General features: G+C 36.0%; 119 protein-coding genes and 5 pseudogenes (2 of these 124 only partly in view). 96 read left to right on the top strand and 28 right to left on the bottom strand.

Annotated elements, in window-relative coordinates; all coding sequences use genetic code 11:
• Nucleotides 1-16 carry the 3' end of a M20/M25/M40 family metallo-hydrolase gene (locus tag AC25Y1_RS02535; protein ID WP_488146355.1) on the top strand. It extends 1,598 nt beyond the left edge of the window, so the window shows 16 of its 1,614 coding nt (coding positions 1,599-1,614); its start codon lies beyond the left edge, outside the window; its stop codon occupies nucleotides 14-16.
• An 85-nt stretch (nucleotides 17-101) separates the two neighbouring features.
• Here AC25Y1_RS02535 and AC25Y1_RS02530 read toward each other — a convergent pair whose 3' ends face one another.
• A complete protein-coding gene (locus tag AC25Y1_RS02530) occupies nucleotides 102-998 on the bottom strand; it encodes a helix-turn-helix domain-containing protein (RefSeq protein WP_488146354.1) in 897 nt (298 codons plus the stop codon).
• A gap of 145 nt (nucleotides 999-1,143) precedes the next feature.
• On the opposite strand from AC25Y1_RS02530, the gene AC25Y1_RS02525 reads away from it, so the two are divergent.
• From AC25Y1_RS02525 to AC25Y1_RS02470, 12 genes and pseudogenes are all read left to right on the top strand, one after another.
• Entirely contained in the window at nucleotides 1,144-2,496 is a 1,353-nt protein-coding gene (locus tag AC25Y1_RS02525) for an amidohydrolase family protein (protein ID WP_488146353.1), read from the top strand.
• A gap of 62 nt (nucleotides 2,497-2,558) precedes the next feature.
• Nucleotides 2,559-3,068, top strand: coding sequence for a hypothetical protein (locus tag AC25Y1_RS02520; RefSeq protein WP_488146352.1), 510 nt, complete (start codon nucleotides 2,559-2,561; stop codon nucleotides 3,066-3,068).
• A gap of 127 nt (nucleotides 3,069-3,195) precedes the next feature.
• Nucleotides 3,196-3,372, top strand: a complete 177-nt coding sequence (locus tag AC25Y1_RS02515) for a hypothetical protein (RefSeq protein ID WP_488146351.1) — start codon at nucleotides 3,196-3,198, stop codon at nucleotides 3,370-3,372.
• Between the two features lie 73 nt (nucleotides 3,373-3,445).
• Nucleotides 3,446-3,667, top strand: coding sequence for a hypothetical protein (locus AC25Y1_RS02510; RefSeq protein WP_488146350.1), 222 nt, complete (start codon nucleotides 3,446-3,448; stop codon nucleotides 3,665-3,667).
• Between the two features lie 4 nt (nucleotides 3,668-3,671).
• On the top strand, nucleotides 3,672-4,151 hold the full coding sequence (locus tag AC25Y1_RS02505) for an SRPBCC family protein (protein ID WP_488146349.1): 480 nt from the start codon (nucleotides 3,672-3,674) through the stop codon (nucleotides 4,149-4,151).
• 35 nt (nucleotides 4,152-4,186) lie between these two features.
• Entirely contained in the window at nucleotides 4,187-4,414 is a 228-nt protein-coding gene (locus tag AC25Y1_RS02500; RefSeq protein WP_488146385.1) for a DUF5613 domain-containing protein, read from the top strand.
• A gap of 169 nt (nucleotides 4,415-4,583) precedes the next feature.
• Nucleotides 4,584-4,960: pseudogene (tnpA, locus tag AC25Y1_RS02495) on the top strand (IS200/IS605 family transposase).
• Entirely contained in the window at nucleotides 4,912-6,507 is a 1,596-nt protein-coding gene (locus AC25Y1_RS02490) for a nuclease/transposase family protein (protein ID WP_488146348.1), read from the top strand. Before tnpA ends, AC25Y1_RS02490 begins: the two are co-directional and overlap by 49 nt.
• 254 nt (nucleotides 6,508-6,761) lie before the next feature.
• Nucleotides 6,762-6,887, top strand: a pseudogene (locus AC25Y1_RS02485) (DUF5613 domain-containing protein); the annotation flags it as partial.
• Complete coding sequence (locus AC25Y1_RS02480) at nucleotides 6,867-7,358, top strand: GNAT family N-acetyltransferase (protein ID WP_488146347.1); 492 nt, start codon at nucleotides 6,867-6,869, stop codon at nucleotides 7,356-7,358. The pseudogene AC25Y1_RS02485 and the gene AC25Y1_RS02480, both read left to right, overlap by 21 nt.
• A gap of 134 nt (nucleotides 7,359-7,492) precedes the next feature.
• On the top strand, nucleotides 7,493-8,323 hold the full coding sequence (locus AC25Y1_RS02475) for a hypothetical protein (protein WP_488146346.1): 831 nt from the start codon (nucleotides 7,493-7,495) through the stop codon (nucleotides 8,321-8,323).
• 103 nt (nucleotides 8,324-8,426) lie between these two features.
• Nucleotides 8,427-8,642 carry a hypothetical protein gene (locus AC25Y1_RS02470; RefSeq protein ID WP_488146345.1) on the top strand — a complete coding sequence of 72 codons (216 nt, stop codon included), beginning with the start codon at nucleotides 8,427-8,429 and terminating at the stop codon, nucleotides 8,640-8,642.
• Nucleotides 8,643-8,697: 55 nt separating this feature from the next.
• Here AC25Y1_RS02470 and AC25Y1_RS02465 read toward each other — a convergent pair whose 3' ends face one another.
• The 4 genes from AC25Y1_RS02465 to AC25Y1_RS02450 form a co-directional block, all read right to left on the bottom strand.
• On the bottom strand, nucleotides 8,698-9,003 hold the full coding sequence (locus AC25Y1_RS02465) for a monooxygenase (protein ID WP_488146344.1): 306 nt from the start codon (nucleotides 9,001-9,003) through the stop codon (nucleotides 8,698-8,700).
• 173 nt (nucleotides 9,004-9,176) lie between these two features.
• A complete protein-coding gene (locus AC25Y1_RS02460) occupies nucleotides 9,177-10,124 on the bottom strand; it encodes an AEC family transporter (protein WP_488146343.1) in 948 nt (315 codons plus the stop codon).
• Nucleotides 10,125-10,427: 303 nt separating this feature from the next.
• Nucleotides 10,428-10,667 carry a hypothetical protein gene (locus AC25Y1_RS02455; protein WP_488146342.1) on the bottom strand — a complete coding sequence of 80 codons (240 nt, stop codon included), beginning with the start codon at nucleotides 10,665-10,667 and terminating at the stop codon, nucleotides 10,428-10,430.
• A 126-nt stretch (nucleotides 10,668-10,793) separates the two neighbouring features.
• Entirely contained in the window at nucleotides 10,794-11,153 is a 360-nt protein-coding gene (locus tag AC25Y1_RS02450; RefSeq protein ID WP_488146341.1) for a hypothetical protein, read from the bottom strand.
• Between the two features lie 410 nt (nucleotides 11,154-11,563).
• Between AC25Y1_RS02450 and AC25Y1_RS02445 the strand changes: the two genes are divergently transcribed.
• Nucleotides 11,564-11,881, top strand: a complete 318-nt coding sequence (locus AC25Y1_RS02445; RefSeq protein ID WP_488146340.1) for a hypothetical protein — start codon at nucleotides 11,564-11,566, stop codon at nucleotides 11,879-11,881.
• A gap of 604 nt (nucleotides 11,882-12,485) precedes the next feature.
• Here the strand turns inward: AC25Y1_RS02445 and AC25Y1_RS02440 are convergent.
• Complete coding sequence (locus AC25Y1_RS02440; protein WP_488146339.1) at nucleotides 12,486-13,274, bottom strand: SDR family oxidoreductase; 789 nt, start codon at nucleotides 13,272-13,274, stop codon at nucleotides 12,486-12,488.
• Between the two features lie 238 nt (nucleotides 13,275-13,512).
• On the opposite strand from AC25Y1_RS02440, the gene AC25Y1_RS02435 reads away from it, so the two are divergent.
• The 5 genes from AC25Y1_RS02435 (at nucleotide 13,513) to AC25Y1_RS02415 (ending at nucleotide 17,673) form a co-directional block, all read left to right on the top strand.
• Complete coding sequence (locus AC25Y1_RS02435) at nucleotides 13,513-14,193, top strand: LuxR C-terminal-related transcriptional regulator (RefSeq protein WP_488146338.1); 681 nt, start codon at nucleotides 13,513-13,515, stop codon at nucleotides 14,191-14,193.
• Nucleotides 14,194-15,331: 1,138 nt separating this feature from the next.
• Nucleotides 15,332-15,748 (top strand): hypothetical protein, encoded by a 417-nt coding sequence (locus AC25Y1_RS02430; RefSeq protein ID WP_488146337.1) that lies wholly within the window; start codon nucleotides 15,332-15,334, stop codon nucleotides 15,746-15,748.
• Between the two features lie 94 nt (nucleotides 15,749-15,842).
• Nucleotides 15,843-16,169 carry a GrpB family protein gene (locus AC25Y1_RS02425; RefSeq protein ID WP_488146336.1) on the top strand — a complete coding sequence of 109 codons (327 nt, stop codon included), beginning with the start codon at nucleotides 15,843-15,845 and terminating at the stop codon, nucleotides 16,167-16,169.
• Between the two features lie 270 nt (nucleotides 16,170-16,439).
• A complete protein-coding gene (locus AC25Y1_RS02420; RefSeq protein WP_488146335.1) occupies nucleotides 16,440-16,634 on the top strand; it encodes a hypothetical protein in 195 nt (64 codons plus the stop codon).
• Nucleotides 16,635-16,956: 322 nt separating this feature from the next.
• The gene (locus AC25Y1_RS02415; protein ID WP_488146334.1) at nucleotides 16,957-17,673 is read left to right on the top strand and encodes a dihydropteridine reductase; all 717 of its coding nucleotides are present in this window, start codon (nucleotides 16,957-16,959) and stop codon (nucleotides 17,671-17,673) included.
• Nucleotides 17,674-17,792: 119 nt separating this feature from the next.
• On the opposite strand, the gene AC25Y1_RS02410 is transcribed toward AC25Y1_RS02415, so the two are convergent.
• Nucleotides 17,793-18,284, bottom strand: a complete 492-nt coding sequence (locus AC25Y1_RS02410) for a hypothetical protein (protein ID WP_488146333.1) — start codon at nucleotides 18,282-18,284, stop codon at nucleotides 17,793-17,795.
• Nucleotides 18,285-18,435: 151 nt separating this feature from the next.
• Here AC25Y1_RS02410 and AC25Y1_RS02405 point away from each other — a divergent pair, with 151 nt between their 5' ends.
• The 15 genes from AC25Y1_RS02405 to AC25Y1_RS02335 all read left to right on the top strand — a co-directional run bounded on the left by AC25Y1_RS02405 (nucleotide 18,436) and on the right by AC25Y1_RS02335 (nucleotide 27,020).
• Nucleotides 18,436-18,663 (top strand): hexameric tyrosine-coordinated heme protein, encoded by a 228-nt coding sequence (locus AC25Y1_RS02405; protein ID WP_488146332.1) that lies wholly within the window; start codon nucleotides 18,436-18,438, stop codon nucleotides 18,661-18,663.
• Nucleotides 18,664-18,832: 169 nt separating this feature from the next.
• Nucleotides 18,833-19,393, top strand: coding sequence for a class I SAM-dependent methyltransferase (locus AC25Y1_RS02400; RefSeq protein ID WP_488146331.1), 561 nt, complete (start codon nucleotides 18,833-18,835; stop codon nucleotides 19,391-19,393).
• A gap of 60 nt (nucleotides 19,394-19,453) precedes the next feature.
• Nucleotides 19,454-19,927 (top strand): RrF2 family transcriptional regulator, encoded by a 474-nt coding sequence (locus AC25Y1_RS02395; RefSeq protein ID WP_488146384.1) that lies wholly within the window; start codon nucleotides 19,454-19,456, stop codon nucleotides 19,925-19,927.
• A 94-nt stretch (nucleotides 19,928-20,021) separates the two neighbouring features.
• Nucleotides 20,022-20,444, top strand: a complete 423-nt coding sequence (locus AC25Y1_RS02390; RefSeq protein ID WP_488146330.1) for a DUF1801 domain-containing protein — start codon at nucleotides 20,022-20,024, stop codon at nucleotides 20,442-20,444.
• Nucleotides 20,445-20,459: 15 nt separating this feature from the next.
• Complete coding sequence (locus AC25Y1_RS02385) at nucleotides 20,460-20,945, top strand: NUDIX hydrolase (RefSeq protein WP_488146329.1); 486 nt, start codon at nucleotides 20,460-20,462, stop codon at nucleotides 20,943-20,945.
• Nucleotides 20,946-21,222: 277 nt separating this feature from the next.
• Entirely contained in the window at nucleotides 21,223-22,065 is an 843-nt protein-coding gene (locus AC25Y1_RS02380; RefSeq protein WP_488146328.1) for a hypothetical protein, read from the top strand.
• 246 nt (nucleotides 22,066-22,311) lie between these two features.
• The gene (locus AC25Y1_RS02375; protein ID WP_488146327.1) at nucleotides 22,312-22,875 is read left to right on the top strand and encodes a hypothetical protein; all 564 of its coding nucleotides are present in this window, start codon (nucleotides 22,312-22,314) and stop codon (nucleotides 22,873-22,875) included.
• Between the two features lie 47 nt (nucleotides 22,876-22,922).
• On the top strand, nucleotides 22,923-23,360 hold the full coding sequence (locus tag AC25Y1_RS02370) for an SRPBCC family protein (RefSeq protein ID WP_488146326.1): 438 nt from the start codon (nucleotides 22,923-22,925) through the stop codon (nucleotides 23,358-23,360).
• A 222-nt stretch (nucleotides 23,361-23,582) separates the two neighbouring features.
• A complete protein-coding gene (locus tag AC25Y1_RS02365) occupies nucleotides 23,583-23,987 on the top strand; it encodes a hypothetical protein (protein ID WP_488146325.1) in 405 nt (134 codons plus the stop codon).
• Nucleotides 23,988-24,027: 40 nt separating this feature from the next.
• Complete coding sequence (locus AC25Y1_RS02360) at nucleotides 24,028-24,219, top strand: hypothetical protein (protein ID WP_488146324.1); 192 nt, start codon at nucleotides 24,028-24,030, stop codon at nucleotides 24,217-24,219.
• A 127-nt stretch (nucleotides 24,220-24,346) separates the two neighbouring features.
• The gene (locus AC25Y1_RS02355) at nucleotides 24,347-24,520 is read left to right on the top strand and encodes a hypothetical protein (RefSeq protein WP_488146323.1); all 174 of its coding nucleotides are present in this window, start codon (nucleotides 24,347-24,349) and stop codon (nucleotides 24,518-24,520) included.
• Between the two features lie 230 nt (nucleotides 24,521-24,750).
• Complete coding sequence (locus AC25Y1_RS02350) at nucleotides 24,751-24,945, top strand: hypothetical protein (protein ID WP_488146322.1); 195 nt, start codon at nucleotides 24,751-24,753, stop codon at nucleotides 24,943-24,945.
• 119 nt (nucleotides 24,946-25,064) lie between these two features.
• A complete protein-coding gene (locus tag AC25Y1_RS02345) occupies nucleotides 25,065-25,430 on the top strand; it encodes a hypothetical protein (RefSeq protein ID WP_488146321.1) in 366 nt (121 codons plus the stop codon).
• Between the two features lie 104 nt (nucleotides 25,431-25,534).
• Nucleotides 25,535-25,816, top strand: coding sequence for a hypothetical protein (locus AC25Y1_RS02340; RefSeq protein ID WP_488146320.1), 282 nt, complete (start codon nucleotides 25,535-25,537; stop codon nucleotides 25,814-25,816).
• A 157-nt stretch (nucleotides 25,817-25,973) separates the two neighbouring features.
• Complete coding sequence (locus AC25Y1_RS02335; RefSeq protein ID WP_488146319.1) at nucleotides 25,974-27,020, top strand: serine hydrolase domain-containing protein; 1,047 nt, start codon at nucleotides 25,974-25,976, stop codon at nucleotides 27,018-27,020.
• 24 nt (nucleotides 27,021-27,044) lie between these two features.
• Here AC25Y1_RS02335 and AC25Y1_RS02330 read toward each other — a convergent pair whose 3' ends face one another.
• Together AC25Y1_RS02330 and AC25Y1_RS02325 are read right to left on the bottom strand one after the other, a co-directional pair.
• The gene (locus AC25Y1_RS02330; RefSeq protein ID WP_488146318.1) at nucleotides 27,045-27,887 is read right to left on the bottom strand and encodes an alpha/beta fold hydrolase; all 843 of its coding nucleotides are present in this window, start codon (nucleotides 27,885-27,887) and stop codon (nucleotides 27,045-27,047) included.
• Complete coding sequence (locus tag AC25Y1_RS02325; RefSeq protein ID WP_488146317.1) at nucleotides 27,884-28,045, bottom strand: hypothetical protein; 162 nt, start codon at nucleotides 28,043-28,045, stop codon at nucleotides 27,884-27,886. The genes AC25Y1_RS02330 and AC25Y1_RS02325 overlap by 4 nt, the downstream gene beginning before the upstream one ends.
• A gap of 379 nt (nucleotides 28,046-28,424) precedes the next feature.
• On the opposite strand from AC25Y1_RS02325, the gene AC25Y1_RS02320 reads away from it, so the two are divergent.
• The 7 genes and pseudogenes from AC25Y1_RS02320 to AC25Y1_RS02290 form a co-directional block, all read left to right on the top strand.
• Nucleotides 28,425-28,685 carry a hypothetical protein gene (locus tag AC25Y1_RS02320; RefSeq protein WP_488146316.1) on the top strand — a complete coding sequence of 87 codons (261 nt, stop codon included), beginning with the start codon at nucleotides 28,425-28,427 and terminating at the stop codon, nucleotides 28,683-28,685.
• A gap of 248 nt (nucleotides 28,686-28,933) precedes the next feature.
• Nucleotides 28,934-29,239: a hypothetical protein gene (locus AC25Y1_RS02315; protein ID WP_488146315.1), complete on the top strand. Its 306-nt coding sequence runs from the start codon at nucleotides 28,934-28,936 to the stop codon at nucleotides 29,237-29,239.
• 5 nt (nucleotides 29,240-29,244) lie between these two features.
• Nucleotides 29,245-29,673 carry a stage III sporulation protein AH gene (locus AC25Y1_RS02310; protein ID WP_488146383.1) on the top strand — a complete coding sequence of 143 codons (429 nt, stop codon included), beginning with the start codon at nucleotides 29,245-29,247 and terminating at the stop codon, nucleotides 29,671-29,673.
• A gap of 407 nt (nucleotides 29,674-30,080) precedes the next feature.
• Nucleotides 30,081-30,563 carry a DUF4871 domain-containing protein gene (locus AC25Y1_RS02305; protein WP_488146314.1) on the top strand — a complete coding sequence of 161 codons (483 nt, stop codon included), beginning with the start codon at nucleotides 30,081-30,083 and terminating at the stop codon, nucleotides 30,561-30,563.
• Nucleotides 30,564-30,640: 77 nt separating this feature from the next.
• Entirely contained in the window at nucleotides 30,641-31,177 is a 537-nt protein-coding gene (locus tag AC25Y1_RS02300) for a helicase (RefSeq protein ID WP_488146313.1), read from the top strand.
• A gap of 323 nt (nucleotides 31,178-31,500) precedes the next feature.
• Nucleotides 31,501-32,286 (top strand): aminoglycoside 6-adenylyltransferase, encoded by a 786-nt coding sequence (locus AC25Y1_RS02295; protein ID WP_488146312.1) that lies wholly within the window; start codon nucleotides 31,501-31,503, stop codon nucleotides 32,284-32,286.
• Between the two features lie 60 nt (nucleotides 32,287-32,346).
• A pseudogene (locus AC25Y1_RS02290) lies at nucleotides 32,347-32,532 on the top strand (NUDIX hydrolase N-terminal domain-containing protein); the annotation flags it as partial.
• A gap of 170 nt (nucleotides 32,533-32,702) precedes the next feature.
• Here AC25Y1_RS02290 and AC25Y1_RS02285 read toward each other — a convergent pair.
• A pseudogene (locus AC25Y1_RS02285) lies at nucleotides 32,703-33,290 on the bottom strand (aminotransferase class I/II-fold pyridoxal phosphate-dependent enzyme); the annotation flags it as partial.
• Nucleotides 33,291-33,410: 120 nt separating this feature from the next.
• On the opposite strand from AC25Y1_RS02285, the gene AC25Y1_RS02280 reads away from it, so the two are divergent.
• Together AC25Y1_RS02280 and AC25Y1_RS02275 are read left to right on the top strand one after the other, a co-directional pair.
• The gene (locus AC25Y1_RS02280; protein WP_488146382.1) at nucleotides 33,411-34,025 is read left to right on the top strand and encodes an FMN-binding negative transcriptional regulator; all 615 of its coding nucleotides are present in this window, start codon (nucleotides 33,411-33,413) and stop codon (nucleotides 34,023-34,025) included.
• A gap of 116 nt (nucleotides 34,026-34,141) precedes the next feature.
• Nucleotides 34,142-35,359 carry an MFS transporter gene (locus AC25Y1_RS02275; protein ID WP_488146311.1) on the top strand — a complete coding sequence of 406 codons (1,218 nt, stop codon included), beginning with the start codon at nucleotides 34,142-34,144 and terminating at the stop codon, nucleotides 35,357-35,359.
• Nucleotides 35,360-35,698: 339 nt separating this feature from the next.
• On the opposite strand, the gene AC25Y1_RS02270 is transcribed toward AC25Y1_RS02275, so the two are convergent.
• Both AC25Y1_RS02270 and AC25Y1_RS02265 read right to left on the bottom strand, forming a co-directional pair.
• Entirely contained in the window at nucleotides 35,699-37,123 is a 1,425-nt protein-coding gene (locus AC25Y1_RS02270; RefSeq protein WP_488146310.1) for a YfcC family protein, read from the bottom strand.
• A gap of 30 nt (nucleotides 37,124-37,153) precedes the next feature.
• Complete coding sequence (locus tag AC25Y1_RS02265; RefSeq protein ID WP_488146309.1) at nucleotides 37,154-38,518, bottom strand: M20/M25/M40 family metallo-hydrolase; 1,365 nt, start codon at nucleotides 38,516-38,518, stop codon at nucleotides 37,154-37,156.
• Nucleotides 38,519-38,818: 300 nt separating this feature from the next.
• On the opposite strand from AC25Y1_RS02265, the gene AC25Y1_RS02260 reads away from it, so the two are divergent.
• The 4 genes from AC25Y1_RS02260 to AC25Y1_RS02245 all read left to right on the top strand — a co-directional run bounded on the left by AC25Y1_RS02260 (nucleotide 38,819) and on the right by AC25Y1_RS02245 (nucleotide 40,740).
• A complete protein-coding gene (locus AC25Y1_RS02260; RefSeq protein ID WP_488146308.1) occupies nucleotides 38,819-39,265 on the top strand; it encodes a hypothetical protein in 447 nt (148 codons plus the stop codon).
• A 304-nt stretch (nucleotides 39,266-39,569) separates the two neighbouring features.
• Nucleotides 39,570-39,758 carry a hypothetical protein gene (locus AC25Y1_RS02255; RefSeq protein WP_488146307.1) on the top strand — a complete coding sequence of 63 codons (189 nt, stop codon included), beginning with the start codon at nucleotides 39,570-39,572 and terminating at the stop codon, nucleotides 39,756-39,758.
• 113 nt (nucleotides 39,759-39,871) lie between these two features.
• Nucleotides 39,872-40,147 carry an ArsR/SmtB family transcription factor gene (locus AC25Y1_RS02250; RefSeq protein WP_488146306.1) on the top strand — a complete coding sequence of 92 codons (276 nt, stop codon included), beginning with the start codon at nucleotides 39,872-39,874 and terminating at the stop codon, nucleotides 40,145-40,147.
• 209 nt (nucleotides 40,148-40,356) lie between these two features.
• A complete protein-coding gene (locus AC25Y1_RS02245; protein WP_488146305.1) occupies nucleotides 40,357-40,740 on the top strand; it encodes a VOC family protein in 384 nt (127 codons plus the stop codon).
• Nucleotides 40,741-41,043: 303 nt separating this feature from the next.
• Here AC25Y1_RS02245 and AC25Y1_RS02240 read toward each other — a convergent pair whose 3' ends face one another.
• Nucleotides 41,044-42,267, bottom strand: a complete 1,224-nt coding sequence (locus AC25Y1_RS02240; RefSeq protein ID WP_488146304.1) for an IS110 family RNA-guided transposase — start codon at nucleotides 42,265-42,267, stop codon at nucleotides 41,044-41,046.
• Nucleotides 42,268-42,744: 477 nt separating this feature from the next.
• On the opposite strand from AC25Y1_RS02240, the gene AC25Y1_RS02235 reads away from it, so the two are divergent.
• The 6 genes from AC25Y1_RS02235 to AC25Y1_RS02210 all read left to right on the top strand — a co-directional run bounded on the left by AC25Y1_RS02235 (nucleotide 42,745) and on the right by AC25Y1_RS02210 (nucleotide 46,089).
• Nucleotides 42,745-43,122, top strand: a complete 378-nt coding sequence (locus AC25Y1_RS02235) for a hypothetical protein (RefSeq protein WP_488146303.1) — start codon at nucleotides 42,745-42,747, stop codon at nucleotides 43,120-43,122.
• Between the two features lie 100 nt (nucleotides 43,123-43,222).
• Entirely contained in the window at nucleotides 43,223-43,408 is a 186-nt protein-coding gene (locus AC25Y1_RS02230) for an avidin-fold protein (protein WP_488146302.1), read from the top strand.
• Entirely contained in the window at nucleotides 43,368-43,535 is a 168-nt protein-coding gene (locus AC25Y1_RS02225) for an avidin-fold protein (RefSeq protein WP_488146301.1), read from the top strand. Before AC25Y1_RS02230 ends, AC25Y1_RS02225 begins: the two co-directional genes overlap by 41 nt.
• A 69-nt stretch (nucleotides 43,536-43,604) precedes the next feature.
• Nucleotides 43,605-44,510 (top strand): AEC family transporter, encoded by a 906-nt coding sequence (locus tag AC25Y1_RS02220; RefSeq protein WP_488146300.1) that lies wholly within the window; start codon nucleotides 43,605-43,607, stop codon nucleotides 44,508-44,510.
• Between the two features lie 105 nt (nucleotides 44,511-44,615).
• Entirely contained in the window at nucleotides 44,616-45,377 is a 762-nt protein-coding gene (locus tag AC25Y1_RS02215; protein WP_488146299.1) for a sugar phosphate isomerase/epimerase family protein, read from the top strand.
• A 346-nt stretch (nucleotides 45,378-45,723) separates the two neighbouring features.
• On the top strand, nucleotides 45,724-46,089 hold the full coding sequence (locus AC25Y1_RS02210; RefSeq protein WP_488146298.1) for a DUF5412 family protein: 366 nt from the start codon (nucleotides 45,724-45,726) through the stop codon (nucleotides 46,087-46,089).
• Nucleotides 46,090-46,546: 457 nt separating this feature from the next.
• Here the strand turns inward: AC25Y1_RS02210 and AC25Y1_RS02205 are convergent, their stop codons facing one another.
• Nucleotides 46,547-47,263, bottom strand: coding sequence for a 3-ketoacyl-ACP reductase (locus AC25Y1_RS02205; RefSeq protein ID WP_488146297.1), 717 nt, complete (start codon nucleotides 47,261-47,263; stop codon nucleotides 46,547-46,549).
• Between the two features lie 256 nt (nucleotides 47,264-47,519).
• Here AC25Y1_RS02205 and AC25Y1_RS02200 point away from each other — a divergent pair, with 256 nt between their 5' ends.
• Nucleotides 47,520-47,900: a winged helix-turn-helix transcriptional regulator gene (locus AC25Y1_RS02200; RefSeq protein ID WP_488146296.1), complete on the top strand. Its 381-nt coding sequence runs from the start codon at nucleotides 47,520-47,522 to the stop codon at nucleotides 47,898-47,900.
• Nucleotides 47,901-48,377: 477 nt separating this feature from the next.
• Nucleotides 48,378-48,994, top strand: a pseudogene (locus tag AC25Y1_RS02195) (DNA alkylation repair protein).
• Between the two features lie 522 nt (nucleotides 48,995-49,516).
• On the opposite strand, the gene AC25Y1_RS02190 reads toward AC25Y1_RS02195, so the two are convergent.
• The 3 genes from AC25Y1_RS02190 to AC25Y1_RS02180 all read right to left on the bottom strand — a co-directional run bounded on the left by AC25Y1_RS02190 (nucleotide 49,517) and on the right by AC25Y1_RS02180 (nucleotide 52,091).
• Nucleotides 49,517-50,239 (bottom strand): NADPH-dependent F420 reductase, encoded by a 723-nt coding sequence (locus tag AC25Y1_RS02190; protein ID WP_488146295.1) that lies wholly within the window; start codon nucleotides 50,237-50,239, stop codon nucleotides 49,517-49,519.
• Between the two features lie 113 nt (nucleotides 50,240-50,352).
• Nucleotides 50,353-51,123 carry an SDR family NAD(P)-dependent oxidoreductase gene (locus AC25Y1_RS02185; protein ID WP_488146294.1) on the bottom strand — a complete coding sequence of 257 codons (771 nt, stop codon included), beginning with the start codon at nucleotides 51,121-51,123 and terminating at the stop codon, nucleotides 50,353-50,355.
• Nucleotides 51,124-51,332: 209 nt separating this feature from the next.
• Nucleotides 51,333-52,091: an SDR family NAD(P)-dependent oxidoreductase gene (locus tag AC25Y1_RS02180; RefSeq protein ID WP_488146293.1), complete on the bottom strand. Its 759-nt coding sequence runs from the start codon at nucleotides 52,089-52,091 to the stop codon at nucleotides 51,333-51,335.
• Between the two features lie 174 nt (nucleotides 52,092-52,265).
• On the opposite strand from AC25Y1_RS02180, the gene AC25Y1_RS02175 reads away from it, so the two are divergent.
• From AC25Y1_RS02175 to AC25Y1_RS02150, 6 genes are all read left to right on the top strand, one after another.
• Nucleotides 52,266-52,871, top strand: a complete 606-nt coding sequence (locus AC25Y1_RS02175) for a TetR/AcrR family transcriptional regulator (protein WP_488146292.1) — start codon at nucleotides 52,266-52,268, stop codon at nucleotides 52,869-52,871.
• Nucleotides 52,872-53,119: 248 nt separating this feature from the next.
• Nucleotides 53,120-53,542 carry a hypothetical protein gene (locus AC25Y1_RS02170; protein ID WP_488146291.1) on the top strand — a complete coding sequence of 141 codons (423 nt, stop codon included), beginning with the start codon at nucleotides 53,120-53,122 and terminating at the stop codon, nucleotides 53,540-53,542.
• A 927-nt stretch (nucleotides 53,543-54,469) separates the two neighbouring features.
• Nucleotides 54,470-55,243 (top strand): Cof-type HAD-IIB family hydrolase, encoded by a 774-nt coding sequence (locus tag AC25Y1_RS02165; RefSeq protein WP_488146290.1) that lies wholly within the window; start codon nucleotides 54,470-54,472, stop codon nucleotides 55,241-55,243.
• A gap of 124 nt (nucleotides 55,244-55,367) precedes the next feature.
• Nucleotides 55,368-55,649 (top strand): DUF1871 family protein, encoded by a 282-nt coding sequence (locus tag AC25Y1_RS02160; protein WP_488146289.1) that lies wholly within the window; start codon nucleotides 55,368-55,370, stop codon nucleotides 55,647-55,649.
• Nucleotides 55,650-55,876: 227 nt separating this feature from the next.
• Complete coding sequence (locus tag AC25Y1_RS02155; protein WP_488146288.1) at nucleotides 55,877-56,461, top strand: DUF6434 domain-containing protein; 585 nt, start codon at nucleotides 55,877-55,879, stop codon at nucleotides 56,459-56,461.
• A 110-nt stretch (nucleotides 56,462-56,571) separates the two neighbouring features.
• Entirely contained in the window at nucleotides 56,572-57,024 is a 453-nt protein-coding gene (locus AC25Y1_RS02150; RefSeq protein WP_488146287.1) for a YrvL family regulatory protein, read from the top strand.
• A 307-nt stretch (nucleotides 57,025-57,331) separates the two neighbouring features.
• Here the strand turns inward: AC25Y1_RS02150 and AC25Y1_RS02145 are convergent, their stop codons facing one another.
• The 4 genes from AC25Y1_RS02145 to AC25Y1_RS02130 all read right to left on the bottom strand — a co-directional run bounded on the left by AC25Y1_RS02145 (nucleotide 57,332) and on the right by AC25Y1_RS02130 (nucleotide 61,659).
• Nucleotides 57,332-57,808, bottom strand: a complete 477-nt coding sequence (locus AC25Y1_RS02145; protein ID WP_488146286.1) for a VanZ family protein — start codon at nucleotides 57,806-57,808, stop codon at nucleotides 57,332-57,334.
• Between the two features lie 189 nt (nucleotides 57,809-57,997).
• A complete protein-coding gene (locus AC25Y1_RS02140; RefSeq protein ID WP_488146285.1) occupies nucleotides 57,998-59,725 on the bottom strand; it encodes a GMC family oxidoreductase in 1,728 nt (575 codons plus the stop codon).
• Nucleotides 59,726-59,758: 33 nt separating this feature from the next.
• Nucleotides 59,759-60,526 (bottom strand): gluconate 2-dehydrogenase subunit 3 family protein, encoded by a 768-nt coding sequence (locus tag AC25Y1_RS02135; RefSeq protein WP_488146284.1) that lies wholly within the window; start codon nucleotides 60,524-60,526, stop codon nucleotides 59,759-59,761.
• Between the two features lie 494 nt (nucleotides 60,527-61,020).
• Nucleotides 61,021-61,659 carry a GntR family transcriptional regulator gene (locus AC25Y1_RS02130; RefSeq protein WP_488146283.1) on the bottom strand — a complete coding sequence of 213 codons (639 nt, stop codon included), beginning with the start codon at nucleotides 61,657-61,659 and terminating at the stop codon, nucleotides 61,021-61,023.
• A gap of 203 nt (nucleotides 61,660-61,862) precedes the next feature.
• Here AC25Y1_RS02130 and AC25Y1_RS02125 point away from each other — a divergent pair, with 203 nt between their 5' ends.
• The 20 genes from AC25Y1_RS02125 (at nucleotide 61,863) to AC25Y1_RS02030 (ending at nucleotide 87,490) form a co-directional block, all read left to right on the top strand.
• A complete protein-coding gene (locus AC25Y1_RS02125) occupies nucleotides 61,863-62,102 on the top strand; it encodes a helix-turn-helix transcriptional regulator (RefSeq protein WP_488146282.1) in 240 nt (79 codons plus the stop codon).
• A complete protein-coding gene (locus AC25Y1_RS02120) occupies nucleotides 62,092-62,448 on the top strand; it encodes a DUF2178 domain-containing protein (RefSeq protein ID WP_488146281.1) in 357 nt (118 codons plus the stop codon). Before AC25Y1_RS02125 ends, AC25Y1_RS02120 begins: the two co-directional genes overlap by 11 nt.
• A gap of 203 nt (nucleotides 62,449-62,651) precedes the next feature.
• Nucleotides 62,652-63,470 carry a VOC family protein gene (locus AC25Y1_RS02115; protein WP_488146280.1) on the top strand — a complete coding sequence of 273 codons (819 nt, stop codon included), beginning with the start codon at nucleotides 62,652-62,654 and terminating at the stop codon, nucleotides 63,468-63,470.
• Between the two features lie 168 nt (nucleotides 63,471-63,638).
• Nucleotides 63,639-64,832 carry an amidohydrolase gene (locus AC25Y1_RS02110; RefSeq protein WP_488146279.1) on the top strand — a complete coding sequence of 398 codons (1,194 nt, stop codon included), beginning with the start codon at nucleotides 63,639-63,641 and terminating at the stop codon, nucleotides 64,830-64,832.
• A gap of 11 nt (nucleotides 64,833-64,843) precedes the next feature.
• The gene (locus AC25Y1_RS02105; RefSeq protein WP_488146278.1) at nucleotides 64,844-65,656 is read left to right on the top strand and encodes a VOC family protein; all 813 of its coding nucleotides are present in this window, start codon (nucleotides 64,844-64,846) and stop codon (nucleotides 65,654-65,656) included.
• Nucleotides 65,657-65,718: 62 nt separating this feature from the next.
• Entirely contained in the window at nucleotides 65,719-66,717 is a 999-nt protein-coding gene (locus tag AC25Y1_RS02100) for an aliphatic sulfonate ABC transporter substrate-binding protein (protein WP_488146277.1), read from the top strand.
• Nucleotides 66,714-67,514, top strand: coding sequence for an ABC transporter permease subunit (locus AC25Y1_RS02095; RefSeq protein ID WP_488146276.1), 801 nt, complete (start codon nucleotides 66,714-66,716; stop codon nucleotides 67,512-67,514). The genes AC25Y1_RS02100 and AC25Y1_RS02095 overlap by 4 nt, the downstream gene beginning before the upstream one ends.
• 36 nt (nucleotides 67,515-67,550) lie before the next feature.
• Nucleotides 67,551-68,315: an ATP-binding cassette domain-containing protein gene (locus AC25Y1_RS02090; protein ID WP_488146275.1), complete on the top strand. Its 765-nt coding sequence runs from the start codon at nucleotides 67,551-67,553 to the stop codon at nucleotides 68,313-68,315.
• A 313-nt stretch (nucleotides 68,316-68,628) separates the two neighbouring features.
• Nucleotides 68,629-69,177 carry a hypothetical protein gene (locus AC25Y1_RS02085; RefSeq protein ID WP_488146274.1) on the top strand — a complete coding sequence of 183 codons (549 nt, stop codon included), beginning with the start codon at nucleotides 68,629-68,631 and terminating at the stop codon, nucleotides 69,175-69,177.
• Between the two features lie 397 nt (nucleotides 69,178-69,574).
• Entirely contained in the window at nucleotides 69,575-70,171 is a 597-nt protein-coding gene (locus AC25Y1_RS02080; RefSeq protein WP_488146273.1) for a hypothetical protein, read from the top strand.
• A 233-nt stretch (nucleotides 70,172-70,404) separates the two neighbouring features.
• Complete coding sequence (locus AC25Y1_RS02075) at nucleotides 70,405-71,277, top strand: AraC family transcriptional regulator (protein ID WP_488146272.1); 873 nt, start codon at nucleotides 70,405-70,407, stop codon at nucleotides 71,275-71,277.
• Between the two features lie 514 nt (nucleotides 71,278-71,791).
• The gene (locus tag AC25Y1_RS02070) at nucleotides 71,792-73,654 is read left to right on the top strand and encodes a DUF2075 domain-containing protein (RefSeq protein WP_488146271.1); all 1,863 of its coding nucleotides are present in this window, start codon (nucleotides 71,792-71,794) and stop codon (nucleotides 73,652-73,654) included.
• 400 nt (nucleotides 73,655-74,054) lie between these two features.
• Nucleotides 74,055-74,810 carry an HNH endonuclease gene (locus AC25Y1_RS02065; protein WP_488146270.1) on the top strand — a complete coding sequence of 252 codons (756 nt, stop codon included), beginning with the start codon at nucleotides 74,055-74,057 and terminating at the stop codon, nucleotides 74,808-74,810.
• A gap of 359 nt (nucleotides 74,811-75,169) precedes the next feature.
• Nucleotides 75,170-76,009, top strand: a complete 840-nt coding sequence (locus AC25Y1_RS02060; protein ID WP_488146269.1) for a hypothetical protein — start codon at nucleotides 75,170-75,172, stop codon at nucleotides 76,007-76,009.
• A gap of 359 nt (nucleotides 76,010-76,368) precedes the next feature.
• Nucleotides 76,369-77,799, top strand: coding sequence for a Wadjet anti-phage system protein JetA family protein (locus tag AC25Y1_RS02055; protein ID WP_488146268.1), 1,431 nt, complete (start codon nucleotides 76,369-76,371; stop codon nucleotides 77,797-77,799).
• 3 nt (nucleotides 77,800-77,802) lie between these two features.
• Nucleotides 77,803-78,408 carry a DUF4194 domain-containing protein gene (locus tag AC25Y1_RS02050; RefSeq protein WP_488146267.1) on the top strand — a complete coding sequence of 202 codons (606 nt, stop codon included), beginning with the start codon at nucleotides 77,803-77,805 and terminating at the stop codon, nucleotides 78,406-78,408.
• Nucleotides 78,377-81,718, top strand: a complete 3,342-nt coding sequence (locus tag AC25Y1_RS02045) for an ATP-binding protein (protein ID WP_488146266.1) — start codon at nucleotides 78,377-78,379, stop codon at nucleotides 81,716-81,718. Before AC25Y1_RS02050 ends, AC25Y1_RS02045 begins: the two co-directional genes overlap by 32 nt.
• Before the next feature lie 18 nt (nucleotides 81,719-81,736).
• Entirely contained in the window at nucleotides 81,737-83,002 is a 1,266-nt protein-coding gene (locus AC25Y1_RS02040; protein ID WP_488146265.1) for a Wadjet anti-phage system protein JetD domain-containing protein, read from the top strand.
• A gap of 111 nt (nucleotides 83,003-83,113) precedes the next feature.
• Nucleotides 83,114-83,776 carry a DUF1643 domain-containing protein gene (locus AC25Y1_RS02035; protein WP_488146264.1) on the top strand — a complete coding sequence of 221 codons (663 nt, stop codon included), beginning with the start codon at nucleotides 83,114-83,116 and terminating at the stop codon, nucleotides 83,774-83,776.
• 201 nt (nucleotides 83,777-83,977) lie between these two features.
• Complete coding sequence (locus AC25Y1_RS02030; protein WP_488146263.1) at nucleotides 83,978-87,490, top strand: hypothetical protein; 3,513 nt, start codon at nucleotides 83,978-83,980, stop codon at nucleotides 87,488-87,490.
• On the opposite strand, the gene AC25Y1_RS02025 is transcribed toward AC25Y1_RS02030, so the two are convergent.
• The 4 genes from AC25Y1_RS02025 to AC25Y1_RS02010 all read right to left on the bottom strand — a co-directional run bounded on the left by AC25Y1_RS02025 (nucleotide 87,468) and on the right by AC25Y1_RS02010 (nucleotide 91,566).
• Nucleotides 87,468-87,761, bottom strand: a complete 294-nt coding sequence (locus tag AC25Y1_RS02025) for a hypothetical protein (RefSeq protein ID WP_488146262.1) — start codon at nucleotides 87,759-87,761, stop codon at nucleotides 87,468-87,470. The two genes, AC25Y1_RS02030 and AC25Y1_RS02025, sit on opposite strands and share 23 nt — an antisense overlap.
• Nucleotides 87,762-88,009: 248 nt before the next feature.
• A complete protein-coding gene (dsdA, locus tag AC25Y1_RS02020; protein ID WP_488146261.1) occupies nucleotides 88,010-89,377 on the bottom strand; it encodes a D-serine ammonia-lyase in 1,368 nt (455 codons plus the stop codon).
• Between the two features lie 32 nt (nucleotides 89,378-89,409).
• Entirely contained in the window at nucleotides 89,410-90,747 is a 1,338-nt protein-coding gene (locus AC25Y1_RS02015) for a GntT/GntP/DsdX family permease (protein ID WP_488146260.1), read from the bottom strand.
• Nucleotides 90,748-91,011: 264 nt separating this feature from the next.
• Nucleotides 91,012-91,566 carry a cupin domain-containing protein gene (locus AC25Y1_RS02010; RefSeq protein ID WP_488146259.1) on the bottom strand — a complete coding sequence of 185 codons (555 nt, stop codon included), beginning with the start codon at nucleotides 91,564-91,566 and terminating at the stop codon, nucleotides 91,012-91,014.
• Between the two features lie 301 nt (nucleotides 91,567-91,867).
• Between AC25Y1_RS02010 and AC25Y1_RS02005 the strand changes: the two genes are divergently transcribed.
• The 7 genes from AC25Y1_RS02005 (at nucleotide 91,868) to AC25Y1_RS01975 (ending at nucleotide 103,835) form a co-directional block, all read left to right on the top strand.
• The gene (locus AC25Y1_RS02005) at nucleotides 91,868-92,740 is read left to right on the top strand and encodes an NERD domain-containing protein (protein ID WP_488146258.1); all 873 of its coding nucleotides are present in this window, start codon (nucleotides 91,868-91,870) and stop codon (nucleotides 92,738-92,740) included.
• A gap of 105 nt (nucleotides 92,741-92,845) precedes the next feature.
• Nucleotides 92,846-95,344, top strand: a complete 2,499-nt coding sequence (locus AC25Y1_RS02000) for an AAA domain-containing protein (protein ID WP_488146257.1) — start codon at nucleotides 92,846-92,848, stop codon at nucleotides 95,342-95,344.
• Between the two features lie 296 nt (nucleotides 95,345-95,640).
• Nucleotides 95,641-97,536, top strand: coding sequence for an ATP-dependent nuclease (locus AC25Y1_RS01995; RefSeq protein WP_488146256.1), 1,896 nt, complete (start codon nucleotides 95,641-95,643; stop codon nucleotides 97,534-97,536).
• Nucleotides 97,514-99,322, top strand: a complete 1,809-nt coding sequence (locus AC25Y1_RS01990) for a UvrD-helicase domain-containing protein (protein WP_488146255.1) — start codon at nucleotides 97,514-97,516, stop codon at nucleotides 99,320-99,322. Before AC25Y1_RS01995 ends, AC25Y1_RS01990 begins: the two co-directional genes overlap by 23 nt.
• 72 nt (nucleotides 99,323-99,394) lie before the next feature.
• Entirely contained in the window at nucleotides 99,395-102,607 is a 3,213-nt protein-coding gene (locus tag AC25Y1_RS01985) for a DEAD/DEAH box helicase (protein ID WP_488146254.1), read from the top strand.
• Nucleotides 102,608-102,988: 381 nt separating this feature from the next.
• Complete coding sequence (locus tag AC25Y1_RS01980) at nucleotides 102,989-103,234, top strand: hypothetical protein (protein ID WP_488146253.1); 246 nt, start codon at nucleotides 102,989-102,991, stop codon at nucleotides 103,232-103,234.
• 46 nt (nucleotides 103,235-103,280) lie between these two features.
• On the top strand, nucleotides 103,281-103,835 hold the full coding sequence (locus AC25Y1_RS01975) for a DnaB-like helicase C-terminal domain-containing protein (protein WP_488146252.1): 555 nt from the start codon (nucleotides 103,281-103,283) through the stop codon (nucleotides 103,833-103,835).
• Between the two features lie 264 nt (nucleotides 103,836-104,099).
• Here AC25Y1_RS01975 and AC25Y1_RS01970 read toward each other — a convergent pair whose 3' ends face one another.
• On the bottom strand, nucleotides 104,100-104,588 hold the full coding sequence (locus AC25Y1_RS01970; protein ID WP_488146251.1) for a hypothetical protein: 489 nt from the start codon (nucleotides 104,586-104,588) through the stop codon (nucleotides 104,100-104,102).
• Nucleotides 104,589-104,826: 238 nt separating this feature from the next.
• Here AC25Y1_RS01970 and AC25Y1_RS01965 point away from each other — a divergent pair, with 238 nt between their 5' ends.
• Together AC25Y1_RS01965 and AC25Y1_RS01960 are read left to right on the top strand one after the other, a co-directional pair.
• Nucleotides 104,827-105,033: a hypothetical protein gene (locus AC25Y1_RS01965; RefSeq protein ID WP_488146250.1), complete on the top strand. Its 207-nt coding sequence runs from the start codon at nucleotides 104,827-104,829 to the stop codon at nucleotides 105,031-105,033.
• Between the two features lie 72 nt (nucleotides 105,034-105,105).
• Nucleotides 105,106-105,306, top strand: a complete 201-nt coding sequence (locus AC25Y1_RS01960) for a hypothetical protein (RefSeq protein WP_488146249.1) — start codon at nucleotides 105,106-105,108, stop codon at nucleotides 105,304-105,306.
• Nucleotides 105,307-105,548: 242 nt separating this feature from the next.
• Here AC25Y1_RS01960 and AC25Y1_RS01955 read toward each other — a convergent pair whose 3' ends face one another.
• The gene (locus AC25Y1_RS01955; RefSeq protein ID WP_488146248.1) at nucleotides 105,549-106,043 is read right to left on the bottom strand and encodes a helix-turn-helix domain-containing protein; all 495 of its coding nucleotides are present in this window, start codon (nucleotides 106,041-106,043) and stop codon (nucleotides 105,549-105,551) included.
• 569 nt (nucleotides 106,044-106,612) lie between these two features.
• Between AC25Y1_RS01955 and AC25Y1_RS01950 the strand changes: the two genes are divergently transcribed.
• From AC25Y1_RS01950 to AC25Y1_RS01940, 3 genes are all read left to right on the top strand, one after another.
• Nucleotides 106,613-107,575, top strand: a complete 963-nt coding sequence (locus AC25Y1_RS01950; RefSeq protein WP_488146247.1) for a DUF2268 domain-containing putative Zn-dependent protease — start codon at nucleotides 106,613-106,615, stop codon at nucleotides 107,573-107,575.
• A 381-nt stretch (nucleotides 107,576-107,956) separates the two neighbouring features.
• The gene (locus AC25Y1_RS01945; protein WP_488146246.1) at nucleotides 107,957-108,391 is read left to right on the top strand and encodes a hypothetical protein; all 435 of its coding nucleotides are present in this window, start codon (nucleotides 107,957-107,959) and stop codon (nucleotides 108,389-108,391) included.
• 214 nt (nucleotides 108,392-108,605) lie between these two features.
• Nucleotides 108,606-108,818, top strand: a complete 213-nt coding sequence (locus tag AC25Y1_RS01940) for a hypothetical protein (RefSeq protein WP_488146245.1) — start codon at nucleotides 108,606-108,608, stop codon at nucleotides 108,816-108,818.
• A 193-nt stretch (nucleotides 108,819-109,011) separates the two neighbouring features.
• On the opposite strand, the gene pulA is transcribed toward AC25Y1_RS01940, so the two are convergent.
• Nucleotides 109,012-111,168 (bottom strand): type I pullulanase, encoded by a 2,157-nt coding sequence (gene pulA / locus AC25Y1_RS01935; protein WP_488146244.1) that lies wholly within the window; start codon nucleotides 111,166-111,168, stop codon nucleotides 109,012-109,014.
• Nucleotides 111,169-111,575: 407 nt separating this feature from the next.
• Between pulA and glgB the strand changes: the two genes are divergently transcribed.
• The 3 genes in view from glgB to glgD are tightly spaced (at most 12 nt apart) and all read left to right on the top strand, a layout consistent with a single transcriptional unit that may run on beyond the window.
• Complete coding sequence (gene glgB, locus AC25Y1_RS01930; protein ID WP_488146243.1) at nucleotides 111,576-113,528, top strand: 1,4-alpha-glucan branching protein GlgB; 1,953 nt, start codon at nucleotides 111,576-111,578, stop codon at nucleotides 113,526-113,528.
• Nucleotides 113,525-114,673 (top strand): glucose-1-phosphate adenylyltransferase, encoded by a 1,149-nt coding sequence (locus tag AC25Y1_RS01925; RefSeq protein ID WP_488146242.1) that lies wholly within the window; start codon nucleotides 113,525-113,527, stop codon nucleotides 114,671-114,673. Before glgB ends, AC25Y1_RS01925 begins: the two co-directional genes overlap by 4 nt.
• A 12-nt stretch (nucleotides 114,674-114,685) precedes the next feature.
• On the top strand, nucleotides 114,686-115,343 hold the 5' portion of the coding sequence (gene glgD / locus AC25Y1_RS01920) for a glucose-1-phosphate adenylyltransferase subunit GlgD (RefSeq protein WP_488146241.1). It continues 452 nt past the right edge of the window; the window shows 658 of its 1,110 coding nt (coding positions 1-658); it begins with the start codon at nucleotides 114,686-114,688; its stop codon lies beyond the right edge, outside the window.

Here is a 115,343-nt window from a genome sequence, read left to right as displayed (position 1 = left end):
AGTAAAAACAAGGTGAGCTGGTTGTTGAATTAAAGAACGAAAGCATATCCTTCGTATTATAGTAATCCGTCGCGCACCTTTTAATAGGTAGCGCAGCGGACCTATTGAATTGTATTAAGCTTCTTTTCATCCAACACGATTTTCAAATAATTTTCTGCAGTCACTGCAAGTTCTTTTGAACCCAGTTCCGTATAAATCGAAATCGCTTTTTTGACCATTTCAATACCTTTTTCCCGATTGCCGATTTTTATGTCATGAATTCCCTTAATTTGCAACAATGCGTTTCTGGTATAAAGGTCTTTTTCCGGGATATCCAGACTTTCCAAATAACCAAGGAAGACCTTGTATTGTTCCACGTAAAGTGTCGATTTCGATCCGCCCATCAGGTAAGTCAGTGTATTGCTGAGAATGGGGATGATCACTTTGTTAATCTTTTTCAAAGATCCGAAACGCGCACTTTTCTCAAAGGCGGTTTTGGACAGTGTCATAACCATTTCCAGCGGCATAAGGAACATCGTCGAATTATACAATGACAATTCATAATATCCCCAAACTTCCACATCAAAAAGATATCCATATAAAACATCAAGGGTATCATCGCTAGAAGTGATCAATTCACCGCGGATAATACTTTCGTAAACATCCAGCATTAATGTATTGTAGCGAAATGTTTCCAAACCATGTGTTACCCACTTATCTAGTGCGATTTCCCTTAACTGTTCCAATTGCTTCAAGTCACGATTGATATATGCCTCGTTCGCTTTATCAAAGAAATAGTCAACCTGCCCATGACCAACACCATCATGTAGATAAAAAAACTCTTCAAAAGTAAGGGAGAGCTTTTCCAAAAGCTGGGTGATATAACTAAGAGAAATGTCCGACTCACCGCGTTCAAATTTCGATAAAAATGAGACAGATAAAATGCCTGATGCTAACTGCTGCATCGTATAGCCTTTCTGCTCCCTAATCATTCTTAATGTTTCCCCGTATTTTTTCAAGTTCCTATTCCTCCCACCCAATCTATCCTGATTATACCAATTTTTGAACATTCGGTAACTGAATTCCACTATATGAGAAAGTTATTTCATATTTCAATCTATCTAGTAAACTATAGTTATATTCAAAACAAGGGAGGAATCGAGTATGGACTTATCCAAGAAGTTTATATTGAAAGATGCAACAATTATTGACGTTGAGCGTGGGGCCTCTTTTAATGGAGCTATTGAGGTTGATCATGGCTACATTAAGAATATCTATTTTGAAGACAGTGACTTACCATCGGAAATTGAAACGATTGATATGGAAGGGAAGTATATCATTCCTGGTTTAATCGACATGCACTGTCATATTCAGGAAGGCTTTGCACCGCAATTTGTTGCTTCGGGCGTGACGACTGTTCGTAATACGGCAGGTAATGTATTACAACTGAAGAAACTGATCGAATCACCTATTGATGCACCCACACCTAGGGTTTATTCCGCGGATCGAATGATTGATGGACCACCAGGCTTATGGGGGCCAACAAGCTTCGGGAATTTTGTTACTGATGATCCTGATGAGGGGAGAATAGAAGTTAAAAGACAAAAAGATGCAGGCGCAAAGTTCATAAAAATTTATGGATGGATATCCAAAGAAGTTATGGATGCGGTTGTGTCTGAAGCAAACAAATATGGACTCGAAGTTAGCTGTGATTTAATTCATTCTTCAAAAGTGAACGCACTGGATGCGGCCAAATCAGGTGTGAAATGGTTTGAACATGCATCGGGTTTCATACAGGCCATTTACCCAGATTGGTATCCATCGGCGGAACAAGAAGTATGGGATAAAATTGACTGGCAACGTCCGGACAAAGATAAAATCAAGGAATTATGTATACAAATGCTTGCATATAATGTGAAGCTCTGTCCAACTTTAGTGATATTCGACCAAATCGTCCAAATGCCTAATTATTGGCATCCATCAAATATTGTAGCTGAAACAATCGAAAAGAAAGGTTCGCTCAAAGATTATTGGTTGACAAATTCCCAAGAACACGGGGATGCATTAAAAAAACAGTTAGGTAGCCAAACTCAATTTATCAAAGACATAGCAAAAACCTATGCTGATTTGGGAGGCACTGTCGTAACAGGAACAGACACACCGGGTGGCGTTTGGACACTGCCGGGGATGGGGCTCCACCGTGAACTAGAGTTGTTCGTGGAAATTGGATTCACCGAAATGGAAGCACTCCAGGCGGCAACCATCAAAGCAGCGACCTCCGTCAACCTGAAGGATATCGGCATGATTAAAAAAGGGTATATTGCAGACATGGTCATTTTGAATAAAAACCCATTGGAGGATATTCAACATACAAAGGATATTGATCGGGTTATTAAAGGAGGACGTATTTACACCCAGGAAGAAATTCTAGAGAAAATCCCGAGTGACGAATACTTGGAGAAAGACCGCGAGACATTTATGGCGGAGTATGGAGAAATGATGGAGGTTAATTCCTGACCAATTTCAAATTGTAACTTTTCTATGCATTTACCGTCTAAGTTCATACGAGGAGGGATTAGATGAACTTCAAATTTTCTCTTTTAATTTTAACGCTTATAATTCTTATATCATTGGCGGGTTGTTCGGGCTTAAACGCTGCGAATGAAAAGGCAATAAATGCCCGTCCAATTGTGGAAAGTGGTAGCGGAAAGACTTCTGGACATACAATCCTCGAACCGCCGTCTTTAACCATTGATGTTGGGGAAGAGACACTTTGGCCAACGCTTGGCACATATAGTTGGCGTTTTGAGCACGATGACGGGACAGAAACTGCCGTAGAATCAGATTCGTTACCACCACCAGAATCGGTTAATAGCAATAATTCGTTGCAAGTCGAAGTCGGTATGAAAGTTGAACTGAAATTCGACATACAACCAGACGGCTATAGTGTGAGAATATGGGATGACAACAATGTAATAAGCTCCTCAGATGTAGTAGTTATTTCTGGTAAAGGGCAAGTTATCTACGAAGTAATGGCTCACTGGAAACAAGGTACCGCAAGTTATGTCTTTGCTTTGGATGTTGAATAAAATCAGAACGCAAAACCTTGAATTACCATGGGTTTTTAGTGGATTAATGATTTGCAAAGGACGGTAAGGGATATGAAATTTTACGATCAACCAATGAAAGCTTATTTATATAACGATTTAAGTGCTGTTGAGGAACATGATGGTGAACTCATTTATTTTTTTAAAAGAAGGGTACGTGACAGTTCTTGGTGAATTTGAATGTGCGAAATATACGGGCGGAACAGCGTGTCTGATTTTTAATCAGGAAGACGTTATATCCGCTTCAAAAGGAATGCTACGATTTGTTGAGGCAAAGAGTTTATAAAGGTATGCAATTGTAGATTTGTGTCGCATAAATGACAGATTACTGGTAATATTGCATCAAAGGAGATGTGGCTATGGAACAAAAACGTTCAGATAAGAGTAACGTGAAAACTCTTTTAGTTATAGGTAATATTTTACTAATTCTTCTTATAGTTTTTGATGTTTATTTGTTTTTCACAAAAACTTCAATGGTTGTCAAATCACTTTCAGCGGGCTCGTTTGTATTATTAGTAGCTCTACTGGTTTTAAGTCTAGGAAAGACTCCAAAATCACGATTCCGGACACAAGGAGAATGAAATAATGAATGAATACGGGACACTACACGAGTCAAGAGGTCGATATGCTTTAAGATTTGAACGACTTTTCAAGCATAGTCTAGAAGATGTTTTCCAAATCATTACCAATACTAATGACTTCACCCAATGGTACCCTTTCGCAACAGGGGAGATGGACCTCAGAGTCGGCGGCGAAATTGCCTTCGATGACGGTGAAGGAACGACATATAGTGCGACAATCACTGAATTAGAAAAGCCCCATTTATTTGGTTTCCGTGAAGTTGATGATTTGATAAACATTTCATTGCAGGAAGAGGATAAAGGGTGTCGAATGATCTTTACCCATACATTTAACGATGATTCATGGGCAGTAAATACTGCCGCAGGATGGCATAGGTGCCTAGATGTATTGGGCCAAGTCGTCAATGATAAACCAATTAATTGGCCAGACAACTCGGCTGAGCTGCGTGAAATCTATAGTGAAGCATTTAATGTGGAACGTTAAGAAAGTATGAATAATAATCATGTAGAAAGAGGGGCATCAGTCTTAAAGTAAGGAGTACAAAAAATGAAAAAGTAACATTTGAAGATACTTATACACCTGGGAACATAGCTGCTGAAAATACTCATTATAGACATGCTCACTATCCAGAAATGCTAACAAAGTATGATAGTAATTTCATTGAATTTAAAACCTTACCATCTTTAAAGACGTTTAAAGTGGTGGGAAATTACGTAACTTACGAACGAGAAAGCCCACCCCTTTAGGGATGGGATGATAGTGAATTCGGCGTGGGGCACCTCCTTGCGAGGTGTCGTAAGCCGACATCTATCAATTTCTTGTTTTTTTGTTGTATATATCTATGCCTCGATTGCGAACATATGGTCTGTATAGTATAATGTGGATATGGGAGAATATCGAAGAGCCTAGACGACAGTGAGTCTTCTGAACTATCACTTTGTATTTTGTCCTCGATACCGTAGAAAGGCATTTCTTAATGAACAAGTGGACTTTCGCTTCAAAGAGCTAGTTCGACAAATCTGCAAGAAAGAAGATTATAAGATAGCGGCTATGGAAACTGACGAAGGTCACTGCCATCTATTCTTGAACATCCTTCCAACGTACAGCCCTGCGGATATAATGGCGGAAATATTCCTAGCTAATGGACCCGTAGTTATTTCGTATCCACCGCAGGAAATGTATCAACTCAAACGATTAAGCGATATGTTGAGATGCAGAGAAACGTTAGAAAGGAGCAAACCCAATGGCAAGAAAAGACACGACACCAAGCTATGTGCTTGAACTGGAAATGAAAACAACTGCCTATGACCGCAAAATTTTAGGCAAGAAGACACGTATTGGAAAAAGCATCTATAATTCTTGCCTTGGAGAGGCTCTAAAACGATTGAAAGCTGTCCTTGCGGACAAGACCTATCGAATGACAGTAAAAGCAAAACAAGCAATTTCAACCAAGTACAAAACTGCTAAAGCTCAGCATGCGAATAAACGAACAGCAGAAGAGAAAGTAATCATGCGTGAATTTAAACGGCTGACGGTTGAAATTTATACAATCGAACAAAGCTACGGTTATTCAGAATATCAACTTCATGCTTTTGTCGCACCAATCCAAGCAAAGTTCGCCAAGAACATCGGCTCGCTTGAAGCGCAAAAGCTCGCAACGAGAGCTTTCAATGCGGTTGAAAAAGTCCATTATCACCAAGCGAGTAAAGTAAACTTTAAACGTTGGTCGAATGATTTCTCAATCGAAAACAAATTAAATACTACTGGTTTGCGCTATGGAGATGGGTATATCCTTTGGGGCGAACAGACACGAGTCACAAAGAAAAATCCTGTTTCACAGCCAAAAAAAGGCGCAATTAAAGTACCGCTTATTATCAAGCGCAAAGACCGCTACGCGCGTGTTGCCTTATGTCATAGAACTAAATATGTACGCATTATCTCCAGGGAAATTCGTGGCGAGATTCGCTACTTCGCTCAACTCATACAAGAGGGTTTTCCGCCAGATAAATCATGGAAGAAAAACCGTAAAGTTTCTGGTGATGAAACAAAACGTGTCGGACTAGATTTGGGCACAAGTACGCTCGCTATTTCTAGTGAGAAAGCAGTTGAGCTTCATGAATTAGCGCCCGAATGCGTGGCGGATGGCAAGGCACTCCGCAAGATTGAGCGGGCAATGGACAGAAGCAAACGGGCAACTAATCCAGACAACTACAATGAAAACGGAACGATTAAGCGCGGCGTGAAATTAAAATGGCTCTTCTCGAAACGCTATCTACGATTAAAGGCTATCCGCAAAGACCTGCACCGGAAGATTGCGGTTAAACGAAAACAATCGCATGAAATCCTTGCGAACCATGTGCTCTCGCTAGGCTCAGACATTCGTGTAGAAACCATGCGGGTACAAGGACTTCAAAAGCGAGCCAAGGAGACAACACGCAACAAAATGAATGGAAAAATCAACAAGAAAAAACGCTACGGTAAGGTGATCGCCAACCGAGCGCCTGCCATGTTGATTGAGATTATTGACCGAAAACTAACCTATCAAGGTAGAAGAGTCAAGGAAATCAATACTGTTGAAGTCAAAGCAAGTCAATTCAATCATATGACTGGCGAATACACCAAGAAAAAATTAAGCGAACGCTGGAATGATATTCTAGGTGAACGCATCCAACGTGATCTGTATAGTGCTTTCCTAATTGGAAACACCGTCGATACCTTAGATGGGATAGACATAGACTTGTGCAACCGCGGGTGGCAAGACTTTGTCGTGCTGCATCATCTAGAAGTCACGAGACTAGGGCAACACAGTAACAAGCAAATGGAGTGGTATGTCGCTTAATATAGACCAGTCGGAATGACAAAGTTGCCGACTTTAATAAATGAGTGGGTGTCGTAAGCGCGCGAACGGTCTTCATCGGCTAGTCGGAGTAGCGCCGAACTATACGTTCTAGCCCCACGAACTTCTTTGGGAAATCGCAGCAGTGTAGGGATGGCAACCTCAACCGTAAGGTTGATAAGGTCGCTCTAAGAATTGTGATGTAGGTGGCAAGTTTCCACTAATTCAAAGAACCCCACGACTTTAGCCGTGGGAGTTGTCAGTTAAGCGATTATCATCTAAGTCGAGGACAAAAGCATCTGAAATTCTATTTCCCTGAAAATATAAAACCGCAGGGAGAACTAAGTAAATACCTAACTGATATGGATTATGAAATAGGATATCTGGAACTATATGCTATTCAACCTGAACACTTTCCCTCGGTAAGAAACAACTCAGATATAGAAATCCGAGTGGTGACAGAGAAAAATTTAGAAGTACTAATTGATCTACGATATAAAAATGATTTAGAGTTTGGAACTGAGTTCGCGATGCAAAAGGTTGATCTTATAAAACGTCAATTTGAAAGTCAAGATATTCAGCAAGTTTTAGCATTTTATATGGGTTCTCCGGCAGGCTACGTAGATGTCATTATCTCCGATGAAACAGTCGAAATCGATGATCTAGCTGTAGTAGAATCGTTTCAAAATAAGGGGATTGGAAGCCGATTACAAAAATTTGTAATGGAGTCATATTCGGAGAAAGTTGTAATATTAGTGGCCGATGGAGAAGATACACCAAGGGAAATGTACAAGAAACAAAATTATAACTATCATGGATTTAAGTACGAAGTACAAAAAGTTAAGCAAGATTAAGAGTGAAGAATACATAGGTATCATTTTTTAATGGATGGCCTTCTACATTGATAACACATTTATGGAATTAAGCTTATATAGGAATAAAATTGTTAATGAGTTGTGCTTTAATGTTTATGGAAAGGACAAGTAACATGAAAAACATAAAAGGTGTTATATCTTATTTTCTCATGCTTCCTGCTATCGTTTTAGGAACTCTTGCAATGGTATCATACGGTGTGATTACGAGTATTTGGATTCAAAACATAATAATCTGGATGCTAGGAACCGTTTTGGGTTCTGTTATTATCATTAGAAACAAGAATAAAAATAGCAGTAACGGTAATGTTAGTTATCCCGTAATATTAGTAGCTTTATTAGTTTTGCCATTTTGGTTTAATGGTATAGATGGTGTTCATCGATGGCTATCATTTGGACCAATTAATCTATACATAGCAAGTATTATTTTGCCTTTATTAATTATTCATTTATGGAAATTAGCAATAAACAATCGTGAACATTATGTAATCGGGCTAACTTTTATTACTTTAGTAATATTGTTATTTCATCCAGATGCAGGTCAATTAACCGCATTTGCATGTGCTACTGCGATCATTATTTGGAAAAAGATTAGTAATAATATAGTAAAGTCATTAAGCATTATACTTATAGTAGCCTTTGGTATCGTATCGTGGATTTTTCTTGATGATTTAGCACCAGTACCTTATGTAGAACATATAATCTTTTTAGTTGCAGACCTGGGAAGTTTTTGGTTTGTTTTAGGTGTATTGGCTCTTTTATTATTAATATATCCATTCTTTTTTTACGGTAAAAATAATATCACTTCTTTATCATTAGGCGTTTACTTCCTCATGACGATGATTGTTACGTTATTTGGTAATTTCCCAATGCCAATCATGGGATATGGGATATCACCTATTATCGGTTATTTAATTGCCAGTACTTGGCTTAATAAAAATAAATAGTTGGTAAATACACGAAAACCAATAGAGGAATACATACAAGAGGTAATGAATTACATAAACGATTAGACTAAATTATTCTTACTTGAATAAGGGGGTAATTTTTTTGAAGAACAAAAAGTTAAGGATTGCATGGATTATTCCCAATGTGTTTTGTTACCTAATATTTATAGGCTTTTCAACTTTTATAGCTTTAAATGCAGATGGTCTACGAGAAATAAGCCGATTGGATATTTGGTTATTTACAATGATTAGTCTATTTTTCGTATCCATTTTTGGTAGTTATCGAATTTGGACATGGATAAAGGAAGGAAAAATGTAGGAATTCTTAATATAAAAAAGGAGTAGAAGTTGAGCTACTCGCATTGTCAAGTTATTTATTTTACTGGTCCTTTAGTGATCTCAGTAAGTTTAGAATTAATGGCAAAAATCTTTGCGTTAACATCTGCTATACCAAATCCAGCTAATCTTTTCGAATGCATGTCGATATATTTTTCAGCGGTTTCTTTTGTTTCGAAAAGATAAATTCCGCCAGCTTCATTTGTTTCGGGATTTTCTGTCCAAATCTTCCACATAAAACCGTCTTCTTCGTTGATGCTTTTTGCTAAATCAGAAAAGGCAACTGCCATTTCATCTCCCAAAGGTCCATTCATATTAAAATCCACTTGTAATACGTATGCCATGTTCATTCTCCTTTGTTTAATTAGTCGTTGTAAAATAGTATTCCCCTAGAATTGTTTTTGTTTCATAACAATCTGATGAAAATTCTTTTTCAATAATTGTTGGCCCGTTGGTTGTAGAGCTTCATATTCAACGCATTGGATAAAAATGCATTTGGAAATCAATAAAGCCTTCACTAGTTTATAAATGAATGTACCCATAATAGTATGTTGTAAATTATCGGGAGAGTAATGATACAGAGGATCGTAGTCAGCATAACACCAAACGCTGCAAAGGAAGCGTCCGCACCAAATTTTTGTGCATAAACAGAGGTGGTTGAGGCACTGGGCATTGCAGCTGTCAGCATAGCAACGATTATCAGCGTATGTGGAACAGGCAGAAATATAAAAACAAGCAAGCTTAAAGGAAGGATAATCAATTTTAGAATGGAGGCGATCCAAATATAAATATTTTTTCCGTATAGTAGAAAATCCTTCATCTCAATGTCTGCAAGAAAGCTACCAATCAGGATCATTGAGAGAGGAATAGTCATTTTACCGACGCCTTCAAATGTCGTTAAAATCATCTCTGGCCAACTAAACGAAAGGAATAGCATACATACTCCAACCAGGGTTGCCACTATCCCCGGATTGAAAAATAACACACGCCAATTTACGCTTCGGTCATGCCTAGTAAACAGATAAATGCCATAAGTCCAGATTAAAATTAAGTAACAGATATTAAATATGGTTAAGTAGATAATCCCTTGCTCTGCCATCAAAATATAAATGACAGCAAATCCAATAAATCCCTGGTTGCCAAAGATAATTAGGCTCTCAAATACACTTTTTTGCTTGGCAGGAAGTGCGGCTTTTTTTCGCAGATTGGCCGCGATAAATACGGATACAGATAGTACGAAAATAGACATGATGACAAGCCAAATAAAATCGATTAGTAATTCAATGGAAAAAGTCGTTTGAAGCGAGAACAAAATCAAGGCAGGCAAAGTGATATAGAGCATTAGCTGTGTAATGACCTGATTAGCATCTTTACTGAATACGCGAAATTTGCGAGCAGTGAAGCCAATAAAAGTCATTAGATAAAGTGGAATCATTGATAGGGCAAAAGTGCTAATGGATAACAAAAACTGTATCTCCTTTTAAATTAGTGTTGTACTCTATGAATATAGAAGAGGAAAGGTGATAGAGTTTTAGGTAAGGCTTTGCTGTTACCTCTGCCTTTTCTCCTGCTCCACACTACAGTTAACGGGGGGGGCTCTAGTTAGGGGTGTTTAGGTAACTCTTTTTTTCTTATTGAACTTCCATAAAAATTAAAAATTGCTCAAAGTAGCATCTTTCTTTTTTTGATAGGAAACAGTATAGCGACATTAGAAAACCGACTGTAAAAAGTACAGTCGGTAATTCAAAGTCTTTATCTTCCTCACTCATTATTTAATTTCAATCAATTCTAAAAGCACATCAATACTCGGTTCTCCATACATTAAATCTGTACGGTCACCTGTAACATTTAAGGAGAGCTCAAAATCTGGTGTTTTAATTTGTGTCACGACATCATTTCCATCATGCTCATTTATTCCCAACGCCACTCCACCAAATGAATCTACTCGTTTATCATAGTAAACATCATAGATTTCCTGTTTTTCTAGCTCTTCCGCTGGCTCAAACAAACTAGAAGAGTACGATCCAATAATCGTAATATATCCACTTTCTTCTCCTGTTTTTTCGTTTGTCTTATTAGGATTAATGTCTGGTACTTATTCAACATATACAATTACCTTTGTTAAGTGATTGTACTAAATTGTCCTACGGCTTAATTCCTTCCGAATCATTTCAAGCATAGCGGATCGGAGCTTGCGCTCATATGGATCAGTTTCGGATTCTGGCTTGGCAAGATAATTCTCGTTATACTTGATTTCAAGATAGAGGATGTCTGTTGTCTCCATAACGGCATGGCGTTTAGATTTCTCTACTTCTGCCTCGATTTTACCCAACTCATAATCAGCTGGGTCTCGCTGGGCAATTTCCGATAGAATCACCTCTATCGATTTCGGGTCGGGTGCCTGTTCATTGTTTAGCAGTGTAAGTTGCTCATACAATTTCTTATTAGTGAGTTTTTGGACCTTATCTTCACTATATTTCGAAAATAATCTCATGATCTTTCTCCTTTTAGTAAAAGTTGAATTATTTCGCTATATTCAATTATTTTATAAAACTAAAAAGTATTTGCAAAATAAGGTAGGTACAATATCGTGTGTGAATTAAGAGGAGGCCTCATTTTGAAATCTGTTAATATATACACTTTATCATAAGTTATTCATATACCATATTGTCATGATGCCATTGGGTTCCAATTCTTCTCCATTTTATGAATACTTCGACAGAAGACTTCCACTTCAAGGAGTGTATAGGGCACAGCCGAACGAGTAAGTGGGAGATGAATGTCGGTTAGACAATAACCTAAGAATCTCTCACTTCTAAACAAAGTGAAAGTGGGAGTAGTTCAATGATATACTAAACTCTATTAAAAGCGATACTACATAACAGAGAAATGGGGACTGTTAGTATGATGGGGAAATACTTTAAACAACTTTTTTCTAGAGATTATGGACCGTCTGCAACAGAGTTTGCAGCATTGTTGGGCTATAACACATGGAAGGAAGCTCAGGAAAATTCCTATGCCATTTTCTTTACTGTAAATGATGACTTTTGGTTTGCAACGGAACTTTCTGACGACCAATGGGCAGTTTGGATGGAAGAGGGAAAAATGCCGTATCATTTTACTATGTTTTCTACCTGGGATGAGGCTATTACATATCTTCGGGGCTTGTTTGATGAAAGTGCATTACCGGAACGTAACTGGATAAAGAATGCGCCAAAGTAGAAGTTGGGAGATTTTGTTGATAAAGAAACATTCGAACAAAGTTGACTGCTTGCGTAATACCTACTACAAAGGAGTGAAAATAATGTGATTAGTGTCTTTCTACTCATTGGAGGGCTTTTAATGCCTATATTGTGCGTTATATTTTGTTTGAATTTGGTTTCTATATTGAAAAAGGTAAAACATGAAGAAAAAACTACGGTCAATACTGTTTGGCTTACAATATCGTTTACTCTTATTATGTGGAGCATTGCAATGATAGCAGGAGCAGGCATTTATTAAGCTAACGAGTGCTTTAGTGAAAGAACATGTGGCTGCTGAGGCAGTTCTTCTTACTTGTTCAACTAACGGGGCAGGTTAGTTGAATAAGAAATTGGTGGAACAGATTGTAGAATGTGGTTTAGTACAAATGTTTAAAGTAAAATTCCAAAAGAGTTAGTGTCGCTTAACACATTACCTGAAAAACAAAAAAAGAGTAGCAGAGTGCGACTCTTTTAGAGATTGATACATAGTGTTTCACAAATTATTGAACAGAATAATCTCTACTAGTAATTTCTCAATTTAATCAGCGAAAGAACAGCGTTTTGTCTTGATTTCTTTCTTATTATTAAACGGTTTGTGATACTCCACCATCAATTGGAATAACTGCTGCATTAATATAGGATGCTTGATCTGACAGTAGAAAAGCAACGAGATTTCCAACATCTTCAGGTCTACCGTATTTCTTCATCGGGTTTCCACTTACAGATTCTTTAGCGACATTTTCCCAATTATCGCCACCGATTTCTTTCAAATGTTCTTCAACCATTTGCGTCATAATTGCCCACGGTGCGATTGCATTGACAGTGATACCATGTTGACCATACTCAATAGCTGCATTTTTAGTCAGACCTATAACAGCATGTTTACTTGCCGCATATCCAGCTTGATTTCCAGCACCAGCTCGCATGCCTGAAAGAGAAGCTGTACTGACAATTGCACCTTTCCCTTGCTCTTTCATAACTTTAAGTACATATTTCAAACCATAAAAGACACCATTTACGTTAATATCAAGAACCTTGCGAAATGCCTCATTGCCAAAGTCATGCGTTGGATTGTTTTCACCTGCGATACCAGCATTATTGAAAAACCCATCAATACTACCATAAGTATTTACAGTTTCAGTAACGAAGTTTTCGACAGCCTTTTCATCGGATACGTTAGCGGTAATGAGATGAACTTCTGCTTCAGGTATTTCTCCAATTATTTTTTCTTTTGTTTCCTCTAGTCCCTCACTGGATAAATCAACCAATGAAACTTTTCCGCCTTCTCTAGCAATTTGTATTGCCGCTGCTTGTCCCAAACCTGATCCAGCACCTGTAATTAAGACTACTTTCTCATTGAATTTCTTACTCATTATATAACTCCCTCTCCCTTATTATTGAATTTTATTGGAAGATATCGATTAGCTGTGTTAAGCTTTCTCACTTCCAAACGATTTGTCCCCTATATCATTTATTTCCCTTACATATATATGATAACGCTTACCTGAGGTTGTGAACAGTTGTATTTAAAGTGATTTGGCACTATATTTAAGTATAGGTTTCAATATTTTTTTAGCCTTAAGTCTAATTCATCTTGAAAGGAGTAATAAAATGAAAAGTGATTGGAAAGAGAAACTGATAGCAATTCCGCAACTGGAAAATGTGAATGATGGTTTCTTTGAAATGATTAAAGTATTCTATGAGTCATTCCCTTCTGAGTTTGTTCAGCTATATCAATATTCTATTTTTAATGGTAGGATAAGTGGCATTTTGTCATACGAACACCCTAATCTTCAATCGCTCTCATATATTCATCATCCAGCACATGTTAACTCACTTGTACATGAGACGTTATTAAAGGATGAGGTTCGTTTCTTAAATGATAATAATTTCCAAAACTCAATAGGAGCCGAGTTTGTGATACCCAAGCCCATTCATAATATGATACTTATTCCTTTTTCCATAAACGGTATCGTAATTGCATTTATGACAGCTGTTAACGTACAGTTCAAAGTGACAGACGAATTGTTGGAAGAAATGCGTAGCTTTAGTGATAGCAGTTTACAAATACTCCAAATAAAAAACCATGTACATACGAAAGGTTTTACTACTAAGGAACTAAGCGTAATGCAAAGTATAGCTAATGGATATACAACAAAAGAGATTAGTAGTATTCTCCAAATAGGAGAATCAACTGTTAAATATTTTATTCATAATGTAATGCGGAAAACTAATAGCAAAAATAGGACAGAAGCAGTTGTGAAACTTTTACGTATGAACTTATTACATTAAAATCTTAACCATTACCATGGATTCCTTTTTTATTGATTTTAAGTATATGAAGAGAGTTTGAATAGACATCTTGGACAATATTCTTTAACTAATGGGTGCTTTAGTTGAACAATAGGAGATCGTCTGTTGACGGTCATTTTTAGATACTTACAATACGAACTTGTAGAAGGTGACCTATGGACGGTTGCCTTTTTTTTGTAAAAAAGAGGTATTCCTATAACGAAGGAGAATAATAGAGTGGTGGAGGAATGCATCCATCCATTTGATTTTTTCAATGTTTGTAGAGGTGTTCAAATTGAATAATTTAATGATTAATACTGATTTTGGGAAGTTATGGTTTCATAATACATCTAAAATCTTAAGTGAACGTTTTCGCGAACTAATCATACCAATTATCATATTGGGTCTGACTGGATCGCCATTAATGACTTCATTGGTGCTTATATTTCAGAGAATTAGTTCCGTGTTGTTTTCTATTCCCATAGGTAGGTACTTGGATTGAGAAAAAGAATCTGGTTTTGATTTCTTCAATCTGTAATTTAATATATGCTCTATTATTATTTCTATTGGCATATTTAATAACAATCGACATAACGAGCCTTTTTGTTATTGGATCAATATTATTTTTCATGGGTTTAGTGGGGTTGATGTTAAATATTGCCCTTTCAGCTATGGTACCTAAAATTGTTGGGAGGCAACGTTTATTAAGTGCTAATAATTCATTAGAAGCCGCTGATGCGATTGTAACTTAAATTGGTCCAGCCTTGGGTGGAATTATACTTGCGAAATATGGCCCGAACATTACCTTAACTATTTGTGGTAGTTTACTACTTATTTCAATGTTATTTATTTCATCTATTAAATACCGAAATATATGTGAGGAAACGGATGATAAACCCTTGAAGGGAAAACAGAAACTGAAGAGTTTCATTCGGAATTCCCTAGAAGGTGTAAAGTACTCTATGCTAATGGATCTCAAGTTGTAGCGACTATTTCGGCTTTGGTACTCGGATTTTCAACCAGCGTTATTGTGCTAAGTGTTATCATTCATTCTAAATATACGCTCCATTTTTCAGAAGAGTATATTGGAATACTATTATCTTGTGCTGGTATAGGAAATGTCGTTGGTGTACTAATCATGAATAAATTTAAAAATGCAAACTGGTTATACTTTCTTAGTACTTTGATGATCATATCTTCATTGGGTATCTTATTATTGATATCAAATTCATTTATCATCATGTGTGTCGGAATGATAATCTTTGATGGGGCACTTTCTATGGCATTTGTTGTTCAGATAACTGTTCAACAGGGGATTACGCCAGACCATTTGATTGCTAGGGTTCGAAGTTCCATATATGTTTTAGGTGGAATTGCAGCAATGTTAGCGACCCTACTATCTGGTTTGATTTCTGAATGGAACTCTATGGCTGCATTGGCATTTGGATCAATGATTTTATTAGTTAATGGTTTGTTTATTTTTAAATATAAAAAACAAGGCGTAGCAATGGATAAAATCAGTCCAATTTATGCTGCATCAAAAGTAACTGAATGATTGAAGTAATAAATACTTCATTGTTCTAAAGGAACTTTCTAATGTAAGAGCTTGCTGTCCATGCATTTAATAAAGCGGAAAAGGGGGAGATTAGATGGAACGAGTAAGCTTTTGTAATCAAGAAATTTTTAAACGTGATGTAGAGAAAACTTTTACCTCTCAAAGAGACTTCATCCAAAGACTTATTCCGAGCGCAGACATACAACACGTTGGTAGTACTGCTATACCAAATAGTCTTACTAAGGGAGATTTAGATATACAGGTTCGTGTTTCCGAAATTCAATTTAATCAAGCTGCTGAAGCACTCTCTACCGTATATGAATCCAACGATGGAAGTATAAAAACAAATGAGTTTAGGGCATTTAAAGATGATGCGAATATTCCACCTTTAGGTATACAACTGACTGTAATAGGCTCATAATTTGATTTTTTCTGGAAGTTTCGAGATGTTTTACTGCAAAATGAACTATTCAAAATAGAATATGATAATTTAAAAAGAAAGTTTGAAGGAAAAGAAATGGAAGCTTATAGAGAAGCGAAAAATGATTTCTTCAGCAAGATAATACAGACTCCTGAATTCAGGCGATTGAAGACCAATATTGATTGAAGTATATAAAATTTATTATTCAATTAACGGCAGGTTATGAAATGATTGAGCTAATTTAAAATATCTTAACGGAGGCGAATTTAGTTGAAAAAGTTATCTTTAGTTGGGAAGATTAATATTGGGTTAGGAATCATACTTTTCTTATTAGGTATTTTCCTGTTTATAACTGAGCTTTCTGAAGGTTTTTCACTAAAGGATTTCCCCCAATCAATTGCTTTTATTCTTATTGGAATATCTATACTTCTATCAGCATCTTTTTATAAAAAAGGTGTCAATTAGCAGAATTACTATTAAAGTAAAGGGTGCTTTACTGGAACAACAGAATAATCACCTTTTGACAATGACTTGAAAGCAACTAGATCCAACAACCAGGCAGGAGAATAAAGTTTCTTGAAGTATTGAGATAACGTTAAAAGAATATATGGCCCGGATGTCTAACGTATAAAGCCTATTTTTTCTTTCAAATGAAAGAGAAATTAGGCTTTTCATATTTAAATCACAGATATTATCTTAAATTATTAATCTTCATAATTGAGAATTGTTATCATTTAGTATATAATAGAGAGTAATGATAAATATAATTTTGTAGGGGGAACAAATATTGCAAATATACTGGACTAAGATAAATAAGATAATTCAAGAATCGCCTGAGGTTAAAACGTACCTGCTCGACTGTCCGAAAGATTTTACATGGGAAGAAGGTTCTCATACCCATTTCGCTTTGGAAGGTTTTAATACAGGAGAAAAACCAAATCGCGGCCTGATTCGTCATATGTCAATCTCGACGCTTCCAAACGAAAATTCAATCGGCATCACAACACGCATCAGAGAGAATTGTTCTGAGTTCAAAACGGCATTAAGAAATCATGAGGTTGGCAATGAAGTTGCCATATTTAAAACACATTCGAATGTACCACTTAAAAGAGAAGACAAAAATGTGTACCTGCTGTCATCAGGTGTCGGCCTAGCAACTTTCAGACCACTTGTCCTTGATTATTTCGAACGTGCTGACAACGTCAAACATATTCACTCCCTGAATATCGATTCATCAAAAGAATACTTATTCTCTACTATTTTTGAATCAGCACCAGACAAGAATTTCACATCACAGTTCGTCGATAACCGTAAAGACTACTATGAAGAAGTGAAAAACCTTGCTGCTGACAAGGAGGGACTCTTCTATGTTGTCGGGAGTGACGAATTTCTCTTGCAGAACATTGACGTACTGCGTGAGCAGGGCATTAAGTCGGAACAGATTATGCTCGACAAGCGCGAAAGACAACTGCCTGAGTTTTTATCCACAGAAGTGTCAGTTTAAGCGAAACGAAATATATGCTTAGTAATTCATAGATGTTCCAGTATTTTGGAACAACAAGAGCCTAATTTCCCTTTCAAATGAAAGAGAAGTTAGGCTTTTAATTGTTCGTAGCATGACTGTTAGCACATTACAATGATCTGAGAAGGTGTCGTCTGGGCTGGAATACTTCGCGTCGTCGCTCCGAACACAACGATTAAATACCGATTAGCCGGGTTCCTATGGAATTCCTGCCCGTTTTCCAATAGAATTTGCGTATCTCGTGAAATGTTTAATCTGAGATCACCATCGCTGTTGAGCAATTGACGATTGAAAAAATCTACTGTCACATCTTGACCAGGTGCATCCTTCGCCATAACGACTGCCGCATATTGCGGTGGAAAAATTAAAGGTACAGGCGCATCCGCATCATAAAACCCTGTCACCCGGTCACGCACCCTGATGATTCGATGATCTACAAAATAAGTGTCCGGTGCGACCACGAAATTGACCACATCGCCACGCCGGTTTCGAACGGAAAACAATTGATAACAACCACCGTCGACATCATTTGGACGGGTCGGGAAATCATTAATCGCGGTTACCGTCCCGCTGAAAGATTGAAAGTTCACCATGTGACTACCCCCTATGGAAATGAATCTACTATCATATCTAGGTTATGCATAGGGGAGAGTGGGTGCTAGTTTTCACGAAAAAAGTTACCCATCTTTGATATCTAGGGAAAATTACTCTATATTGAAGGAGAATCATTAGAGGAGGGATACCATGGCAGATTGGATTACAAGTCTACAAACAGAGACACCTCAACAAGGATTCGAACTTGCGATTAAGCTTGCCCGAAAAGGCGTTGCATACACGCAACCATCCCCAGAAATCAGAGATCAGCTCAGAGACGCTTATGCGAATAACGCTGACAGCCTAACACAAGCATCACAGGTGATTGCAACACATTATCAAACCATTGCAGCTGCGAATGATTATTGGAAATTCTGAAATAATCGTAGGTAGTCTTGGATGATGCATAATTAAAATAGACAGGACCTTTGCCGAAACAAGCGAAGGTCCTTTTCGATTACCTTAAACAAAAGTGTTTACAAATAAGAATAAACCTATTATAGTCATTATAGAGTCAAAATGTCTGTAATTAAAAAGGAGAATGTAAATGAATCAAAAACTAATGAGAAAAATAAATAACTTGGAGAACATCAAACGATTCCCGGCCGAGGAGTTATTCAAATTTGTATCCCTCCATAAAGAAGACAAATTACTAGATCTTGGAGCCGGTGTTGGCTATATTAGTCTTCCGTTTGCTAAGCATGTAGAGGAAGTCATTGCATTAGATTTTGATGAAGACGTCTTAAAATACTTGGAAACAAAAGCAGGGGAACATAGAATCACGAATATTAAAACGCTAGTATCAGATTTCAAAAATATACAACTAGGTGACGAAGCAGTTGATAAGGCTGTTGCCTCAATCTCACTTCACGAAGTACAACCACTAGCGCTTGCATTAGGCGAAATATATCGGGTTTTAAAAGACAAAGGTGTGTTTTTATGTATTGAATTAGAGAAATCAGCGATATCCACTGGCCCAAGAGTTTCATCAAAAGATATGAAAGCAGAAATGTTACAGGCTGGCTTTGATATCGTCGAGACATTTTCTCCGCAAACTAAAATGGCTAATCAAGCAGTTTATATAATTGTTGCACAAAAAAATAAATAATAAGGAATTCAAACAAACTAGACCTTAATAGGACGCAATATAATGAATGGGGTTGAAAGCATGCAATTTGCGAAAAGTACGGATTATGCACTACATGCCTTAGTTCATTTGGCAAAATCAGAGCAGGAAAACAAAATTGGGATTAAAGAATTAGCAGAGATGCTCGACGTATCGGAAAGTTATCTGTCGAAAATTATGACGCAGTTACGAAAAGACGGACTTGTAAGAGCCGTCCCTGGAGTAAAAGGCGGGTATGAACTGGCACGTCCAGCAAGCCAGATCACATTTTCAGAAGTTATTTTATCTACTGAAGGTAGACAAGAAATGTTTACTTGTTCCAACTCTGATTCTAGACAACATACGTCAATGACAAATCACAGCCATAAACAGTCAATGGATAAACAGGACAATCAACGGGTTTGCAGAATTAAACAGATCATGGACAATGCAGAAAGTGTCTTACATCAATTTTTAGAAAACCAATCGATACAATCTATTTTGGATAAGGCGAAGAGAGATTGTCATCATAAATAGGAGATTTAATTAAAGATTATTCGTTTTTGCAGGAAATTGGACTTGTCATCAAGAATGTAATAATCATGACAATCATGTGTAGGAGAGAGCATATATGACTGAACCGAAGATGAAAGAAAACGACAATAGCGTAATTGAATTTATTGAAAAGGTGGAAAGTGAGAAGAAGAAGGCAGATGCGTATCAGTTATTAGAAATTTTTGAAGAGGTAACTGGTTATGAGGCAAAAATGTGGGGGCCGAGTATTATAGGCTTTGGTAGCTATCACTATAAGTATGCATCAGGACGTGAAGGGGATGCACCTTTAGTTGCTTTTTCACCCAGAAAGGCAAAGATTAGTCTTTATTTGACTTATGAGAGTGAGGAAAGAGATGAGTTACTAGAAGGCTTTGGTAAACACACGAAGAGCAAGGCTTGTATTTATGTGAATAAATTAGCTGATATCGATACCAATGTTTTAAAGAATTTAATAAAACATACGGTAGAAGTATATCAGAACCGTTATCAGAACGAATAACTGGAGGAATAGACAATGCAAATGCCAGTACATATTGTTGCAGCAGGCGGATTTGTTGAGAATACACAAGGTGAGATATTATTAGTAAAGATTCGTAGAAGCGGCGATTGGGTATTTCCTGGCGGGCAAGTGGAAGTCGGGGAAAATTTACTTGATGGGGTAATCAGGGAAGTTAAAGAGGAAAGTGGAATTGACGTTATCGTCTCTCATTTGGTAGGAATTTATTCTAATACGGCAACATATGAGGGACATAGCGGTATAGATATAGTACCTACAAAGGTTATGTTTGATTTTGTATGCGAACCCATCGGCGGAAAACTGACAACATCTGATGAAACATCGGATAGTCGTTGGGTGAGTAAGGAAGAAGTTCTAAATCTGATAACAGCCCCAGCACTACGCACACGCTATCAAGCATATCTAGATTATAATGGTCGTATTAATTACGCTGACTACATAACCAAGCCGCAGTTTGAACTAAAATTGGAGAGAAATGTGTAGAAAAAGATTATCATTTTTAGGAGTTTTTAATGAAAAAAACAGTGTCACTATATTTTCAATAACATTAAATTTAATCAGTCGATTGATTTGGTTGAGAACAACTTGAAAGATCTTCTATCTTTACGTTTTATGCAAAGTTCCATCGAGCTTTATCATGCAAAATTAAGGAAATGTTAGCTATCGGGGAAGCTTCGCTGAAGAATTACTTTTCTAAATGCGTCCATACTACACAAAACAACAGAAGGATATAATCTTTGTGTGAAAAGGGGACAAGTTTATGAAGAAAATCATGCTTCTTACCTTGCTGTCACTTACGGCAATTAACTTTATTTCGATAACTGTTTACGCTAATGAGGATCAGAAAGAAGACTTAATGAAAATTGTTAAGGCATTTATGCCATCGAACTCGTCGCTTATAAGTCCTGAAAATCCTACCTCCACACAACCAATTCAACTCTATGACTTTAATCACGACGGGCAGAAAGAAATAATCTTTACTTTTGAAATTAAAGCAAAAGAACAACCTTCCCCTTCCCAGTATGGTGCAATCGTACTGAAAAAGGACAATGCTGATTGGCGAAAAATTTATGAAACAAAAAAACAAGGAGTAGGTTTGGATTTTTCGGGTTTGGCGGATATTACTGGTGATGGTACAAAAGAATATTTATTCGGTGTCACAATTGGTGCAGACATAGGAAGCGAACTTGAAGTTTTCCAATGGGTTAATAACTCGTTCAAAAAGATTGCTGATGTTCCTTATCATAAAATTGACATTGTGAAAGGAAATCAAAAAGTTGGTCTAGCGGTTTGGCAAAAGTATGTTGGTGATAGTTATTTAGTTGATGTACTAAGATGGAATGGTGAAAAGTTGGTTTATGATAAAGAATTATATTCCAAATATTATCCGGTAATCGAAAAGTTTTATAACGATAAAATTTCTGAAATGGATGCCTGGTTTTATTGGTATTCCCTTGCAGATGCCCAAATTAAAGCAAATAAATTAGAAGAAGCTTCTAAATCTATTCAAAATGGAATTTCGGTAGCTGAAAAAATACCAATGCTAAATGTAGCCCAAGAATTTAATGATTTAACTGAAAGACTGGAGAACAAGAGAAGATAGGGAAGCTTCTTAAAAAGGGTGCCGAGTGAAGAGATAATAGGTATTATCAATAAAAGAATTATGGATTATGATGAACCAATTGACTTCATAACAATAAAGTATAGGTATTTAGGATAGCCTGTCTCCAAAGAGATAACTTTTAATAATGGACTTTAAAATTGAACTGACGGGGCAAGGTAGTTGAAGAAGGAATGATTGTAACTGAACAGGACAAACTAAACCCAAATATAATTTAGGGTGATGAGATTGGATAAAAGTAAACCTGTTCTATTGATTTTATTTTGTATACTAATTTGTGGAATGTATGATGGAACAGTCAATGCAGAAACGAACGATACGCCTCCTTCTGTTGAGGAAAAAATTATTGAAGGCAAACAACTCACTCCTTTAGAAAGCCAGTTAATGTCCTTTATGACGGGTTTGATGGTAACCGAGCCAAAACAAGCTGTTGAAATGTGGATATTAGGCGTAAATAATCGAAGTGGCTCTGTTCAATATGCTATGTTGTCCCCTTCGCTTCGAAAACAATCAAGGCTTAAATTTGAGGAAACGCACTGGATCACAGGCCAATCAAGCCCTTCGGTTAGTAACTTTCGTTTTACCAAAGAAGAAAAGCTGAGTGAATCCCAAATGCGGTATACCGTTAACTACGATTTATGGGCATCATATGGTGATTTTGGTGATGGGCAGAAGATAATAATAGTGGAAAAGAATGTAGAACCGTTTAAAGAGTATTGGTTTATTTCCTCAATTACAACGGAATATAATCCATGGGAAGCATTTACCCCTGCCGAGACAGTTTTAAAATAGAACGTCGAAGGTATAATAAATTATCTTATAAAGAAAGCAGTGGAAAAATGAAGAAAGAAAATCATTCTAAAATTACTGTTGAAACAACTGTTCATGCACCAATTGAAAAAGTATGGAAATATTGGACAGAGCATACTCATATAACAAAATGGAATATTGTGTCAGATGATTGGCACACACCATCTTCTGAAAATGATTTAAGAGTGGGTGGAAAATTCACCTCCAGAATGGAAGCTAAAGATGGAAGCTTTGGATTTGATTTTGGAGGCGTATATGATGATGTGAAATTAAATGAGTTCATTGCTTATACTTTAGAGGATGGAAGAAAAGTTGAAATAACTTTTATTCGCGAAGAAGATAACACGAAAATCATAGAAGTATTTGATCCGGAAACAGAAAATCCAATCGATATGCAACAGGCAGGTTGGCAGTCAATCTTAAATAACTTTAAAAAGTATGCAGAGCAGCAATCCATGGGGAGCTAATTTAGTTTCAACCGAACAAAAAAGAGATCAACATAGTGTGTAGAACTAATGAATGAGAAGGGGCTTATGCCTCTTTTTTTTATGCCCAAAATATACCATCCTTGTTTTGACTATATGTCAAACACACCTGCTAGTAAAAGAAGGAAATGACGAATAGATTGTAGAAAGTATTAGCTCACGGGTCTAATGAGGCTGTTTAGATCAATAAGATGAGGAGTTGTAATGAAAATGAGAATGTTTTTATTACTTGTTGGGATATTATTTGTTTCAGCTTGTGGTCAAGAAATCCTCAATGAACAACACGAAGTATATTTATCAAAAAAAGGGTGGGAAATTAAAGAATCAATCGAAGTTGAAACTTATATAGTAAGTATTCCTGATGAAATGCTTAGGAATTATGAAGCAAGTGGAATTACATTTTTGAGTGAGTATTTGGGAGAAGAAGTTACACAGCATTTCTATGAGTTAAATGAAGAAGATGTTGAAGGAAACCGTTTGAAAGCAGTCGTATTTGAAGCGAAAGGAGAAATTATTGGGAGTTATGGAGTTCTTCCAAGTTGGGACCCCGGTATATTTAATTTGGACGATAAAGAACGTCTACTCAATGAACAAATGATTAAGCAATAAGAGTCGACACTAGTTAGATATTTAATAAGGGGGAAATGTAATGGAAGTGAATATTGAGTACTATGTTCCGGGTTTATTAATAATATCATTTATATTCTTCTATATTGTTGCATCACTCATAGGAGGAACGAATGAGCCGTATAGAGACCTATTACAAACTATTACCGTTGGACATTTTGTTATGTCAAAACTGATAACAATAAAAAAGAAAAAAGAACAACCAGGAAAATGAAATATTGAACTAAGAGGTGCTTTACGTGGAAATCGGAGCAGCGTAGACGGATTTTTTCTTGTTGAACTAACGAGGCATGTTAGTTGAACAGGAATGTTCAAATCATACATAAGGGGGATTGAATAATTTGAAGTGGTTTTTTGCTATTCCATTTATTTTTCTCGGAGCTTTTTTATTTGCATTAACCATTGATGGTATTGGAATTGTTGGTAACACAATTAAGATAATTATTGGGGTTGGATGTTTTTATATTGCTGGCTTTATCGTCAGAAACAAGAATGAAAAAAAACAATCATCTTAAACTAACAGGTGCTTTACTTGAACATCAGAAGATTATCTGTTGACCGTCATTTTTATTTGCTTACAATACGAATGAGTAGAAGGCGACTTATCCTTGGATGGACGGTCGCCTTTTTGGGGTTCAAAAAGAGGTATTCATATCAATGAAGAAGAAGTGTAATTAAACTAAAGGGGCAGGTTAGTGAAAGATGATTGGACTAATTTAAAATCTCTTAATGGAGGTGTATTGCGTTGAAAAAGTTATCTTTTGTTGGAAAAATTAATATTGGATTAGGAATCATACTTTTCTTATTAGGTATTTTCCTGTTTATAACTGAGCTTTCTGAAGGTTTTTCACTAAAGGATTTCCCTCAATCAATTGCTTTTATTCTTATTGGAATATCTATATTTCTATCAGCATCTTTTTATAAAAAAGATGGCAATTAGCAGAATTTCTATTAAAGTAACGGGTACTTTACTTCGAGAAGGAGTAAAGCAATTTTCCTTATTGAACTAAAGGGGCAGGATTGTTTAATAAGATGAAAACTGTGGCAAGGAGGGAACAAATGGTAGCAAATAAGAGAAAGAAGAGAATAGGAAAAGGGAAAATTATAATTATCTTGGGCGTATTGTTGTTGTGTATTTTTCTTTTTAATTATTATGCCTCAACTACCTTTTACAGAACAATAGAAATTAGAGAATTAAAAAAAGATAAGAATGAATATGTTGTAGTTGTAGAAGGAGACTTTGGAGTTAAAAAGTCTAATTTTAATGAAAAAGATACATTTAGCATTGTTGAAAATGAAGAATTTAGAGTGGGAAATATTACTGGAATTTGGAATGACTTATCAGAAGATAAATCATTTCATGTACTTTTAAAGGCTTATGATAATCGTAATGACTTTACTTTAGAAAGAATCTATCTTGATTAAACGATTGGAGTAAAGCCTTTTTCCTTATTGAACTAAAGGGGCAGTTTAGTTAAAGAAGAGTACAAAATGAAAGTTGTTTAATCTTTTTATTTGGGGTATTTTTAATGCAAAAGATTATTAGAAAAAAGGATATGGGTTGGAAACAATGGAACTTAAGAATTCCATTAGTTTTATTCCTTTTCGGGGCAACAGCAGCTTTATATCAGTCGTTTCCTAACTTATTTGTAGTTGGAAGTGGTTTCTTTGTGAGTGCCCAATATATAGGGGGTATTGTTCTTCTGTTCATATTGTTTGAAAAAATAGGTTTGAATCAAAAGAAGATACATTTTACATTTGGAATTTTACTAATACTGACTGGTTTATTAATGGATATTATCTTTATTTGATACTAATAATTACTTGAACTCTTTACAGGGGTTGTTCAACAAACAAGGTAGTTTAGTGGAAGAGTCCAGATTAATCTTTGTTTAGCAATCGGGCCATTTAAGAGAATGATGGTATCAGTCTAATCGTTAGTAGTGTAAATAAAATGGGGGTATCCATATGGAAATTCAAAAACGAAAAGCCCAAAAAATTTTCGGAAACGTTACAAAGAAAAAGCAAATACATGAATCTGTTCTTCTCGTAGAAAACGCCAATGGAGATGTTTCATACAGCTTTGGGTACGGGGGGAAGAATATAGATACGCCATTCTTTATTGCCAGTATCACAAAGCTGTTCACCACCACTTGTATTTATATTTTGAGTGAGCAAGGAAAACTGTCTCTGGATGATGAAATAGCAAGATATTTAAAAGAAGACCTATTAAAGAACCTTCACGTTTACAAAGGCCGAGAGTATTCTAATAGACTTACAATATCGAACTTATTGTTTCATACAAGTGGACTCCGGGATGTGATTGAGGAGGGTAGCAATAAGTCGAAAAAACGTGCGATCCTTTATGATGATGTGCAAATTGATTTTAATGAAACTATAGTAAAGACGAAGGAAATAAAACCACACTTTGCACCAGATATGGGAAAAAGAGCTCATTACGCAAATATAAACTTTGAACTCCTTGGAGTAATAATTGAAAGAGTTACTAATTCACAATTGGAAGATGTGTTTAGACAATTAATTTTTGATCCTTTAGAACTCAAAAATACTTATCTCCCGAGTGATGAGAATGATTTTATCCCTTCTGTTTATTATAAGGACACTGCTTTACACCGTCCCAAATTACTTAGGAGCGTCCGCGCAAGTGGTGGTTGTGTTTCTACGGCCCGTGAATTAATGGTATTTATCAAGGCTTTCTATAAAGGAAAGCTATTTAATAATATTATTTTTCATAAACTTAAAGTAAACAACAGGTTGCAGGCTTCAATGCTTCCAATTCATTACGGTCCTGGATATATGAGAGTTCCACTAAATGGTTTTGCAACACTTTTCATGGGAAAAGGTGGGTTAATGGGTCATTCTGGTTCAACAGGTTCCTTTGCATTTTACTATCCCGAAAAGGACATGTTTTTTATTGGAGATGTCAATCAAATGGAAAACCCCGCGACTCCTGTACGGCTGGTGATGCGACTTGCTATGTCTATGAAATTATGATTAGTAAGCAATCGCATACACATTTTAATATTTACTAACCCATTCTCTTAAAACGAGATTAAATTCTTGGGGCATTTGAACGGGCCAAATATGTTGAGCATCAGGAATCTTAGCTGTTTCAGCCCCTTGTATAATTTTTGGTGCAACCTTTAGAGACAGTAAAATACCACTCGATTCTTGATCACCTGCTACGAATAAAATCGGACGCTTAATTACAGCATAAGATTCATCCAAACGAAAATCCATAATTTCATGACCAATCGCTTCATAATTTCCTCTTGTCAATAATTGATAGTTTCGAATGAATTCTACAGTTTTATTTTCAGGTAAATGATAGTTTTTAGCTAAGCGATAGAGATAGTCTGTGTTCCTGAGCGACCGTTGAATGAAGCGTGATTGGATGGGCATAAGAAACTTAAAAGGCATAGGCTTTACGGTAATTCCACTGATAAAAGTACTTTTGACTTTTTGCGGATAATGTTTAGCGATTTCCAGAGCAACATGCCCTCCTAGGGAAATACCCACTATATGTGCTCTTTGATTGCCTATAACGTCTTCTGCAATCATTTGTGTCGTGGTAGCTAAATCAATCCAAGGAATATCTGCATTTTTGCCGTGTCCTGGTAAATCCACTAAGCAGATTTGGTAATCATTAAAGACATCGATTTGCTGCCACCACATCCAAGAACTCGCTCCGATTCCATGAATGAAGATAATCATTTCTTTGTCACTGTCCCCATGAATCTCATATTCCATCTCATATTCTCCCATCATTTCATTGTTAATCGTCTCGTTATCTGTCTGATCGACTAAAGTAGTGACAGGAAACAACACTGTCAAAATTACTAAAATAATTCTCTTTTTCATAAGTCATCATCAGGTGAATTCGACTTATACAAGCTTTCGATTATCGGTAATATTGTGTCATATTTAGTCAAAGCTAATCCTTTACCTTCCTGACCGACGACAATTAAGCGATCACCCGCTGCAATTTCAAATAAATCTCGTGCCTCTTTAGGTATCACGATCTGACCGCGTTCCCATACTTTTACATGACCAAAAATCTATATCAAATCGTTCTTTATCTACACTACTCACTAATATGCCTATCTTGTGCGTTATATTTTGTTTGAATTTGGTTTCTATATTGAAAAAGGTGAAAAACGAAGAGAAAACTACGGTCAATACTACTTGGCTACAATATCTTTTACTCTTATTATGTGGAGTATAGCAATGATAGCATAAGCTGAAGTTTATTAAGCTAACGGGTGCTTTACTTAAGGATCATTGAGCTACTTAGTAGTCTCTTTTTTTCTTCCTCAACTAAAGAGGCAGTTTAGTTTAACAAGGAGGTATTTTTCGATAGGTTGCCGAATAGTTAACAAAAAGGGGAGGTAGCTTGCATTGAAGCAAATTTCTAAAGGCATTTTCATCATCTGTTTACTGTTGATGTTAGTGTCTTGTCAAAACAATAGTGGTCTTACATTCAAAGGCGAAGGTGAAAATTGGAATGGCGAACTAATTACTAAATATGATTTTTGGGGAAAAGAGATTCAGAGTATAAGGATTACTTATAAAGGGAAAAACCCTGAACAGCTAAGCATACCTAGTTTCAATGTAGAAAGTACTGACTTCTTGGGTTGGGGTATAGGCAAGACGTATTAAACTTAACTTCTAAAAAATTTGGTGAAAGTTACAAAATACTCAATCCCACTTCAATGGTTTATTATAATTTATTGTTAGGTTTAGATAAAATCTTCAACTAACTGGTGCTTTACTTGAAGATCATTGAGCAGTAAATGGGGCTCTTTTTCTTTATTGAACTAACGCGGCTAGGTAGTGAAAGATTGGTGTTTAACTGGTAGGCAATAATCAGTTCAAGTAATTTTAAGTAATAGTGGGAGATGAGTACTGTGGTTGAAAGTAAAATTGAATATTATGAAGAGAAATCTCAGCCTTTTAAGCCTTTTAAACACTTTTATGCACGTATTAAAGAAATGGAAAATGAATCGGATTATGGAGCAAAAGTTGCTTCTAAGTGGAGTGAAATTGTGAACAAGTCTCTTAGGAATGAACTTTATTGGAGATGTCAATCAAATGGAAAACCCCGCGACGCCTGTACGGCTGGTGATGCGACTGGCCATGTCTATAAAATCTTGAAGGTAATTGGGCCAGATTTTCATTTAAATCAACTAGATGTGAGGAAGTGTGTAGGGTGACGAATATGCTAATGATAACTGAAAACGTGAAAGGTAAACGCTATAAGCAATTAATAAATCTCCTTTCAAGATATTGTAATCGTTTTGCCTTTGTAGAGAATAGACAGATGATGGACATTGAAGAAGAGCGTTTGGCTTACATTCATAATCTGATTACCTCTATTGAGGAACATCTTCTCGAAATGAAAATCCAAAAAGAATGGGAAACTACAAGGTTAATTGATGATACAGCATATGTTTTTTATTTTAATCTTAACAATGCTACTAGGGAATTTTTAAAAGATTATAGTCATTCACTTTTTGATTGGATTCATCCAAAGCTGCCAGAGGATCTAATGTTTTATCAAAATGATAAATGTATACTAGCTATTTGCTCACACGAAAGATATTTTTTGATAGATAAAACAATATGGGAACACTTTTCATTAAAATAACAGTGTACTTTATTCAACAGTTTATTTTTGCAATCCGGCGCGATTGTTGAATAAGCGTCTCTGTTAATGAAAGTTGTTTCTTTGTGAGTGCCCAATTTATAGGAGGGATTGTTCTTCTGTTCATATTGTTTGAAAAAACAGGTTTGAATGAAAAGAAGATACATTTTACATTTGGAATTTTGCTAATACTGACAGGTTTATTGATGGATATTCTCTTTATTTGAATGTTTCAAGAGGGATTTCTAAATAACTGAGGTGTTGTAATGAGAGTGCTTTTAATACTTAAGTTACGGTTGCTTTACTTCAAAAAGGAGTAAAGCTTTTTTATATTGAACTAACAGAGAAGGTATTATGAGTAATGATGAAGAAATAAGATTAAATAGATAAACGGATTGGGGAGGGGCTCTGTGAAAAGATTTTTATTTTCTGTAATTATATGCTTGGTTTTGATTGGTATTCTTGGTTGTTCAAATAAGACAATCAAAGAAACCAAAGAAAACTGGGAGGAAAGTCCGACACTAATTAGAGAAGTCATAGTTACGGATGATGGGCAAACGGAGGATTCTATCTTCCGTTTTGGAGATAATGGGAAACTTGGATTTGGAGAATACGGTCCTTTTATCGCAGGGGAAAACCAAAAATATATGTGGCATTTTTGGGGCGACCCAGAAATACTAACACAACCACTAAAAGTGATTGGAATTAACAAAGTAACAAGTGAAGAAATAACTGTTTTTGAACATCCCACCACTTCTCTTGCACCTTTGAACGGGGCAGCTACTCACATACCTTCTACGATGATGTTACCAAGTGCAGGAATATGGAAGTTAGAGGTACATTTTGGTGAGGAGTTATTTGGAAATATATTTGTGGATGTGGCGGATAAGTAACTCCTTATTCAACTAGCGAGTTAGCTGAATAAGGAGTTTATGGGGAACTATATCCAATTTGTTAGGAGTGACTACGAATGCGTATCGAAAATGAATTATACCCTGATTGCCCAATTATTTCTAGAACAGTAGAGGTTGGTGGACTTACGAAATCGCAGCTTATTCAGAAACTGCAACAATCCGCTATCTTGCTGAATGAGTATGGGGAAAGGCTAATAGCTGACGATAAATTTACGACTTCTGAAACAAATTACAGTCTACAGGCTGTTGAGCTAACCGTTAGCAATCTTGGTTTTCCTGATGGCGCTAATACGGCTCAGATTTTTAAAAGAGCGAGTGATCTTGGTTTGGAATTGTGTCCGCTTGAGCTTGGGCCTTTCCTAAGACTGGCGTATCTGGATCAGCCTGAAGGTTATTCGGGGAATCCTGTACAGCGACATCAAGCGCCATCCGGCTCCATAACAATAGCATCGGAGATACTAACTGAAGACGATGATTTTCCGAAAGGCTTTTATCTTAGACGAATAAACGGCGTATTGTGGCTTCGCGGCTACCGTGCTGATCATCTACACGTTTGGAATCGAGATAATCGTTTTATCTTTTGTCAAAGATAAAAGGCCTTAGCGAAGTGAGAAATTATTAGAATCGAAAAATGTGTTGTAAATGAACTGGGGTGTAGAATTGAAAAATAAATACTTTATAGCAACAGTAGTTATCTTGTTATATTCTTTGATAGGTCATTTTTTCAATATTGATTTTTTAAAGGTAGTTTCTGTTAGTATAGATGAATTTAGCATAGATTTTTTAGGTGTTGTTATATGCATTGTTACACTTTACTTTATTCTTCGATTTTGCAAGGTAGATATTTAATAATATATTTTTCAAGCATCTATTGATCCAACCGTTAGATTTGTGTAGATAAAGGGGTGAGTGAAGTATGTATAGTTACGAAGAAAGAAATGAGTATTTTGATAAAACGATCGAAAAATTAAAGGCTAGTCATTTGGTTGAGGGGATTATTCAGTTAGGTTCTGGAGTTGAAGGATATAAAGATGAATACTCTGATATTGATTTAATGATAGCTACTTCTCAAATAGAGGATGCAGAGAAAACCAAAAATCTTGTTCATAAAACCTTCAGTAATTTTAATCCCCTCTACAGAAAGGAAAAGCAATTTAGTAAAGATATATTTCTTATTATCGCAATAATGGAAAATAATTTAGAGTTTAATGTTTCAATTGTTCCTAGAGAGTTATTGACTGTAAGGTCTCCTTTATGGAAGGTCATTGTCGATAAAACTGGTTTAGTATCTGAGAAAATGAATGCTGAGAATGAGAAGTTTGAAAATAAAACTGAGAAATATGGATTAGGCTTTGATCTATCATTTGAGTTCGTTTATTGTTCGTTGAACTTTGAAAAAGAATTAAATCGAAATAATTTCATCTATGCACTTAAGATGCTAGAACAAATGAGAGAGTACACCCTAATCGTACAAGCATTGAATGAGAATAAGAAACTTCACCAGTTTAAAGCATATGAAACACTAGAACCTTCTTTTATAAAATCGTACATGTCCACATATCCAGAAAAAATAAATTTAGAGAATTTAAAGGTTTCTGCTGAGAAGTTGAAAGAACTTTTTGCTTATACATTGAAACAAAGTTTTAGTATTTCAATGGATGATGATTTAAAGCAACTTCTAGATAAATCTCCTGTTTATTAAGGAGTAGGTTATTAATTACAGCGAGGTATAATTTTTAAAAAAATTGGTGGTGAATAAAAAATGGAACCTAAATGGTTAGAATGGGCAAAACAGCTTCAATCTATTGCGCAAGCAGGGCTCACTTATTCTAAAGATGTTTATGACTTGGAAAGATTTGAATTACTAAGAGATATGAGTGCTGAAATGATGGCGCAGCATACAAATATGGATACTAACATTATCAAAGAACTATTTGCAAATGAAACTAAGTTACGGTTGTAGAGGTACCTGTGCGAAGTGCAATTATGACAACTTATCACATCGGATAAAAATACAACTGAATATCGACAAAGCGTTATAAAGTCGATATCCCCTTTCTTCAGTTATGCAATTGTAGTTAATATGCAGAATCGTTTCTCGCACAGGTACCTGAAATTATCCTCTATAATAATGCCAGTATTATCATCCTTTAGGATTTGTCCAAGATGAATTAACATCTGTTGGGTACTACTGCCGATAATAATCGCATTTGGCTCTGTTCTCACTCCACGGGATTGGAATAAATAAGCGGCGATTTGCTCACGCAAGCATACCTCACCAAAGGGTTCCCCGTATCGAAAGCTCTCCGGTAATGTTAAAACTTGATTTGATATCCTTCTCCAAATTTTTAGAGGAAAATTGGTTTGATTCACTGCCCCTGCCCTGAAATCAATTTCGACTGGCGTTACCGTCTCTTTATGCTTTTTATGAGGTGGGTTTAAAGTATCTTGAAAAAAAGCTTGCTCTAATTCGTTTACAAAATACCCTTTTCTAGCTTCTGATCGGATATAGCCTTCTGCTACAAGCTGCTCGTATGCCATCAATGTGGTATTGCGGCTGACTTGAAGGGATTTTGCTAGTTGGCGAATGGATGGCAATGGATCATTAGGATGTATGTCGCCACGCTTAATAAAAGACTTAAACTGCTCGTATATTTGCTGGTATTTGGGGGAATCATCCTTCAAAACAAAAATAGTATTTTTCATATTCAACCACCCTGACATGTGTATTTGTTTGTAATTGTACCTTTTTATATGTCAAGATGTATAGTAGAATACTCATATGAAATAGTTATAATTATAAACCAATAAAGGAGTTGTTCAAACATATTTATTCCTAAATGTTTTAAAGTCACGGACATGGATGAAGTTAAAGAGTTTGTTCAAAGAAACTCTTTTGGAACCATCGTCACAACAAAACAAGGGAAACCAATTGCCACTCATATACCTTTGGAGTTTAGAAAAAAAGGCGATGAATATTATATTACAGGACATATGGCTTATGGGAATCCTCAATGGAGAACATTTGAAACGTGTGAAAACGCACTTGTTATGTACCAGGGGCCGGATGCGTATATTTCACCTTCATGGTATGGTGATGAAAATGTTCCAACATGGAATTATCAAGCCGTCCATGTATATGGCAAACCGAGTATTTTAGAGCAAGAAGAGTTAAAACAAGACCTGATTATGTTACTAGAAAAATATGAAAAACATCGGAAAAATCCAATTTTATGGGACAAGCTTTCGCCTCAGCTATTGGAAAGGGAACTTAAAGGTATTGTGGGATTTAGTATTAAAGTACAAGAAGTTCAAGCCGCTTATAAATTAAGCCAGAATCGAAATGAGAAGGATTACCGCAACATCATTGACCAACTAAAGAAGGAAGAAGATCTGAATTCTCATCAATTGGCAGAAGCGATGAAGAAAAATAAAAAATAAGGGGAATTGAGAATTTTTCGAAAAAACGAGCTTCAATAAATATGCATAAGAGAAGCCAAAACCCTTAACAATATACTCCTCAACTAGAGAATTAATACACAGGAAGGTTGATTTAGATGAAAAAAAAGAATAACGAACAAAATTTCGTTAAAACTCAAGAAAATGGCGTTGCATGGCTTGCAATCGCGGCTATAATTCTTGTGTCGATTAGTTTACGTCCAGGAATTATTTCTATGGGCCCTATTTCGACTCTTATTCAAGAAGATTTTAATTTTTCATATTCAACGCTTTCGTTGTTGATTACGATACCTGATTTATTAATGGGGCTTTTAGCTTTGCCTACCCCCTGGATTGCTCGTCGCTATGGTCGTAATACAGTTATACTTTATGCTTTATTACTGCTTACTTTATCTACTCTAATTCGCGCATTCTCTCCCAATACATTTACACTACTTTCAACAACAATAGGTGTTGGTGCTGGTATTGCAATCGTCGGTACATTAATGGGTGGTTTCATAAAATTAAAGTTTCCTAATAAAGCAGCATTACTAATGGGGATTTATACTTTCTCACTTTCACTAGGTACTGCACTCGCAGCAGGTACAACAGGAATCATCGCTTCAAATGCAGATAGCGGATGGCGCTTAGCAGCCGGTATTTGGGCGTTGCCCGGTGTTTTAGCTATCATTGCCTGGATTGTGATAACCCTTCAAGGGCGTAAAGATAATCTTAGTTCACAAGAAGTTTCCGGAAGGCGCGTGCCAATTCCATATAAAAACCGAACAGCATGGATGATTGCTCTATATTTCGGATGTACGAATCTCCTTTTCTATGCCGTCATAGCTTGGGTCTCACCGATGTATCAAGAACAAGGACATTCGGTTTCAGTTGCAGGATTTATACTCTTAACTTTCACCGTCGTATTTATGCTAGCCAATCCTATATTTGGCTCGCTTAGTAAATCACTTGACCGCCGTGGCTGGTTAGCTGTATCTTCCGTACTCGCTGTAGTAGGTTTGATACTCATTGCTATCTGGCCAAATGCAACTCCATTTATATTTATATCTATTTTTGCTTTTGGCCTTGGTGGTGCCTTTACTCTAGGTATGACCTTGCCACTAGATAATACAAATACGGTAGAAGAATCGAACGTCTGGAACGGATTTGTTTTAACTGTAGGGTATCTGATAGCAGCAACAGGACCCTTTTTGGTTGGATTTATGCGAGATCTCTCTGGAGACTTTGGTACTTCGATATGGTTTCTTGTAGGTATATCAGTTCTTATGCTTATCTTGACACCTTTACTTAAACCGAATGAACGTTCTTTGCAATAGTTTTTTCTCGTTGAGTGATGGATTTGAAAACTACCGAATCTAGCACAATAGAAATATGTTGGATTTACGAAAAGTCTCTCTTTCATTTAGAAAGGGAGACTTTTTTATCAATTAACTTTGAAGGTTCTGGCACACTAACGGGTGCTGAAAATGTATTAATTATCTCTGACTAAAGAATAAGTCAATAAATTATAAAAAACGCAGCGGATAAAATGGTACAATCCTCGAAAGTTAGAGTGAAAAATTCTAACTCTCGGGGATCGGTACAACCTCTGCGTTTTCTGTACAATTTTATTGTCTAAAGAACAACAGAACTACAATACCCCCACATACCAAAACCTAAGCCGGCCACACAAACAAATGAACAATCGTTACCATAATCGCACACGTAACGAACAGCAAGATGACTAGTGGAATCATAAATCTTGCCCATTTCAGCCAGGAGATTCCTGCAAGTGCCAACCCGGCCATCAATCCGCCGTTGGTAGGGTAGAAGGCATTCGTAAATCCATCACCGAATTGGAAGGCAAGGACAGCAGTTTGTCTGCTGATTCCGACTAAGTCTGCGATTGGCGCCATGATTGGCATCGTTAATGCTGCTTGACCGCTCCCGGAGTTGACTGGCAGGTTGATCAGGAATTGAACAAAGAACATCCCGACAGCTGCCACGCTGGATGGGAATTGACTAGCTAGATTCGCTAAGCCGGATACGATGGTGTCGATGATATTCCCGTCGTTCAGGATCACTACAATCGTATAAGCAAAGGACACAGCGAGCGCACCTTCCATTAAATCCTTACATCCGTCTGTAAAGGCGGATGCCATTTCACTCGGCTTCATCCTCGAAATGATTCCAACGACCACTCCCATTAATAAGAACAACCCAGTAATCTCTTTAAAGAACCAGCCATAATTGATAATGCCAAAAGGTAAGGCGACGAATGTGGCTGCAAGGACTAATAAAATGACAATATGTTTGTAAGATAAACGGTTTTCGATCGTCACTTCATCGAAATTTTTATGTTGGTCTTCAAAGTATACGAGACTTCTGGTTGGATCTTTCTGAACTTTTCTTGCATACAGCGTAAGGTAGGTAGCACCAACGATGGTAAGAATAATCCAGCAAACGATCCGTACCTCCATCCCTGAAAACAGTGGCAAACCGATAATTCCATGGGCGACCCCAACATTATACGGATTTAAAAATCCGCCCGAGTATCCGATTCCGACACCCAGTATCGGCACTGCAACCGCGATAATGGAATCAAAACCTGCCCGTAAAAGTAGCGGGAGCAGGATAATAATATAAACCATTGCTTCGGAACCTAGTCCGAAACTCGCTCCGGCTAATGAAAAAATAGTGAATAGAATCGGAATCAGGATAATCTCTTTCCCGTGCATTTTTTTAATGAGATGATAGAGGGCTGTTTCAATCGCCCCCGTTTTGCCTAAAATACCGAATACGCCACCGGTAATAAACAGCAGGAATAGAATGCCTGATGCTTGGGTCATACCGTCATACAGGGAATTGAAAAACTCCAAGAACCCTGTTGGATTCCCTTCTGTCTGTTGGTAGGTACCGTTCACGACAATCTCTCTACCATCCTCATTTGTCGTTCGTTCATATTGCCCGGCCGGCACAAGATATGTGATGAGCGCGGCAAAAATGACCATACAAAACAAAATTACAAGAATGTGTGGCGGTTTTTTAGGTTGTTTCTTTGTTTTTGCTGTATTTGTCTGAAGCTGTTTTTTCTCTGCCATGTAACTAACTATCCTCTCTGACTGAAATATCTATGCTTGATTTTTGGCGTAAGCACCAAGGTCTTGAATCACATGACATGTACATGCAATCCCGTTTAAAAAGTTATCGATTTTTATGTTTTCATTCGGGGAATGATTTCGTTGGTCGAAATTCGCATAAGGAACGATAATCGACGGTATCTTCAAAACTTTGGTCCATACATAAACCGGAAGCGAACTCCCCAAACTTGGCTGGATAATCGGATCCTTCTCGTACGCATTCGCTACCGCATCCGTTACAACTTGGACAATCTCGAGGTCTGCAGGTGTCCTGGACGGTTCCATGGATACTAAATGTGTCACTTCAACACCTGGATCGTGCTTTTTGATGTGGTTTACGATTTTGTTGAACACATCAGCAGGATCCTGATCCACGACAAGGCGGATATCTAACTTCACGGATGCAGTAGAAGGGATGATGGTCTTCACGCCTTCACCAGAATACCCGCTGGAGATTCCTGCGATATTGAATGTCGGTTCCATCGTTAATTTACGGTAATAGGTTTGTCCGTCCATATCAAGCTGAGGAAAGCCGATTTTTTCACCGATATCTCCTGCGTCATAAGGTAAGGTTTTAAGCAGCTCTTTTTCGGTAGCTGACGGCTTTCGGATGTTGTCGTAGAATCCTTCGATTAACACGGTTCCATCTTTATACCGCATCGTATTCAGCAAATTTATTAATCTCCAGGCAGGGTTAGGCACGATATTGCCAGTATTGCCGGAATGATTATCCCATGCTGCTTCGCTCGCCTTTAGTTCAAGTTGGAGTGAACCTCTTGCACCTAATAAAACAAGCGGGGCACCACTGTTATGAGCAGAACCATCTGCTGTATAAACGAAATCTGCGCTTAGAAGTTCTTGGTTTTCCTCGACAAACGCGGCTAAATAAGGACTTCCGTTCTCCTCTTCGCCTTCAAAGATAAATTTTATATTAATCGGCAATTCTTCAACTAACTCCATATACGTCTTCACACCAAGCAGCGTAGCCATTAATTGCCCTTTGTTATCTCCAGTGCCCCGGCCATAGATTCTTCCATCACGGATTGTCGGTTCAAAAGGTGGAGAAATCCAGTCTTCGATTGGGTCTGGAGGCTGGACGTCATAATGTCCATAAAAAAGGACGGTGAACGCATTTTCGTCCTTGATTATCTCGCCGTAAACAACCGGGTGTCCGTTTGTCTCCTTGATGGAGGTGTTGATCCCGATTTCCTCCATTATATTTTTAAGAAGTTCGGCACATTCAGTGATTCCGTCATTTTGCGTGCTGATGCTTCTTTGGCGTATAAGTGTAAATAGTTGTTCCAAATACTCCTCTCTATTACTTTTCAGGAGTTGTGGAAGCTTTTCAAGTGACATTTGTAGTTCCTACTTTCTATTGCTAGGTTTATTTTCTGTTACTTTACTTTGGTAAAGTGATAAATTAATAAAGTAATTATATCGGAAGGTGTGCTTTTAGACAAGTGTTTTTTAAAAACTTAGTCATTGGGCTGATTAAGTAGTCATTTTCTTATTGCGCTAACGGGGCTGTTTAGTTGAACAAGGGATGTTAAAATAGGGATAACAACTAACGTAGCAGGTTAGTTGAAGAGTGGAGCCGGTTAGCAGAAGAAGAGAAGGGGGAGTAATACCATTAAGCGCTTAATTGTTATTATATTAATGACAGGTTTATTGCTTTTATCTGCTTGCAACCAAGATAATATAAACTATTTTCCTTCGAAAGAAGCGGCCTTGGAAGAGTTTATTCAAGGCGAAGGAATTAAAGGAAATATTGACTTGATTACAACGACGAACAATGTGGAATTATTAGTAATCGAACAAGATAAGAATAGTTATTTTGTAGGTGAACTGTTGGAAGATAAAAAGGGCTTCGCTGCTAACAGAATATCAGACAATGTGTTCATGGAGTTAGGTGGGAGTTGGGAGTTGAAAACAATTGCCAATCATAAATACACAATCTACTTTGAGAAAGAGCAAGAAGATCAGAATTTCTTCCCTTTATCGAATGGAGATTATAATATTTCAATTGTAGAAGGGCATCAGGTAAAAAAGGAAGACTCGTTTTTTACAAATTCAATAAAAGATATTAAAGCAATAAAAGATTAAATGGGTAATCGTTGAAGATTATTCCGTAAACGGGGGCGATTGTTGAACAAGTATCACTTTTCTTATTCAACTCCCATGAAAATTAAAAAACGCTCAAAATCTATAAAATCGCACAACAAAAGAGACTCAGATAAAACTTTTTTTAAAAAAGGCTGAGCCTTCAAATTGTGTTTATTGAGTTGGAAGATAAATCAGGAACCAACTCCATTCTTCCTAGAATAAAGGCAGGCTGGTGCAATAACCAGAGTAGGATTAATCTCCCATGAGTGCTACTCGTACAGAGTGCGACAGTCTGTGATGCACCGTGGTCGTTGGAGTCAGACTAACGGATGGGCTAAATGGCACCATAGTTGATCGACCTTCTTCGCCAGCCTTACAAAACTATACCCGTTCTGAAACAATTTTCATCCTCTGTGGTGCAGCGTTTTTTGGTGCATGGATGGCTAACGGGGCAGTTAAGTTGAAGATTAAAAGCTATAAAACCATTACTTGAGTTGCCTGTATATTATTAAAAATGAATTTATAACTGTTGTTCATTAATGAGAAAAAGATCGCATACATACGGTTCCTTTAATAAGCAACCTTTTAGTTGCTTATAATGTGTGTATGTGGGACCAAGACGCTATATTCAAAGCACTCAGCGACTCGACTCGTCGACTGATATTAGACGAACTTTCCGAACGCAACGAGCTAACGTTGTATGAATTAACGGCACGTCTCATTATGAAGCACAACCTTACCATTTCGCGACAAGCGATAGCTAAACATCTTTCTGTATTGGAAGGTGCAGGGCTTGTAAAATCACAACGAAAGGGGAAATATCGAGTACTTAGGTTCAACAACGAACCACTTAAAGACTTGCTCAAAAGATGGATTGAGTAATTTTATAATAAAAACAAGAAACAAAGTAGCCTGCAGATGTAAGTAAGGGAACAAAATGAGGATGAAGTCACTGAGTGCGTTTTGAATGGATCAGTAAAAATGGGCATTATAGGAACAGGATTTCTGGCGAAGGTGTGGGTTGTTTTGCTTACAGCCAGATTGTTAGCAGATCACCATACATCGCAAATATCAAAGGAGGCAAAAACAGTATGAAAATCATTGTTACCAGTTTATTCGTAGAAGATCAAGATAAGGCACTGGAGTTTTATACAGAAACGCTCGGATTTGTAAAAAAACACGACGTTCCCCAAGGAGAATTCAGGTGGATAACGCTTGTTTCTTCCGATGACTTAGACGGCACCGAGATTGTTCTCGAACCTAATGAAAATCCGATCGCCAAAGAGTATCAAAAGGGTTTAATTGCTCAAGGCGTCCCAGCAACAATGTTTGGCGTTGCAGATGTTCGCAAAGAGTACAAACGATTAATGGAAAAAGGCGTGAAGTTTATTATGGAGCCGACAGAAATGGGCGAAGTCACAATAGCTGTCTTCGACGATACATGCGGCAACTTTATTCAGATAATACAGCAGTAAACTAATAATAAACGTTTTTTATTGGCAATTTCTAAGTTCGGTGAAGTGTTTTTCATTAAAAATTAAACAAATTAATGTATAACCCTGTCCTATTTTTAGGATGGGGTTATACACTTATAAGGTCTAAAATTAAATGAGATTGTTGTCATACTACAATAGAAATGTAACATTGTGAATATGTTCACTTAAACTCCCATGAAAATTAAACTCTCAACTTCGTAAAAATGGCAATACTAAAGAAGACGCAACTCATATTTTTTAAAAAAATGCAGCGCCTAGGTTTGGATTGAATTATTTGTTGGATTAGGAGACGATTGGTTCAGTGATTGTAACGTTGTAACCTAAGTTTTCGAGCCTTCGAACAGAATACCGTACAATGGATTGTTGTTTTTGTTTGTCGAAATAATCTTCGCCTAGGTCTACATACATTTCTTTGCGGGTTAAGAGATAATAGGCGATTCTTAATATGGCATGGGCGACAGAAATGCCTGCACGCTTTTTACCTTTTCGCGCTGCTGTGCGCCTATACATGGCTCCAAGATAGGTCTTCGACCCTCTTATAGAGTGAGCGGCTTCTATTAAGGCTGACTTTAGATATTTGTTCCCTTTTTTCATATTTGTTGACTTCCTTTTGCCAGCACTTTCGTTATGTCCAGGTACTAAACCTGCCCAGGAACATAGATGGGAAGAGCTTGGGAATTGATTCCCGACATCGGTTCCGACTTCAGCGAGGATTTGTTCAGCCATACGAGTGGCGATGCCTGGAATAGAATCCAACCGTTCAATATCTTCCTGGTTAGCGGATAATCTAGCAGCTACCTCCAGATTTAACAGTTCAATCTGGTCACTAAGAAAGTCAATATGATTTAGAATGGTTTTAATCATTAGCCGTTGATGTGGATTTATATATCCTCGTAGCGCTAGTTCAAGCTCATCCTTTTTCTTCTTCATTGATCTTCGGGCGAAGCTCGCTAACTTTTCAGGATCATCCTCGCCATCTGCGATGGCACGAAGCATGTCACGAGAAGAGACACCCATTACGTCGGAGACAACGGAGCCAAGTTTGATATTCGCTCCTTCTAATACTTTTTGAATCCGGTTATGTTGTCTAGCACGCTCCTCAATAATACTTCGACGGTATCGGACTAACTCTCGTAGTTCTCGCTGATTTCGATTGGGAATGAAGCTTGCTTTAAGTAGACCGTGACGAAGAAGTTTGGCTATCCACTCGGCATCCTTCACATCGGTCTTGCGACCAGGTACTGCTTTCATATGTTGAGCATTGACTACTAAAAAGTCAATATGCTCAGCTTCAAGTAAGTTGACGATTGGTTTCCAAAATACGCCTGTACTCTCCATTGCTACGTGGGTACAATCATGCTCCTTGATCCAGTCGATTAACTGTAATAGAAATACAGTTTTAGTGGAAAACGTTTGAATCTCCTTTCCTTTTGGAGTCATAATACATGCGGTAATGGAATCCTTGTGAACGTCCATACCGCATGCATGCTCAATGATTACTTCCATTGTAATCATCCTTTCTACGGCAAATAGTATTGGAGGCTGGTGCAACAACCAGAGTAGGATTAATCTCCCATGAGTGCTTCCCGTAAGGGAGCGACATTCTGTGATGCACCGTGGTCGTTGGAGTCAGACTAACGGATGGGCTCTATGGCACCATAGTTCATCGACCTTCCTCTCCCAGCCGTAGTATCCAATACCCGTTCTGTACACATTTTCATCCTCTGTGGTGTAGCGCTGATTTTGCGCTACATGTATGGCTAACGGGGTAGGTTACTAACGGGGTAGGTTACTTTAATAAGGTTTATGGTGTATTATGGTAAAATAATTGAGGGGGTTGTTTATATGAAAAAAATTATATTTAGTTTAAGTGTCTTTTTTTGTTTGGTTTTAGTAGCAGGTTGTAGCGAGCAGGAAAAGGCTGTAAAAGGTGAGTTTCTTTAAGGTAACTTTGGTGCTGATTGGAAAGAAGAAACTTTTTATTTGGTTGTTCCGATTAATTGGACAGGCGATTCACCTGTAACAGTAAAGTCGATAGAGATGATTAAAAGAGATGAGAAGCCTATTACATACGAGGAAGATGGTATAAAATATGAAGTCTTTGGTGCAGACCCATTAAAGACATCAGGGATATATGGTGAATCTGATGTAGGAGATTTAAAGGAAATAAAAGATTTAGAGGTAAATGGTGAGGTTAAAATTGTACTTAAATTATTATTAGGTGAAGAAGTAAGAGAAGATAGTGAACGAAGAGTAAGAATCAAGTTTAGTAGTAACGGAGAAGAAGAAGAAGAAGAAGAAGAAGAAGATGTTGTATGGAAGACTCTTGAACAATTAACTACGGATAAGGATAAAAGTTAAAAATGATACATATATCCCTTATTTAACTAAAGGGGCAGTTTAGTTTAAGTGAAAATAAGTATAATTTTTAAAAATACATAGGGCAAAGGGGAAGAGAAAAGTGATAAATTATAATGGTCGTAGCTTTGTTTCAATTAAAAATACAGATAATGGTGAAGTTTCATCAAAGACTATATTTGATTACAAACAAGAGGGGCAAATCCTCTCAGCAACATATAGGGGGAGGAGAAATTGTAAAAGGGACATTGGTTGGAGTTATAAAGGAAGACGGTTGTTTAGAGTTTAGATATAACCACGTTAACAACAAAAATGAAATTAGAGGTGGACAATGTATTTCTACTCCTAAAATCTTACCAAATGGGCGAGTTAGGTTATATGAAAATTGGAAATGGTGTTTCTACCATTCTTCTTGATATCACCAAAGAGACAAAATTTTATCATTTGCTTTTAAAACTACAATTTTTCAGAGGAGCAACTTAGAAATGAATCAAGCATTTATAAATATATTACTTATAATTAGTTTAGGTTATCTATTAAAACGTATAAACATTTTAAAGGAAAAAGATGGAGCAGTAATTTCAAAAATTATTTTTAATATTACGCTACCGGCTTTGGTCATTGTGACATTTAATTCTGTTAAAATTGAACCTTCTTTAATTTTGTTACCGGTCATCGTCATTATTTTTGGACTAATTTCTGCGTTTCTTACTTTTTTTGTATTTAAAAAAGAGGAAAAAGAACTTAAGGGCACTTTAATAATGCTTGCTCCTGGAGCTAACGTTGGATTATTTGCATATCCTATTGTTCATGCTATGTGGGGAACAGAAGGTTTAACGTATTTTGCAATGTTTGATGTAGGAACTACAATTGTTATTTGGGGAATTGGCTATATATTAGGTAGCTATTTTTCAGAAGAGGGGCTGACCCTTAAGCCTGTTGCAATTCTAAAAAAACTCGGAAATTCCATTCCCTTAATGACTTATATCGTTGCTAGTATTCTAAATTATAGCCATATCCAATTGCCTTCTACGATAATTGATGTTGCTACTACTATATCTCAAGCAAATATGCCGTTGTCATTATTATTATTAGGACTATATTTGAATTTTACATTTGACAAAAAATATTTTAGACCTATTATGAAATTTTTAACTTTCCGATACGGTTTCGGACTACTTGTTGGTTTAGCATTATACTTCTTCCTTCCTTTCGATCAAATGTTTCGATATACACTCTTAATCGGACTATTACTACCAGTTGGAATGTCAGCTTTAGTATTTGGAATTGAATTAAAATATAGCACCACTCATTTAATTGCCACGATCGCAAATATTACAATTTTGATTAGTATTGTCCTATTATATGTTTTTGCTATCTTTATACTTTAAATTATTGGTTTCAGGTACGGAATAATGCAGGATGACATAGAATCGTGGTATAAATCAAAGGTACGGAATTGAAAACGAATACATAAGGAAATAAGGAGGACAACTATGACAAAACTAGGCATACAGATTTCAAGCGTTCGGGAATATCTTCAAACCCCTGAGGATGTCTTGGCATCGTTCAGCAAAGTAAGTGAGATCGGTTATAAAACGATTCAGATTCAATGGATCAACCCTGAAATCCCAATGGACTTCATTCACGATGCCTTAAAGGAAACGAGGTTGGAATGCATAGGGACACAGGACCATTATGATGTGGTCATTTCTAATTTGGATGAAGTCATAGAAATCAACAACCTTTGGGGAGGTTCTTACATTACCGTCAGCGGGATTCCAGAGCGCTACCATTCTTATGAGGGCTGTCTAGAGTTTGCAAAGGAGTTGAATAAACTTTCAGAATTCCTTGAAATAAAAGGAAAGATCCTTAACTTCCATCCAAGATATATGGATGTGTTTCAATATGATGGGCAAAATTCACTTGACATCATCTTCGAAAATACCAGAAGTGACTTTCAATTTTTATTAGACATCTATCATATCATCCATGCAGGTCTAGATCCGATTGAGTGGATTTATAAGGTAAAAGGACGAAATGATTTAATCCACTTCAAGGATAGGATGATTGATTCGGATGGAAATGAAGTGCTCATGCCTGTTGGGCAAGGCGCAATCCAATGGAAGAAAATCTTCGATGCCACGATCGAAACTGGCGTAAAATATGCTTTCGCCGAACAGGAGAAATGGCAGAAAGATCCATTCCAATGTTTAAAAGAAAGCTACGATTATATTATGATGAATGGAATAGAGTGAAATGTATGAACGTGCGAGACCACTGGTTTCAATAAAAAAATCGCCCTCTTTTGTAAGACGAAATAGAAGAACAGCTATCGAAGACAGTAGAACAGCTAAAAGAAGAAGTTCAAACGATAGAAGCCCAAATGGCTCCGCAATAGTTTGCGAACTTTCCTACTTAAAGTAACGTTAGTTGAAGAAGGATTACTGAAATAATCAAACCTTTTTATAAAAACCAAACTTATATCTGCTGCAAAAGAACCCAATTTGATCAATCTTTTTTCAAAATGGATTCTTTTTATTTATTGTAAAACGTGGGTTTAGAAGGTATTTATGATTAAACTTTATTTCAAAGCTACATCTGGTGTTTTTATTTTTACTAGGTATATCAAGTATTCAATTCTACAATCAGTACTATAATTTGAACTACTTACCAGCAGGTGAGTTGAACGCAGTGTTTCCGTCACCAAATGAAAATTATGAAATTCACACATACAATTTTACGGGAATATATGGTATGAATTCAATGGCAGTGTTAGTAAATACGGAAACTGAAAAAGAGAATACCGTTTACTTTAATTGGTATGATTATGACCCGCAAGTAAAATGGGTTAATAATGATGTCGTAAAAATTGGAAGAGAAGAGTTGTCAATTCATCAAGATACTTATGATTACCGACACGATTCCGATCCACTTCGTACCTTACCACATCAAAGGGTAATGCATTAGATATAAGACAATAGTTACTCTTCAACTATCTGGTGCTTTAGTTGAACAATCGGCCACCTTTACAAGTAATTTTTCCCTTCTGAGTGATGGAGTTAAATACTTCTGAATCTAACACAATCCAAATATGTTCGATTTGTAAAAAAAGGGCAGGATCGGTTCTTTGGGGGATGGAGCTAATCGAGTTTCTTGTTCAACTAACGGGGCAGGTTAGTTCAAGAGTGTTGTTTAACTTGTGTTCAACAATCGGGCCGTTTAATTGAGTAACAGGTTGCAAAAAACACAATTTTTTTTAGAATTTTCTTCTTGCTACACAAATGTCATTAATACCAATGCTCCTCGTGATGCCGTTCATGTGATAGACGGGTTGGCGGTACCACCATTAGAGCTTTTTATTCTAAAAAAGGAAAACGCTATCCAAAATACATCGGATAGCGTCTTGATATTTCGAATAGGTCTATTAAGGGTTCGTCGACCAAAGTCCTGCATGTTTTAATACAACACGTGGATGAAGTTTTAGCTGTGCAACCATTAATTCTGCTAAATCTTCTGCTTGCATCACATTTTCAGAATTGCCGTCTGTTAAATTTAACTCAACAGCCATATCTGTTGCAACCGTACTTGGCGTTAACGTTGTCACACGAATATTTTTCTTACGCACTTCAAGCATTAATGACTCACTTAGTCCAATAACTGCAGCTTTTGAAGCCGCGTATGCACTTGTAGTTGGTGCACTTCTTTGGCCAGCTGTTGATGAGATGTTAATGATGTCGCCTGTGTTGCGCTCTATCATTTCTGGTAATACCGCACGTGTTGTATAGTACACACCTTTTACGTTGACATCGATAATATTTGTCCATTCTTCAGGCGTTAAGTCCATGAAGCTACCGAATTTTGCAATGCCGGCATTATTTACTAAAATATCGATTGCACCGAGCTCGCCACGAATTGATTCAACCGCTGCTGTGATAGAATCTAAATCCGCTACATTCGCTGCAGCGATTGCTACCTTCACGTCATATTGTTTAAGTTCCTCTGCAACTTGTTTTAAATTTTCAAGCGTACGTCCAACAAGACCTACGTGAATACCTTCCTGCGCAAAAGCTATTGCTGTTGCACGTCCAATTCCACGCCCTGCTCCTGTAATTATTGCCACTTTCCCTGTGATTGTTTGCATGTTTTTTGCTCCTTTAGATAAGATAGATTTATTATTGACGAAATAAAGTGTTTTAAACTAAAAAAATTAATACTTGAGTAAGGTGCGTTTGATAAAACCGTTCTGATGGTATAATTAATTACGCTGTTTTACTCGGAAATGATTTGTCTTTAAGACTAACTTCATTCTACCTACAGTTTTCTATATTGTGAAGAACGCACTTTTTTGTGCGGAGGTTACCAAACGGTTACTACTATAAATAAAGGAGAAAATGTCCATGTCAGATACATTAAGAAAAGAGATCCAAGAAAGAATATTAAATCAAGATTATCATTGTGAAAAAGAACTTACCTTATCGATTATTAGCGGGAAATGGAAAGTTGTTATTTTGTGGCATTTAGGTGTAGAAGGGACACATCGATTCAGCGAACTTCAAAAGCTTTTCCCGAAAATATCCCATAAAATATTATCAAATCAATTACGTGACCTGATAGAAGATGGAATTGTTCATAGAGAAGTGATTCCAGAAGTTCCTCCGAAAGTCGAATATTCAATGACTGAACTTGGGATGACGTTATTACCAATCGTTGAGATGATGTATGAATGGGGAAAAAAACGAATAGATCAAATTAAACAAGAAGAAAATTATTTCGAATAACGGAAAAACTAAAACATTAAGAAGATATAAATTGCTCGTTCTGGCAGAAAAAGTAATATTGAATATAAAAAAGATGTTTTGTTGTATAAAAAATCTCGGACTTATTCTTTACTTATGTTAAAAGGGCAGAAAGAAAATTAAGGTTTATCTTGTTCCATAATCGGGCGCTTTACTTGAAGAACATTGACTGCATATGTGGCTCTTTTTTTAAGCAGGACTTAATATCAATAAGAGGTGAATCATGCAGATGTTTTCAAAAGAAAGGCTTACATTCATACAGTTTAACCTTCATATGTTAATCGCCGCGATAGGATTTATTAGTGTGCCGTTGCATATACTTTTTTCTCCAGAACCAAGCGTCTCTATTACGAAATTCACAATCCATTCCAATATCATTGTCACCATAATATTTACAATAAGCACGTTTGTTATTTTGTTAAAGAAAAAAGCAAGTCATCTGTTGGACTTGTAGAAAACATTCTCTCTCAGATCAATCATAAAACTAAGCTAGGCGACTTACGAAAAATCGCGAAGGACATTAAAAAAGACCATGAACTAGCCATGGAACTTTGGTCAACCGAAGCGTTTTTGCCCAGACTATTAGCAATCTTAATTATGGAAAAAAACTTCTTTCACAGGATGTGCTAACTCAGCTTGATAAGGATATGCAGACGCACACTTTTGATGAGCGAAATAACTTAATGGATTGGTTAATGGCGAATCAGCTCACCAAAGACAAGAAGAAAATCGCATTGATGGAGTCATGGGAAAATAGTCCTTCAGCTCTTCAAAGGCGAGCTTTCTGGTATTATCAAGGGCGATTGAGATGGACTGGACAACCACCACCTGATAACACCGCAGACTTGCTTTCTGTAGTAGAAGCTAATATTTCGCAGGAAGAACCGGAAGTTCAATGGGCTATGAATTTCACCGCAGGCTGGATAGGCGTTTATGATGAAAAGAATCGCGCACGTTGTATTAAACTTGGTGAGAAAACGGGTCTTTACAAAGATGAAATCGTATCAAAAGGATGTACGCCCAGCTATTTGCCGGAGTTCATTACGATTGAAGTTAACAAACGACATAATAATTAGTTACCACTGAAAAATTTATTAGGGTTTAATGCAAAAAATAAAGGAATTCAAAGCCTCAATATGAAAATTGTAATAGGCTTGGACCGGAAGATGTAAAGGATTAACCCACTATCTCTTTTTGATCTGTAGGGCGCTTATTTTTAAGAAGAACAACTTTCCAGCTGCGCAGTACAACGATACTATTCAATAGAAAAAGATCTTCCACAATCTGGCCCTTTTCTTAATAAGAAAGCGTCTTTTTGCATGGACAACACATTTAAGGGATTAAGTTTATCGAGGTGTAAAAAGGATTGTGAAGTATCGTACTTAAACTAACGGGTTGAAGAAGGGATGCTATAAAATACACATTATGTGGACGGAAGAATGCGGATATGCGTAACTAATTGGGTGCATTAGTGGAAGAGTTTACAGTTAAAGGTTTACAATATGCTAAAATAGTGATCAAAATACCTTTGATCACTATATTTAGATCCAAATGTCTTTTATTCAATTTAAAGCAATGAACAATATGGGTTTTCTAAATTATGAATTATATGTTTCTCTGTTTATGTTCATCATATCTTTATGTGAAAATCCATCTGAATACATCTCGATTGCCTTGTCCCGTAGGAATGGGGCTTTTTCTTTATCTGCCTTTTTCAATGCTTCCGTTAGTTCTTCTTTTGTTAGTTCTGTGCAGTATGCAGGAGTTCCTGGCTGTTGTCCCCAAGAATCAGTTAAAGAGCCACTATCCACTGCATCGAAGCCTAGCTCATTTACTAGGTCCATGATTATTTGTTTTTGTGATAGGTCATTACCGGAAATTGCCATGGCAATGCGACCGCTAGTACCTTCCGGGGTTCCTTTATTTTCTAAAGTATAGGCTAATAGATTGCTGAAGGCTTTAATGATAGGTCTACCTAATTGATTTGAAACCCAAACGCTTTCAACCATTCCGTTCTCAATTTCTTCAATTTTATTGTCTCTAAAAGGATAATAATTTGAAGTGTCTACAACGATTATTTCATCTCCAGCTTTATCTACAATGTTGCGAATGCTTGGCACTACATGAAGAGGAATTGATATGATAAGAATATCAATATTTGTTATTACATCTTCCACACTCACGGGTGTTCCAGCAATTTCTTTCCCTTCTAAATGTCCAATTTCTCGAGCGTCTGCAATTTTAACATCATATCCATTGTTGACTAATTTTTTAGAAATACTTGTTCCTATTGGTCCTGCACCTATAATTCCAAATCTCATAATTGTTCCTCCTAAATATAATTTTGTTTAATTATGATTCAATATCGCTAATTCAGTAGTAAATCCTGTGGAAATTGCTGTTAAAGAAGTTCTATGAATAGCATAGTAATTAATTACTTTGTTGAGGTAGCTCCTCCATCTACTACAAATTCACTTCCTGTAGCAAACTTAGACTCATCAGATGCTAAAAACAACACCATATATGCAAGGTCTTTAGGATCACCTAAATGCGGTGGAAGCGGGAAATTGGCTTCAATTGTTTCTCTCAATTCAGGGTGATCCCTTAGTGAGCTTTCTACCATCGGGGTATTAATTACACCTGGATGTACAGAATTCACACGAATATTATCTTTTGCCAATACTTTTGCAGCGTGCTTTGTCATCGAGCGAACAGCACCTTTAGAAGCACTGTAGGCTACATCATACCCATCGGGACCTCCACCAACAAGAGCACCGATTGATGACATGTTAATGATTGAGCCCTTACCGTTTTCCTGCATTTTAGGAATAACAGCTTGCATACCTAAAAATACACTTGTTGCGTTTATTGTCAAAACTTTGTTCCATTCTTCTAAAGTTGCTTCCTTAACACTTTTTCCTATCTGAATAGCGGCATTATTTACTAATACGTCTACTTTACCGTATTTTTCAACAGTATCATCAATAGCAGTTTTCCATTCATCAGGAGAAGTCACATCTAGTTTTAAAGCAAGTGCATTCCCGCCGTTAGCATTAATTTCATTTATTCTTTCTTGTAAAAGTTCGAATTGTACGTCTGCTGCTCCTACCTTTGCTCCTTCTTCAGCAAAGGTTTGGGCCATAGTTAACCCCATTCCACCTGCAGCACCTGTAATAATTACTACTTTACCATCTAATCTTGCCATTCTATTTTCTTCCTAGAAAAACATTTTTGATTCCACTATAATCTTAGAGATCAGGTTCATGTTCCTCTTGAGAAAAAATCGTCACGCGCCCTATTGGAGTAATAAAAATCAAGTACAATAGTGGACGAAGCATATAAGCTATTAGATTTTCCATTTATATGACACCTAGAAGTTCTAATAGCTTATGTTGCTAGCCTCAAAGTCTCTAATTACTTGTTGATAGTAGCTCTTGCTCCATCAATTACATAGTCTCCGCCACTAATATAACTAGCTTTATCAGATGCTAAGAATACGATTAATTCGGAAACTTCTTTTGGATCTGCAAAACGTTTCATTGGAAGGAGATTTTCAGACACATCATCAATTTGCTCTTTAGTTAATGTAGCTTCGGCCATAGGTGTAAGTATTGCTCCTGGAAGAACAGCATTGACACGAATGTTTTTATCAGCAAATTCATATGCCGCTTGTTTTGTAAGGCCTCTAACTGCAAATTTTGAAGCAGTATAAGCTGGATTCACTGTAATATCATGTCTCAATCCAGCAAGGGAAGAAACATTTATAATAGACCCTTTATTATTTTCAACCATTGTAGGTAAGACTGCTCTCATACCGTAAAAAGTTCCATTTTGATTAATATCAATTATTTTTTTATACAAGCCTTCTTCTATATCCAGAAGTCCTGTTATCGCACCTGCAAGTCCAGCATTATTCACTAAAATATCGATGCTACCAAACGTATCTTTAGCCGTTTGAACAATGTTAGCCCAACTTTTAGGGTCTGTTACATCTAGCTCTACGAAAATAGCTTTGTCTTCTCCGATGTCTTTTGCAACTTTCTCGCCATTTTCGACATCAAGATCTCCGATTACAATTTTTGCACCTTCGTCAGCAAGCTTTCTTGTATGAAATTCCCCCATACCTTTTGCCCCGCCAGTAATAATCGCTACTTTACCTTCTAATAGTCCCATTATTTGTTCCTCCTATTTATAATTACGTAGTTTAAATAAAAGCGCTTACGTTTAAATTATAAGACTCGTTCGATATAATGTTAATAAGCATATATAGTACAAATGTTGAAAACTCAACAAATTGAATGAATTTGTTCGGCGTATTTAAGAATAGAACAGAAACGAGGTTGATTTATGTTGAATAATTCAAATCGTCAATCCAGAAAAAAACAAATAACAAGGGATTTATTAAAAAATGCTTTTATCGAACTTATTTTGGAAGAAAACAATTTAAATTCTATTACCATTAGCGATATTACCAATCGGGCTGATTTTAATAGAGGTACATTCTATATCCACTACCAAGATAAAATTGACCTCTTGGAAGATTTATATCAAGATGCTATTGAAGTGATACACCAATCGATTAAAGACCCATACAAAAATATGAATAAGGTGTTTTTTGGTGGGGTTATTCCTTCGATTGAACTGTTATTTGAATATATCCGAAAAAATAAAAGGTTGTTTAGATGCCTAGATAGGATAGAGAACCATCCAGATATATATAATCGTCTTGAGCAATTTTTGTGGAATTTATTCAATAAAGAAATTCATATTGAACGGGAAACTGATGCTCAGGAAACAGAGTACGAAATTTTTCTTAGCTTTCAAATTCACGCTACAGTAGGTGTCATTAAGTATTGGATTAAAAAGGATTTTACCTACTCTACAAAATTTATGAGCGAACAACTAACATCTTTTTATTCAGATAAAGTAATTGCGATGAAATGGACGAATTAAAACTTTAATTAATGTAGAGGTACCTGTGCGAAGTGCAATTATGACAACTCATCACATCGGATAAAAATACAACTGAATATCGACAAAGCGTTGTAAAGTCGATATCCCCTTTCTTCAGTTATGCAATTGTAGTTAATATGCAGAATAGTTTCTCGCACAGGTACCTGAAATTTGAGTCGCAATATAATAAACTATGATTTGAAACATATAAATTATCTTCACGTCTAACAATTCAAGGAGGCGATTGTTTGAAAAAAATAGCGCTCACTTTTATATCACTGTTATTCTTATTAACGGCTTGCCAAGCAAATGATCCCAATGCAATAACACTGGAAGAGGTGGTATCTTCATTTGAAGAACAGCAATTGTCACTAAAAGAAAGTAAAGTTACTAAGGACGACAATATATTTGGAATTAAACTCAATGGGGCTATTCCTTCTTCTTATGAATTAGATGGAAAATTAATTATAGTTTATATATATGATTCAAATAACGAACGAGAAAAGGGTTTGGAAGATTGGCGTGAAAAAACAGCGAGTATGAATACGGTCTCATATAAAGTATATGAGGTTAATAATGTATTGCTGTTTTATGTTTATGAAGAAGAAAACCTTAATAGTGAATTTGATAATAGAATACAAAATGTTGTGAATGGTTTAAGTGACAGTTAATTATATCGTTAATTGGTATTCAACTAGCGTGGTGCTTTACTGAAAATCGTTGATCTGGTTGAATTTTTTTCCTTATTGAACTATCACGGCATGTTAGGTCCCCGAAAATAGCTGAGTGTTATTCAGTAGTATCGGTGTTTGTCAATAAAACAATAGATATGGTAGTGTTGATAAAAACTAAAATTCTCTGGGAGTGGAAACATGAAAAAAATGATATATATCGCTTCACCGATACTGAGATATCTCCTGTACTAAGAGATGATAGAGTGGCAAGACGTATTAAACTTAACTTCTGAAAAATTTGGTGAAAGTTACAAAATACTCAATCCCACTTCAATGGTTTATTATAATTTATTGTTAGGTTTAGATAAAATCTTCAACTAACTGGTGCTTTACTTGAAGATCATTGAGCAGTAAATGGGGCTCTTTTTCTTTATTGAACTAACGCGGCTAGGTAGTGAAAGATTGGTGTTTAACTGGTAAGACTGGCTTATTGATGGAGATTTATTTGATACTAATAATTACTTGAACTCTTTACAGGGGTTGTTTCAACAAACAAGGTTGTTTCCAATTCATTACGGTTCTGGATATATGAGAGTTCCACTGAATGGTCTTGCAACACTTTTTATGGGAAAAGTCATTCTGGTTCAACAGGTTCCTTTGCATTTTACTATCCCGAAAAGGACATGTTTTTTATTGTAGAAGTCAATCAAATGGAAAAGCCGCGACGCCTGTACAGGTCTATGTGATCATAAAGATTGAAGTATATTCCAATAACAGGTGCAATTGTTGAATACAATCCTCTTTACTTATTGGGCTAGTGGATGACATCCTATTAGCTGCTTTAGTTGAAGAAGGATTTTTTTGTTTTGAAGTCGAATATTTAGATAGACATTTATTATTAAAGAACTTTACAGGGAGATTTTTATGGGGTATAAAATTGTTTTTTTGGATGTTGATGGAACAATTACGCATCATGAAGATGGTAGCATTCCATGCAGCACGATTGAGGCTATAAAAACATTGAAGAGTAAAGGAATAAAGGTTGTAGCAGCAACAGGAAGACCGTTATCAATGTGCAGAGAATTGCAGGAGTTGGGTATTGAAACAATTATAACAGCGAATGGAGGATACGTGAAACATAACGAAGAAGTTATTCATAAAGTACCAATGGATAAAAATATAGTTCAAGAAGTTATAGCATTTGCCGAATTACAGAATAAAGGATTGTCATTCTATACTGAAGAGTTCAGTATGAATGGTGTAATAGAAAATGAGATTTTAACAGCTTTAGAGGAAACTTTGTCTTTAGATGATTATCCTGAAACTAATCGTTTAGTACATAATCAAGAAGTATATTTAATGTGTTTGTTTGCAAATGATGAAACGGTTAACAAGTACATTCGTAAATTCCCGCATCTCACATTTAAAAGATGGCATCCCTATGTGTTGAACGTTTTGAAGGAGGATGTATCAAAGTCATTAGCGATTATAAAAACCTTAGAATTTTTTGGGATTGATAAATCGGATGCAATTGCTTTTGGAGATGGCGAAAATGATATTGATATGCTGGAATTAGTAGGATTCGGTATAGCAATGGGAAATGCAAAAGAAACATTGAAAAATGTTGCTGATTTTGTTACCAAAAAATCAAGTGAAGATGGCATTGAATATGCATTAAAAAAGTTTAATATAATTTAGAATGTAAATCTTAGTTTCGAAACCTTCTTAAAATCCGCTTTTTTCTAATTCAACTAAAGGGGCAGGTTAGCTAAATAAGGGTGTAGCATAAATCACTAAAAATACATTTTGAAAGAGGGATATTATGAACCACTACCAAATTGTAAAAGAAGTAATTAATGATTGGGACCCGATGCACCTTTTACGTTACACATCTGAGGATGAATATGATCCGGAAATAAGTCGCATTGTATCGCTATTACCAACTGCATCTGTTGAAAAATTAGCTGTAGTGATACATGAGGTCTTTGATGAAATGTTTTCGAGGAGTAGAGTACCTTCGATTAATAATTGTTATCCAAGTGCCTTAAAAATTTGGGGCAAAATTTATAATAATAAATATCCAAATTTAAAAAATCGATATTAATCAAAAGCAATATTATTAAATTAACGGGTGCTTTAGTTATACAAGTGGCTGCCTGTAAGAGTAGCTTGTTCTTATTGAACTAACGGTTAGTTGAAGAGTGTTGTTTAACTTGTGTTCAACAATCGGGCCGTTTAATTGAATAAAAAGTAGAAGAATATCTGATAAAAAAACAACAGAAGTAAGTGTACAAATTATATTAATTGTTGCTTTGAATGGAGAGAGAATAATTGAGACCTGAACTAACAAGAGATTTGAATGTAACCGATTTTCGGAATTTTTATTGGTTAAAAGAGGAATTGCAAACTTATTGTAGGGAAAATGAGATAAGTGCTTCTGGTTCTAAAATAGAAATTTCGGATAGGATAGCAGTATTTCTTGAAACAGGAAAAATACATAAGCCAATGAGGAAAAGAAGTCCTTCCTCGAAAGAAATAGAATTGGAAGAGTTACGTTTAGATACGGTTATTACGGAAAATCATCGTTGTAGTCAGTTAGTTAGGGCTTTCTTTACATCGGTAATTCCAAAATTTCATTTCTCCACTTATATTCAAAATTATTTTAAAGAAAACGTAGGAAAAACATATAGGGATGTTGTTAATGCATGGTATGAGGAAGAGGAAAGAAAAAAAGATCCTTCCTATAAAAAACAAATAGGTTCACAATTCGAATACAATCAATTTACCAGAGATTATTTTGCAGATTCTAAAAACAAGGGTAAAAATCGAGAAGATGCAATCAAAGCTTGGAATGCGTTAAAAAAGCTACCTGGTAGCAACAAATACATATCAAAGAATGAGCCAGAAACCCTTTAATATTACTTATTAAACTAATGGGTGCATTACTTAAAGATCGTTGAGCTGCTTAGATGGCTCATTTTTCTTGTTCAACTAAAGGGGTAGGTTACTAAGGAGGTGCGTTTAATATGAATAAAATTAAAACAGTAGTAATTTGTACGTCTATCGTATCGATAATTTTACTGGGCATTACTTTTTTTGAATACATATTTTTAAGATTACTTGGATTACAATATAATTCAATTGGTGCTTTAGTATTTTTCTTTGTTATGTATTTATTCTTTGAAATACCTCTCTCCCTTATTTCAAATGCGATACCAAAAGCTTTAAAATCTATCGGTATTATTCAATCAAGTAAGGGCTGGTTCTCATTTATTTTGAATGTGGGTTTTACTTTTGCGTTAATTGAATTACTCGATAACTTTATGGTGAATGTTTCGATTACATGGCAAGGTTCACTCATATTTGCATTGATTGCTGGACTTGTCGGTTTGAAATTAAAAGAGAAAGATGATGAGCCCCCAACGATTGATAGCGAAGAATTCGAGAAAATAGGAAATAGCTTTAATCATAAGAAATAGGCTATCTAACGCAAGGTTTGTGAAACTACACTTAAGCTAACGGGTGCTTTACTTGAGGATCATTGGAGGTGAATCATGCGGATGTTCTCAAAAGAAACGTTTACATACAAGTAGTTTATCCACGTGTTTTATCTACTTACCACTTATCCTTTCTAGTGGTGGGGAATACAGTGGAATTAGGATCATGACAAATATCACATTCCACTACTTGTTATACTATATTAAAGTGGTCTAGTTACAAATCAATCGCTAAACTTTCGCTTAGAAATGGTGTAGCTTTGAACTAAACTCATACCCTTGCTTATGTTTAGTTATTAACAAAAAGAATTATAACTAATAAAATGATAGGGATGCCCACCACAATTGAGAGGATTGAAATGGCAACATGTACTCGCTCTTTTGATTTAAACATACCTTTAAATACTAGGTAAATAAAAATCCCGATTAATCCGCCGACTGTATTTAATATCAAATCATCTATATCAGTTGCTCCACGCTTAAAAATATATTGCAGTACTTCAATGCCTAAGCTCGTCCCAATAATTGCTGCGAGTACTTTCCAAAATTGAAACCGTTTCATAAAGTTAGCGAAATAGAGCCCTAATGGAATAAACATCAATATATTTCCCCATACATTTAACGTAAAGCCTTGCTCTGTAATCATATCAAAGGGAACTAAGTTAACACTTCGTCTAGCATCTCGTGCTAAAAATACTGTATCTATTAGTAGATACGAATAGAATACGAGTACAATCCAATAGCCTATATTTAAAAATTTTTTCATCAAATATCTCCTTCTGAATTTCTTCACTTATCATAAGCTGAAAATCTTAAGAAAAAGTGATTTAGAATCTTAATTTAATCTTAATTATTTTGTTTTTTGCCTGCCATTAAACAAAAATACGCAGCCAATCACCAGTTTAATACCGGCAATCGGCTGCGTAAAGTGTTTTTTAATTAGAATAACTAGTCATTATGCTTTAACTAGTAATCCGCCTTCTTTTAGGTATTTTTGAATACCTTCTGCTGCACGGTAAGAAAGTGCACCCAGTGTACCAGTTGGGTTGAAACAACTATTATGCGGGAATGCAGAAGCACCTAATACAAATACGTTTTCAGCTTCCCACATCTGTAGATATGAGTTGAGCGCAGATGTTGCTGGGTCAGCACCCATAATAACGCCACCTGTATTGTGCGTGTTTGTATCTTTGTTGACATTAAACGGAGCTTGTTCTTCATTTGTCTCAATAATATCAGCGCCGAGTTCTTCTGCAATCTTACGTGTGATTTTAGACATGTATTTACCTAGCGCACGGTCATTATCTGTATATTCATAAGTCATACGTAATAACGGATAGCCAAATTCGTCTTTAAATTCTGGGTCAATATCCAGGTAATTTTCTTTATGTGGTAAAGAAGCACCTTGCGTTTTAACAGGGAAGTTTGAGTTCGCATATTTAATAGACTTCTCTTTAAACTCAGCACCCCAGTTTGCTGTTCCAGCAGGTACACGGTTGACTGCAATCGGACGGTCACCATATTGAGTTGAACGAACGCCAGCCCCGTGTATGAAATCTACATCACTATGATCAAAGTTATCGCCCATATATTCCGCGATCTCAATCCCTAGAGCACCAGCACCACCATATAGGTTATACTCTTTATCCTCGAAGAATAGTTGAGACCCACCAGCAGTTACTTGGTAACAGTAGTTTTTACCGATTGTTCCTTCACCAGTTTCTGGGTTATAAGGCGTCCCAATACCAGAGTTAAGAAGTAAACGAGCATTGTTGAATACATAACTTGCCACAACAACTACATCTGCAGGTTGTTCAAACTTTTCTCCAGTAAGCATATTTACATAAATTACGCCAGTTGCTTTACCGCCACTTTTTGTTAGTTCTACTACGTTAGAATGTGTACGAAGATCTAGTTTCCCAGTTTGCTTCGCAACAGGGATGACTGTTACAGTCGGATCACCTTTCGCGCCGTATTCACATCCGAAGTTTTCACAATACGCACAGTATTGACACGCTGCACGAGAGATCCCGTCTGGATTTGTATAGGCTTCAGATAGATTGGCTGCTGGCATAACAAACGGTTTGTATCCTAGGTTTTTTGTTGCTTTTTCGAAATCCTTCATTAACGGTGTTTTTAATAATGGCGGTGTTGGATATGGATTACTACGTTCTCCCCATAGTCCTTCTACTGTTTCACCTGAGATTCCCGCCATTTTTTCGAAAGTATCATAGTATGGTTCCATTTCATCATACGTGATTCCCCAGTCCATAAGACCGTCCATCCAAGCAGGAATTTTATCGAGTCCGTAACGCTCGATTGTTTGTGTGCGAATTTCGAAGTCATAAGGTAAGAAACGATAAGTTTGTCCATTCCAGTGACTACCTGCACCACCAACACCGTCTCCTACTACGAATGTACCGTAGTGACGCATCGGTAAAGCTTTTCCTGATAATGTATTTCGATAAGTAATTGTTTCCTTAGAAAGATCTTGCATTAGTTCATGACGATGTTGGTAACGAAGTTCATCATGTCCCATTAAATAATCCGCTGTTGTCCGGTCTTTACCGCGTTCTAATCCAACAACACTGATTCCCGCTTTTGTTAGTTCAGCTGAGACGATTCCACCAGCCCAACCCATCCCAACTACGACGACAGGTACTTTAGGTAATTTTGTAACCATATATATGTCTGTCCCTTCTATTATAAAATATTATTAATGACCCATATGAGAATTTAAGCCTTGTGGTTCAAGTGTGATAAACTTCTCATCTTGTATTTCAGATACATATTGCATACGAGATCCTGGATACTTACGCATACCCCAGCCGATCATTTCATTATTACCACCATACATTGGGTCTGCGTATACACCCTCAATCGTTAATGTGCGTAGTAAACTGAAGAAATGGGAAGAAGAAACTTTTCCGTATAATTCAACTTTACCCTCACTAAATGTAGTAAGCACTTCATCTTGTTGAGCAGCTTCTAGCGCTGTGAAGTCAGTGTCAAATTCTGCCTTACTATAAGTGTTTAAGCTGTCTAAACCAGCTATGAATATATCTTTACGAAGAAGTTTTATTTGTGGACCTTGGTTTTCTTCAGGCTTATAAAAAGCACCTAAACGGTAATCTTTTACGTTAGAACCCCATGGACCTGCCAATTGATGATCGATATAAATCGCAGCATTCAGTTCTTTGGCACCAGGTCCGTTTGCATTTTCAGGGAAAATACGTTCCGCTGCTGCTTGTGTAATTTGATATTGGATAGGTGTGAAGAACATGAGCGCAACATTTGGATTAGCAGTTGGCGTGATATGTTTTTGTGGTTCGGTATTAGTTGTTGGTTTCTCATCATTTAATAGAAGATTTCCTAAAGCTCCACCTAAAACAACACCACCAACTGTCAAACCAGAGTTTTTGAGAAACGAGCGTCTTGATGAACGTTTGTCTAAAACGGTATCTTTCTTTTCTTGTTCTGACATTTTAAAACCTCCGATAAATTTTATTGTGAAATAAAGTTCCAATTATAAGCAATCGTATGAAGAACTGAAAACAAATCATGAAGCTATGAGTCTCCCGATCATATAAAGACTATGAAATAGGGCAAGTAGCACCTGATTGTGTTTCAATTTAAAGTATATTGTGTCATACTATTTGTCTTTTCTTTTGCAGTAAGTAGAACTATTTTAAAATATGATTTAAATTGTATACAGAAACACATGAATTGTATACAAAGCAACGTTATTCATGTTACTACATTCATACGTTATTTGTACATATTAAAAACAATTTAAACTTATCAATCAATAAGTGATCTTTTATAAGATTTTTGAAACCAGAATGTTTTTTTCTTAATACTAAGCATAATGCCCTTAACATAAATCGATTGAACGAAAAAAAAAGCACTGCTGAATGAGTGCTTTTTGGGGGAGGGGAATATGAAATTTTGCATTCAGATAACTTCGTTAATAACCATTTAAAAATGGCCTTTCCTACCGAAAATCTCAAGTGTGAAATTCATGTCTCTATTTAAATGTTCGGCCATGAGTTCGCCGGCAAGTTGTTCGTCTTTATTTTTAATGGCCTCGTAAATTTCTTCATGCTCTTCGATTAGATTTGGACGACTATAGATATCGAGTTTTAGGCTGAACAGATAGAAAATAGTCTGCGCCTTTTCTAATCTTTCAATCATGATGGGATTTTGGCATTCATTGATGATTAAATCATGAAAGCGTTGGTTTGAGGTGTAAATCTTTTTTGACTGCCCCTCCATAAGTAAACGACGAGATTCCTTGAGGGTATTCTCAAGTTCTATGATCGTTTCAGGTGTCATATTTTTTGCTGCTCTTTTGGCTGCAAAACTTTCTAGTACGATGCGCAACTCATATATGTATATCAAATCCTGTGCAGTCGGATTATAGATATGCTTATTTTTGATCAAACCTTCTTGCTCGAGTCTTTTAATCGCTTCACGAATCGGTGTACGGCTAACACCAATCTCACCCGCAAGACGTTCTTCTACGAGTTTCATACCACCTTTATAAGTTCCATCCAGCATACGTTCACGGATGTATTCATAAGCCGTTGTTTGTGCATTCATTTTGTCAGAAACCATATCCTAACTCCTCAAAATTTATATTTATAGTAATCACTTATCTATTATTATACGTTAAATTATGTTTTTTAAAAGAAGACGACCTAATCAGTTAAAAGATTATCCTGAATTTCTAATAATGTATAAGCATATCGTGATTTAGTATAAGTTTACTTTACTTTAATTAAGAAGTAGTTTATAATGTTTTTTAAGAGGTGATGATCATGAAGAGAGATACGGGTGATACGATAGCGAATAAGGTCTATGAATATCGTGTGCTCGCCAGAATGACTCAGCAAGAGCTGGCTGAGAAAGTAGGTGTTTCTAAACAAACCATTTTCGTTATGGAAAAAGGAAATTATGTGCCTACGTTACTATTAGCTTTTCGGATTGCAAATTTCTTCAAAGTTGATGTCAATGATATTTTTACTTATGTAGGGGGGAATGATCAAGATGAAAATTGAGTCTACATCAATCACAGAAATATCAAGTAAGCTGTTTAATCCAATAAAAACCTGGGCGGAAGAATCAGCGGGAAATTGGAATATGTTGCTTTGTATCGGTCTTTTATTACTTGTGGTCGGGGCGGTTCTGGTATTCGTATTTCGAAAGAAGATGGGGAAGGCGGACGAAAGAACAACGCAAATCTCTTTAAAAAGTGCCCTCATCATGTTGTGTGTAATCGTTTTCTTCGACGTGGTTTTCCCGAAAGAATATATGTGGGAAATTTTCTTCCTATATAAATATGCGCTTGCATTCATCGCTTCAGGAATCTATCTAGCTGTTCGGTATAGAAAAGATTTTTTATAAACGAAAGAACTGATAGAGCCATGGTGCTTGTTCTAAAAAAGCGCGGGAAAATAACTTAATCCCAAAATGTAAGTCGATGAGCGAACTTCTTCTCTTCGACTTTTTTTGTGCAATTGTTCTTACAAGAGTTTTTAGGGTTTACTTTGATACAATCAAAATGTTAGGTATTAAATGGACGGAACAAGAACGAAAGAGGGATGCACATGAATTTACAATTTGATCATATGATTCATTTTATGGATAAGCCAGAAGCGGGCATGGAAGAACTAAATAAAAGAGGGATCCATACTGTTAACGGCGGTTCACATGAAAAAAGGGGGTCGTATAACACGCTTAGTCATTTCGGACTCAGTTATATTGAGCTGCTTGGCATTTACGATCAACAATTATTTACAAGTTCAGGTGCGGCGCAGCTAACGTACAGCCCATTTGAGGACATTGCTAAAAATCACTTTTCTGAAGGCTTTGCAAAGATTAATCTGAGAACAACTGACCTTGACGGACTAGCGCGCAAATTAACAAGTCATGGGATCAAAACGAATGGGCCCATTCCACTTAGCAGGAGAAAGCCAGATGGAAGCCTACTTGAATGGGAACTATTATACGTGGGTGGACATCAAGGGCAACTCCCCCTTCCGTTTTTCATCGATTGGGGTGTGCGTGATGAAGAACGTTTTGAAAGTCTGAAAAGGGATGGAACGATCAGCCCACATGCAGCTGGCAATTTATCGCTTGATCGTATTCTATTTGCAGTGAGAGATGCAAAAGAAACAGCAACGCTTTGGAAAAGTTTGTTTGAGCTCGAATCTGAAAAGATGTACATAGATGAAACGCTTCAAGCAACATGTTACCCACTCAAATTGGGAGAGATGACATTCATCTTTGCCAGCCCAAACCAATCTGGAAAACTTTCACGGGTACTAGAAGAAAAAGGTGAACATCCATATATTTTAACGTTAAAAGGTGCGAATGAATCAAACCACTTCAATATTTTTGGCGGGCATTACCAAATAAAACCATGAGTTAGAGGATAAAAGGCGTTCCAAAAAGGTTACCCAGTAACCCTTTTGAAACGCCTTTTTAGATTAGAATCTAACTATCTTGCATTTCAATTTTGTCTATGTTTTAATGATACAATAACAATTAATCATATAAAAATAGTCGGGTATGAAAAAAGGAGAGGGAATCAAGTGGGAAGGACAGAGAGCGTTGATCGTTTAACATCATTGTTTGCAGAACTAGAGCATAATTTTGATGAAGTTGTGAGCTGGCGGAGGCATATGCATCAGTATCCTGAGCTTTCTTTTAAAGAAACAGAAACAGCAAAGTTTATTGCGGAGAAGTTACAGAGTTTTGGACTTGAAGTCAAAACAAATGTAGGCGGAAACGGCGTGGTTGGCGTGTTGGTAGGGGAAAAACCTGGAAAGACAATTGCGTTAAGAGCCGACTTTGATGCACTTCCAATTAACGATGAGAAAGATGTCCCCTATAAGTCATTACAATCAGGGGTCGTGCATGCGTGTGGTCACGATGGGCATACAGCAGCTTTACTCGGAACGGCACAGACGTTAAGCAAATTCCGTGATGCGTTAAATGGAACGGTCATCTTTATATTCCAACACGCAGAAGAGTTGCCACCAGGTGGGGCGAAATCGATGATTGAAGATAATGTTTTAGACAATGTGGATGCTGTCTTTGGTGCCCATCTTGCTTCTGAACTACCCCTTGGAACAGTCGCTGTCGGCGAAGGCGCAAAAATGGCTGCTGTTGATAAGTTTGAAATTACCATTCAAGGAAAAGGTGGACACGGGGCACAACCACATGACGCAATTGACTCAATTGTCATCGGAAGTGACGTCGTTCAGTCATTACAAAAAATTGTTAGCCGTCGGATCAATCCACTGCAATCAGCGGTTGTCACGATTGGCGTATTCCATGCGGGCAATGCATTTAATGTGATTGCTGATTCAGCGAGAATCGAAGGAACAGTCCGGACATTTGATGAGAAAGTTCGAGACCAAATTGAAGAAGAAATCAATGCAATCGTAAAAGGGGTCACAGCTGGATCCCACGCAACCTATACAATTGATTATCTAAGGGGCTACCCTGCTTTATATAATCACAAAAAAGAAACAGATATTGTCAGGGAATTACTGACAGACGTGTTCTCAGAAGAATCCGTAGGCGAATTAGAACCTACGATGGGGGCAGAAGATTTTGCTTACTATTTACTAGAAAAGCCCGGAACCTATTTTAAAGTAGGCTCACGAACTGAAGACGAAGCAACGCACTACCCGCATCATCATCCTAAATTTGATATTGATGAAAGAGCGATCTTAAATATTGAAAAATCATTCGTAAAAATTATTACTAATTATTTATAGGGGGTCTAGTCATGTCATTTACATTTGATCATTTAGTCCAATTTGTCGAAGAACCAAAGAAAGCAATTGAAATTTTAAAAGAAAAAGGAATTCACGCTGTTGAAGGCGGAAAACATGAAAGTTTAGGCACGTACAATACGCTGAGTTATTTTGACTTAAGCTACATAGAGTTTTTAGGTATTTATGACCCGAAGCTTTTTGAACAAGTTGATCATCAAAAGCACAGCCTAACAGAAACAATCGCGAATGATAAACTTGTCGAAGGATTTAGTAGATTCGCAGCCCGTACAACGGACATAGAAGGTGCAGCAAAGCACTTTCGTGAAAAAGGCCTAACAGTAGTTGGACCACTTCCGTACAGTAGGAAAAGACCTGATGGCAGTGTCATTAGTTGGCAACTGTTATATGCAGGTGACGATAGTGAAGGGTTACAACTGCCATTCATTATTCAGTGGGATGAAAGTGATGAAGACAGACGTGCTGACCAGATCGACAAGGGCGTCATTGCGCCACATCCTGAAGGTGTTTCATTTTCACATTTGACATTTGCTGTGAAAGATCTCAAAGATACAGTCGCAAAATGGGCGGATAGGCTCGATCTAAAAGTTGGCGAAGCCTATACCGATGAGACATTGAATGCAACTTGCCAAGTACTTGAACTCCAAGGTGGGAATTTGGTGTTCGCAAGTCCAAATGGAGATGGAATTGTTCAAGATGTGCTTAATACGCGTGGAGAAAAACCATTTCAAGTGACATTAGCTGGTGGTACGCGTAACCAATCATTTGAGTTATTTGGTGGTACGTTTAAAATCAGCAAAAGATAATATGTAAATCGTTATTTTGTTATTAATCCGAGTAAGTTACTTAAAATTAAGGAGTTTAGATGATGAGAAAAAATATAATGTTTTTAGGGTTATTGAGTTTACTAATGATTGTGTTGGTGGCATGTGGATCAACTGATAAAAATAATGAAAATTCGGGTTCAGGCAACAACGAAGCAGATAAAGCGGATGAGGTTGTCCGTGTAGGGTACCAAAAAGGAAACACAATCAATATTTTAAAAGAAAGTGGTTTTTTAGAAGAAGCACTTGAGTCAGAAGGATATACAATTGAATGGAGAGAATTTGTCCATGGGAATGCGTTAATAGAAGGTCTTGCGACAGGAAATATTGACTTTGGACATGCTGCGGATGGCGGAGGGATTTTTGCAACGGCTGCTAATAAGCCTATTGTGTATGTTGGCGCAGATTTACCGAATCCTGAAGGGGTAGGCGTTCTCGTTCATAAAGATTCAGGAATCAATACAGTTGCAGATTTAAAAGGAAAGAAGATTGGTGCGCTTAGAGGTGGAAATCACCACTACTTAGCAATCCTTGCGATTGAAGACGCGGGATTAAGTGTAGACGATGTTGAATGGGTTTTCTTACAAGATGCAGCACAAATGAGAACAACATTTGAAACAAGTAAAATTGATGCACTTGCAACATACGATCCGTTCTTTGCGGCAACTGAAATTGATTTAGACACAGTTAATTTAACTGAAGGAAAAGATTATGACTATCCGAATCGGACGTTTTATTTTGCAAATGATGAATTTTATGATGCTCATCCTGAATTAGTGGAAATAATTTTAGATGCAACAGACAAATCAGACAAGTGGGCCAATGAAAACAAACCTGAAGTTGTGAAATTATTGGCAGAAATGTTAGGTCTTGATGAAGAAGTGATTGCAAGAACAACAGATCGCCGTGAATATGCAGTCGAACGTATCAATGAAGAAATTATTGAGGCACAACAAAGACAGGCAGATGTCTTTTACGAAATAGACTTAATTCCTGCTGAAATAGACGTTGCGGATGATATGCCAATTCTAGAAGCGGAATGATGAAGAAAAACGAACGTAGAAAGGAAAAGAACATGAAATCAATCTCAAATAACATCATTGCGTGGATCCTTCCGATACTTTTTCTTGTGGGTTGGCAAATATCGGCAACACTTGAAATTGTCTCAACTCAGCTTATCCCTGCGCCTTTAACTGTGTTAACGAGTTTCTATCAGTTAATCATCTCAGGGGAGCTCGTTTACCATATGCAAGGAAGTCTAGCGCGGGCGCTCGTGGGTCTATTAATAGGGGGAGGAATCGGTTTTATACTAGGCATCGTGAACGGCTTATCTAAGTTTTCCTTTGCGTTTACCGATACGTCACTCCAAATGATCCGTAATATTCCTAACCTGGCCCTCGTTCCGTTAGTCATCATTTGGTTCGGAATCGATGAAGGGGCTAAAATCTTTCTTGTAGCGATTGGTGTCATGTTTCCAATCTATATCAACACATTACACGGCATACGAAATATCGATGCAGGAATTATTGAAATGGGTAGAATGTACAACTTAAAAGGCTGGCAGCTCTTCAAGGAAATTTTGCTACCTGGTGCATTACCGTCTATTTTCGTTGGACTTCGATATTCGCTTGGTGTCATGTGGATGACATTAATTGTCGCAGAAACGATCGCAACTACAAGGGGAGTCGGTTATTTAGCCATGACAGCCCAGCAATTCATGCAATCAGACATTATTATCATAACAATTATCTTATATGCGTTATTCGGGAAAATAGCCGACATGCTCACGCGTTTCTGTGAAAGAAAAGCACTCAGATGGCATAAAAGTTATCTTCAATAAGTAGCTGGAGAGTATAAAGAAAGGAGGATTTCCATAATGGGTCAAACTTTATTAGATGAAGAAGTGTCGAAAGAAGTGAATCAAGGTCAAGGCGTTAAAATTAATATTGAACAAATTGAAAAACGATTTGGCGAAAAAACCGTCCTAAAAGACTTATCCTTACATATTGAAGCAGGAGAGTTTGTTGTCATCGTCGGGAAAAGTGGGAGCGGAAAAAGTACGCTACTAAGACTCGCGGCAGGACTTGATGAACCGACTTCCGGCGAGATCACTTTTAATGACATTCCCGTGAAAGAATCCGGGGAGAATGTAACGATGATGTATCAGGATTCGCGTCTCTTACCGTGGAAATCGGTCATAAAAAATGTTGGTTTAGGCCTAAAAGGAGACTGGAAAGAAAAGGCGGAAGAAACGTTGGATCATGTTGGTTTGCTCCAATATAAAGATGTTTGGCCATCAACGCTTTCCGGTGGTCAACAACAACGTGTTGCGCTTGCCCGCGCACTTATCCATCAACCATCCTTATTACTGCTCGATGAACCGTTAAGTGCATTAGATGCGCTCACACGAATGGACATGCAAAACTTAATTGAAAGCTTATGGCTTGAACAAGGTTTTACAGCGATACTCGTCACACATGACGTCCGGGAAGCAGTGAAGCTAGGGGATCGCATTGTTTTAATAGAAGACGGCGCAATCACGCTTGATGTTAAAAATACAGCCAAACGCCCACGTGAATACTCAGATATGTCACTTGCGCCTATTGAGAATAAGATTCTCGATCGGATTATGAAAAGCTAAATAGAATCGTTACCTCTTTATTAAATGCCGTTATGAGTAGGTGCTCATAACGGTATTTTTGCGTGTGGGAATGTAGAACCCTCATCCAAGGTACCTGCTAGAAAATCGTTATATTAAGAAATCAACAACTTGTAAAAAGTCGGAATATTAAGCGCGATTCTCTATTGTGGAAACCCTTTCAGTCATATAAACTTTATATAGTATTATAGAAAACAATTATGAGGGCCAATATAAAAATCAAAATGAAAAGGAGGAAAAAAATGAAAAACGATAAACCTAATGGAAGCCCACGCCGTTTGGTGATGAGGTCTCTGTGATTCGTTTAAACCTATTCTTATTACTCGCATTAATTTTAACTAGTGGATGTACGAACCCAGTCTCGACTGGAAACATATTAAACCTTGGTGAAACTCCTGGAATTGACTGTGTACCTGGAGGAGATGGAGAGAGTCGAATGTTTGGAGATACGTTTCTCGTACATGAGGGTGAAAAGAACATCCAAATCAAGGATGTGTCTCTTGTTAATGCAGATGATATGTCACTGACCGAAGCAGTTCTTGTCAAACTCGAACTAGGTGAAGCGCTTATAGGATTTGGAGAGTGGCCACCAATCAGTGATACCTTCCCGTTGCCAGTTAATTGGAAGAACCGAATAGAAGCGGAAGGCGCAGTTATACAACCGAATGAAGAGTGGAATCTGGTTTTTGCCCTAACTTCTAATGCTCCTGATACTAGCTCGATTAAAGCGGTAAAAATCGTATACGAAGATTCTGAAGGTAGAAAGTTTGCGCAAGAAACTCTAATTCAGTATTTTATTACCTCAATGACATGTGAGGAAGTTTTGAAAGAAAATCCTTTGTAAAGGCAAATTCCTATTAGATGCGAGAGAGTCTGATGTTGGTTCGCTCGTTTAAGTGACTACGGGGAAGGCGAAGATGAATTGCTTAAACAGAAAGTGTTGCAGCTTGAGAAGGAACGGTTGAAGCAAAAGGTTGGGTAAGAAATCATCGACCATAGTTACTTTGTTGTTGAGAGGTTAAGTTATGCATGGGGAAGAGGGGGTGCTGGTTTTCATGAAAAGTTACCCAACTTTGATATCCCATAAAACACTCAAATCTAACAATTTATATAGAAAGGGAGACTTTTTAATCTATCGTGGGTGCCATAATTTAAGAGTTAGGGCGTAGATTCTTGTTCAACTAACGCCGCAGGATTGTTGAAGAAGTATTTGTCTCGATAAGCTAAAAGGGGGAAATAAAATGAAAAGATTATTTATAATAGTAGCTCTGCTGGTATTTGTTTTAAGTGCCTGTGTTAATAACAATGCGAAATCAAATACTATTTCTGCTGTTGAATTAACAGAGAGAGAGAATGCAATACTTTCGACTACTTCAGATATTTCATTCGTTTTTGATTTCAATATTGACAGTGAATATAAAGAAGTATCTGTATGGATTGAAAAATATGAATTAGGTAAATTGGTTGATGATAAAATAAGTTCTATAACAACACAGGTAGAGGAAAATGGTTCTATTATTTTTGCAACCTCAAAAGCAGATGGCAGTCGAAAGCAACATACATTTAATATTGGAATTAGCGGTAATGATAGCATGGGTTCTATAAGTAACTTCGAGACAAATTTAGAGGATTTAGATGCTATGTCAAGTGTTTGGGACAACATCCAAGAAAAGAACACTTCAATTGAAGGAGAAGTACTATTAGCAAGTATCTGCTATTCAAGTGATGGTCGTATGAGTAGTCTAACTACCGATTTTTATAAAGATATTGATGGTCATATGAATGAGTTAGAAGATTATGACGTTGTTTATCTTCTGAAAGCTGAATTTAATAAGTGAGGATTTGTGTAAATATTATTAAATTAACTATACTTGAAAAATCATTGAGCTGCATATGCGGCTCTTTTTCTTTAACTCACTGGGCAGCTTATTCTTATTAAGTAATGGCGTTAACTACCTCCATAAACGGGGCATAATAGTGAATATAAAGAAGTAACCCTACATAATGGTGCACAAATTGTCGGACGTGTATCTTCAATGCTTGCTATTCTATTGATGAAGGAGGTCATAAAATGGATTTGCTGAAAAATATGAATGATTCAATGAAGTATATCGAGGAGAACCTTACGAACGAAATAGACTTCAAAATGGTGGCAAGGATAGCTTATTGTTCCGAATATCATTTTAAAAGAATGTTTTCTTTCCTAGCAGGAATTCCGTTATCAGAATACATTCGCCGCAGACGACTTAGTTTAGCAGCATTTGAGCTTCATAAAAGTAACATAAAAATAATTGATATAGCGATTAAATATGGATACAGTTCACCGGACTCTTTTACGAGAGCTTTTCAAAATTTACATGGTGTAACACCATCAGAGGCAAGAAACAATGGGCAGTCATTAAAAGCCTATCCACTAATGACCTTTCAATTATCAATTAGAGGAGGAAATGAAATGAATTATCGAATAGAAGAAAAAGAGGCGTTTAACATAGTTGGCATTATGAAAAGAGTCCCAATTATTTTTGGAGGAGAAAATCCGGAAATTACAGCGATGTGGAAATCATTGACGATGGAAAAAATAGATCAATTAAAAAAACTTTCCAATGTTGAACCTAAAGGAATGGTTCAAGCATCTACAAATTTTTCTGAAGGACGCATGGAAGAAAAGGGAGAGCTTGATCATTATATAGGCGTGGCAACAACACAAGAATGCCCTGAAAACTTCTCAAGTCTTGAAGTGCCTGCCTTAACATGGGCTGTATTCGAATCAATAGGGCCATTTCCTAGTACACTACAGGAAACATGGGGAAGGATCTATGGGGAGTGGTTTCCATCATCTGGCTATCAGGTAGTGGAAGGGCCTGAAATTTTGTCGATTAAAAGTAAAGATTTAACTTCATCAACAGTAGAATGCGAAATTTGGATTCCTGTATCGAGAAAATAAATTTGATTTAAATCATTGAGCCGTTTCGGTAGATCATTTTATATTTAACTATTCTTAACAGGTGCTTTAGTTTAAGTATCGGCTGCCTTTACATGGCAGCTTTTTCGTATTGAGTGATGGTTTTCTACCTTAACGCTTTTTTCGCAAAGATCCATCGAGTTTACTCGAATTTATTCAATTTACCAGCTACCAGTTTACTCAAAAGATGGAAGCCGAAGCCACTCCATTCTTTCCGCTAATTAACTCAAATCGATACAGATAGTTGATTATGTGCTGGTAGGATCCCATTCGAAGATGGCATTTTGATTTTATTCATAGGAGTACGATTAAATTAATATCTTTTTAATGTTGGAATACAATCTTAAATTTCCAACAAAACCCTTTCACACTATGTTAAAATTAGATTATAATGACAATTCTTTAATTAATGTTGTCTACTAATATTAAAAAGTGAATTTAATACAGTGAAAATCAGTAAACAAATGTAGTGAATTATGACAAAGGGATGAGTTAGTTGATTATATATAATGAAACGTCTTCTAAGTTTTTAGAACATATTCTAGATAATAATATTGGATATGTATTACAAAATAACGTGAAGAATTTGATGAATAAATCCATTTCGGCAAGTGAATTAAGATCTTGGGAAAACTCACTTCCACAAATGGCGAAAATATTAAGAGATGCCGAGCTAAAGGACAATACACATGTATTATTAGAGTACAAACTTCCTTCGACAGAAAAAAGAATAGACTTTTTAATCGCTGGTCATGATAAAAAAGGTCGAAAAAATGCTGTTATTGTTGAATTGAAGCAATGGCAAAAGGCAAAGGCTGAAAAAGGCGATGGGATTGTAAGGACATTTTTAGGAGGTAGAGTACGCGAAACTGTTCATCCTTCTTACCAAGCTCGTTCTTATAGAAGGTATCTCCAAAACTTTAATGAAGCCCTTTATACAGATTCATCAATCAATCTGACATCTTGTGCGTACTTACATAATTATATTCCAGCAAGAAATAATGAACCTTTGCTTGATGTACGCTATGAGAATTACTTGCAAGATTCACCGATTTATTTTCAATTTGATGATCGCAAATTAGCGGAAAAGCTGCAAAATGATGTATCCGAAGGAAATGGCTTTAATATTGCAAAATCTATCGAGGAGGGAAAAATTCGTCCTTCTAAAAAGTTAGTTGAAACTGTAAATTCTTTATTTAAAGGGAATGAAGAATTTATTCTTTTGGATGAACAAAAAGTTGCCTACGAAAAAGTGGTTTCAATATTCAATGAACAGGTTAAAAAATCTACGGTAAAACATACTATTTTAATTAAAGGTGGCCCTGGTACAGGAAAGTCAGTTATCGGATTAAACTTGATGAATTACTTACTTTCCAAAGAAGCTACGATAGAGTACATTACACCAAATCAAGCTTTCAGAGAAATACTAAGAAAGAAACTTATTGGTTCAAGTGGCTTTGTGGAAATTCGAGATTTGTTTAAAGGTTCTGCATCTTATGTTGAAACTCCAAATAACTATTTTGACATATTGGTTTGTGACGAAGCACACCGCTTAAAAAATCAGGGACATATGAGAAGAAAAATTGAAGGAGAAAATCAAGCAACTCAAATTATAAGAGCGAGTAAACTTAGTGTTTTTTTCGTTGATGACAATCAAGTTATATCTAATAAAGATATTGGGAATTTCAACCTAATAAAAGAAGAAGCAGAAAAACAAAACTCAGTTGTTCATGTAGTCGAACTTGACTCGCAATTTCGTTGTTCCGGTTCTGGTAACTATATAGATTGGTTAGATCAATTATTAAATGACTCTGAAACCCCTATATCATTGGAAGGTGACTATGACTTTCAAGTAGTAGATACTCCACAAGAACTAATTCAAAAGGTTGTTAAGGATAAAAATGGAAGAGTTATGGCGGGTTATGCTTGGGATTGGAATAAGAAGTTGGTCGATGGAAAATTACCGAATGACGTAACAATCGAAGAAATGAATTTTGAAATGCCCTGGAATGATCCCAATCGTATAGATTGGGCGATACATCCAGACTGCTCATACCAAATTGGATGTATTCATACTGTACAAGGATTGGAAATGGAATATGCTGGCGTAATTATTGGAAAAGATCTGGGTTATGATCCAGATACTGAAACAATTTTGGTGAGAAGGGAATATTTTAAAGATCGAGGCGCTAGACCAGCAAAACCTAAAAAGGGTGAACCAGATTCTTTAGATACACTGGTAAGAAACACGTATAAGACACTAATGACCCGTGGTATGAAAGGCTGCTATATATATTGTTGTGATAAGGAGCTAGGAAATTATATAAGAAGAATGATGGGTGATTTAGAGAGTCATTAGTGTCCAAGAAATTTGCCACTAAATGAACTTAGCACATTAATTTAAACGAAATTAACTAACAAAATAAAGACCTGAAAGATTAAATAATAGTCAAGGGGAAAAATATTTCACAGGATTCGGGAAATAGGAACTCTATTATTCGTGTGAACGACCAATTTTCTTTAGCGAATGAAATTGATCAATATATATAAGGTTTCATAATTCGGAAAATTGGAGATGATAGACGGTTCCGCCGGATTTGTTAGTGAAAAGTGAAAGTGCAGCCGGTGTGTTATTCGGATCCGGTTGTTGCGGTTTTTAAGGCTTTGGGGTTATTTGATTAATGTATTTGTTTGGTACCTAAACGGGATTCTATAATTATTCCTGCAGGTACCTTTATTGTTTTAGGGGGAGATTATATATGCACTGGATTATTTCAGCAAATGGAAAAATGTATGATCATGTGGGTGCATTCGATGAATTCGGATATATAGATTGGCGACAAATGGCAAATTATGAGATCGGTGATATTGTTTATATCTATGCTACGAAGCCAGAAATGAGGATTAAGTTTAAAACTGTAGTAGAGGAAATAAATATGTCTTTCGATGAAATAACAGATGATAAAAAGTATTGGCATGATATTGAGGAATTTGAAAAGTCAAAGACGGGTAGATATACGAGACTTAGATTGTTTGACAGAGCTAATAGTGGGAAATTATATTTAAATTCCTTAATGCAGCATGGTTTAAAAGCTGCACCGCAAGGACCGGTTAAGGTAAGGGAAGAGCTGAAAATATATTTAGAAAATAATTTTAGTGATTATGAGTTTGCAGGGCTCTTTCCAGAAGAAGTAGATGAGTCTTTAGAAGAAGGACATAAACGGGTTATAAGTGTCAACAAATACGAAAGAAGTTCAATTGCAAGACAAAAATGTATTGAATCAAAAGGGACAAATTGTATAGTTTGTGACATGAATTTTGAGAAGGTATATGGCGAGTTAGGAAAGGGTTTTATTCATGTTCATCATATTGTTCCTTTACATGAAGTAAAGGAGTCGTACAAAGTAAATTATGAGAAAGATTTAGTTCCGGTTTGCCCTAATTGCCATGCAATGTTACATAGAAAGTTAAATGGACGAGAAATTAGTATAGAGGAATTGCAAGACCTATTCTAATTGATTGAAATACCGAAGTTAAGGGTTCCTTATTTCTAAAACAATTCAGAATTCAACAAGGAACTGGTATTTAATATTAATGGGATATTTTAAGTGCCTGCGAAATACTATTCAGTTTATTCACTACAATTGCATAAAATTAGTAAGAGGATATTGACAATACAACATTTTGTCGATATCCTCTTGTTTTTTTATCTAAAGTCGTGAATTGTCATAAATACACTTGGCACAGGTACCTTTCCCAAGCGGACTGGGAAAGTAAGTTAAAAATAACATGTTGACCTTTGTGTATATCCGCAAAGGTCAGGTTCTTTTTTCATTTATATTAAAGATAAAGTTATTGAATTGGAGGAGATACAATGTTGAAAAGAATTGGGATGCTATTTATTGGTGCATTACTTAGTCTGGTGCTTGTTGCATGTAATTCAGCTGAAGGAAATCTTAAAGAAGAGAGTGAAGTAGAGGCGCAGGAGCTGTCTGAGGAAGAAAAGGAACTTGCTGAGAAGGAAGCTGCCGAGAAGAAAGAAAAGGAACAAAAAGAAGCAGAAGAAAAGGCTGAAAAAGAGGCTGAAGAAAAAGCTGCTGCAGAGGCTAAAGCTAAAGAAGAAGCGGAAGCAAAAGAAAAGGCAGAAGCAGAACAAAAAGAGAAAGACGAAAAAGAACGTATAGCAAGAGAGGCTGCATTGAAACAAGGAGGAAAAGGTGATACTGTCACGGAACAATTTATTCTTGAGCAAGGATTTTTAATTACCGATTCTACTCATAGCGGTCAGCGAAACTTCATCGTTAATTTATATGATGAGGATGGGAATCGTGTTGAAAATATTGCAAATGAAATAGGGAATTATAAAGGAAAACAGATTTTCTCTGTAGATTACACTGGAGAATATAAATTAGAGGTAAAAGCAGATGGAGAATGGGAAATAAATATGTCCCAATCTATACCAGATATAATTGAACAGGATTCAATTAGTGGATCTGGAGATGACGTACGATTTGTACAAATTAATAAAGGTGGAAAAACATTTCATTTACGGCATTCTGGTAGTAGAAATTTTATTGTTCGTGTGAACGACCAAGTTTCTTTAGCAAATGAAATCGGTCCATACGAAGGTTCCAAACTTCAAAAGGTTGAAGATGACAGCATCTATTACTTTAATATTTATGCAGATGGAGATTGGTCTATTGAAATTGAGTAACTAGTTAAATTAGAGATGTTGATTTTTATGCGTGTTTTTAAGGAAACGTGAAGAATAACTAGACCATTGCTGAATGTTGCAATGGTCTTTGTCTTCGCAACTACATACAAACTTTTTTATTGGTAATAAATCTGAGACAGTTTGTAAGTGGAAAGTCTCATGAATTTTAGGTTTCAGTAAGGAACTACGATAATTCAAATAAACTGATTGTCCTACTACTAGGGGTTATACAAAAGTCTTCTTTTATTAGAATATCTTACTAATTTTTTAGATAAGTAGGACTAGTCATGGATAAATTTCTGAAAAGTGTTTATACTTATTTTAGAAGATTGCAAGTTTTCTAGAAAGGGCGGTGTGTCATGCAAAAGCTGTTCGAGGTTCTCCCAAGTCAATTCTTTAATTTACTCTCTGGAAAGAACAAGGAAGTTTACGCTGACGTGTTGCATTTGATTCATGAATTGTCTAATCAGAATCGATTTGGCATTCCTCACAGTCATTTGCGGGATTATATTGAAGAGCTTTTGGAATCTGGTGAAGAAGGCGACGGCATCCCTGATTTTGAAGTAGAAGAGGATAGTGAATTCAGTTATGAGGTAGATCAGGATCTTTTAACAGACAAGTTTAGGATACAGGCAAATTCTATTTTAAGACGATTGGAGGAGTTGAAGTGGATTCAAGTTGAAGTGAGGGATGGTTATGAACAATTCATTGTATTGCCGCATTATACAAATCGTATGCTTTCAATTTTTAAAGAACTTCGCGAAGCAAAGCCAGTTGAATACCAACGCTATGCTTACGTCACATATCAAATGCTCATTGGAGATGAAATGAAAGTACGACCGGCCTTTGTTGTTCAAGGAGCTTATGAATACACATGCAAGTTGGAACAGGAGCTACTAATGCTATTTCAAAATATGAAAAATTTTACTGAACAACTTGCGCAAAAGTCCTCCGTTTCAGAGATTCTGGAACATCATTTCGATGTATACCAAAATGAAATTGCTGAAAAAAGCTATCACCGATTAAAAACATCGGATCATGTATCAAGGTATCGATTCCAAATATTGCAAAGGGTAAAAGAATGGTTGATCGATGACGATTTAATTGAAGAAACAATTAAGGATGGTATAGAAAGCAAGGCTTATGACACCTACGAAGAATCGCAGCGACAGATAAAAGTAATGTTGCATGGAATCGAGGAAATATATGAAAACTTGGATGAAATCTTTAGAAAGATTGATCTAAGGCATAATCAATATCTACGCTCATCATATGATAGGGCACGTTATATGAGTCAGCAGAATTTTGGAGATGAACAAAAAATTGTTGAATTACTGACTGCAATGTCAAAAACATCTTCAGATATTGGTGATTTTGACATGCCACCTATTTTTTTAATAAATGAAATCCAGTATATATATGAAAAGTCGTTACTTACACCGAGGAACCGCCGCCCGGTACATCAACCCGTAATCCATCATGTCGTAGAAATTCCTGAAGAGTGGAAAGAAAAAAACAGAAATAATTATAAAGAACGTCTTAAAAACCAAATCACTAGAGAAAAGGTTGAAGGATTCATAAATAATAAACTTGGGGAGAGGGACAGAATGGAAGTAAAAGAGCTAGTCCCTGACTCCATAGAAGAATATATGATGATTGGATTTGTCTTGTTATATGGTGCAGATAGTGAAACGAAATTCAATATTCATCGAATGGAAGAAAGAGAAATTGTGGAGATTGGTGAGTTTCGATACAGTAATCACATTATCCAAAAAAGAAGGGATGATTAGGTAATGTGGGACCATTTAAATGAAACAGAAAATGGGAAATTGATTGTGCTAATTAATCAGCTGCTAGCAGTAAATTTCCTTGTAAAGGAAAAAGAGCGAGACCTTTATTATCAAATTCGACAATTCCAAAATGAACTAGATCAATTTTTTAAAATGATCGGCTGGGAGTTAGTGCTTGACGAACGCCATGAATGTGTTTTCCTTCACAGTGTTCATTATCAAATACGAAAAAGGTTGAAAAAAGAGGAGAGCATTTGGTTTTTAATTATTTCTCTTTTATACAAAGAGAAGAGACGCGAGCTTACTATCAGCGAATTCCCTTCCGTGTCAATACTTGATATCAAACAGAAATACGAAATATTTCGGTTACCATGGATTGGCCGGACAGCGTTGGAGAATCTAATACGAATGTGTTCAAAATATCATTTGATGGATGCCGTTAATGGAAATGCATTACTGGATGAAAGCCGTTTTCTTCTTTATCATACCTGGAAATATGTAATTCAAGAGGAGAGCTTGTCGGTATTAGGAGAACGGGTTATGAAGTATACAAATAATGAAAGTGAGGAGATTACTTTTGAAATGGCTGAAAAAAATGAGGTTAATTAATTGGCATTATTTCCACGATGAAACAATTGAATTTGGAAAACAAACCGCTCTGGTGGGCGGTAGCGGCGCAGGGAAATCTACGATTATCGATGCGCTACAAGTGATATTCATAGCAAATCACCATCAAATAAAATTCAATTCTGCAGCACATGATGAAACAAAGAGATCCATGGCCAACTATTTACGTGGTAAAATTGGAACTGACCAAAAAGGCTTTATGCGTGGAGGAGACTTCACAACATATATTTTAAGTGAATTTCGGGATGACATCAAAAAAGAAAGTTTTGTAATTGGCGCGGTTATCGATGTGTATAAGGACAGCACGAATGACATTGAAGAGTTTTTTATCCTTGCCAATAAAACCATTGATGAAATCGAGGTTACGACCCCATCGGGACATTTAAGAGACTGTGAAAAGTTTAAAAAACAATTTTCTACAAATCGGCAATTCATATTTGAAAGAAATAAAGGAAATTACCAAAAAGCACTACTAAGCCGTTTTGGACAGATTCATCCTAGATTTTTTCCGACATTTTTGAAAGCGTTGTCATTTAAGCCGATTCATAGTGTCAGAGATTTTGTTTATGATTATATTCTTGATGAGAAGGAACTTGAGCTTGAAGTGCTGAAGGATAACTTTGCAACATACGAGAAAATGCAACTAGAGTTAGAAAATCTTACAGAACGAAAGGCAAGATTGTCTGAAATTGCTCACACGTATAAACAATTCGACGGCTTTTCCAAAACGGTAATTGAACAGGGATATGTTCTCATGAAGCTGGAAAAATTGTATGAAAGTGAGATTCTAGCACAGATGCAAGAGCAATCATCTATTAAGAAGAAAGCAGTAGAAGCACTGAAGGCAAAAGAAATTCAGGATTCAGAAAGTAAGACTAAGGCAACAAAAAAGAAAGAAGAATATCTTCTTTTATACCATCAAGACAAAAATAAGCTGAGGAAAAATGAATTAGAAGAAACAATTGGAAAGCTGACGGAGAAAAAAGAAAACCTTGAAAGAAATATGGATTTGTTAGCAAATGAATTTAGAAATGAAAGCATAATGTTAGGGAAATTAGCAGAGTGGGCGGGAAATAATATATGGACTATTCCAAGTGACATAGCAAGTACTTTTCGTGATTATAAAAGTGTCCTTGCAAAGCTATCAGTTGTATTCCGCGATAAAGAAACAATCACTGAAACAGAAAGGTTAGTTTTTACTGGGGAATTAAATACGTTAGTGGTTAATATGAATCGATTATTTACTAACATAATCACGAATTCGGGAAAAGCATTAGAGGGAATGGATGAAGCGAAAAAGCGAAAACAGGAAATTGAGGATTATATTCACAAACTTGAACAAAAAAGACGGACATATCCTCCCGGGGTAGATCGTCTAAAAAGAAGATTAGAAGAGAACTTTGGCAATGCAGCACCTGTCTATATTTTTTGTGAAGAAATGGAGGTTTTAGACAGTCGATGGAGAAATGCAATCGAAGGATATTTGAGCACTCAACGTTTTGATTTATTGGTAGAACCCTCTAAATTTCAAGATGCATTGGCTATATATGAGAAAGATAAATTCCAGTATAAGATTGAAGGTGTCGGTCTTGTCGATACGGAAAAACAAGGAAAATTAAATGTTACTATAAAAGAAAATTCTTTGGCATCTAGTTTAGAGACAGAAAATTATCTGATTCAGACACATATCAATTATCTGCTGGGAAATGTCATGAAAGCCGAGAATGAGAAGGACTTACGTACTCACAAGACAGCCATTACGTCAAGTTGTATGGTCTATAATAGATTAACTGCTCGTCAAATGCATGCAAGTCGGTACGCCATTCCATTCATTGGTTCGCATGCGATTGTTAAACAGCTTGAAATGAAAAAAGCCGAACTTGAAAATACAATCACTGAACTTCAAGAGTTTTCCGTAGCCATAATTGACTTCGATGATATAAAGAACAAAATCACGAATCATCCAATTAAATACGATAAATTCAAAAAACGTTTGATTATTCCTTCTGAATATATGGATATTATTGGACGAATTTCTGATGCCAAAAAAGAGTATTCACAGCTTGATTTAAGAAAAGCAGATGAATTTCAATTTGAATATAAGAAATGGGAACGAATCGAAAGTGACTTAGTCGAGCAATTACGCATTTACGCAAATAAGATAGGGGTATTGAATACGGAGCTTTCAAATGCATCTGGTGAGGTTTTTGCTAAACAAAATGAAGTTCAAAAATGGCAAGAAAAAGTTGTAGAGTGGGAAAATGGAATCGGCCTTCTATTTATTCAAGGCGCTAAAAAAAGATGGGAAGATATGAAAAAACAAGACTTTGAAACCTACAAAAAATTGAATGATTTGAATATAAGTCATAAAGGGGTACAAAGTCGTAGAGATAAAAAGTGGGATGAACTTCTTGATCTTAGAAAGAAATATAACCAACATAACGATTTTCATGTGGACCCTAATGTAGAGAAGAATGATGACTATCAACAAGAATTTTCGAAGATTGAAGATGTAAATATCCCTCATTATCAGAAGAAGCTGAAAACCTCACTTCAAAACGCTGAAAATGAGTTTAAGTCTCATTTTGTGTATAAATTGAAGGAAGCAATTCAAACTGCAAAAAATGATTTTATTGGGTTAGATTATGCCTTGAGGAATCTTCCATTTTCAAAGGAACGATATAAATTTAAGGTGGAGCCAAGCGCGAAATACAAGCGGTTTTATGACATTATTATGGACCCAATATTGGCTGAAAAAGGTTTGTTTTCCGAGATTGAAGATCCAGGGAGAAACGATGTTCTTCTAGAATTGTTTGAAATTCTGACAACCCAGAATGGGCAGGAGTTAGAGGAATATACCGATTATCGGCATTACCTTGATTTTGATATTAGAATAACTTTTGAGGATGATTCCACACAATCGCTGTCAGGATTACTTAGAGAAAAGTCGGGTGGAGAAACGCAAACTCCATTTTACATCGCTATTTTAGCGTCATTCCATCATTTATACAAAGGTAATAACACAGCTAGGTTAGTCGTGTTTGATGAAGCGTTTAATAAGATGGATGAGAAAAATATCAAGTCGAGTCTTCGTCTGGTAAAAAAATTAAACCTTCAGCTGATAGCAGCGGTCCCTGATGAAAAAATGCAGCAAATGTTTTCAGAGGTGACAACTACATTAATTGTCACAAATCAAAACCATAGATGCTATGTTGATATGCTCGATAGAGTTGATGAATTGGATGCCAATCTTGATGAAGTGTCTGAAAGCGAGCAAGCAGTTTTGTTCTAGTGTTAGGGGGCTGTTTATATGTCTGAAAATCAATACAAAAAGTACTTCCAACAAGAATTACTCAAGTTTTTATTGATGAAATATGAAAAGAGCAAGGCATTCCGTACAGGTTTGCCTTCCCAGCAAAGACCACAGTTTCATTTGGAGAGAAATAACCCTTTTGTAAAAGATTATAAAGATGAAATGGACTATCGAAAACGCGAATGGATAATTGAAGTGATAATAGATCTAGAGCAACAAGGTGTTATCACAATTACTAGGGATAAATTTAATACAGACTTAATTAAAAAAGTGTACCTTGAAACTGAAAAAATTGATGATATTTATAAGATTGCTTCAGTTACACCGTTAATGGTGAAAATAGATAAAATGAAATCGGTGATTGAACCGTTACTAAATCATAAATGGGACTGGATTGCGAAATGGGCACAAATAGTTATCAAAAATTTAAAACAAAATAAGACAAACGGTTTGAACGTAGACAATTCATATATTTACGATGATGTCGTTATAGTACTGTTGTTTTTACAAGAAATTGAAGGTAATATCCCAATCCGTAATCTAAGCAATAGACTATTCAATGATTCAAAGCATTTTGAAAGGAATGTTAGGAATACATTAGTTGCCGTACTTAAAAAGGCAAGTGATATAGAGTTCGAAAGTGATGAGGAATTGCTAGCGTTTTATGGAGTAGTGAAAGTGGGAAGACAAGTCAGGGTGTGTGGGAACATAAATTGGCTTAATGAGTCAGGTGCAACTGCATCAACTTCATTATTTATCGGTGGTTTAGGTTTATCTGAAGCTACAGTAGAGTCCATTGTAGAAATAAGCTTAGATACAAATCGTATAGTTTTTATAGAAAATCTAACAAGTTATGAACAATGGATTTATCAACGGCGAAATGAAAAGGAATTGGTAATCTACACTGGGGGATATCCACATAAAACCTTACAATATTTTCTGTCCAAACTTTCAAAACAACTAGATCCGAATATTCCAATTTACCATTGGAGTGATATTGATATTGGGGGTATTCGGATTTTTAACTATATGAAAAATAATTTCTTTGGCTTGCTTAGACCATTATTTATGAATATTGAAACTCTAAGGCAACTTGAACGATATTCAATTCCAATTACCGAACAAAATAGGGATATGATAAAGAAAATGATTGTCGATGAAAACTATTCTGATTGGCGGATTTTACTAGAAGAATTGCTGCACAATGGTATTAAATTAGAGCAGGAAAGTATTTTTGATGTTACGAATGTGCAGTTTAATTAGGCACTGGAATGGTTCCGTGTAGGAAACTACCGTGAAGTTTTGAACAATCAAGACTTCTTGTCAAACATGTATGATAATATTTTCTATTCTTAACAGAAAGGGGAATGTGAAATGGTATTTTTACTAGCAAAGGTATTGGATAAGAAGTTTTATACAGAAGGCGCTTTTTATCAAATAGAGTTGGATGGAGAAAGTTATACATGTCGTGGTTTAGCAAAGATTTGTAGGAAAGGCGTAGAGACAGATGTTGCCGATGCATTAATTGTAATGGTAAATCCCGGAACCTGTCAACCGACAGATAAAGAGTACACTATTCCTCAATATAATGGAAAACTAAGCGAAGTTCCGTTGGTAGCAGCTAAGTCAGACCAAACCCAGCATCAACTTATGAGGTTAATGGAGTATAGGGGTTGGAATATGATTTATATTATTAATCTATCAGATTTAAGAGCTGGGAATATACCTGAGTTTAGGGTTCAATTGCAAAAGTTTAAAGATCAGAAAAATGATTCACATAGTATTTTTTCACCTAAGCGTTTCCAAAAAATATATACACTTTTAAATGATAAGACAAGAATTATGGTAGGTTGGGGTGTGCATCCAGTAAAGAGAGAAAAGATGCGTGATGTATTGTCAATGTTAAAGGGAGAACGAGAAATCTTCGGTATCCCACATCGAACACATCCATACTACCTTCATCCAAGGCCCGCACTTATTGAAAAGCGTATTGAATGGCTCGAAAATATAAATAGAATTCTAGATGAGGCGGAATGAAAGAAACTTTACAAGGTAAATAAATTACGTAGACACCGGACCGTGTGTTAGGCAATTTGTCGTATAATAACTCTCTGGTTATAATTTATTTTTTATGTACTCACTACAATTATAGCAGAAAATAGCTGGCAATCGACTATCCGGGTTTTGCAAAGTGGATCAAAAAGTTGGTGGAAGAGAGAGATATGGGGGGAATGAATAATGAGCATCGAGCAAGTATTCAATAGATATGATTCACAATCACTAGCAAAAGCTTTGTTTACCATAACCTCATGGATTTCAAATCGTGGTTATATAGGAATTGTCGATAAGCTAAATCTAATATTTATAGATTTAGAAAAAAACAAAATAAAATCGGACAAAGTAATTGAGAATTATCATGAATTCATGGAATTTTACAAAGATATTAGTGCCTTTTTCTCAGATTTAGATAAAATGATGTATGAAGATTTCCCTGTCGATACTGGAGAAGTACAGTTTTTTAATGGCGAACGTTTTTACAAAGTGTTTATTGGTAATGGATCGGAGAATACCTACGAGAGTTGTTTTTTGATTGATAGTATTGTGAAAGTGACAAATAAAGATGACGTTCAAAATATTTGGCGAGAAATATTAGCGTATGAAGATAATATACTCACATTAATTTATAATGACGATTATATTATTAGTGATAGCATCGAATGTCCTCCTGAAAAGTATTTCAATAATGTATTTGTTAACTTTACTTTATTTAAGAACAAGAAACTGGCTGCATATTTTGATGAATTCGTAAGTGTAAATGACGAGTTATATAGGTTCTATACAAGAAGTGAAAAATTACCAATTTTTCTCCCCATGATGAAAGAATGCTTTTTGGAAAATCTTATTAAGAAAAATAGTTCGAAAGAAATCAAACAAGGAATTTGGTCAGCACTTGTTAACTCGCTAAGAAGGAACTATTCAATTGATAGAGAAAAGAATATCAGGCTAATGTACCCGTTAATAATGAAAAATGATAAAGAGCAAAATAGTAATATTTTAGACTACTCCTTTGCAATGTTTAACAAGGATTCAGTGATTGTTTTTCTTTCTGATTTAAAGGAAATTAATACTGAATACTACAGAGAATGTATTTATAATGGTTCTATTAAATTAGGTGGATTGTTTTCTAATGTGGGTGAGAATGCATTTGTTGAGATTGGCAGTGATAAAGAAATACTATTCCAAAAAATAAACTATGAGAACGTAAATCCGAATCAGTCTATAATGATGAGTTTTACAGAGACAGATACTACAGATAGTTATATGAATTCTCATGATTTAATTAGTATTATTAATTTTGCTTCTAGTTTCGATGAGATTGTAAATTTTATAACATTTATCAATAAATCTAACAAAGATAAAATCTCTTCTTTTTCAGGAATGGCGGGATACTTTCACGCATGGAAAGATATGGACGAGGTGATGAATGAAGGGGCATTAGATCCAATGATTTTTATTTTTCCATATCAATCGGTACACAAAACATTTGATTTTTTTAAAAGCGAATTAATAAGTTATCCTTTTGAACATACTTCTTCTCTTTCTAATTTGCATGCATGGAATAGAAAAATAGAGTCTAAATCAAGCTTGTCTTTAATAGGAAAAGGGAACTCGGGAGAGGTTAATATATTTGAATCAGGAGAAAATAAGATAATACTACATGAAACACAATTTATTCTGGATGACATACAAAAAGAAATTATTGAAACCATATTTTCTTTCCAAGAAATTCTAATAAATGGATTTATGGAATTTAAAGATAAAATCTTATCACACTATAATGAGAGTATCCTGGAAATAAAATTAATTTCTGAAAAGGTTCTTCAACAAAATTCAATGAATCTTCCTATCATTGATTCTGATTATTTTCGTAAAGTTATAATCCAATTTAATGGTATACCTTCACTTGTATTGGTTCAACCTTATTGGAAGAAAATAGCGGAAAACAACCTAATAAGCAAAACTAAAAAATTTGAAAATGAACTGTTAATTAGCATTCTTAAAGGTTTGCAATTCGAAGACACTGATAGTTTATTTGCGAAAATAAAAAAAAGTGATGACGAACTAAGAAGTTCTATGATCGATGAAATAAAAATATCTTACTTTGTAAATCCATATTCATCATTCGTTCCGCCTAGAAACACAGCGTTTAAATCTGTACGAAAAACAATGGCCAAAACGTTAAAGGAAATTGGTTTGGAGCCAAACGACTATGAAGAAAATGAAAATGTTGGGGTAATCCGTCGATTTAGAAATGAGGTAAGAGATGAACTACTTGTTAAGTTAAGTAACTTTGACAGACTACGAACTCATAAAGAATTACTAGATAAGTATTCATCAATCCTTTTTCAAATTGATATACATCAAAAAAGACTTTCAAGGTTTGCATCTATAAATTACTTAAAAGATACTAGTCTTAGGGAATTCAGAGAAAAAACTATTAGTATGAGGGAAGAATCTAAAACTTATAAGTTTATACTGGAATATCTTATAGAAGAGAATCTAAATTTATTAGTTAGAAACAATGTTTATACTGCTTCATCAGAAGAGATTGATGAACTAATTGCTTTTGCAAAATGGATCATTGATTTTCAAACAATGTCTGATGCCAATAATTATGGAGCAAGTGGTTGGAATAAATTGAGTATACGAGATGATTTTATAATTGAAATCGAAGAAACAGAAAAGTATTTGTCTGATGCTAATAACATTACACAATTAAGATATGATTACGGTGACTATTCAAAACGGGATGAAATTCTTGATAAAATCTTTTTTAATAAAATTGATAATGAATTTAAAGAGGATACAGGTTTATCATTTAATCTTGTTATTTCACTTATGTACTTTATAGAGTCCCATCATATAATTTCCAAGTTAATGGAAAGTGGAGAAGCCGATGTTTATAATAATATAGTTGAAGTTCCGATTAGTATACTTGCTAGAGAATTCATAGACATAGGGGAGTATTCACTAGAGGATTTTTACAGTTCCCTGCACTTTATTTCTTTAGACCCTAGTAAATTGGCTAATAAAGCTAACATAATTCCGATATGGGAGCAGAAAAAGAGAAAATATAAAATTTCAGCACAACCTATATTTCTTGTTGGGGATAAGTTAGTTTACTCTCCTGTTTCAGTGCACCAATTACGTAATACATGGATTCAGGGGATGATGAATTTTATTTTACCTTATGATATTGGCATGGAAAAAACGCTAACGTTGTTAGGTCAATGGAAAAAAGAATATGAAAGTAAAATAGTTGGTGATCTATCATTGTTATTTAGTCATTCGAGGTATTCCGTTTATCCAGATCAAGAATTATACAAACTAGATAAAAAAGGAAAGCATCCTCGTAATCTGGGGGACTATGACCTAATAATAATTGATGAATTCAACAAAAAGGTATTATTGTTCGAAGTGAAGTATATGAGGTTGAGCCAAACTATGAAAGATTCAATGGGAGATCAAAAAGATTACTTTATTGGAAAGAAAGCAATAGGTGAAAAGTTTAGTAGACGAGTTAACTATTTCAAGGAAAACAAAGATATAATTTTAATGAATTTGGAGTTAATAGGAGATTATAACGTTCAAAGTTATTTTGTAACAAATAAAAATATTAGATCGTTTTTTCGTGATTATCCTTTTGCAATTATTGGCTTTAATGAACTCAAAGTGAGTATAGAGTCTTAATCTTTTGAATGGTAAGTTGGAGTATTTTCAAATTATAATCAAATCTGCGTTGTATTCGCCTGTATATGATTTGATTAGATTCTTGAGCGTATGGCTGATCAAGACAGGTACTATGGACAACTTCTGTTTTCCTGATTTCTGGATTTACAGATGATGACTTGTCTGGTCGATTGAAGGCTAAAAAAATATAAAGATTAGCCCCAAGTCCGCCTGTCTTTTTTATTAAGAATGCTTGCCGCTTAATGACGTTTAGCTGCTCCAACTTTTCCATTGAACGGCGAACCGTTCAGACTGACTTTTTGATGACTTCGGCAATTGTTGCTAATATTAAATGGGTGACCCCGGGAAATTTTACAGCATACCGGCTTAACATGCTTAGTCCTTTCTGATCAATGCTATCGTAAACTACTTGACTAAATATAAAAAAGGGCTGTCCCGAAAAATCATTTTTCATGATCTTTTAGGACAGCCCTTACTATTTTTGAAATCGTTTAATTTATACAAATGATTCTTTGTTTATTACTCAGAAGCAAGGATCTCTTTTCCCTTGTTATAATAGCTTTGCATTTCATTTGTTGGCACCATACTGCCGCCTGTTCCCCAAACGATATGTGAAACATTTTTGATTTTAGTTTGTAAGTTGTTATTTTCTATATATCTTTGGCCAGCTTCGTCTCTGAAGAATTGAACTGGGCCCTGCATGCCTGCTAGCGCAGAAGGTTCTAATTGAATATTCTCCGCGTCGGATAACATACTTAACAGTTTATATAATTCCTCATCGTTTACGGTATAAGAGCCACTCATTAGGTTTTCTAAAGTTTTCCCAACGAAACCTGACGCACGACCGACAGCTAGTCCATCAGCATCCGTAATATTATCAATGCCGAAGTCTTGTACCGATACTAAATCATGCAAACCAGTCATTAATCCGAGTACCATACATGGAGAATGGGTTGGTTCGGCAAAGAAGCAATGGACATGATCTTTGAAAACTAACTTTAATCCAAATGCTACGCCACCAGGTCCGCCGCCAACGCCACATGGAAGGTAAACAAATAATGGATGATCGTCATCGACAACTACATTCATTTCTTCTAGTTGTTTTTTTAATCTAGAAGCTGCAACTGCATATCCTAAAAATAGATCGGTCGAATTTTCATCATCAATAAAGTGCATGTTTGGATCGGCTTCTGCTTGTTTTCTGCCTTCTTCTACGGCGATACTATAATCTGATTCATACTCGATGACTGTAACACCCTTGCTTCTAAGCAGATCCTTCTTCCACTTTTTTGCATCAGCCGACATATGAACAGAAACCTTAAATCCTACTTGTGCACTGATGATTCCGATGCTGAGTCCAAGGTTTCCGGTTGATCCTACAGCAATAGAATACTTAGAGAAAAACTCTTTAAATCTATCACTGTCAATGATTGAATAATCATCGTTTATTGTAAGCATATTATTCGCAATGGCTAGATCTTCCGCATGTTTTAAGACCTCATAAATGCCACCTCTTGCTTTAATGGATCCAGAAATCGCAAGGTGACTGTCACATTTAAGCAATAATTGCCCTGTGATTTCTTGATCATATGCCTTTTCCATATTCTTTTGCATTGCAGGAATTGGAACAATAGGTGATTCAATAATGCCATCTGTTTTTTCTGTTTCTGGGAATACTTTCGCAATATAGGGTGCAAATCTATTTAATCTTTCTTCGGCATCTTTTACATCATTCTCTGATAAAGAAATCTTTTCAATCGCATCTGCAAACGCTCCGTATTTAGGATTTGTCCAAAATACTTCCTCAGTTGAAATAATCTTGCTCATTAATGGATACTGTTCTTCCCATTCTTTAATCGTTTTTCCTTGAATTGTTTTATTTTCCATGATGATTTGGCTTCCTTCCATAATTTGTTTTTTTAAACGAATTGTGCTAAAAGCAATACGCCTCCAAGTGCAACAACCGATGCTATCACAGTTGCAGCAGTGAAACTCTTAAACGCATCTGTTAATGATAATCCTAAGTATTCTTTTACAAGCCAGAAAGCAGAATCATTAACATGACACCAACCGATAGCGCCAGCACCAATTGCGAGAACTGCAATCTCTGGACTCAACGTTGGATAAACGGCTAGCAAAGGACCTATTATACCCGCAGCACTAATCATGGCTACCGTAACGGATCCAATTGCGAGGTGTAATATTGTTCCTATTAACCAAGCCAGAATAATTGGGTTCATATTGAACGATTGCATAATAGTCGATAACTCTGTACCTAGGCCACTATTAACCAAAAATGCATTATAAGCACCGCCACCCGCAATGATCAACAAAATAGATGCAATGGACTTAAATCCGTCCTCAGTATGGGCTAATATTTCCTTCATCTTAAAGCCACGAGAAAGCCCTAATGTGTAATATGCGACAAATACCGAAATAAGTAAAGCAATAATTGGATGACCTAAAAATCTGACTATATCGTAAGCAAATGAACCTTCGGAGAGATATAGATCGCCAACTGTTTTTCCTACCATGATGAACAAAGGTAAGAGAATCGTAAACAGTGTAATTCCAAACTTAGGAAGCTTCTCATCCGGTGTTGGGGCTTTTATCTCTAATTCTTGAGATGCTTCATTTCTAGATCCACGACTAATGAACTTAGCGAAGAGTGGCCCAGCAATGATTGCAGTAGGTGCCCCAATTAGAAGTGAATATAATATGACTTTCCCTACATCTGCGCCCAACATTTCGGTAATCGCAAATGCTGCTGGATGGGGAGGGACCATTGCGTGTACAACCATCAATGAAATGGCCAAAGGAATCCCAATCCTTACCAGCGACATCTTAGCTTGTCTGGCAACAATGAAAACGATTGGGAAAAGTAAAACAAAACCTACTTCAAAAAACACTGGAATCCCAGCAATTACGCCTATAAGTGACATAACCCAAGGTGCACGCTTTTCTCCCAATGCATTTAACATTGTTCGCGCTAAGCGCTCAGCACCACCAGATATCTCTAACATCTTACCTAAAATCGTTCCAAAACCGATGACAACAGCTAGTGATCCTAGCGTTCCGCCTACTCCATTTTCAATAGAAGCAACAATATCCATTAAAGGCATACCTGTAGTTAGTCCAATAAAAATACCTGCAAGAACTAGCGAAATAAACGGATGTATTTTACATTTAAGGATAAGAAAAATTAGTAATAAGATAGAAACCAATAAAACCAACATCATCATTGCACCTGTTTGCATTTTTTTCAATTCCTTTCGGGATATAATGTAGCTAACCTAAAACTCAGATAATTAAGTATAGCTTGATTAATTTAATACAGCTTAATGATAACGCTTTCTTATGTCGAAATCAATAATGAAATTAATTCCAGTTTAATTAATTAAGTAGTACTTAATCTAATGGATATAAAATAACCGTCCGATATCTCTAGTATGGCGCATAAAAAGCACGTCATAACAGGAGCTATAGAACGGTTAAAGAAATCACTTACTGTCTATTATTTTTTAAAATGTGGGAGGTGTCACAGCAAAAATAATTGTAACTTCTTGATCTGTGGTATTTTCCCATTTATGTTGTACGCCAGGCGGTATTTTTACACTGTCGCCAATGTCTAAAATCTCAATATCATCACCAAGATGTAACGTGATGCTACCTTCTAGGACGTATGCGACTTCTTCGCCAATGTGAACAACAGGTTTTTCAGCTGAATTGGACAGTGGCGGTATTTTCATGAGGACCATTTCAATTGAGCCGCTTAAATCTGGGGATAGCAACATATATTCCATATTTTGTGGTGGTGGAAATACGACTTTTTTTCTGGAATTGGCCCTTGTGATTAAATCCTTACTTTTCTCGGATTCGGTAAAAAAACTAAGTAATGGGATCTCCAATGCATCTGCAATCATTCTAAGTGTATTTAATGATGGGCTGGTAAGCCCTCTTTCAATTTGACTTAACATGGAAGAAGAGATTTTCGTTCTTTCTGCCAATTGTTTAATGTTGTAATTCTGTTTGATACGGAAACTAGCAATTGCTTTTCCTAATTCAATATTATCCACAACGCATCATACCTTTCATAAACTACCTCGAAATCTATATAATCTCTTTCCTTACATTTAAGCATATCACGAACCCTTCATTATTAAAATTAAAGTTTTTGGGTAAATCCAAACGCATCTATGCGATGAATCGAATCAACAGCAGGCAGAAAGTGTAAATTAACCTATTATTATTGACCTAGTAATATGGTACTATTAAAGTAAGAGTGAATAATCTCATAGATTCGCAGATTCTAGTAGATTAGCTAAGTAAATTTATTCACACATTTTTCATTATTTTTTCATGCTAGGGGGCATACATATGTCTTTTGTTAAGAAACCATTTTTATCTAGGCTTATCGATGCTTTAAAGGACAAAGAAGAGTTAACATCGCCTGTTGTCATTAAGAATGGTGATTCGATGGATTTAGAGATTGCACGTTTACAGAAAGAATTAGCTAGCAACCAAGATGGGAAAAATTCTAAGAAAATTGAGCAGCAAATTAAGTATTTAAAAATTGGAAAAGCTGGGGAGCAGGCATTACTGTTTGAACTAACAAATTCGTTTTTACCTATTATGATCTTGCATGATGTCTATATCGAACATAAGGGTTTGAATGCACAATTTGACTTTATAATCATAACTCGGCAATTCTTTTTAGTCATTGAAGTGAAGAAGTACTACGGAAATATTACGGTTAATGAAAAAGGAGAATTTATAAGAACTGTAAACCGTGGGACCCGAACGGTATTTAAAGAGGGGATGTACAGCCCAATACGCCAAGTCGAACGACAAGTAGAAGTGCTTCGTTCGATGTTAGTTGATCATGAAATTATCGATAAAACGCCAATTAAGTATGCGGTTGCATTTGCAAATGAAAAAACAGTAATTGATTTGGAGAAAGCATCTTCAGATATAAAAGATAAAGTCTTTCGTACCGATGGCATCGTCGCGTTTTTAAAAGCAGAGTTATCTAAGAAATCACCAGTGCATTTCCTAGATAAAAGAATGCGAGACTATGCAGAATACATTAATGGACAACATGTGAATAAGCATGCAACGGAAGAGCTTGATGAGCTAGTCGAGAAGAGGCCAACTACTCTGGAAAACCTACGCAAAATACGGGGCTTTGGTGATAAAAAGGTAGAAGAATTTGGTATTGAATTAGTAGGGTTGATTAAACAAAATAATTGAGCATTGAGCAGAATTAATGAGGGAAAATACCTCAAGTACAGAAATGGATAATGTTTTTATTCTAGTTCTTTTTCCGAAAGTATTATCCAAAGGAGGGATTGAGTAGTGGTAACATATAGTGACGTAAAAGATAAAATACAAAAACCCTCGGATGTAATAATACAGCCAAATCATGTTATTAATTACCTACGTAGTTTATCAACCGACATTGGTTTTAAGAACAATGGAAAGTCGATTCTACTAAATCAATACGAAAAGTTAGGTAGACCGAATAGGAACAGTATTTTAGCTTCTTATTTATCGAAAAAGGATATAAGGAATAGTAAATATGAAGGTACGCTCATATTTCCTTTTGGTGTTAACTTAAGCCAAAAAGAAGCTGTTAAGAAAGCAGTGGAAAATTCAATCAGCGTAATTGAAGGACCACCTGGTACAGGAAAGACGCAAACAATTCTTAATGTTATTGCGAATGTTGTTGCTAGAGGGCAGACAGTAGCTATCGTCTCAGGCAATAATTCTGCAACTGAAAATGTACAAGAAAAACTTGAAGAATATGGCTTTGGCTTCATGACATCACTCTTGGGCAATTATCAAAATAGAAAGGACTTTTTTGATATTAATCAACCAGAAATTCCGGATATAAGTGGTTGGAAAATAGAGAATGATGAAAAAGTAAGCAGTGTCACTCACCTCCAAAAGATTTCAGATGAGCTCACAGTGTTATTAGAAGATCAAAGGGAAATGGCTAAACTTAAAGAGGAGTTAGCCAAATTACAGGTCGAACAAAAGTATTTTGAAAAAGAATTTAATGACGAGTACATAGATGTGAAAATGTATTCATTTTATAAGAGATGGCCTAGTCAACGTATTATAAATTTTATTACCCAGCTCGAAGGCATTGATCCTTCGGGTAAGCCCGCTGGTTTTATGTCGAAAGTAAAACTTTTTATACAATATGGTGTCTATAAACAAAAAGTCATTACGAAAAGTCGGACTCATATTATTAATTCATTAAAAAAGGATTATTACATAAAAAGTATTAAAAATACAAAAAGAAAAATAAAGGTATTGGAAAATAAATTAGAAAACAAAAGTTATCAGACGTTATTAAAAGAGTATGAAGAAATATCTTCGCGTTTATTCAAAGCGACGTTGAACCAAAGATATGCTAATCTATCTCGAAAAAAAGGAAAGTATTCTATTGGCAACTATAAATATAAGTTTCAAGAATTTGTTAAAGAATATCCCGTTGTATTAAGTACTACTCATTCCATTTTAACGAGCATTCCGGATGATTTCTTATTTGATTACCTCATAATTGATGAAGCCTCTCAGGTGGACCTAGTAACGGGTTCTCTTGCACTAGCTTGCTGTAAGAATATTGTTGTTGTAGGTGATGTTAAGCAATTGCCTCATATTGTACCTACGGAAATAGAAAAGATTAGCGATGATTTATTTGCCAATGCGGGAATAAATGATGCTTATAAATATAGTGAATACAGCATTATTTCTTCGTTAATGGCGCTCTACAAGGAATCACTACCTGTCACTTTATTGAGTGAACATTATCGCTGCCATCCGAAGATCATTGGGTTTTGCAACGAAAGATTTTATGATAATCAACTTGTCATCATGACTGAAGAAAATGTTGACGACCAACCCTTAAAGATATACAAAACTGCTCCTGGTAACCACGCCCGAAGAAATACTACGGGAAAGGAAAAAGGCTGGTATAATGTTCGTCAAATTGAAGTGGTACGGGATGAGATTCTTAATGCTGATCCTTCAAGGTATGGCAGTTATAGCGGAGTTGGCATCATATCGCCCTTTAGAATGCATGTCACAGAAACAAACAATTTTATACAATATCCGGCATTAGAAGTGGACACAGTACATAGATTTCAAGGCCGAGAAAAGAAAACGATTATATTTACAACTGTCGCGAATGATATTACGCCATTTATCGATGATGCAAATCTAATTAATGTAGCTGTATCAAGGGCAGTTGATGAATTAATTATTGTTACATCAGACCGGTTATTTAAACAACAAGGTTCCTATTTAGGAGATTTGATTCGATATGTTGAATATAATTCATTTTCAAATGTGATTGAAAGTAAAAAGGTTTCAGTATTTGATTTATTGTATACAGATTATTCGAGTGCATTGTTGAAGTATAGGACTACAAAAGAAAAAGTCTCTGAGTTTAAGTCTGAAAACTTAATGTACGCTGTTATTAAGGAGGTTTTGTCACTTCCCGAATTCAGGTCGTTCAAATGTGTGATGCATATTCCGCTTAATTCTTTGTTTAGAGATTTGTCAAATCTCACTGTGGAGGAAAGAAAATTCGCTGAAAATCCATGGTCTCATGTAGATTTTTTGATTTTTAATCGACTGGATAAGGAAGCTTTATTGGCTATTGAAGTCGATGGGGTTAGGTATCATCGTAATGATGAAAAACAGGGTAGTAGAGATTCGTTAAAAGATAGTATATTAGAAAAGAATAGTCTACCTCTATTAAGAGTTGCCACAAATGAAAGCGGTGAAAAAGAAAAGCTGATAAATATGTTGATGAAAGTTATTAACAATGAAAATGTGTTATAAAACTAGGCATTAGAAGGTTCCTATTTTCCGCAGGATCTACAAAATTAAATGTGATAGAAGCCAAGTCCTTTTGTGGGGCTTGGTTTTTTAAATTGTGGTTTTCTTCCCTTAAAGTTTAATAGTCTTTATTTACTACTATAATCAGTAAATTTATGATAGAATATAATTAGAATATATGTTCTGTAATTTAAGTAGAGGAGAACAGGATAGTGAATTTATCATTGGTTAATTGATTTGCTTCTTTCTCTGATAGATCAATTAAAAATTGTACCCCCCAATTCAAAGGAGGTTTATCTATGTATATATCGGATGTTAGGATATTAAATTATCGTAGTTTTAATCAGTTTGATGTAAGTTTGAATAAAGGACTATCTATAATTATTGGAGAAAATAATGTTGGTAAATCAAACTTTTTAAGAGCTTTGGGTCTAATATTTAACAGCAATCACTCTTTTAGAAATCGGATATTGCATCAAGAGGATTTTTGGAATGGTCTAATGATTAAGGATACTTGGCCAGAAATCATGATTGAGGCGACCTTAAAAGAAATTGAAACTGAGGATGAACTTGCTATTACAAGTAGATGGCTTACAAGAAATCCAGGTGAAGCAAAACTTACATATAAATTTAGGCCAAGAGCTAATATCTCTGTAAAGGCACCTGCGGAAGTGACTTCTATTAGTAAAATTCAACTTCCGTTAAATGAGTATGAATGGATAATATATGGAGGCGAAATTGAAACCTTAGATAGCTTTGATTTTAATATGCTTACCAAGTTTGGAATTGAAGAGGTTGGGGCTCTTCGAGATGCAACTTGGGAATTGAAGAAATCTTCTGGCATGCTTCAGCGTATATTAAAGAATTTTGATTTGAAAGAGCAGGATCTTAAAAAAATTGCAGATAAAGTTGATGAACTCAATGTGCAGGTTTTAGAAGGGGGAGAAATTCGAACGGCACAGTTAGATATTAACGAGCATTTAGGAAGAATAACTGGAGCTTCAAGGCAAGAAATAAAAATTCAAATGGGAGATAGTGATTATGATTCACTATTGAAAAACTTAACAGTTTTAGTTGGTTCACAAGCGGATAATGTTCATTCTGTGGAAATAAATGGTCTTGGTTATAATAATCTATTATATATCAGTCTACTACTTACCCAATTCAAAACCTTAAAAGATATGAAGCTCCAAAGTCATGACTACATATACCCAATACTTATTGTGGAAGAACCAGAAGCACATTTACATAGTCAGTTACAAAAGTACTTAGCTGATTACTTTTTTGAACAGAAAGTGCTAGGGCAAGTTATTATGACAACCCATTCTTCACATATTAGTTCACATACAGAGCTAGATAATCTGGTGATGTTTTACAAGTCTTTTGAAAAGTTATTATCTCAACGTATAGGAACGATTTTTGATACAAGTAAGAAAAAACAACTTGAATATAAGCGGTACTTGGAAAGATGGTTAGATGCGACAAAATCAGACATCTTTTTTGGACGAAGAGTCTTGCTGGTGGAAGGGATGGCGGAACGTCTTTTGTTACCGAAACTTTTCAGTATGCTTTATAAAGAAAAAACAATCGAAGGTGATGTAGAGAGAAGAAAAACTTTGGAAGGTGAAGGAATCTCTATTGTTTCAGTAGATGGCGTGGCGTTTCGACCATTTCTACAGCTGTTCGGCCCAGCAGGCTTAAATATGAAATGTGCAGTGTTAACAGATAGTGATCCGGAATCTGTTCCCTTATTTAATGGGGACGATGAAATAGTAAATGGAAGTGACGGTAAGCCTGTTAAAGAAGCTGTGTTTCCAACAAATCCCGATGAATATGAAATGTGTGCAAGAACAAAAGGACTAATAAATGATTTCAACTCACTTCCAAACGTCAAAGTGTTAACTAATCTTAAGACATTTGAGTACGATTTAATAATTGAAGAAAACATGCCATTCTTTTGCAATTTAATTCAGGAGTATAAAGTTGGCACGAGAGAAGAGCGTGAAAATATTGTTTTATTGGAAGGATATGAATTTGCACGCGAAGCATATAAGATGATTTCGAAGGAGAAAGGACAATTCTCACAGTTTATATTAGACAAATTGAATGCCGGAAAGGAAATTAATGTACCGACATATATTAAAGTAGCATTTGAATTTCTTATGGAAGAAGGTGAAGCAAATCGAAATGGTTGATAATGATGATTTTCGGAAGAGCATTGCGACTGCCGATCTCACTGAATCGATTGTTGTTCAAGCGGGTCCGGGTAGTGGGAAGACAACACTATTAATTGAACGATTAAAATATATTATCGAGAACCGAACACAATCATTTTCAGGAATTGCATGTATCACTTACACCAATGCTGCGAAAGATGAAATTTTGATGCGACTAGAGAAGGAAGGAGTACAATTACCTTCTGAATTGTTTATTGGAACAATCCATTCTTTTTTACTAGATTATATCATTAATCCCTACTCCCATTTATTTAACGAACAAGCAGAGCCGTACAAGTTGGCTTCCTTTGGTATTGCAAGGGGACATAAACATAACATTAGTACGATGTTAAATCGCCCTACCCACTTTATCAATGATGGGATTTTTAAGGCGATAGAAAGTTTGGGGCGTGATGAAGAAGGGAAACCTATATGTTTTATGGAGAAGATACCGGCTCAGGTGGCATCAGCTTGGAAACTCTTTATTAAAGAAAAAGGATACATAGATCAACAAGATGTTATTTATTTATCTTTTCTAATTATTAGGAAATACAAGCATATTCAAAATGCGTTTAGTTCCCGATTTCCTACTATTCTAATAGATGAGTACCAAGATATAACTTTTTATCAAGAAAAGTTTTTTTCTTTGTTAAATAATACTTCATTTTTCTGTGTTGGTGATACAAACCAATCAATCTACAGTTTCACCGGAGCAAGGCCAAATGCATTTCAAGCAAAATGGGAGGATAATAGCTACAAAAGTTATACGTTAAGCAATAACTTTCGTAGCACGGCAAGTATTGTAAAGTTTTCCAACATGAAAACTGAAATTGTTCAAGCTGAAACAGGTGGAAATGCTGGAAATAAGCAAAAGGTTCTATTTATTAAAGATGTAGAAAAGCCCTCCGAAGTCTTAAATATTTTTCGCCATCTTGGAGGAAATATAAAATACGAAGTTGGGTATAAACCTTATATGATTTTAGCCAGAAGAAATGACTATGTACAAAAGATAAGCTTTCTTTTACAAGAACCAAATATTGTAGTAAGTCCATTTCTCAAAAAGCTAAGGATAGAACATTATCGCTGCTTCCGAATATTGCAAAATATATTATTGGCAATCTCATATAAAAAAAGAAATGAAATTGATAAGGCTATTGATAAAATGGGGGAATCATTTAGTTATCTGTTTTTTAATGAGCACCCAAACTTCGCTCCTTTGGAGAAAATAGATTATGATTCTTTTATGTGGAAGAAACTTCAGATTTTTGCGCTTCAATTTTTGGACAGCCTTGTATTAGAAGAAACTACAGTTGCAGAATCATTTATAATGCTAAAAGAATTCCTTTCGAAAGAATCAAAGAGGCTATATGGAAAACTTATTGGGAGAAACATAGTAATGCTCAATTATAAATGGAAAAATCAGGCGAGGCTTTCGAAAAGTACAATGTTATCCGTTTTACTGGAACAGGTGGAACTACAAGAAATGTTATCGGAAGATGAAGAAAGCGTTTACAATATACATAATGCAAAAGGCCTGGAAGCAGAATGCGTATTAGTAATGGCTGAATCAGAAGAACAACTTATTGATTGGTTAAAGAATAATGAAGAGTCAGAAGAAGCACGTGTGGGCTATGTGGCTTTTTCTAGAGCAAGAAAGTTATTGTGTGTTTGGGCCCCAGTAATCCAGGAAGATAGCTTTAAACATTTACAAGAACATGTAGAGTTTGTAGATAAAACATATATTATGCAAGTTGATGGGGTATGAGTAATTATATTGGCTGAAATGCTGTCACCATAATCTTTCTTACTAGAAAATACATAAATTTGGAGGGGTAAAATGGATACTATTCACCTAAAGCTCCCATCGGTGGTTAATAGGTTAAAATATGATAATAATAATTTGTACCATACTGCCGATTACTATAGTTTAAGGGAATTTGGAGTAGTAGTTAATGAGGACTATCTTAAATTAATCCACACTAATCAAGAAATTATTATCGTAGACTCGAAATCGAATATTGGTTTAAAAGGATATAAATATATTTTGGAAATAGGTGATATAGGAAAAAGGAAAGGCGAATTAATCGAACAAATTGAAAAAGGATTATGGGTTAAACATCCAAGAATTAGTACTGAAATCATTGCTGATCAAGACACTATAGATATATCCAAATCCTGGAGAAATACTTTTTTTAGTAATGCTGGCTTAAGAAATCCGCAACTAGGTGCATTAAGTAGTGCAATTGCCCACTGGACTGTTTCTGATGATACAGCAACAATTGTGATGCCAACTGGTACAGGGAAAACTGAGACTATGCTAAGTGTTATGATTGCTGCAAAATTAGAGAAAATTTTAGTGATTGTGCCTAGTAATGCACTAAGAAAACAACTCTCGGATAAATTTATTTCATTAGGTATTCTTGCTGAATTGGGATTGATTGAGGATATGTTATATCCTATTGTTGGTGTCATGAGCAGTAAATTTAAAAAGGTCGAAGATTTAGAGGTGTTTTTGTCGAAATGTAATGTAATAGTAACCACAATGCAGCTTATATCAGGCTATACCAATCATATGAAAGAAATAATTGCTAGTGAATTTGATTGTCTAATTATTGATGAAGCACATCATGTCCCGGCAGTAACTTGGAATAAATTTAAAACATTTTTCATGAATAAAAGAATACTTCAATTTACAGCTACTCCATTTAGAAATGACGGTAAGCATATAGGCGGCAAAATAATATATAACTATCCTTTGCATCAAGCACAGTCAGAAGGCTATTTCCAACCTATTAATTTTATGCCTTTAGAAGAATATGACGATTTGAAATCAGATGAAACTATTGTGAAATATGCAGTGAAGCAGTTAGAAGAAGATTTGCGACAGAATTACGATCATGTTTTAATGGCGAGGGTAAAATCTAAAGATAGAGCGGATGAGGTATATGAACTTTATAGGGAATTTACTCAGTATAAACCTGTTAAAATTTATAGTACAATGCCCAAAAGACAACAAGAAATGATACTGCAAAAAATCAAGACTGGAGAAAGTCGAATAATTGTATGTGTAAATATGTTAGGTGAAGGATTTGATTTACCTAATCTGAAAATAGCGGCACTACATGATAAGCATCAAAGTTTAGCTATTACATTGCAATTTATAGGAAGATTTACGAGAACTTCACAACGATTGGGAGATGCTACACTGATTGCTAATATAGCAAATGAAAAAATTAGCGAGCATATAGAAGAATTATATCAATTGGATTCAGATTGGAATCAATTAATAAATCAAAAAAGCACAGAGACAATTGACAAGAGGGTAAGTTTAGATGAGATAGCAGAAGGTTTTGAAGGAGAAATAAAAGAATTATCAATACAGGAAATTCGTCCGAAAACAAGTACAGTACTATATAGAACGAGTTTTCCGAACTGGACACCCAGAGAATTGGAAAAGAGCATTGAAAACGACGAGAATACAATAGTGATGAGAAATGATAAATTAAATATATTGATAGTGGTCCAGAAAAAGAAAGTAAATGTACCATGGAGTAAATCGAAGGATTTTCATGATATATCTTGGGAGGCCAGTATTTTTTATTGGGACTCAGAAAAGCAACTTTTATTTGTCAATAATTCGAATAATCAATGGCTAGATCAATGGATAAATAAATTAATAATTAATCCAATACGGTTAAATCGAGAGAGCACCTTTAATAGTTTTTATGGTGTAAATCGCTTGCAACTAAATACTGTAGGATTGAATGAGGCTGTTGAGGGACCATTGAGATATAGAATGTATACAGGGGCAGATATTGCTGAATCTATTAGTAGTGCTGAGAAAAGAACAAGTGTCAAGTCCAATATATTTGGAATAGGCTATGAAAATGGAGAACAAATTAGTGTAGGTGCATCTTATAAAGGAAAAGTTTGGTCAAGGTCTTCATCTGATTTGCCTAGTTGGATTGATTGGTGTAATCAAACTGGAGAGAAACTTGTTAATGAAGAAATAAATGTAGATGAAATATTGAAAGGTGTATTGAAACCAATTGTATTAAAAGAGCTTCATTCAGAATTGCCTATATCTGTTGACTGGCCTACTTTATTATTCGAAGGAAAGTATTTTTCGGCAAAGTTAAAGTTTGATAATGTTGCTTATTCTTTATTTGAATTGAGTATAACTTTTATTTCGAGAGATGAAGATAATGGATATCTTTTTAAGATAGAAAGTGACAAACACTTGGTAGAGTATTCAATGAGTATAGAGAAAGGAGAGGTGATATACAAACATATTAAGGGACCGGAAGTAACTATAAAATATTCTAGTACTAAGCCAGAAGAATTACTCCTTAAGTTTTTTAAAAATGATGATGTGATATTTAGATTTCGGGACACTTCATACTTATCAGGAAATTACTATATTAAAGTACCGGAGAACGAACATATTTTTGATGAGAATAAGATTGAGGTGTGGGATTGGAAGGAGGTAAATATAAAAAAGGAATCACAATATGATACTACAACCAAATTGATTAGAGTAGATTCAATCCAATATAATGTTATTCAAAACTTGAAGTCCACTAAAAAGTATAGCTTGGTATTTGATGACGATGGCAGCGGAGAAGCCGCGGATATTATAGCGATTTACGAAAATGATAAAAAAATATATATAGAGTTCTACCATTGTAAGTATTCAGCAGGAATAAGACATGGGGCTAGAGTTAACGACTTATATGAGGTTTGTGGACAATCCAATAAAAGTGTTGATTGGAAAAAAGATGTTTTAAAATTAATTGCACATATGAAGCGTAGGGAATCGTTGAGGTATAAAAAAGAAGAAAGAAGTCGTTTTGAAATTGGAAGTCAAAAGACACTTTCTATTCTCGAAAAGAAATTAAAGCATTATAAGGCACAATTAAATGTGATAGTAGTGCAACCGGGTGTTTCGAAACGCAAGGTATCTGATTCTCAATTAGAGGTATTGGGCTCGACAGAAAACTATTTACTTAGCACTTATCAAATCGGGTTTAAGGTTATTACAAGTGAATAATTAGGAAAGATACAATATGAAAGTCGGGTAGTTCACTGTAATCGTATGAAGGGTATGTTTGGATTCTATAAGACTGAGAACGAAATTGTAATTAGGGCTGGCAAAAGTTTGATAAGTCAGGCGTTAGCTCCAGTCTTAATTTTAGGTACCTGTGCGAAAAACTATTCAGTTTATTAACTACAATTGCATAAAGTGAGAAAGGGTATACCGACTAAATAATACTTTGTCGATATCCCCTTGAATCTTTATCCGAAGTCGTGAATTGTCATAATTCAACCTTGCACAGGTACCTTTCACTATGTAGGTTTTTCTAATAAAGCAACTATGTACAAACCGACTAGTAGCAAAATTATACGGCGAAGCCTTCCAAGGATTTCGGACATGCTTGAGTGGGGTGTAATTCATGCTGGTGATATTATCATACCAAAAAACCGAACTGAAGAGGCAGTGCTGTTAAATAATGGGCATGTACTAGTTGAAGGTGAAGAACAGTCGATACAAAAATGGCTAAGGGAAATTTTCGGTTGGTCTTCGGTACAAACTTATGTATTTGCAATGCACAAAGAAAAAGGTAAATCATTATCCGATATTCGAGAGGAATATTTGAACCGAAATAAAAGTGAGTAAGATAAAAATATCTATAATTATATAGTATAAACTAATTAATCCCGCCATGATGGATGTTAATATGGGCTCCGATATTGAATACATTGAAAAAACAATGGAAGAGTACCATGTAGAGCTACAGAAGATAGATCCTACATATCAGTTGGTTGTATTTATAGATAACTTCCATGATATTACTATCGGTGATGAAAGATTTAGATCTAAAAGTGGAAATGAAAAGTATGACCATATAGCCGACCAACTTACTAAAATAGCAACCAAATATGATACTCCTATTATTTGTACAGCTGAGTTCCGTAAGCTTAATGGAAATCGTAGACCGGGAGTAGATGACATACGTGAATCGGTAAAAATCTTGTATGAATCAAAAGCAGTAATGCTTTGTTATAACGAGGTTTCCATACGCGGCCAGCAGGCGACAGTTCACTGGATGCGTGAAGACAATCCAGATAAACAACCTGTATACGAGGTTCATGTCGGAAAGAACAAATACAGCAGCTTTAAAGGAAGAATGTTCTTTGAGTTTATTCCCGAAATGGCATATTTCAGAGAGGTTCCAGAAGCAGGGGCTCAAAGATATTCGCAAATGGTAAATGGGTAGGGGAGTCCTTGCCTATTTTTTTTCGAAAATAAGAGGTAATGGGATGACAATCAAAAAAGAAGAAAAAGCAACCAGATAGATACGGTCATTTTTTCTTCGGACTTTTCTTCTTTCTAGTTTGGAAATACAGCGAAGGAATTAAGAAAATTAATGCTACTACTACTAATAAGTAAAAATCAACTTCTCTAAACCAAGTCCAAAACCAGTCAAAATTCATAGGGATAATCAACCTTTCATTATGTTATGTCATGGAGTAATCATAAATTAGCGGTGGTCCCAAAAATAATCGTTAAAACCAAGCCAAACTATATAACCGAAAGCTAGCGTGATTTGCATCCTGATTAAATTTCTAAAGGAACTACTGAATTTAAAATAGAGATACGGTGTGAGTCCTTTCTTTATGTGCATTTGTTTCCCTGCCCAATATCCTGCATCATACCATCCTTTACCGATAGCCATAGCACCTGCTACTATGCCAATCACTGTTGCTACAACGACAACTGGACCCATTGCCAACTCATTGTAGTATTCTTCGTCCTCTGGAAACTCTGACTCATCAATTGGTAGTAATTTGTCATACGGATTCGGCATTACTTTTTCTATAGGGAGTAAAGGGACAGGATTTTTTTCTACAGGATCAGCTTCTGTTGAACTTGCCTTTGCTAAGTCTGGAGAAATTACAGCGAACAACATTACTGCTATTAAAGATAGGGCTACTGATTTGAACGTGTTTCCTTTGATAACTGCATTCATTAAGTGTTTCTCCCTTTATTAGTTTGTCCTTAATACCTTCGCTGCTTCATTATAACTTTATTATCTCTGAATTGGAAGTATATTCCGAAGAGTGAATCTAAAGAGATAGCTAAAAAGATTAGATTCGTTCTTAGGTAATAAATATTCGAGTTATTTCGCATGGTATATAAGCAAGGGTCAATGGATATTTATATTAAAAATGCAAGGGTTGCATATTACTAAGGAGTGGGATTAAAAAGTGAAATTTAAAAGCCATACAACAGTTGAAGGTAAGTTTGTTACTGGTAAGATTAAAAATTTAGAGTTTTTATTAACACGATTAACAAGTAAAGACCGCACGTTACCGCCATTGCCAACTACCTATTTATTTAATTCAAAAGAGTTGGGAGGATTAATTAGTGAGCTGCAATCTATAAAAAACAAAATTGACAGCGAACAAAATTAACAAGCTCAATAGTACATAGTACGATCATAAATTATGCGACACGAAAATTAATCATTTAGGAGGGGCGCTTGCATGAGTAAAGACTATTTGAAGGTTAATTTTACGCCCGGCGATACAATAGAAAATGCTGTAAATCAGTTGTTGAAACACAAAGAAAAAGGGCAATTGGTTTGCGCCGAGTTTAATGGGGTTACTCTATATTCAGATACCGTGACAATGGATGGAGCACACAAGGAAATTAATTTTTGGTACCTGTGCAAGAAATTATCGTGAAAATATATACAATCATGATTGTTTGTGACGCAGATACTTTTTACCATCCTTCAACCAAGGGGACTTTTGTCCACGATAAAATTTGGGTACCTGTGTGTGACAACACTCAAACAATTCACAACAACTGCATAAGGCGAGAAATAGGATATCGACTAAGGAACGATTTGTCGATATCCTATTTGTATTTCTATTCAAATTAATGAATTGTCATAATTCAACTTTGCACTTTCTCATCCATCTTTCTATTCTTCCGCATTTCTCCTAAAGTCGGATGGTGCGTGTCCCGTATGCTTTTTAAACACTCGTCCAAAGTAGGATGCGTCGCCATAGCCGACCATCCAAGCGATTTCGTCAATCGGCAAGTTTTCTGTTTTTAGAAGTTGCTTCGCCTGTGTCGTGCGTAGGTTTTGTTGGTATTCTGTAATTGTCATACCTGTTTCGCTTTTAAATTTTCTTGATAAATTCCCAGGATGGGTATGGCAATGGGCAGCGAGTTCCTGAGTATTAATTTGTTGATCGTAATGACTTATAATATGTTCGATTGCACGTTGTGTCATGTATGAATATTTTTTTAATGATGCTGCTTTTACTAAATCACAATATTCGCCAATCATCCGATCTTGGATTTGCTGGATCGCGGCGACGTTTTCTCCGTTTTCGATTTCATAGGCGAATTTTTCAGCGATTTGATGAATTAAAATGATTTCAGGTACCTGTGCGGGACAGTATTCGGACAATACACAAAAATTGCATAAATATAGAATAGGAATACCGACTATATAAGACTTTGTCGATATCTTTTTGAGTTTTTATCCGTAAACGATGAATATTCTTAATTGCACCTTACACAGGTACCTTTCACTAATTTTAGGTGCCCGTGCTAGAAACATTCAGTTTGTTAACACAATTCCACAATATGATAAGAGGATACCGAAAGTAAAGGCTTAGTCGATATTCCCTTATTTTATGTTAACAAGGTATATAATGGCGGTATTTACTGAGAAAAGACAGACATTACATTTGTTTATGGCATGATAGAAATGTAGTAAACGGCAGGTAATTTATGTATGTGAAAAATCCACTTGCCAACATATTTCGATAATTAATGCATCTTTATCTGGGTAAAGAGTTGACCTAATACCAAGTTTTTCGTAATATTGTTTTAAAAGATGGCAATAAACTTATTTAGAAGAATAACGGTCTAAAATCACCTAATATTTAATTATTTATAAGTAAAGACATATTTTAATATATTTAAAGTTTAAATGGGATTAAATTAGACAGTATAAACGATTGGAGAGAGTAAATGAAACAAATAATTAAGTTGTTGATTATTCTGCTATCGGTAATTTTCACCTTTGCTTGCTCTAATGACACAAAACAAATAAAAGGAGGAATTGATCAAGTTTCTGTTCAAAGCACATACAATGGACAAGAAATTGAAGTTATTTACTTTTTTGAAGAAATGCTTAACTACACAAAGTTAAAGAGCGAAAACCCTACACTTGATAATGAGGATACATTTACAAAAGCTGTATTAATGCCATTCCAGGATAAATCTTCTATAGACTATTATAATTTAGAAGACTTTTTGAAACCAACTAACAAATTAAAGGAATTAGAAGAAAATACAAATGAATTACTTGAAAATGCAAAAGAAATTAGTCGTTGGATAGAAGAGGCAATAGTGGAATCAATTGAAATATTACCGGGCGGAGATACAACGTTTTATGTATTTCCAATTATCCCAGACGATTGGTTTTCCATTATTAATATGAAAGGAGTCAGTGGGGCTAGCTTTTTTGATAATAAAGTTATTCTTATGCTGGATCCATCTTTTGAAGAAGAAATGTTAAAGTATGCGGTGGCCCACGAATATAATCATACCGTTCATATGTCACATAACGGAACCCAAGGTATTTCAACTATATTAGATAGAATAATTACTGAAGGAAAAGCGGACAATTTTGCCAAGACTTTATATCCCGCAGTGACCGTTCCCTGGACAGTCCAATTATCAGAAAATGAAGAGACTGCGATCTTAGAAAAATTAAATAAAATCCATGATTCAACAAATTACGAGGATTACGATGACTTTTTATATGATAATTCAACCATAGCAATTCCCATGTGGGCAGATTACAAAATAGGTTATAAAATTACTGAAAGTTTCATTAACAAAAATCCTAATACTCTAATACCAGAGTGGACAAAAATGGATGCAAAGGAATTAGTAAAGAAAAGTGATTATAGTAATTTATTGGAATGAATCTTGATGTTATCTTAAGTAAAGTTTTTACTTAAATAAAGTATATTTATGATTTCAATAATCACTAATAGTGTTTTAGGTATCTTGTTCAAGGAACTAAGTGAATTTAACACAATTTCATAATATGATAAGGGGGTATCGACTGTATAAAGACTTAGTCGGTATTCCCTTATTTTTTTATCCCAAGTCATCTAGATAAAAACTGATTGAAAATAACCCTTGACTACTTGCTGATTTGTTATATAAGTTTCAGGTACCTGTGCGGGACACTATTCCGGCAATACACTAGCGAGACACGTTTCTAATGAAAAGCTCCCGAACACTGGTCAGGAATATTCGATAATCAACACTTTAAATTTACATGATTCCTATCATCATAAAGTGACTGCTGATTTAAAGCAAGGTGATTTAAATCAAATATATAAAGAGGAAGTAATTGATCCTATTTATGATCAATGCTTTGCGGATGGTGAGTATGAGTATATGGCAGAGTTTTTACTAGAAAATGCATCAAAAAACAAATCAGGATTATTGAAAATTATTAATGAAACAGACAATAAGGAGCTTGATAATAATATAATCGAATCTTTAATCAACTCTTCGAATTATCTTTCGACAAATGCGAAAACTACAGTTTGTATTTTTCCTAAAGCGGTTAAAGATGTTCCTTTAATGATTACAGTAGGTGCTGGAAAAATATTAGTCTTATATAATAATGAGTATTCAGGGGAAGGGGACTCTCCCACGGTCTTAGATAACCTGAATTTCAGGTACCTGTGCGGGACAGTATTCGGACAATACACAACAATTGCATAAATGCAGAATGGGAATACCGACTATATAACACTTTGTCGATATCTTTTTGAGTTTTTATCCGAAAACGATGAATATTCTTAATTGAACCTTACACAGGTACCTTTCACTATTTCGATAGTTTGGCATAGATACCTATTTACGAGGTTCTAAATCCCCTTCAATATCATAAAATGAATGGATTCGGCGTTCAGAATATGAATAAGGGGACTAGAATATGTATTCCATTCATTTTTATGAAGGTAACACCTATCTATTAAACAAGGCATTAAGAATCATACCTTCCGTCAATGAAAGTGTAAGAATAAAAGGACGTAACGGAATAGTGATCAAGGTTCAGGAGATGGCGGAAAACAAACATTACGTATTTGTCGAGTTAGAAAAACTAGTGGATAAAAACAAACTAGATTTAAAAAAGAAGAAAAGATGATAAATTTCATAATATACCGAAAAGCCAGCGAAAAAAATACTATCGGTGGCTTTTTATTTCACCTTTATTAATGCATCTTTGCAAGACGCTGTTTGACAAAGCACAACAATTGGATAAAATGCGTTGAGGATATCGACTATATATAGCTTTGCCGTATAAGAAAACGAATTTTAGGTACCTTTTTGAGTCCAAACTACCAAATTATTTTTGCCTCTTGAAGTGCGGAATCACGCGGATTCAATGGCCTTTTTAAAACAATTAATTCATAAGGGTTAATATGTGTAAACTCTCCAGTAATGCCCTCGCTATTTGTCTGTCCTGCTACATGATTGGTTGCAAGTACTTGCCATTTACCTGATGAAGGTAAGTGGAGTTGCTGATGTGAATTGGTTGGATTTATATAAATCGCAAAGTCATCGTTGTCTCCAAAGAGTGTAAAGCCGAAAACAGTCGCAGGTGTATCTAAAACTTGGAATCGTTCTTCAATCTCCTGCTTAGAGCGGAGGCGGAAGATGCGATACTTTTTTCTTATTGCTATGAGTTTTTTTATGAATTCTATATTCTCATCTCCCACTTCCCGCATCTTCCAGTCTAATTGGTTGATGTGGTCCCCGGAAATATAGCTGTTCTCATCACCTTGCTTGCTTCTAAACCATTCTTGACCCGCATGAAGAAAGGGTACGCCTTGACTTAATAAGGTGATCCCGGTAGCTAGTTGATGCATTTTCTTCCTTTCGTCTACACTAGATTGTGCATTGGTAAGTTGAAGCCGATCCCAAAGTGTATGGTTATCATGACATTCTACATAATTTATGGTCTGGTTTATTTCGGAAACAAAGGGAGGCCCGAATTTATCTAAAACAGATCCTGAAACGAGATGTGGTAACCGTTCGATAAATCGGCCATTTCCATTTATATAACCTCTATCGGCCGTGTCAAATAAATTTCCCTTTACCGAATCCCTGAAATAATCATTAAAGAAGCGGATGTTCTCCAATTGGCTTGAGTTAAAGGAAGTAGCCTTCATTTCGGAAGGCAAGGCAGTGGATAGATCCCATCCTTCTCCTAGCAGCATAATTGGTGTTGCTTCTCGTGCGCAACGGTCGCGAATTTTCCTAATTGTTTCTATGTCCATCGCACCCATTAGGTCAAAACGAAAGCCATCCACGCGGTATTCTGTAAGCCAAAAGTCTATCGTATCCAAAATGAACTTTTGTGCCATTTTCCGTTCTGTCGCAAAATCATTGCCTACCCCAGTACCATTGCTTAAATTTCCATCATTATGATAGCGGAAATAATAGCCTGGAACTAATTTTTCAAATGCAGATTCCTCCATTACAAACACATGATTATATACGACGTCGAGAATGACGGATAGGCCAATTTGATGAAATGACTGAATCATTTCTTTGCATTCTTTTATTCGAGAGATAGGATTTTCAGGGGCGGTGGCATAACTTCCTTCTGGTACTTGAAAATAGAGTGGATCATAGCCCCAATTATAATCTTTTTCCGATTGCAGCTCGTTCACGCGGGCGAAATCATTAATTGGCAGAATCTGTACGTGGGTGCAACCAAGTTCCTTTATATAGGAAATCCCTGTTGAATAGCCATTTTCCGTAGCTGTATTTGTTTCGGTCAACCCTAAAAATTTCCCTTTGTTTTGAATTCCACCTGCTTTTTGACTAGTTGCGTCTCTGACATGCAGTTCATAAATGATTGCATCTTGTAAATGTTGCAGTTTGGGTCTTATATTTTCGTCGAAACTGGGTGGATTGGTCTTTGCTAGATCGACGACAACACTTTTCTCGCTGTTGGCAAGCAATGCTTTCGAGTAAGGATCGTTCACGCGAGTGGTTTGTCCATTGACAGTCACTTCGTATTGATAAGGAAACTCGTGCCAATTCCCGGAAATCTGACTGGTCCAAATCCCATTTTCTCCACGTTCTAGTGCATATAGTTGATGGTCAAGACAGAGCTTTACACACATTGCAGTTGGCGCCCATACAGAAAAAGTGGTAGCTGTTTCTTTATAGACAGCACCTAATTCGGTATCCAAGCTGGAATACCGTTGTTCAAACCAATCCGTTCGAACGATTGCGCGCGGATAGATAGGTACACGCAGTTTCCCCCAATTTAAAACTAGATCTTCTCCCATTGGTAGTTCGTCCACAAAGGTCATACGTACAGTAGTAAAGTCGATTGCCTGATCGAGTTTTACAGGAAAGTACGTATCCATTGCCTCCCAGTAAACAATAGGTGGATTTGCTTCTTTCATGATTGTGGCTATATTTGGAACTTTTACCGTTAAAACAAATACGTCATCTATCCACGCCGCAAGATTCTTCATAATATAACACCCCATCTATGCAATTCTTCTAATTAGTATATGATTCTATCGTTGTTTTTGGAAGTTGTCAGGTTTTTAAGTCGTTTTGTCTAACTGACTTTTTAAAATAAAGCAATAATGTCGAAGAATGTAGTATTTTGTTCAGAGTATTCTGAACAAATATTAGTTTAAGTGTTGTATACTAAATTAGAAATAGAGTAATAAGTAAAAACTTTTATTATTCCACATAAAGACAAGGTACTACTTCCTCTCGTCGCTGATTGAAAGTATGGATAATTTGCTTGTCTTTTAAACTGATGTATTGAATATAAAATAGTTTATTGATGATTGATTACTTAATAGAGTTACTACCGTTATGCTTTTTTCGTCGAATAAAATTGCAGGTTGCATCATGAGGGGGCAGACTTATGGATTATTATATTTCTGAAGAAGATCTATTTTTATTTCATCAAGGCACGAATTATTATAGTCAGAAATTGTTGGGGTGCCATCTCATCGAATGGAAAGGAAAAGCTGGCTATCGCTTTGGGGTGTGGGCACCTAACGCTAGTGGCATTCACGTTGTGGGTGACTTTAACCTATGGAAAGGAAATCGACATGCGTTAAAACGGATAACAGAGGCTGGACTTTGGGTCGGTTTTTTTACGGATATCAGTGAAAACACCTCCTATAAATATGAAGTTCATTCACAAAATGGCAAGGTGGTTTTAAAAGCAGACCCATACGCACTTGAATCCGAGATTCGACCAGCTACTGCATCTGTTACGCCAACTGTTTCTACTTATGAATGGAAGGACCAGGAATGGCAGAAAAGAAAACAAATGCTAGACCCCTATGCAGCACCAATCTCCATCTATGAAGTACATCTAGGATCGTGGAAGACCAAAAAAAGCAAGCAATTGGAAGAATGGGAGACAAAAGACGCAAGCGAATTTTACACCTACCTGGAACTAGCGGAGTCTTTGGTTCCTTATGTCAAATCGCTCGGCTACACGCATATAGAACTTATGCCACTGGCTGAACATCCATACGATCCGTCATGGGGTTATCAAATCACTGGATACTTTTCGGTCACATCGCGCTTCGGGTCACGAGATGACTTTAAATATTTCGTAGACCAATGTCATCAGCATGATTTAGGCGTGATTATGGATTGGGTACCAGGTCATTTCTGTAAGGACGATTTTGGACTTCGTCAATTTGATGGACAAGCATTGTATGAATATAGCGATCCACGTAAGGCAGATAAAAAATCGTGGGGAACATTAACCTTCGATTTTGGACGGCCAGAGGTGCAAAGTTTTTTAATTTCGAATGCTCTTTTCTGGGCGGAGGAATACCACATTGACGGGATTCGGGTCGATGCGGTGGCCAGTATGATTTACCTTAACTTTGACAAAGCAGACGGTGAAGAGAAAATCTATAACAGTTATGGGGAAGACGAAAACTTGGAAGCCATCGCGTTTATTAAGAAATTAAATGAAGTAATGCACTTCTATAATCCGAGTGTACTCATGATTGCTGAGGATAGTTCGGATTTACCGTTAATAACGGCGCCAACATATAGTGGCGGACTTGGCTTTGACTTTAAATGGAATATGGGTTGGATGAACGACATGCTGAAATATATGGCGTGCGATCCGATTCATCGTAAATGGCATCATAACTTACTTACTTTCTCATTTATGTATACCTATTCAGAGAAATTTCTATTGCCATTATCACATGATGAGGTGGTTCATGGTAAAAAATCTTTGTTAAATAAAATGCCCGGAGACCAATGGCAGAAATTCGCCAACTTGAGATTACTCTACGGCTATATGATGACCCATCCCGGTAAAAAGTTATTATTTATGGGGGGGGAATTAGGACAATATGCTGAATGGAAAGATCGGGAGGAACTTGATTGGCATTTGTTGGAGTATCCGCTCCACCAAGAGATAAAAAAGTATGTAAAGGTACTAAATCAATTTTATCAAGCATACCCTGAGCTTTATGAGTTGGATCATAACCCGGAAGGATTTAAGTGGATCGATCCGCATAATGTAGAACAAAGTATTATAGCATTCCAAAGGTTTAGTGCTAGTAAGAAAGATTCGTTAATTGTCGTATGTAATTTCACGCCAACTGTTTGTTATGACTATAAAATTGGTGTGCTGGAACCTGGAATTTATAAAGAAGTTTTCAATTCAGACGCAGCAATGTTTGGAGGATCAGGTCAGCTAAATGGCGAAGAGCATTTCACGTTCCCAGAGAAATGGCATAATGCAGACCAACATATAAAAATAAAAGTACCCCCTTTAGCAATTGCTATTTTCAAACGTGAGAAAACGATTCATTATAAGGAGGCTAATCTATGAAGAATTGTGTAGGGATGCTGTTAGCTGGTGGGGAAGGTAAAAGGTTAGGGTTATTAACGAAAGATCTTGCAAAACCGGCGGTACCTTTTGGCGGAAAGTATCGTATTATTGATTTTGCATTAAGCAATTGCGCGAATTCCAGTTTACAAAGGGTAGGTGTTATGACGCAATATTCACCACTCGAATTAAATAAACATATTGGAAATGGTGGCCCATGGGGAATGGGCGGTCTTAATAGCGGTATGCAGGTTTTGTCCCCTTATACCGCACAAGATGGCGGAGATTGGTATGCAGGTACGGCTGATGCCATTTTTCAAAACATGCATTATATCGAGAGTTATGACCCGGAATATGTAATTGTAATTTCTGGCGATCATATTTATCAAATGGATTACACAAAGCTTCTCCAGCAACATAAGGAAACGGGTGCGGATGCGACGATTTCTGTTAAACCAGTACCTTGGGAAGAAGCATCTCGGTTTGGCATTCTTAATACAGAAGAGGACTTGCAAATTTATGAGTTCGATGAAAAACCTAAAAAACCAAAGAGTAATTTAGCCTCCATGGGAATCTATATATTTAATTGGTCAACTTTAAAATCTTATTTACTGGATGATGCAGCGAATGAACAGTCCAGTCATGATTTTGGAAATGATATCATTCCAGCCATGTTGGATGATGGTTTGAAACTGTATGCCTATCTTTTTGAATCGTACTGGAAAGATGTTGGAACGATTGAAAGCTATTGGGAAGCGAATATGGATTTACTAGACGAGGATTTGCAGTTTCTCTTAAATGATAAGGACTGGAGGATTTATTCGAATGAGTCGAATATCCCCCCGCAGTATATTGGTGAAACCGCAGTTGTGAAACATTCACTTATTAACTCTGGCTGCTGGATAGACGGCACAGTGGATAATACGATTGTATTCGAGAATGTATCAATCGAAAAAAATAGCATTGTATCCCAGTCCATTTTACACCCTGGTGTTAAAGTTGGCCGAAATGTTGTTTTAGAAAGAGTGATTGTGATGGAGGACACTGATATACCAGATGGAACCCGTATTCAAGTTGAGGCGGATGAGGAACCACTCGTGATCAATCAAGAATCAATAACGAATCTATTAGTATCAGCAAAAGTCTAAGGGGGCAGACAGATGGAAACCATGATGGGTTTGATTAATTTAGAGCATGAGCACCACTTTTTTCACGAATTAACTTATTTTCGCTCGGGTGCTTCTATCCCGTTTGCAGGAAGGTATCGTTTAATTGATTTCCCTCTTTCCAATATGGGAGATTCGGGTGTTGAAGAAATAGCTGTATTCACTTCCAGTAAATATCGTTCTTTAATGGATCATTTAGAAACAGGGGAAAATTGGGGGTTGGACAGACAAAATGGCGGTTTGTTTATCTTACCGCCAGATTGGAATGACCCGTCTGACATTTCAAAGGGTGACTTGCGATTTTTCCATAATAACCGTGATTATTTTAATCGTGGTAAATCAGCCTATGTTCTAGTAAGCGGAGGGCAGTATATTTCTAATACAGAGTATTCGGATGCATTTAAGTTCCATCTTGAGCGGAAAGCAGATATCACGCTTGTGTCGACGCAACAAAAATCATTAAATGCGGAACACGAATCCTGCTATCGAATTGAGAAGGACGGGGCAGGCTGGGTTACGAAAATAACGAATGATTTGAACAATCACGAACTATTTACAGGCGTGTACATTATTAATAAGGATTTATTAATGTCACTGGTGGACCAATGTATCGCCCACAATGAAAATCACTTTTTCGTGCATGGCATAAAGG

Source organism: Sporosarcina sp. Y1009, assembly GCF_057669865.1.
This window is presented reverse-complemented; position numbering and strand designations above follow the sequence as displayed.

Bases quoted from the DNA above. Each gene is read 5' to 3' on its own strand.
- AC25Y1_RS02525 (WP_488146353.1), top strand. From the start codon at position 1,144: ATGGACTTATCCAAGAAGTTTATATTGAAAGATGCAACAATTATTGAC.
- AC25Y1_RS02520 (WP_488146352.1), top strand. From the start codon at position 2,559: ATGAACTTCAAATTTTCTCTTTTAATTTTAACGCTTATAATTCTTATA.
- AC25Y1_RS02510 (WP_488146350.1), top strand. From the start codon at position 3,446: ATGGAACAAAAACGTTCAGATAAGAGTAACGTGAAAACTCTTTTAGTT.
- AC25Y1_RS02505 (WP_488146349.1), top strand. From the start codon at position 3,672: ATGAATGAATACGGGACACTACACGAGTCAAGAGGTCGATATGCTTTA.
- AC25Y1_RS02490 (WP_488146348.1), top strand. From the start codon at position 4,912: ATGGCAAGAAAAGACACGACACCAAGCTATGTGCTTGAACTGGAAATG.
- AC25Y1_RS02480 (WP_488146347.1), top strand. From the start codon at position 6,867: ATGGATTATGAAATAGGATATCTGGAACTATATGCTATTCAACCTGAA.
- AC25Y1_RS02475 (WP_488146346.1), top strand. From the start codon at position 7,493: ATGAAAAACATAAAAGGTGTTATATCTTATTTTCTCATGCTTCCTGCT.
- AC25Y1_RS02465 (WP_488146344.1), bottom strand. From the start codon at position 9,003: ATGGCATACGTATTACAAGTGGATTTTAATATGAATGGACCTTTGGGA.
- AC25Y1_RS02450 (WP_488146341.1), bottom strand. From the start codon at position 11,153: ATGAGATTATTTTCGAAATATAGTGAAGATAAGGTCCAAAAACTCACT.
- AC25Y1_RS02445 (WP_488146340.1), top strand. From the start codon at position 11,564: ATGATGGGGAAATACTTTAAACAACTTTTTTCTAGAGATTATGGACCG.
- AC25Y1_RS02440 (WP_488146339.1), bottom strand. From the start codon at position 13,274: ATGAGTAAGAAATTCAATGAGAAAGTAGTCTTAATTACAGGTGCTGGA.
- AC25Y1_RS02435 (WP_488146338.1), top strand. From the start codon at position 13,513: ATGAAAAGTGATTGGAAAGAGAAACTGATAGCAATTCCGCAACTGGAA.
- AC25Y1_RS02430 (WP_488146337.1), top strand. From the start codon at position 15,332: ATGAATAAATTTAAAAATGCAAACTGGTTATACTTTCTTAGTACTTTG.
- AC25Y1_RS02425 (WP_488146336.1), top strand. From the start codon at position 15,843: ATGGAACGAGTAAGCTTTTGTAATCAAGAAATTTTTAAACGTGATGTA.
- AC25Y1_RS02410 (WP_488146333.1), bottom strand. From the start codon at position 18,284: ATGGTGAACTTTCAATCTTTCAGCGGGACGGTAACCGCGATTAATGAT.
- AC25Y1_RS02405 (WP_488146332.1), top strand. From the start codon at position 18,436: ATGGCAGATTGGATTACAAGTCTACAAACAGAGACACCTCAACAAGGA.
- AC25Y1_RS02400 (WP_488146331.1), top strand. From the start codon at position 18,833: ATGAATCAAAAACTAATGAGAAAAATAAATAACTTGGAGAACATCAAA.
- AC25Y1_RS02395 (WP_488146384.1), top strand. From the start codon at position 19,454: ATGCAATTTGCGAAAAGTACGGATTATGCACTACATGCCTTAGTTCAT.
- AC25Y1_RS02390 (WP_488146330.1), top strand. From the start codon at position 20,022: ATGACTGAACCGAAGATGAAAGAAAACGACAATAGCGTAATTGAATTT.
- AC25Y1_RS02385 (WP_488146329.1), top strand. From the start codon at position 20,460: ATGCAAATGCCAGTACATATTGTTGCAGCAGGCGGATTTGTTGAGAAT.
- AC25Y1_RS02380 (WP_488146328.1), top strand. From the start codon at position 21,223: ATGAAGAAAATCATGCTTCTTACCTTGCTGTCACTTACGGCAATTAAC.
- AC25Y1_RS02370 (WP_488146326.1), top strand. From the start codon at position 22,923: ATGAAGAAAGAAAATCATTCTAAAATTACTGTTGAAACAACTGTTCAT.
- AC25Y1_RS02365 (WP_488146325.1), top strand. From the start codon at position 23,583: ATGAAAATGAGAATGTTTTTATTACTTGTTGGGATATTATTTGTTTCA.
- AC25Y1_RS02360 (WP_488146324.1), top strand. From the start codon at position 24,028: ATGGAAGTGAATATTGAGTACTATGTTCCGGGTTTATTAATAATATCA.
- AC25Y1_RS02345 (WP_488146321.1), top strand. From the start codon at position 25,065: ATGGTAGCAAATAAGAGAAAGAAGAGAATAGGAAAAGGGAAAATTATA.
- AC25Y1_RS02340 (WP_488146320.1), top strand. From the start codon at position 25,535: ATGCAAAAGATTATTAGAAAAAAGGATATGGGTTGGAAACAATGGAAC.
- AC25Y1_RS02335 (WP_488146319.1), top strand. From the start codon at position 25,974: ATGGAAATTCAAAAACGAAAAGCCCAAAAAATTTTCGGAAACGTTACA.
- AC25Y1_RS02330 (WP_488146318.1), bottom strand. From the start codon at position 27,887: ATGAAAAAGAGAATTATTTTAGTAATTTTGACAGTGTTGTTTCCTGTC.
- AC25Y1_RS02310 (WP_488146383.1), top strand. From the start codon at position 29,245: ATGCTAATGATAACTGAAAACGTGAAAGGTAAACGCTATAAGCAATTA.
- AC25Y1_RS02300 (WP_488146313.1), top strand. From the start codon at position 30,641: ATGCGTATCGAAAATGAATTATACCCTGATTGCCCAATTATTTCTAGA.
- AC25Y1_RS02295 (WP_488146312.1), top strand. From the start codon at position 31,501: ATGTATAGTTACGAAGAAAGAAATGAGTATTTTGATAAAACGATCGAA.
- AC25Y1_RS02275 (WP_488146311.1), top strand. From the start codon at position 34,142: ATGAAAAAAAAGAATAACGAACAAAATTTCGTTAAAACTCAAGAAAAT.
- AC25Y1_RS02270 (WP_488146310.1), bottom strand. From the start codon at position 37,123: ATGGCAGAGAAAAAACAGCTTCAGACAAATACAGCAAAAACAAAGAAA.
- AC25Y1_RS02265 (WP_488146309.1), bottom strand. From the start codon at position 38,518: ATGTCACTTGAAAAGCTTCCACAACTCCTGAAAAGTAATAGAGAGGAG.
- AC25Y1_RS02260 (WP_488146308.1), top strand. From the start codon at position 38,819: ATGACAGGTTTATTGCTTTTATCTGCTTGCAACCAAGATAATATAAAC.
- AC25Y1_RS02250 (WP_488146306.1), top strand. From the start codon at position 39,872: ATGTGGGACCAAGACGCTATATTCAAAGCACTCAGCGACTCGACTCGT.
- AC25Y1_RS02245 (WP_488146305.1), top strand. From the start codon at position 40,357: ATGAAAATCATTGTTACCAGTTTATTCGTAGAAGATCAAGATAAGGCA.
- AC25Y1_RS02240 (WP_488146304.1), bottom strand. From the start codon at position 42,267: ATGGAAGTAATCATTGAGCATGCATGCGGTATGGACGTTCACAAGGAT.
- AC25Y1_RS02220 (WP_488146300.1), top strand. From the start codon at position 43,605: ATGAATCAAGCATTTATAAATATATTACTTATAATTAGTTTAGGTTAT.
- AC25Y1_RS02215 (WP_488146299.1), top strand. From the start codon at position 44,616: ATGACAAAACTAGGCATACAGATTTCAAGCGTTCGGGAATATCTTCAA.
- AC25Y1_RS02205 (WP_488146297.1), bottom strand. From the start codon at position 47,263: ATGCAAACAATCACAGGGAAAGTGGCAATAATTACAGGAGCAGGGCGT.
- AC25Y1_RS02200 (WP_488146296.1), top strand. From the start codon at position 47,520: ATGTCAGATACATTAAGAAAAGAGATCCAAGAAAGAATATTAAATCAA.
- AC25Y1_RS02190 (WP_488146295.1), bottom strand. From the start codon at position 50,239: ATGAGATTTGGAATTATAGGTGCAGGACCAATAGGAACAAGTATTTCT.
- AC25Y1_RS02185 (WP_488146294.1), bottom strand. From the start codon at position 51,123: ATGGCAAGATTAGATGGTAAAGTAGTAATTATTACAGGTGCTGCAGGT.
- AC25Y1_RS02180 (WP_488146293.1), bottom strand. From the start codon at position 52,091: ATGGGACTATTAGAAGGTAAAGTAGCGATTATTACTGGCGGGGCAAAA.
- AC25Y1_RS02175 (WP_488146292.1), top strand. From the start codon at position 52,266: ATGTTGAATAATTCAAATCGTCAATCCAGAAAAAAACAAATAACAAGG.
- AC25Y1_RS02165 (WP_488146290.1), top strand. From the start codon at position 54,470: ATGGGGTATAAAATTGTTTTTTTGGATGTTGATGGAACAATTACGCAT.
- AC25Y1_RS02160 (WP_488146289.1), top strand. From the start codon at position 55,368: ATGAACCACTACCAAATTGTAAAAGAAGTAATTAATGATTGGGACCCG.
- AC25Y1_RS02150 (WP_488146287.1), top strand. From the start codon at position 56,572: ATGAATAAAATTAAAACAGTAGTAATTTGTACGTCTATCGTATCGATA.
- AC25Y1_RS02145 (WP_488146286.1), bottom strand. From the start codon at position 57,808: ATGAAAAAATTTTTAAATATAGGCTATTGGATTGTACTCGTATTCTAT.
- AC25Y1_RS02140 (WP_488146285.1), bottom strand. From the start codon at position 59,725: ATGGTTACAAAATTACCTAAAGTACCTGTCGTCGTAGTTGGGATGGGT.
- AC25Y1_RS02135 (WP_488146284.1), bottom strand. From the start codon at position 60,526: ATGTCAGAACAAGAAAAGAAAGATACCGTTTTAGACAAACGTTCATCA.
- AC25Y1_RS02130 (WP_488146283.1), bottom strand. From the start codon at position 61,659: ATGGTTTCTGACAAAATGAATGCACAAACAACGGCTTATGAATACATC.
- AC25Y1_RS02125 (WP_488146282.1), top strand. From the start codon at position 61,863: ATGAAGAGAGATACGGGTGATACGATAGCGAATAAGGTCTATGAATAT.
- AC25Y1_RS02120 (WP_488146281.1), top strand. From the start codon at position 62,092: ATGAAAATTGAGTCTACATCAATCACAGAAATATCAAGTAAGCTGTTT.
- AC25Y1_RS02115 (WP_488146280.1), top strand. From the start codon at position 62,652: ATGAATTTACAATTTGATCATATGATTCATTTTATGGATAAGCCAGAA.
- AC25Y1_RS02105 (WP_488146278.1), top strand. From the start codon at position 64,844: ATGTCATTTACATTTGATCATTTAGTCCAATTTGTCGAAGAACCAAAG.
- AC25Y1_RS02100 (WP_488146277.1), top strand. From the start codon at position 65,719: ATGAGAAAAAATATAATGTTTTTAGGGTTATTGAGTTTACTAATGATT.
- AC25Y1_RS02095 (WP_488146276.1), top strand. From the start codon at position 66,714: ATGATGAAGAAAAACGAACGTAGAAAGGAAAAGAACATGAAATCAATC.
- AC25Y1_RS02090 (WP_488146275.1), top strand. From the start codon at position 67,551: ATGGGTCAAACTTTATTAGATGAAGAAGTGTCGAAAGAAGTGAATCAA.
- AC25Y1_RS02080 (WP_488146273.1), top strand. From the start codon at position 69,575: ATGAAAAGATTATTTATAATAGTAGCTCTGCTGGTATTTGTTTTAAGT.
- AC25Y1_RS02075 (WP_488146272.1), top strand. From the start codon at position 70,405: ATGGATTTGCTGAAAAATATGAATGATTCAATGAAGTATATCGAGGAG.
- AC25Y1_RS02065 (WP_488146270.1), top strand. From the start codon at position 74,055: ATGCACTGGATTATTTCAGCAAATGGAAAAATGTATGATCATGTGGGT.
- AC25Y1_RS02060 (WP_488146269.1), top strand. From the start codon at position 75,170: ATGTTGAAAAGAATTGGGATGCTATTTATTGGTGCATTACTTAGTCTG.
- AC25Y1_RS02055 (WP_488146268.1), top strand. From the start codon at position 76,369: ATGCAAAAGCTGTTCGAGGTTCTCCCAAGTCAATTCTTTAATTTACTC.
- AC25Y1_RS02050 (WP_488146267.1), top strand. From the start codon at position 77,803: ATGTGGGACCATTTAAATGAAACAGAAAATGGGAAATTGATTGTGCTA.
- AC25Y1_RS02040 (WP_488146265.1), top strand. From the start codon at position 81,737: ATGTCTGAAAATCAATACAAAAAGTACTTCCAACAAGAATTACTCAAG.
- AC25Y1_RS02035 (WP_488146264.1), top strand. From the start codon at position 83,114: ATGGTATTTTTACTAGCAAAGGTATTGGATAAGAAGTTTTATACAGAA.
- AC25Y1_RS02030 (WP_488146263.1), top strand. From the start codon at position 83,978: ATGAGCATCGAGCAAGTATTCAATAGATATGATTCACAATCACTAGCA.
- AC25Y1_RS02025 (WP_488146262.1), bottom strand. From the start codon at position 87,761: ATGGAAAAGTTGGAGCAGCTAAACGTCATTAAGCGGCAAGCATTCTTA.
- dsdA (WP_488146261.1), bottom strand. From the start codon at position 89,377: ATGGAAAATAAAACAATTCAAGGAAAAACGATTAAAGAATGGGAAGAA.
- AC25Y1_RS02015 (WP_488146260.1), bottom strand. From the start codon at position 90,747: ATGCAAACAGGTGCAATGATGATGTTGGTTTTATTGGTTTCTATCTTA.
- AC25Y1_RS02005 (WP_488146258.1), top strand. From the start codon at position 91,868: ATGTCTTTTGTTAAGAAACCATTTTTATCTAGGCTTATCGATGCTTTA.
- AC25Y1_RS01995 (WP_488146256.1), top strand. From the start codon at position 95,641: ATGTATATATCGGATGTTAGGATATTAAATTATCGTAGTTTTAATCAG.
- AC25Y1_RS01985 (WP_488146254.1), top strand. From the start codon at position 99,395: ATGGATACTATTCACCTAAAGCTCCCATCGGTGGTTAATAGGTTAAAA.
- AC25Y1_RS01980 (WP_488146253.1), top strand. From the start codon at position 102,989: ATGCTTGAGTGGGGTGTAATTCATGCTGGTGATATTATCATACCAAAA.
- AC25Y1_RS01975 (WP_488146252.1), top strand. From the start codon at position 103,281: ATGATGGATGTTAATATGGGCTCCGATATTGAATACATTGAAAAAACA.
- AC25Y1_RS01970 (WP_488146251.1), bottom strand. From the start codon at position 104,588: ATGAATGCAGTTATCAAAGGAAACACGTTCAAATCAGTAGCCCTATCT.
- AC25Y1_RS01960 (WP_488146249.1), top strand. From the start codon at position 105,106: ATGAGTAAAGACTATTTGAAGGTTAATTTTACGCCCGGCGATACAATA.
- AC25Y1_RS01950 (WP_488146247.1), top strand. From the start codon at position 106,613: ATGAAACAAATAATTAAGTTGTTGATTATTCTGCTATCGGTAATTTTC.
- AC25Y1_RS01940 (WP_488146245.1), top strand. From the start codon at position 108,606: ATGTATTCCATTCATTTTTATGAAGGTAACACCTATCTATTAAACAAG.
- pulA (WP_488146244.1), bottom strand. From the start codon at position 111,168: ATGAAGAATCTTGCGGCGTGGATAGATGACGTATTTGTTTTAACGGTA.
- glgB (WP_488146243.1), top strand. From the start codon at position 111,576: ATGGATTATTATATTTCTGAAGAAGATCTATTTTTATTTCATCAAGGC.
- AC25Y1_RS01925 (WP_488146242.1), top strand. From the start codon at position 113,525: ATGAAGAATTGTGTAGGGATGCTGTTAGCTGGTGGGGAAGGTAAAAGG.